100 protein-coding genes and 1 riboswitch (1 of these 101 running past the window's edge) are annotated in these 115,343 nt (G+C 49.1%); of the genes, 49 read left to right on the forward strand and 51 right to left on the reverse strand.

Going from position 1 to position 115,343, the window contains the following annotated elements; genetic code table 11:
- Nucleotides 1-111: 111 nt before the first annotated feature.
- Nucleotides 112-246, reverse strand: coding sequence for a hypothetical protein (locus CWB98_RS24590; RefSeq protein WP_283241201.1), 135 nt, complete (start codon nt 244-246; stop codon nt 112-114).
- Between the two features lie 284 nt (nt 247-530).
- On the opposite strand from CWB98_RS24590, the gene rsmD reads away from it, so the two are divergent.
- The 12 genes from rsmD to CWB98_RS08910 all read left to right on the forward strand — a co-directional run bounded on the left by rsmD (nt 531) and on the right by CWB98_RS08910 (nt 13,275).
- Entirely contained in the window at nt 531-1,109 is a 579-nt protein-coding gene (gene rsmD / locus CWB98_RS08855) for a 16S rRNA (guanine(966)-N(2))-methyltransferase RsmD (protein WP_138544545.1), read from the forward strand.
- A gap of 230 nt (nt 1,110-1,339) precedes the next feature.
- Nucleotides 1,340-1,555 carry a 30S ribosomal protein S21 gene (gene rpsU / locus CWB98_RS08860; RefSeq protein WP_010362466.1) on the forward strand — a complete coding sequence of 72 codons (216 nt, stop codon included), beginning with the start codon at nt 1,340-1,342 and terminating at the stop codon, nt 1,553-1,555.
- Nucleotides 1,556-1,573: 18 nt separating this feature from the next.
- A complete protein-coding gene (locus CWB98_RS08865; RefSeq protein ID WP_046004287.1) occupies nt 1,574-2,020 on the forward strand; it encodes a GatB/YqeY domain-containing protein in 447 nt (148 codons plus the stop codon).
- A gap of 73 nt (nt 2,021-2,093) precedes the next feature.
- Nucleotides 2,094-3,851 carry a DNA primase gene (dnaG, locus tag CWB98_RS08870; protein ID WP_138544546.1) on the forward strand — a complete coding sequence of 586 codons (1,758 nt, stop codon included), beginning with the start codon at nt 2,094-2,096 and terminating at the stop codon, nt 3,849-3,851.
- Between the two features lie 103 nt (nt 3,852-3,954).
- Nucleotides 3,955-5,799: an RNA polymerase sigma factor RpoD gene (gene rpoD, locus CWB98_RS08875; RefSeq protein WP_138544547.1), complete on the forward strand. Its 1,845-nt coding sequence runs from the start codon at nt 3,955-3,957 to the stop codon at nt 5,797-5,799.
- A 92-nt stretch (nt 5,800-5,891) separates the two neighbouring features.
- The gene (gene prmA, locus CWB98_RS08880) at nt 5,892-6,764 is read left to right on the forward strand and encodes a 50S ribosomal protein L11 methyltransferase (RefSeq protein ID WP_138544548.1); all 873 of its coding nucleotides are present in this window, start codon (nt 5,892-5,894) and stop codon (nt 6,762-6,764) included.
- Nucleotides 6,765-7,006: 242 nt separating this feature from the next.
- Nucleotides 7,007-7,978: a tRNA dihydrouridine synthase DusB gene (dusB, locus tag CWB98_RS08885; protein ID WP_138544549.1), complete on the forward strand. Its 972-nt coding sequence runs from the start codon at nt 7,007-7,009 to the stop codon at nt 7,976-7,978.
- 15 nt (nt 7,979-7,993) lie between these two features.
- Nucleotides 7,994-8,284, forward strand: coding sequence for a DNA-binding transcriptional regulator Fis (fis, locus tag CWB98_RS08890; RefSeq protein WP_010374122.1), 291 nt, complete (start codon nt 7,994-7,996; stop codon nt 8,282-8,284).
- A 240-nt stretch (nt 8,285-8,524) separates the two neighbouring features.
- Complete coding sequence (gene purH / locus CWB98_RS08895; RefSeq protein ID WP_138544550.1) at nt 8,525-10,111, forward strand: bifunctional phosphoribosylaminoimidazolecarboxamide formyltransferase/IMP cyclohydrolase; 1,587 nt, start codon at nt 8,525-8,527, stop codon at nt 10,109-10,111.
- A gap of 103 nt (nt 10,112-10,214) precedes the next feature.
- On the forward strand, nt 10,215-11,039 hold the full coding sequence (locus CWB98_RS08900; protein ID WP_138544551.1) for a class I SAM-dependent methyltransferase: 825 nt from the start codon (nt 10,215-10,217) through the stop codon (nt 11,037-11,039).
- A gap of 15 nt (nt 11,040-11,054) precedes the next feature.
- On the forward strand, nt 11,055-12,338 hold the full coding sequence (gene purD / locus CWB98_RS08905) for a phosphoribosylamine--glycine ligase (RefSeq protein WP_138544552.1): 1,284 nt from the start codon (nt 11,055-11,057) through the stop codon (nt 12,336-12,338).
- Nucleotides 12,339-12,447: 109 nt separating this feature from the next.
- The gene (locus tag CWB98_RS08910) at nt 12,448-13,275 is read left to right on the forward strand and encodes a DUF2797 domain-containing protein (protein ID WP_138544553.1); all 828 of its coding nucleotides are present in this window, start codon (nt 12,448-12,450) and stop codon (nt 13,273-13,275) included.
- Between the two features lie 15 nt (nt 13,276-13,290).
- Here CWB98_RS08910 and CWB98_RS08915 read toward each other — a convergent pair whose 3' ends face one another.
- A complete protein-coding gene (locus CWB98_RS08915; RefSeq protein WP_138544554.1) occupies nt 13,291-15,843 on the reverse strand; it encodes an EAL domain-containing protein in 2,553 nt (850 codons plus the stop codon).
- Between the two features lie 76 nt (nt 15,844-15,919).
- Between CWB98_RS08915 and CWB98_RS08920 the strand changes: the two genes are divergently transcribed.
- A complete protein-coding gene (locus CWB98_RS08920) occupies nt 15,920-16,213 on the forward strand; it encodes a hypothetical protein (RefSeq protein ID WP_138544555.1) in 294 nt (97 codons plus the stop codon).
- A gap of 7 nt (nt 16,214-16,220) precedes the next feature.
- On the opposite strand, the gene CWB98_RS08925 is transcribed toward CWB98_RS08920, so the two are convergent.
- The 5 genes from CWB98_RS08925 to CWB98_RS08945 form a co-directional block, all read right to left on the reverse strand.
- Complete coding sequence (locus tag CWB98_RS08925; RefSeq protein WP_138544556.1) at nt 16,221-17,138, reverse strand: histone deacetylase family protein; 918 nt, start codon at nt 17,136-17,138, stop codon at nt 16,221-16,223.
- An 87-nt stretch (nt 17,139-17,225) separates the two neighbouring features.
- Nucleotides 17,226-18,806, reverse strand: coding sequence for a serine hydrolase (locus CWB98_RS08930; RefSeq protein ID WP_138544557.1), 1,581 nt, complete (start codon nt 18,804-18,806; stop codon nt 17,226-17,228).
- 15 nt (nt 18,807-18,821) lie between these two features.
- Nucleotides 18,822-19,322, reverse strand: a complete 501-nt coding sequence (locus tag CWB98_RS08935; RefSeq protein WP_138544558.1) for a gamma-glutamylcyclotransferase family protein — start codon at nt 19,320-19,322, stop codon at nt 18,822-18,824.
- A gap of 14 nt (nt 19,323-19,336) precedes the next feature.
- Nucleotides 19,337-19,960 carry a LysE family transporter gene (locus CWB98_RS08940; protein WP_138544559.1) on the reverse strand — a complete coding sequence of 208 codons (624 nt, stop codon included), beginning with the start codon at nt 19,958-19,960 and terminating at the stop codon, nt 19,337-19,339.
- Entirely contained in the window at nt 19,941-20,738 is a 798-nt protein-coding gene (locus CWB98_RS08945; protein WP_138544560.1) for a hypothetical protein, read from the reverse strand. Before CWB98_RS08945 ends, CWB98_RS08940 begins: the two co-directional genes overlap by 20 nt.
- Before the next feature lie 125 nt (nt 20,739-20,863).
- On the opposite strand from CWB98_RS08945, the gene CWB98_RS08950 reads away from it, so the two are divergent.
- The 4 genes from CWB98_RS08950 to CWB98_RS08965 all read left to right on the forward strand — a co-directional run bounded on the left by CWB98_RS08950 (nt 20,864) and on the right by CWB98_RS08965 (nt 24,885).
- A complete protein-coding gene (locus CWB98_RS08950; protein WP_138544561.1) occupies nt 20,864-21,196 on the forward strand; it encodes a 5-carboxymethyl-2-hydroxymuconate Delta-isomerase in 333 nt (110 codons plus the stop codon).
- 84 nt (nt 21,197-21,280) lie between these two features.
- Nucleotides 21,281-21,991: a 16S rRNA pseudouridine(516) synthase RsuA gene (gene rsuA, locus CWB98_RS08955; RefSeq protein ID WP_138544562.1), complete on the forward strand. Its 711-nt coding sequence runs from the start codon at nt 21,281-21,283 to the stop codon at nt 21,989-21,991.
- Between the two features lie 126 nt (nt 21,992-22,117).
- The gene (locus CWB98_RS08960; RefSeq protein WP_138544563.1) at nt 22,118-23,749 is read left to right on the forward strand and encodes a methyl-accepting chemotaxis protein; all 1,632 of its coding nucleotides are present in this window, start codon (nt 22,118-22,120) and stop codon (nt 23,747-23,749) included.
- Nucleotides 23,750-24,258: 509 nt separating this feature from the next.
- Nucleotides 24,259-24,885 (forward strand): hypothetical protein, encoded by a 627-nt coding sequence (locus CWB98_RS08965; RefSeq protein ID WP_249364646.1) that lies wholly within the window; start codon nt 24,259-24,261, stop codon nt 24,883-24,885.
- Between the two features lie 242 nt (nt 24,886-25,127).
- Here the strand turns inward: CWB98_RS08965 and CWB98_RS08970 are convergent, their stop codons facing one another.
- The 8 genes from CWB98_RS08970 to queA form a co-directional block, all read right to left on the reverse strand.
- Nucleotides 25,128-25,919, reverse strand: a complete 792-nt coding sequence (locus CWB98_RS08970) for a substrate-binding periplasmic protein (RefSeq protein ID WP_138544564.1) — start codon at nt 25,917-25,919, stop codon at nt 25,128-25,130.
- A gap of 122 nt (nt 25,920-26,041) precedes the next feature.
- The gene (locus CWB98_RS08975) at nt 26,042-27,823 is read right to left on the reverse strand and encodes a bifunctional diguanylate cyclase/phosphodiesterase (RefSeq protein ID WP_138544565.1); all 1,782 of its coding nucleotides are present in this window, start codon (nt 27,821-27,823) and stop codon (nt 26,042-26,044) included.
- An 87-nt stretch (nt 27,824-27,910) separates the two neighbouring features.
- Nucleotides 27,911-28,495 carry a hypothetical protein gene (locus CWB98_RS08980; protein WP_138544566.1) on the reverse strand — a complete coding sequence of 195 codons (585 nt, stop codon included), beginning with the start codon at nt 28,493-28,495 and terminating at the stop codon, nt 27,911-27,913.
- Nucleotides 28,496-28,563: 68 nt separating this feature from the next.
- Nucleotides 28,564-29,505 (reverse strand): protein translocase subunit SecF, encoded by a 942-nt coding sequence (gene secF / locus CWB98_RS08985; protein WP_138544567.1) that lies wholly within the window; start codon nt 29,503-29,505, stop codon nt 28,564-28,566.
- Nucleotides 29,506-29,514: 9 nt separating this feature from the next.
- Nucleotides 29,515-31,374: a protein translocase subunit SecD gene (secD, locus tag CWB98_RS08990; protein WP_138544568.1), complete on the reverse strand. Its 1,860-nt coding sequence runs from the start codon at nt 31,372-31,374 to the stop codon at nt 29,515-29,517.
- A gap of 21 nt (nt 31,375-31,395) precedes the next feature.
- Nucleotides 31,396-31,734 (reverse strand): preprotein translocase subunit YajC, encoded by a 339-nt coding sequence (gene yajC, locus CWB98_RS08995; RefSeq protein WP_054014394.1) that lies wholly within the window; start codon nt 31,732-31,734, stop codon nt 31,396-31,398.
- Between the two features lie 33 nt (nt 31,735-31,767).
- Entirely contained in the window at nt 31,768-32,892 is a 1,125-nt protein-coding gene (tgt, locus tag CWB98_RS09000; RefSeq protein WP_010383277.1) for a tRNA guanosine(34) transglycosylase Tgt, read from the reverse strand.
- A 189-nt stretch (nt 32,893-33,081) separates the two neighbouring features.
- On the reverse strand, nt 33,082-34,122 hold the full coding sequence (gene queA / locus CWB98_RS09005) for a tRNA preQ1(34) S-adenosylmethionine ribosyltransferase-isomerase QueA (protein ID WP_138544569.1): 1,041 nt from the start codon (nt 34,120-34,122) through the stop codon (nt 33,082-33,084).
- 266 nt (nt 34,123-34,388) lie between these two features.
- Here queA and CWB98_RS09010 point away from each other — a divergent pair, with 266 nt between their 5' ends.
- A complete protein-coding gene (locus tag CWB98_RS09010; protein ID WP_138544570.1) occupies nt 34,389-36,899 on the forward strand; it encodes a GGDEF/EAL domain-containing response regulator in 2,511 nt (836 codons plus the stop codon).
- A 164-nt stretch (nt 36,900-37,063) separates the two neighbouring features.
- The gene (locus tag CWB98_RS09015) at nt 37,064-37,267 is read left to right on the forward strand and encodes a hypothetical protein (RefSeq protein ID WP_138544571.1); all 204 of its coding nucleotides are present in this window, start codon (nt 37,064-37,066) and stop codon (nt 37,265-37,267) included.
- A 64-nt stretch (nt 37,268-37,331) separates the two neighbouring features.
- Here CWB98_RS09015 and CWB98_RS09020 read toward each other — a convergent pair whose 3' ends face one another.
- The 8 genes from CWB98_RS09020 to CWB98_RS09050 all read right to left on the reverse strand — a co-directional run bounded on the left by CWB98_RS09020 (nt 37,332) and on the right by CWB98_RS09050 (nt 46,421).
- Nucleotides 37,332-38,258, reverse strand: a complete 927-nt coding sequence (locus CWB98_RS09020) for a hydrogen peroxide-inducible genes activator (RefSeq protein WP_138544572.1) — start codon at nt 38,256-38,258, stop codon at nt 37,332-37,334.
- Between the two features lie 77 nt (nt 38,259-38,335).
- Nucleotides 38,336-39,604 carry an inorganic phosphate transporter gene (locus CWB98_RS09025; RefSeq protein ID WP_138544573.1) on the reverse strand — a complete coding sequence of 423 codons (1,269 nt, stop codon included), beginning with the start codon at nt 39,602-39,604 and terminating at the stop codon, nt 38,336-38,338.
- Nucleotides 39,605-39,654: 50 nt separating this feature from the next.
- On the reverse strand, nt 39,655-40,332 hold the full coding sequence (locus CWB98_RS09030; RefSeq protein WP_130244771.1) for a TIGR00153 family protein: 678 nt from the start codon (nt 40,330-40,332) through the stop codon (nt 39,655-39,657).
- A 291-nt stretch (nt 40,333-40,623) separates the two neighbouring features.
- Entirely contained in the window at nt 40,624-40,788 is a 165-nt protein-coding gene (locus tag CWB98_RS23930; RefSeq protein ID WP_171045617.1) for a hypothetical protein, read from the reverse strand.
- 92 nt (nt 40,789-40,880) lie between these two features.
- Nucleotides 40,881-41,582 carry a phosphate signaling complex protein PhoU gene (phoU, locus tag CWB98_RS09035; RefSeq protein ID WP_054014387.1) on the reverse strand — a complete coding sequence of 234 codons (702 nt, stop codon included), beginning with the start codon at nt 41,580-41,582 and terminating at the stop codon, nt 40,881-40,883.
- Nucleotides 41,583-41,664: 82 nt separating this feature from the next.
- Nucleotides 41,665-42,492, reverse strand: coding sequence for a phosphate ABC transporter ATP-binding protein PstB (pstB, locus tag CWB98_RS09040; protein WP_054014386.1), 828 nt, complete (start codon nt 42,490-42,492; stop codon nt 41,665-41,667).
- Nucleotides 42,493-42,521: 29 nt separating this feature from the next.
- A complete protein-coding gene (gene pstA / locus CWB98_RS09045; protein ID WP_138544574.1) occupies nt 42,522-44,171 on the reverse strand; it encodes a phosphate ABC transporter permease PstA in 1,650 nt (549 codons plus the stop codon).
- A gap of 15 nt (nt 44,172-44,186) precedes the next feature.
- Nucleotides 44,187-46,421, reverse strand: a complete 2,235-nt coding sequence (locus tag CWB98_RS09050; RefSeq protein ID WP_138544575.1) for an ABC transporter permease subunit — start codon at nt 46,419-46,421, stop codon at nt 44,187-44,189.
- A gap of 466 nt (nt 46,422-46,887) precedes the next feature.
- On the opposite strand from CWB98_RS09050, the gene CWB98_RS09055 reads away from it, so the two are divergent.
- The 3 genes from CWB98_RS09055 (at nt 46,888) to CWB98_RS09065 (ending at nt 51,184) form a co-directional block, all read left to right on the forward strand.
- A complete protein-coding gene (locus tag CWB98_RS09055) occupies nt 46,888-47,391 on the forward strand; it encodes a glycine cleavage system protein R (RefSeq protein ID WP_138544576.1) in 504 nt (167 codons plus the stop codon).
- Between the two features lie 207 nt (nt 47,392-47,598).
- Nucleotides 47,599-49,686, forward strand: a complete 2,088-nt coding sequence (gene ppk1, locus CWB98_RS09060) for a polyphosphate kinase 1 (RefSeq protein ID WP_138544577.1) — start codon at nt 47,599-47,601, stop codon at nt 49,684-49,686.
- Nucleotides 49,687-49,696: 10 nt separating this feature from the next.
- Entirely contained in the window at nt 49,697-51,184 is a 1,488-nt protein-coding gene (locus CWB98_RS09065) for an exopolyphosphatase (RefSeq protein ID WP_138544578.1), read from the forward strand.
- Nucleotides 51,185-51,291: 107 nt separating this feature from the next.
- On the opposite strand, the gene CWB98_RS09070 is transcribed toward CWB98_RS09065, so the two are convergent.
- Complete coding sequence (locus CWB98_RS09070; protein ID WP_138544579.1) at nt 51,292-52,569, reverse strand: EAL and HDOD domain-containing protein; 1,278 nt, start codon at nt 52,567-52,569, stop codon at nt 51,292-51,294.
- A gap of 147 nt (nt 52,570-52,716) precedes the next feature.
- Here CWB98_RS09070 and CWB98_RS09075 point away from each other — a divergent pair, with 147 nt between their 5' ends.
- Nucleotides 52,717-53,505 (forward strand): substrate-binding periplasmic protein, encoded by a 789-nt coding sequence (locus CWB98_RS09075; RefSeq protein ID WP_138544580.1) that lies wholly within the window; start codon nt 52,717-52,719, stop codon nt 53,503-53,505.
- Nucleotides 53,506-53,522: 17 nt separating this feature from the next.
- On the opposite strand, the gene CWB98_RS09080 is transcribed toward CWB98_RS09075, so the two are convergent.
- Nucleotides 53,523-54,359 carry a 23S rRNA (adenine(2030)-N(6))-methyltransferase RlmJ gene (locus CWB98_RS09080; RefSeq protein WP_138544581.1) on the reverse strand — a complete coding sequence of 279 codons (837 nt, stop codon included), beginning with the start codon at nt 54,357-54,359 and terminating at the stop codon, nt 53,523-53,525.
- A gap of 223 nt (nt 54,360-54,582) precedes the next feature.
- Between CWB98_RS09080 and zapB the strand changes: the two genes are divergently transcribed.
- From zapB to CWB98_RS09115, 7 genes are read left to right on the forward strand one after another with little or no spacing between them, the layout of a single operon-like run.
- Nucleotides 54,583-54,810: a cell division protein ZapB gene (gene zapB / locus CWB98_RS09085; protein WP_046005422.1), complete on the forward strand. Its 228-nt coding sequence runs from the start codon at nt 54,583-54,585 to the stop codon at nt 54,808-54,810.
- A complete protein-coding gene (locus CWB98_RS09090) occupies nt 54,810-55,097 on the forward strand; it encodes a cell division protein ZapA (RefSeq protein WP_138544582.1) in 288 nt (95 codons plus the stop codon). The genes zapB and CWB98_RS09090 overlap by 1 nt, the downstream gene beginning before the upstream one ends.
- A complete protein-coding gene (locus CWB98_RS09095; protein ID WP_138544583.1) occupies nt 55,098-56,066 on the forward strand; it encodes a hypothetical protein in 969 nt (322 codons plus the stop codon).
- A 49-nt stretch (nt 56,067-56,115) separates the two neighbouring features.
- The gene (locus CWB98_RS09100) at nt 56,116-57,612 is read left to right on the forward strand and encodes a transglycosylase SLT domain-containing protein (protein WP_249364647.1); all 1,497 of its coding nucleotides are present in this window, start codon (nt 56,116-56,118) and stop codon (nt 57,610-57,612) included.
- Between the two features lie 41 nt (nt 57,613-57,653).
- Nucleotides 57,654-58,148 carry an FKBP-type peptidyl-prolyl cis-trans isomerase gene (locus CWB98_RS09105; protein ID WP_138544584.1) on the forward strand — a complete coding sequence of 165 codons (495 nt, stop codon included), beginning with the start codon at nt 57,654-57,656 and terminating at the stop codon, nt 58,146-58,148.
- A gap of 9 nt (nt 58,149-58,157) precedes the next feature.
- Entirely contained in the window at nt 58,158-58,886 is a 729-nt protein-coding gene (locus CWB98_RS09110) for an SDR family NAD(P)-dependent oxidoreductase (RefSeq protein ID WP_138544585.1), read from the forward strand.
- Nucleotides 58,883-59,725, forward strand: coding sequence for an amidohydrolase family protein (locus CWB98_RS09115; protein ID WP_138544586.1), 843 nt, complete (start codon nt 58,883-58,885; stop codon nt 59,723-59,725). Before CWB98_RS09110 ends, CWB98_RS09115 begins: the two co-directional genes overlap by 4 nt.
- On the opposite strand, the gene CWB98_RS09120 is transcribed toward CWB98_RS09115, so the two are convergent.
- The 5 genes from CWB98_RS09120 to CWB98_RS09140 all read right to left on the reverse strand — a co-directional run bounded on the left by CWB98_RS09120 (nt 59,712) and on the right by CWB98_RS09140 (nt 64,036).
- Complete coding sequence (locus CWB98_RS09120) at nt 59,712-60,473, reverse strand: YggN family protein (RefSeq protein WP_432765883.1); 762 nt, start codon at nt 60,471-60,473, stop codon at nt 59,712-59,714. The two genes, CWB98_RS09115 and CWB98_RS09120, sit on opposite strands and share 14 nt — an antisense overlap.
- A gap of 141 nt (nt 60,474-60,614) precedes the next feature.
- Nucleotides 60,615-61,148, reverse strand: coding sequence for a DUF1566 domain-containing protein (locus CWB98_RS09125; protein WP_138544587.1), 534 nt, complete (start codon nt 61,146-61,148; stop codon nt 60,615-60,617).
- Entirely contained in the window at nt 61,148-62,833 is a 1,686-nt protein-coding gene (locus tag CWB98_RS09130) for a DUF1566 domain-containing protein (protein ID WP_138544588.1), read from the reverse strand. The genes CWB98_RS09125 and CWB98_RS09130 overlap by 1 nt, the downstream gene beginning before the upstream one ends.
- Nucleotides 62,834-62,974: 141 nt before the next feature.
- Entirely contained in the window at nt 62,975-63,307 is a 333-nt protein-coding gene (locus CWB98_RS09135; RefSeq protein ID WP_054014369.1) for a hypothetical protein, read from the reverse strand.
- A 12-nt stretch (nt 63,308-63,319) separates the two neighbouring features.
- On the reverse strand, nt 63,320-64,036 hold the full coding sequence (locus CWB98_RS09140; RefSeq protein WP_138544589.1) for a DUF2982 domain-containing protein: 717 nt from the start codon (nt 64,034-64,036) through the stop codon (nt 63,320-63,322).
- Nucleotides 64,037-64,281: 245 nt separating this feature from the next.
- Between CWB98_RS09140 and CWB98_RS09145 the strand changes: the two genes are divergently transcribed.
- Genes CWB98_RS09145 through msrA form a run of 3 tightly spaced genes read left to right on the forward strand, consistent with a single transcriptional unit; the run spans nt 64,282 to nt 68,978 of the window.
- A complete protein-coding gene (locus CWB98_RS09145) occupies nt 64,282-65,331 on the forward strand; it encodes an efflux RND transporter periplasmic adaptor subunit (protein ID WP_138544590.1) in 1,050 nt (349 codons plus the stop codon).
- 3 nt (nt 65,332-65,334) lie between these two features.
- Complete coding sequence (locus tag CWB98_RS09150; RefSeq protein ID WP_138544591.1) at nt 65,335-68,445, forward strand: efflux RND transporter permease subunit; 3,111 nt, start codon at nt 65,335-65,337, stop codon at nt 68,443-68,445.
- On the forward strand, nt 68,445-68,978 hold the full coding sequence (msrA, locus tag CWB98_RS09155; RefSeq protein WP_138544592.1) for a peptide-methionine (S)-S-oxide reductase MsrA: 534 nt from the start codon (nt 68,445-68,447) through the stop codon (nt 68,976-68,978). The genes CWB98_RS09150 and msrA overlap by 1 nt, the downstream gene beginning before the upstream one ends.
- A 114-nt stretch (nt 68,979-69,092) precedes the next feature.
- Here msrA and CWB98_RS09160 read toward each other — a convergent pair whose 3' ends face one another.
- Entirely contained in the window at nt 69,093-70,967 is a 1,875-nt protein-coding gene (locus CWB98_RS09160) for a TonB-dependent receptor domain-containing protein (protein ID WP_138544593.1), read from the reverse strand.
- A gap of 49 nt (nt 70,968-71,016) precedes the next feature.
- Nucleotides 71,017-71,181, reverse strand: a riboswitch (cobalamin riboswitch).
- A 106-nt stretch (nt 71,182-71,287) separates the two neighbouring features.
- Entirely contained in the window at nt 71,288-71,770 is a 483-nt protein-coding gene (locus tag CWB98_RS09165) for a YajQ family cyclic di-GMP-binding protein (protein WP_138544594.1), read from the reverse strand.
- A gap of 169 nt (nt 71,771-71,939) precedes the next feature.
- On the opposite strand from CWB98_RS09165, the gene CWB98_RS09170 reads away from it, so the two are divergent.
- Nucleotides 71,940-72,293, forward strand: coding sequence for a VanZ family protein (locus CWB98_RS09170; protein ID WP_171045618.1), 354 nt, complete (start codon nt 71,940-71,942; stop codon nt 72,291-72,293).
- The gene (locus CWB98_RS09175; RefSeq protein WP_138544595.1) at nt 72,286-73,209 is read left to right on the forward strand and encodes a ketopantoate reductase family protein; all 924 of its coding nucleotides are present in this window, start codon (nt 72,286-72,288) and stop codon (nt 73,207-73,209) included. Before CWB98_RS09170 ends, CWB98_RS09175 begins: the two co-directional genes overlap by 8 nt.
- 42 nt (nt 73,210-73,251) lie before the next feature.
- On the opposite strand, the gene thiI is transcribed toward CWB98_RS09175, so the two are convergent.
- Complete coding sequence (gene thiI / locus CWB98_RS09180; protein ID WP_138544596.1) at nt 73,252-74,709, reverse strand: tRNA uracil 4-sulfurtransferase ThiI; 1,458 nt, start codon at nt 74,707-74,709, stop codon at nt 73,252-73,254.
- Nucleotides 74,710-74,835: 126 nt separating this feature from the next.
- Complete coding sequence (locus tag CWB98_RS09185) at nt 74,836-75,492, reverse strand: TetR/AcrR family transcriptional regulator (RefSeq protein ID WP_138544597.1); 657 nt, start codon at nt 75,490-75,492, stop codon at nt 74,836-74,838.
- A gap of 176 nt (nt 75,493-75,668) precedes the next feature.
- Between CWB98_RS09185 and coaD the strand changes: the two genes are divergently transcribed.
- Both coaD and CWB98_RS09195 read left to right on the forward strand, forming a co-directional pair.
- The gene (coaD, locus tag CWB98_RS09190) at nt 75,669-76,151 is read left to right on the forward strand and encodes a pantetheine-phosphate adenylyltransferase (RefSeq protein ID WP_138544598.1); all 483 of its coding nucleotides are present in this window, start codon (nt 75,669-75,671) and stop codon (nt 76,149-76,151) included.
- Nucleotides 76,148-77,512, forward strand: coding sequence for a capsule assembly Wzi family protein (locus CWB98_RS09195; RefSeq protein ID WP_138544599.1), 1,365 nt, complete (start codon nt 76,148-76,150; stop codon nt 77,510-77,512). The genes coaD and CWB98_RS09195 overlap by 4 nt, the downstream gene beginning before the upstream one ends.
- A gap of 46 nt (nt 77,513-77,558) precedes the next feature.
- Here the strand turns inward: CWB98_RS09195 and argH are convergent, their stop codons facing one another.
- Genes argH through argC form a run of 5 tightly spaced genes read right to left on the reverse strand, consistent with a single transcriptional unit; the run spans nt 77,559 to nt 83,424 of the window.
- On the reverse strand, nt 77,559-79,424 hold the full coding sequence (argH, locus tag CWB98_RS09200; RefSeq protein ID WP_138544600.1) for an argininosuccinate lyase: 1,866 nt from the start codon (nt 79,422-79,424) through the stop codon (nt 77,559-77,561).
- Nucleotides 79,425-79,448: 24 nt separating this feature from the next.
- Nucleotides 79,449-80,663: an argininosuccinate synthase gene (locus CWB98_RS09205; RefSeq protein ID WP_138544601.1), complete on the reverse strand. Its 1,215-nt coding sequence runs from the start codon at nt 80,661-80,663 to the stop codon at nt 79,449-79,451.
- Between the two features lie 35 nt (nt 80,664-80,698).
- Entirely contained in the window at nt 80,699-81,619 is a 921-nt protein-coding gene (locus tag CWB98_RS09210; protein WP_138544602.1) for an ornithine carbamoyltransferase, read from the reverse strand.
- An 8-nt stretch (nt 81,620-81,627) separates the two neighbouring features.
- Nucleotides 81,628-82,410: an acetylglutamate kinase gene (gene argB, locus CWB98_RS09215; protein WP_138544603.1), complete on the reverse strand. Its 783-nt coding sequence runs from the start codon at nt 82,408-82,410 to the stop codon at nt 81,628-81,630.
- A gap of 3 nt (nt 82,411-82,413) precedes the next feature.
- Nucleotides 82,414-83,424 (reverse strand): N-acetyl-gamma-glutamyl-phosphate reductase, encoded by a 1,011-nt coding sequence (argC, locus tag CWB98_RS09220; RefSeq protein WP_138544604.1) that lies wholly within the window; start codon nt 83,422-83,424, stop codon nt 82,414-82,416.
- 172 nt (nt 83,425-83,596) lie between these two features.
- Between argC and argE the strand changes: the two genes are divergently transcribed.
- The 7 genes from argE to CWB98_RS09255 all read left to right on the forward strand — a co-directional run bounded on the left by argE (nt 83,597) and on the right by CWB98_RS09255 (nt 93,267).
- Entirely contained in the window at nt 83,597-84,760 is a 1,164-nt protein-coding gene (argE, locus tag CWB98_RS09225) for an acetylornithine deacetylase (RefSeq protein WP_138544605.1), read from the forward strand.
- Nucleotides 84,761-85,168: 408 nt separating this feature from the next.
- On the forward strand, nt 85,169-85,657 hold the full coding sequence (locus CWB98_RS09230) for a hypothetical protein (protein ID WP_138544606.1): 489 nt from the start codon (nt 85,169-85,171) through the stop codon (nt 85,655-85,657).
- A gap of 9 nt (nt 85,658-85,666) precedes the next feature.
- Entirely contained in the window at nt 85,667-87,508 is a 1,842-nt protein-coding gene (locus CWB98_RS09235) for a GMC family oxidoreductase (protein ID WP_138544607.1), read from the forward strand.
- Between the two features lie 10 nt (nt 87,509-87,518).
- Entirely contained in the window at nt 87,519-88,607 is a 1,089-nt protein-coding gene (locus CWB98_RS09240; RefSeq protein WP_138544608.1) for a ferritin-like domain-containing protein, read from the forward strand.
- Between the two features lies 1 nt (nt 88,608).
- Nucleotides 88,609-90,588, forward strand: coding sequence for an alkaline phosphatase family protein (locus CWB98_RS09245; RefSeq protein WP_138544609.1), 1,980 nt, complete (start codon nt 88,609-88,611; stop codon nt 90,586-90,588).
- 5 nt (nt 90,589-90,593) lie between these two features.
- The gene (locus CWB98_RS09250; protein WP_138544610.1) at nt 90,594-92,162 is read left to right on the forward strand and encodes an alkaline phosphatase family protein; all 1,569 of its coding nucleotides are present in this window, start codon (nt 90,594-90,596) and stop codon (nt 92,160-92,162) included.
- A gap of 127 nt (nt 92,163-92,289) precedes the next feature.
- Nucleotides 92,290-93,267: a heme-binding protein gene (locus CWB98_RS09255; RefSeq protein WP_138544611.1), complete on the forward strand. Its 978-nt coding sequence runs from the start codon at nt 92,290-92,292 to the stop codon at nt 93,265-93,267.
- A gap of 59 nt (nt 93,268-93,326) precedes the next feature.
- Here the strand turns inward: CWB98_RS09255 and CWB98_RS09260 are convergent, their stop codons facing one another.
- Nucleotides 93,327-95,753, reverse strand: a complete 2,427-nt coding sequence (locus CWB98_RS09260; protein ID WP_138544612.1) for a zinc-dependent metalloprotease — start codon at nt 95,751-95,753, stop codon at nt 93,327-93,329.
- 159 nt (nt 95,754-95,912) lie between these two features.
- Between CWB98_RS09260 and CWB98_RS09265 the strand changes: the two genes are divergently transcribed.
- Nucleotides 95,913-96,881, forward strand: coding sequence for a class 1 fructose-bisphosphatase (locus CWB98_RS09265; RefSeq protein ID WP_138544613.1), 969 nt, complete (start codon nt 95,913-95,915; stop codon nt 96,879-96,881).
- A 234-nt stretch (nt 96,882-97,115) separates the two neighbouring features.
- Here the strand turns inward: CWB98_RS09265 and CWB98_RS09270 are convergent, their stop codons facing one another.
- The 6 genes from CWB98_RS09270 to CWB98_RS09295 form a co-directional block, all read right to left on the reverse strand.
- Entirely contained in the window at nt 97,116-99,290 is a 2,175-nt protein-coding gene (locus tag CWB98_RS09270; RefSeq protein ID WP_138544614.1) for a carbohydrate-binding protein, read from the reverse strand.
- Nucleotides 99,291-99,831: 541 nt separating this feature from the next.
- Nucleotides 99,832-102,423 carry a TonB-dependent receptor gene (locus CWB98_RS09275; protein WP_138544615.1) on the reverse strand — a complete coding sequence of 864 codons (2,592 nt, stop codon included), beginning with the start codon at nt 102,421-102,423 and terminating at the stop codon, nt 99,832-99,834.
- Between the two features lie 167 nt (nt 102,424-102,590).
- Nucleotides 102,591-104,189, reverse strand: coding sequence for a glycoside hydrolase family 3 protein (locus tag CWB98_RS09280; RefSeq protein ID WP_138544616.1), 1,599 nt, complete (start codon nt 104,187-104,189; stop codon nt 102,591-102,593).
- Nucleotides 104,190-104,385: 196 nt separating this feature from the next.
- Nucleotides 104,386-105,159: an ATP-binding cassette domain-containing protein gene (locus tag CWB98_RS09285; RefSeq protein ID WP_138544617.1), complete on the reverse strand. Its 774-nt coding sequence runs from the start codon at nt 105,157-105,159 to the stop codon at nt 104,386-104,388.
- Nucleotides 105,152-106,120, reverse strand: coding sequence for an ABC transporter permease (locus CWB98_RS09290; protein WP_046005381.1), 969 nt, complete (start codon nt 106,118-106,120; stop codon nt 105,152-105,154). The genes CWB98_RS09285 and CWB98_RS09290 overlap by 8 nt, the downstream gene beginning before the upstream one ends.
- A gap of 8 nt (nt 106,121-106,128) precedes the next feature.
- Nucleotides 106,129-107,214 carry a substrate-binding domain-containing protein gene (locus CWB98_RS09295; protein WP_249364648.1) on the reverse strand — a complete coding sequence of 362 codons (1,086 nt, stop codon included), beginning with the start codon at nt 107,212-107,214 and terminating at the stop codon, nt 106,129-106,131.
- Nucleotides 107,215-107,510: 296 nt separating this feature from the next.
- Here CWB98_RS09295 and CWB98_RS09300 point away from each other — a divergent pair, with 296 nt between their 5' ends.
- Complete coding sequence (locus tag CWB98_RS09300) at nt 107,511-108,692, forward strand: ROK family transcriptional regulator (RefSeq protein WP_138544618.1); 1,182 nt, start codon at nt 107,511-107,513, stop codon at nt 108,690-108,692.
- Nucleotides 108,693-108,695: 3 nt separating this feature from the next.
- On the opposite strand, the gene CWB98_RS09305 is transcribed toward CWB98_RS09300, so the two are convergent.
- A complete protein-coding gene (locus tag CWB98_RS09305; RefSeq protein WP_138544619.1) occupies nt 108,696-109,526 on the reverse strand; it encodes a sulfurtransferase in 831 nt (276 codons plus the stop codon).
- A gap of 95 nt (nt 109,527-109,621) precedes the next feature.
- Here CWB98_RS09305 and CWB98_RS09310 point away from each other — a divergent pair, with 95 nt between their 5' ends.
- From CWB98_RS09310 to CWB98_RS09320, 3 genes are all read left to right on the forward strand, one after another.
- Complete coding sequence (locus CWB98_RS09310; protein ID WP_138544620.1) at nt 109,622-110,626, forward strand: glycosyltransferase family 9 protein; 1,005 nt, start codon at nt 109,622-109,624, stop codon at nt 110,624-110,626.
- Between the two features lie 49 nt (nt 110,627-110,675).
- Complete coding sequence (locus CWB98_RS09315; RefSeq protein WP_138544621.1) at nt 110,676-111,416, forward strand: glycosyltransferase family 25 protein; 741 nt, start codon at nt 110,676-110,678, stop codon at nt 111,414-111,416.
- A gap of 385 nt (nt 111,417-111,801) precedes the next feature.
- Nucleotides 111,802-112,641 (forward strand): glycosyltransferase family 8 protein, encoded by an 840-nt coding sequence (locus CWB98_RS09320; RefSeq protein ID WP_138544622.1) that lies wholly within the window; start codon nt 111,802-111,804, stop codon nt 112,639-112,641.
- 396 nt (nt 112,642-113,037) lie between these two features.
- Here CWB98_RS09320 and CWB98_RS09325 read toward each other — a convergent pair whose 3' ends face one another.
- The 4 genes from CWB98_RS09325 to CWB98_RS09340 all read right to left on the reverse strand — a co-directional run.
- A complete protein-coding gene (locus tag CWB98_RS09325; RefSeq protein WP_054014335.1) occupies nt 113,038-113,763 on the reverse strand; it encodes a hypothetical protein in 726 nt (241 codons plus the stop codon).
- A 207-nt stretch (nt 113,764-113,970) separates the two neighbouring features.
- Nucleotides 113,971-114,402 carry a group I truncated hemoglobin gene (locus CWB98_RS09330; RefSeq protein ID WP_138544655.1) on the reverse strand — a complete coding sequence of 144 codons (432 nt, stop codon included), beginning with the start codon at nt 114,400-114,402 and terminating at the stop codon, nt 113,971-113,973.
- Nucleotides 114,403-114,432: 30 nt separating this feature from the next.
- Complete coding sequence (locus CWB98_RS09335) at nt 114,433-115,275, reverse strand: DUF3034 family protein (RefSeq protein ID WP_249364650.1); 843 nt, start codon at nt 115,273-115,275, stop codon at nt 114,433-114,435.
- A protein-coding gene (locus tag CWB98_RS09340) for a putative bifunctional diguanylate cyclase/phosphodiesterase (RefSeq protein ID WP_138544623.1) crosses the window boundary here: on the reverse strand, nt 115,262-115,343 show its final stretch. The gene runs 2,234 nt beyond the window's last position; only the last 82 of its 2,316 coding nucleotides appear in the window; its start codon lies beyond the right edge, outside the window — the gene reads right to left on this strand; it ends in the stop codon at nt 115,262-115,264. Before CWB98_RS09340 ends, CWB98_RS09335 begins: the two co-directional genes overlap by 14 nt.

Here is a 115,343-nt window from a genome sequence, read left to right on the forward strand (position 1 = left end):
CCCCCCCCCCCCCCCCCCCCCCCCCCCCCCCCCCCCCCCCCCGCGCCCCGCCTCCCCCCCCCCCCCCTCCCCCCCCCCTACACGCTCCGCTTCTTCACGCGCTGCCTGCTCTTAGGCTAAACGCTCGGCTTCTTCACGCTTCGCCTGCTCCTCGGCTAAGCGAGCGGCTTCTCGTTCAGCTTCTTGCTGTTTTTTGTCTGACTTTCCGAACCCTAACCAGGATAGAATTTTGCTCTTTTTACCCATAACTCGCTAAATACCGTTTTAGTGTGCAATCAATTAGTGAGAACTTATTGGCGCAGATGATCCATGCGCACAAGCGCTCTGGTGGAAGACCTGACAGGCCATGTACATGGCTGATAACAAGCTCTGTCATTATTGCCCGACAGTGTACCATGTTCCAATAGGATGAAAAATCACAGCTTAATGATATCTGTGCAGATCACACTCAGGCACAGCAATAAACCTTGCTATACACCTGCCCGGATACGGTATACTGAGCGTTATCTTTTGCACGCAGTTGGTAAAAAATGAGAAAGCAGCAGTCAAAAAAGCCGGTATCCGGGCATATTCGTTTGATCAGTGGTCGATTTCGGGGTCGTAAGTTGCCCGTTAAAGATGTTGAGGGGCTCAGGCCAACCACCGACAGAGTAAAAGAAACCGTGTTCAACTGGCTGATGCAGGATGTCAGAGATGCCAAAGTATTAGATTGCTTTGCGGGTTCCGGCAGTCTGGGGTTTGAGGCTTTGTCACGATTTGCCCACAGTGCCACTTTTTTCGAATTCGACAAGCAGGTTGCTCAACAGTTACAACAAAATATTGTCACTCTTAAGCTGGACAATGCCCAGGTTGAGCACGGCGACGCCTTAGCTAAACTGGCCTCTCAGGCGCCACATGCTTATGATCTGATTTTTGTTGACCCGCCTTTTAGGCGCGATATGGTACAAACTAGCTGTGCTTTACTCGAAACCAATCACTGGCTAAGCGAAGATGCTCTGATTTATGTTGAGTTTGAACGCGAAAATACCCCAGAATTCCCCGAAAACTGGACCATTTTAAAGGAAAAGCTGGCGGGTCAGGTTTGTTGCCGACTCTTTCAGCGCACTTAGTCGCTCAGCAATAACAAGGCTAAATAGCTGAAATAATGGGCAGTTTAGTATAAATGCTCGTACCCAATCTCGCATCGGGCTTTGGGCATGACAGCTGCTGCAATTTTAACTATAATTTGGACTTTACATGCGGTGATGCTTCGGCTTACAATACCGCACCATTTTTGAACCAATTGACCGTTTTTTGGTCGGTTAGAGCAAAGCTCACTAATTAGGTAGGTGAATTTTTAATGCCAGTAATTAAAGTAAGAGAGAACGAACCGTTTGACGTAGCACTTCGTCGTTTCAAGCGTTCATGTGAAAAAGCAGGTATCCTTTCAGAAGTTCGTCGTCGCGAGCACTATGAAAAGCCAACAGCTGAGCGTAAGCGCAAAAAAGCAGCTGCAGTTAAGCGTCACATGAAAAAGCTTTCTCGCGAAAACGCACGTCGCGTTAAATTATACTAATCGCTGCGAGTCTTGCATATGAGCCTGTTAGCTACGTTAAAAGACGCGCAAAAAGCAGCAATGAAAGCCAAAGACAAACCTCGTCTTACTGCGATTCGTGCTGCCCTTGCTGAAGTTAAGCAACGAGAAATCGACAACCAAACAACACTGGACGACGCAGGTATTACCTCCGTTTTAGTGAAGCTGGTAAAGCAACGCCGCGATTCTTATACTCAGTATAAAGACGCTGGCCGCGAAGACTTAGCCGACGTAGAAGCTGGTGAGATCACTGTGCTGGAGTCCTTCTTACCTCAACCTTTGAGTGAAGAAGAGATAGCAACATTGATCGATTCTGCAATTGCCGATACCGGCGCCGCTGGCATGCAGGACATGGGCAAAGTAATGGGCGTGATCAAAGCAAAAGCTGAAGGTCGTGCTGATATGGGTAAAGTTTCAGGTTTAATTAAACAGAAACTTAGCGCATAAGCCCCGCATCAAGTATGATTATGAGTAAACCGAGCCTAGCGCTCGGTTTCTTCGTCTAAGCGATAGGGTAAAAATGGCAGGAAAAATTCCAAGACAATTTATCGACGACTTGTTGGCCAGAACCGACATCGTTGAATTAATCGATAACCGTATCGGTCTGAAAAAAGCCGGCAAAGATTATCAGGCCTGCTGCCCTTTTCATAACGAGAAATCTCCCTCTTTCACTGTCTCTCGTGACAAACAGTTTTATCACTGTTTTGGCTGCGGTGCCAACGGCAATGCTATTTCATTTTTAATGGAGTACGACAAGCTGGAGTTTGTCGATGCCATTGAAGAACTGGCAGGGCAATTCAGCCTGGAGATCCCCAGAGAGCAAGGTCTGGGTGGGCCACAACGTAGCTTCGAAGAGAAAAAGTCCGACTACGACCTGATGCAGCAAACCGCGCGCTTTTATCAACAACAGCTTAACCAGCATCAAAAATCAGCAGAGGTTAAGGCCTATATTTCTGGCCGTGGCTTATCCCAGCAAACCGTCGATAAGTTTCAAATGGGTTTTGCGCCGCCCGAGTGGGATCAACTTATTCGCACGCTGGCACGTAATCCGGCTCAACGTCAGCAACTGGTTGAATTGAAACTTGCGACAGAAAAGTCACCGGGCCGTCAGTTTGACTTTTTCCGCGACCGACTGATGTTCCCCATCCGTGATAAACGCGGGCGGGTGATTGCCTTCGGCGGTCGTGTTATGGGACAAGATCAGGGACCAAAATATCTCAACTCGCCGGAAACAAGAATTTTCCATAAAAGCTTTGAGTTGTACGGCTTTTACGAAGCAAAGCAGGCTCATCGCCAGCTAACGCAAGTACTGATTGTCGAAGGATATATGGATGTCGTCGCTCTGTCAGAATATGGCATCGACTATGCCGTGGCGGCATTGGGCACAGCGACGACCGCCGAACACATGCAAACCTTATTTCGTAATACCGATCAAGTAATCTGCTGTTACGATGGGGATCGCGCAGGTAAAGATGCCGCCTGGCGGGCACTTGAGCATGCCCTGCCTAATCTTAAAGACGGCAAGTCTTTGCGCTTTGTGTTTCTCCCGGATGGCGAAGACCCAGATTCCTTGGTGCAAAAAGAAGGCAAAGAAACCTTTGAGCAGCGTCTGGCAAACGCTGAAGATTACAGTAAAGTGCTGTTCGCCCGTTTGTCAGAACAATGTGATTTGACCACAGATGCCGGCAAAGCCAAATTACTCAGTGAAGCGCTGCCATTGATTGAAAAACTGCCCAGCGAGTATTATCAGGAATCTTTATTGACCACCCTGGCACGCTTGATTGGCCGCACTCGCGAGCAGCTTAGCAGCAAACTGGCAACCCCCCGTAAGCAGCATGCCGTAGAGCGCAAGTTTAAAGTGACACCAATGCGTCGAGCTATCGGCCTGCTACTACAACATCCGAGTCTGGCTTCAGTCGTTGAGCACTTACCCGAACTGGCGGAGCTGCCCTTACCCGGTATGCAGCTGTTCCTGACTTTGCAGGCGACCTGTTTATCGCGACCCGATTATACAACAGCGCATATTCTTGAAGCTTTTCGGGACACGCCGGAATACGCAGCACTGAACAAACTGGCTACCTGGCAACACAATATAGATGAAGAAAAGCTGGTTGATGAATTTAAAAATACTTTTCAGTTTATTGAAGATCAGTGTTTAAATTTGCGCCTTGAGACCTTATTAATAAAAGACAAAACCGAAGGCTTAAACAGCGATGAACGACTGGAATGCGCGCTTCTGACCCAAGCGTTAGGTGCGCGAAGAACTGGTCAAAAATAATTTTTGCTGTTATAATGTTCTATTCACTGCGTCAACCAAAATAGTGTGGTTTTTAGCTGACGCCCGTTGTAACAACTTTATCAGAGTGGAAGCAATAATCTCTATGGATCAATCTCCTCAGTCACAACTCAAACTTCTGATTCAGAAAGGTAAAGAGCAAGGTTACTTAACTTTTGCAGAAGTTAACGATCATCTTCCACAAGACATCATAGATTCGGATCAGGTAGAAGATATCATTAGCATGATCAATGATATGGGTATCCAGGTAGCAGAGTCTGCTCCTGACGCCGATGAACTGATGATGCAGGAAACCACGACCGACGAGGATGCAGCCGAAGCAGCGGCTGCCGCATTGGCAACGGTAGAAAAAGAAATCGGCAGAACCACAGACCCAGTGCGTATGTACATGCGCGAAATGGGCACGGTTGAGCTGCTGACACGCGAGGGCGAGATTCAAATCGCTAAGCGTATTGAAGAGGGGATTAACCAGGTACAGATCTCTGTTGCTGAATATCCCGAAGCAATTACCTACCTACTTGAACAATGGGACAAATACGAAGCCGAAGAGATGCGCTTGAGCGACATCGTTTCTGGTTTCTTTGACTCGTTAGAAGATGATGAAGCCCCGATTTCAGCAACTCACATCGGTTCAGAGCTAAGCGAAGAAGACTTAGATGATGAAGATGATGATGGCGATGAAGACGACGACGATTCAGAAGATGCAGATACAGGCCCGGATCCTGAAATTGCACGCGAGCACTTCGAAGAATTAAGAACCCTATACAACAACGCGCGTAAGTGTTTTGAAGTAAAAGGTCGTGCACACCCGGATTCTCAAGCGGCCATCGCGGAGATTGGCGAGCTTTTCCGTAAGTTCAAGCTGGTACCAAAACAGTTCGACCGCATGGTAAATAACATGCGCGACATGATGGATCGCGTTCGTGTACAAGAACGTATCATCATGAAGCAAGCTGTGCAGATTGCAAAGCTGCCGAAGAAAACCTTCATCAAGCACTTTGCTAATAATGAAACAGACATGGCCTGGGTGGATGCGGAAATTGCCGCAGGTGACAAACATTCAGCTAAACTGGCAGACGTTAAGCCAGAGATTGAACGCTGTGTGAACAAATTAACTGCGATTGAAGAAAGCACTGGCCTGAGCATTGAACGTATTAAAGACATCAACCGCCGCATGAGCATTGGTGAGGCCAAAGCCCGCCGTGCGAAAAAAGAGATGGTTGAAGCTAACTTACGTCTGGTGATCTCGATTGCCAAGAAATATACCAACCGTGGCCTACAATTTTTGGATCTGATCCAAGAAGGTAATATAGGTCTGATGAAAGCGGTTGATAAGTTCGAATACCGCCGTGGTTACAAGTTCTCGACTTATGCAACCTGGTGGATCCGTCAGGCAATCACCCGCTCTATTGCGGATCAGGCACGTACTATCCGTATTCCGGTACACATGATTGAGACGATCAACAAGTTGAATCGTATCTCTCGTCAGATGCTACAGGAAATGGGTCGTGAGCCCAGTCCGGAAGAGCTGGCAGAGCGCATGATGATGCCAGAGGATAAGATCCGTAAAGTGCTGAAAATTGCCAAAGAGCCAATCTCCATGGAAACACCAATCGGTGATGATGAAGATTCGCATCTGGGTGATTTCATTGAAGACACAACGATTGAGTCGCCCGTGGATTCAGCCACGATGGAAAGCTTACGTGGTGCCACCAATGAAGTACTTGCCGGCCTGACGGCACGTGAGGCGAAGGTACTGCGCATGCGTTTCGGTATCGACATGAACACTGACCATACGCTGGAAGAAGTAGGTAAGCAGTTTGACGTGACACGTGAACGTATCCGTCAGATTGAAGCTAAGGCTTTGCGTAAGCTGCGCCACCCTTCACGCTCTGACTTACTTAAGAGCTTCCTGGATGTAAAAGGCTAAACGCGCTCATTCAGAATCATTAAAGGCCGCATTTGCGGCCTTTTTAGTTTACTCTGGGATAGATAGACCCAATTTATAAATAGGTAAGAACTATGGCTTGGATCCAGATCCGCATTGATGCCGATAAAACCAGTGCCGACCATTACAGCGATCTGTTGATGGAAATCGGCTGCCCGTCTGTCACCTATATTGACGGACAAGATAACCCCATTTATGAACCTAAGCCAGGTGAAGTCCTGTTATGGCCACAGACCATCGTCATTGGTTTATTTGAAGCAAATCACGATATGCAAGCTGTAGTCGATTATTTAAAAACAGCCAGTGATCAGCCGCTCAAATATAAGCTGGAGCAGCTTGAAGACAAAGACTGGGAACGAGAGTGGATGGACAACTTCCACCCTATTAAATTTGGTGAACGCTTGTGGATCTGTCCCAGCTGGCGCGATGTGCCAGATCCGGATGCCGTCAATGTACTACTCGACCCAGGGCTCGCCTTCGGTACAGGTACCCATGCCACAACAGCATTATGTCTGAAATGGCTGGAACAGCAGGACCTCAGTGGCAAAACTGTGGTCGACTTTGGCTGTGGTTCAGGGATCCTGGGGATCGCGGCGATCAAACTGGGCGCAGAGCGAGTGATCGGCATCGACATCGATCCACAGGCTTTGGTTGCCAGCCGAGACAATGCGGCACGCAATGGCGTAGCCGAACAGCTGGAAGTGTATTTGCCTGAGAACCAACCTGATTTCTCTGCGGATATTGTAGTCGCAAATATCCTGGCACAGCCGCTCAGAGAACTCCATGAGGTCATCCTCGGATTCCTCAAACCTGATGGCGAAATTGCCATGTCAGGCATTCTGGAAGAGCAGGCGCAATCGGTTGCCGATGTCTATGCTCCGTTTCTTACTCTTGATGCCATTGCTCAGGAAGGCGAATGGACCCGAGTGAGCGGAAAAAAAGGTTAGTGCCTTATCACGCGTAAAGCCCTTAATTAACAGGCTTTACGCATTTTTTACAGTGCTTCCTTCATCTCATCCAAATGAAAAGCGGTCAATTTTAAAGCAATTCTGACGTTCAGTCAGTTTGTTATAAAAAGTCAACCCGTCAAGCTCAAAAAAAAAGCACTTATGTTCAATTTATAGCCTTTGATTTTTGCAAAAAAAACCGTAAACTTAGCGCCCCTTGAAAAGAGGCGGATTGAACTGCAGTGCGTATTGGTCCTTACCAACTTGAAAACAACTTAATGGTCGCGCCAATGGCGGGGATCACCGACAGACCTTTCAGACAATTATGTCGGCGCTTAGGTGCTGGACTGGCGGTGTCAGAAATGTTGTCTTCAAATCCTAAGGTATGGAAAACCGATAAGTCGATGAACCGCATGGATCACAGTGGTGAGTCGGGTATCCGTTCTGTGCAAATTGCCGGGGCAGATCCCGAGTTGATGGCACAGGCCGCACAGTTCAATGTCAGCAATGGCGCGCAGATCATAGATATCAATATGGGCTGCCCCGCTAAGAAAGTGAATAAAAAGCTGGCAGGCTCAGCACTATTGCAATATCCGGAACTAGTGGAAGAGATAGTTCAGGCTGTGGTCAACGCAGTCGATGTCCCGGTCACGCTAAAGATCCGTACAGGATGGGATCCAGAAAATCGCAATGGTATTGAGATTGCCCGCATTGCCGAACGTAATGGCATTGCTTCTTTAGCCGTACATGGACGCACCCGTGCATGTATGTATAAAGGCGAAGCCGAGTATGCCACGATCAAAGCGATCAAGGCGGCGGTTGGCATTCCTGTTGTGGCTAATGGGGATATAGATTCTCCACAAAAAGCCAAACAGGTGCTGGAATTTACGGGCGCAGATGCCATCATGATTGGTCGAGCAGCCCAAGGTCGTCCCTGGATTTTCCGGGAGATAGACCATTACTTGCGTACTGGAGAAACGCTTGCTGCCCCGGAGTTATCCGAGGTACGCAGTATTTTGATGGAGCACTTAGTGAACCTTCATCAATTCTACGGTATGCCAATGGGTGTACGCATCGCACGCAAACATGTGTCCTGGTATTTGCAGGCCCATGACCAAGAAGGTCAATTTAGGCGAGTATTCAATGCGCTGGACGATGCCACTGAGCAGGTCGAGACATTAGAACACTATTTTGAAACACTAGCAGCTAACTAAGAAAGAGACATAAAGATGTTCGAACAAAATGTGACTTCTCCATTTATCACTAACGCTCATGTTCAGTCACAAGAGAAACCGCAACCACTTCGCGATGCAGTGAAAAAAGCTGTACACCACTACCTGAAACAGCTTAACGGTCAGGACGTACAAGACGTTTATGAGTTGGTTCTTTCTGAGCTTGAAGCGCCACTACTTGAAGAAGTAATGACTTACACACGTGGTAACCAAACTCGTGCTGCCATCTTACTGGGTATCAACCGTGGTACACTGCGTAAGAAACTGAAAAAGTACGGCATGAACTAATCTGTTCCTGTCAGAATTAAAAAAAGCACCTGCGGGTGCTTTTTTTTGTTTCCCCTCCTCTCTGGCAGATTATTGCCACAAACAAAACACTTACCGACAATTAAAGACACACAGCGAAAAGCAACTCTGTTTTTCTCAATCTCACTCACGCATTTTCAATCGTTTTCTGAGCCAAGTTAGGCTAAAATACAGCACTTCTAAGCTAGCCCTTAACTTATCATTGAGGAAACCTGAACCATCATGGATATACATCGTCCAATTCGTCGCGCGCTGCTGAGCGTGTCTGACAAAACCGGTATCGTTGAATTTGCCCGCGCGCTGAGCGAGCAAGGCGTTGAACTGCTATCAACTGGCGGCACCTGTAAACTCATCGCCGAAAACGGCATTCCTGTTACTGAAGTATCTGACCACACCGGTCACCCGGAGATCATGGACGGCCGGGTCAAAACCCTACACCCGAAAATCCACGGTGGTATTTTGGCACGTCGCGGCCAGGACGAAGGCGTGATGGCAGAAAACAATATCTCAGCCATTGATATGGTGGTAGTCAACTTATACCCCTTTGCACAAACCGTTGCAAAAGCTGACTGCTCACTGGAAGATGCGATTGAGAATATCGACATCGGCGGCCCGACTATGGTCCGCGCCGCAGCGAAAAACCACAAAGACGTAACCATTGTTGTGAATGCTTCTGACTATGACCGCGTTATCAGCGAGATGAAAGCAAATAATGGCTCAACCGAGTACAAAACGCGCTTTGACCTGGCCATTGCAGCCTATGAGCACACAGCCCAGTACGATGGCATGATCGCCAATTACTTCGGTAAAATGGTCCCGGATTACACTGAAGAGGCTGCCGAAGACACTAAGTTCCCGCGTACCATCAATATGCAGTTCACCAAAAAGCAAGATATGCGCTACGGTGAAAACTCACACCAGGATGCGGCCTTCTATGTTGAAAACGACATTGAAGAAGCATCAGTGGCAACGGCGAAACAGATTCAGGGTAAAGCACTGTCTTACAACAACATCGCGGATACCGATGCCGCCCTTGAGTGTGTGAAGAGCTTTTCAGAACCTGCTTGTGTGATCGTTAAACACGCCAACCCATGTGGTGTGGCAGAAGACAAAGATATCCTGAGCGCCTATGACCGCGCTTTCAAAACCGATCCAACGTCTGCATTTGGTGGCATCATTGCTTTCAACCGTGAACTGGATGCTGATACGGCAGAAGCCATTATTTCACGTCAGTTCGTTGAGGTGATCATCGCGCCTAAAATCTCTGATGCGGCAGCACAAATCGTTTCGGCGAAGAAAAATGTCCGTCTACTGGAATGTGGTGAATGGCAAACGGCAACAACTGGTGTCGACATAAAACGCGTTAATGGTGGTGTGCTTATTCAAGACCGCGACCAGGGTATGGTTCAGGCGAGCGATCTGAAAGTCGTGTCTAAGCGCCAGCCAACCGAGCAAGAGCTGAAAGATCTGATGTTCTGCTGGAAAGTCGCCAAGTTCGTTAAATCGAATGCCATCGTTTATGCACGCGATGGCATGACCATTGGTGTGGGTGCCGGCCAGATGAGCCGTGTTTACTCTGCGAAAATCGCCGGTATCAAAGCCGCAGATGAGAATCTGGAAGTCAAAGGCTCTGTGATGGCCTCTGATGCCTTCTTCCCATTCCGTGATGGCATCGATGCTGCAGCAGAAGCCGGGATTACTGCGGTGATCCAGCCTGGCGGCTCAATGCGTGATGAGGAAGTCATTGCCGCAGCCGATGAAGCGGGCATGGCCATGGTCTTCACTGGCATGCGCCACTTCCGTCACTAATCGATGAGCGCGAAACCTTCACCGTTTCGCGCTTTTTGTTTGCGCTAATTTCCAGTATTGTGATTCACAGACAATCAAAATAATGACAGTGAAGGAACTGACTATGAAATTTGCCATTAAATCTATCATCGCAGCAGGCATTCTGACCGCCCTGAGCGGCTGTAACAGCACGACTGACAGCAGTGCACCCAGCGAGATCACCTCAGCTGTTGCAAGCGCAGAGCGTAAAGCTGAGAACCGGGCTCGTGACCAGTATCGTCACCCTGAACAGACACTGGCATTTTTTGGCCTTCAGCCAAACATGACAGTCGTTGAAATTGCCCCAGGTGGCGGCTGGTACAGTGAAATTCTGGCACCGGTTGTTAAAGGCCAAGGTACCTACTACGCGGCGCACTTCCCAGAGAACAGTGAAGGCTACTTCAAACGTTCACTGGATGGCTTCAAGAAAAAAATCGCAGAAGATGCGCGTTTTAGTGAAGTTAAAGTCACTGAGTTTGCACCCGGCACTCACACCAATATCGCACCTGCAGGCAGCGCCGACATGGTGCTCATCTTCCGCAGTGTACATAACTGGTATATGCGTCAGGGTGACGAAGGTGTATTGTCTGCCTTTCAAGCTTTCAATAAAGCACTGAAACCAGGTGGAACTATGGGTGTTGTTGCGCACCGTTTGCCTGATCACCGCGATGATAAAGATCAGCAAAATTCTGGTTATATGAAGCAAAACCATGTCATCAGTCTTGCTAAACAAGCTGGATTCGAACTAGTTGCAAGCAGTGAAATCAACGCCAACCCGTTGGACAGTGCCAACCACCCGAAAGGCGTGTGGACTTTACCACCACGTTTAGCTTTGGGTGATGAAAAGGCCGAGCAGTACAAAGCCATCGGGGAAAGCGATCGAATGACCCTGAAATTCAAGAAGCTTTAATAGGAATCAATTGCCATGAATATACTTGTCATTGGCAGCGGCGGCCGTGAACACGCTCTGGCGTTCAAGGCTGCACAAAACCCATCTGTAAAAACCGTCTTTGTTGCGCCTGGCAACGCAGGGACGGCACTTGAGCCAAAACTGCACAATGTCGCCATTGGTGTGGAAGACATTGATGCATTGCTGGCTTTTGCCAAAGAGAATAAGGTCGAGCTGACCATTGTTGGCCCTGAAGCGCCACTGGTGATCGGCGTAGTAGACCGCTTCCGTGAAGCCGGCCTCGCTATTTTCGGCCCGACTCAGGGTGCAGCCCAGCTGGAAGGCTCTAAGTCATTTACTAAAGACTTTTTAGCACGCCACCAGATCCCGACAGCGGCCTATCAGACCTTTGAAGAGATCGAACCTGCTCTGGCCTATGTCAAAGCACAAGGCGCCCCCATTGTCGTCAAAGCAGATGGCCTGGCTGCCGGTAAAGGCGTGATCGTGGCAATGACTGAAACTGAAGCAGAAGACGCTATTCGCGATATGCTAGCGGGTAATGCATTTGGTGAAGCTGGTAGCCGCGTGGTGATCGAGGAATTCCTCGAAGGTGAAGAGGCTTCGTTCATCGTAATGGTTGATGGTAAGAACGTGTTGCCATTCGCCACCAGCCAAGACCATAAGCGCGCTTATAATGGCGACGAAGGTCCTAATACGGGCGGCATGGGCGCGTACTCCCCAGCTCCGGTTGTAACCGCAGAGATCCACCAGCGCATCATGGATGAGGTGATCACACCTACCGTTGAAGGCATGGCGGCAGAAGGCCACCCTTACACGGGCTTCCTGTATGCAGGCCTGATGATTGCGGCAGACGGTACGCCAAAAGTGATCGAGTACAACTGTCGCTTTGGGGATCCTGAAACGCAACCTATCATGCTACGTCTGCAATCTGATCTGGTGACCCTGATTGAAGCAGCAAACCGTCAGGAACTGGATCAAACTGAGATTCAGTTTGATCCTCGTGCTGCTGTGGGCGTTGTACTGGCGGCTAAGGGCTACCCGGGCAGCTATCCGAAAGGCGACGCTATCTCTGGTCTGCGTGTTGCTTACCCGGAAGGTGAGAAAGTCTTCCATGCAGGCACCAAGCAAGATGGTGACGCAGTGGTGACTGCAGGTGGACGTGTATTGTGTGCCACGGCGTTAGGTCATACGGTAACAGAAGCCCAAAAGCGCGCGTATGCGCTGGTACAGGAGATTAGCTGGGACGGTGTTGAATACCGTACCGATATCGCCTATCGTGCCATTGCTCGCGAGCAATAAGTTATATCATACCGGGTCACGGACCCGGTTTTTTATTTCCTCCCTTCCTTCACCTCTGTGTCGTGCTTTGCTAGGATCGCCTATTTCAACCATCTTTAGGGGCGTAAAGATGCAAGGTACTCTACGTAAGATGCAGGCACAATTGAATTGTGCATCAGCACCAACCATAAACTATCAGCTACCCGTAGGCGACGACCTGTTGCCATTGAATGACCTGATTGGCAAGCGTCTGACGCTCACCTTCAGCGGCAATATATTCTGCTGTAACTGTGGCAAGAAAACCAAGAAAAGCTACTCTCAGGGTCACTGTTTTGTGTGCATGAAAAAGCTGGCCAGCTGCGATATGTGCATCATGAAGCCAGAAACCTGCCACTACGATCAGGGCACCTGCCGCGAACCTGAGTGGGGCGAAACCCACTGTATGATCCCGCATTACGTCTATCTGGCAAATACGTCCGGTCTTAAAGTCGGTATCACTCGTCATACCCAGATCCCAACCCGCTGGATAGACCAGGGTGCCACACAGGCAGTGCCCATCTTCAAAGTACAGACCCGATTGCAATCTGGCTTGGTTGAAGTGGCATTGGCGGAATTTATTGCCGATAAAACCAACTGGCGCAATATGCTCAAGGGCATAAATCCTGAGCTGGACCTCAAAGCATCCGCAGCAGAGCTTATCCCACAGATCCAAGCAAAGCTGGATGAATTAGCGGAGCTATTTGGCGCCACGGCCATTGAGCGGCTGGATGAAGACGTGGTAGATCTGAACTTCCCGGTTACCAGCTACCCTAGTAAAATCAGCTCTTTTAACTTTGATAAAGAGCCGGTTGTCAGCGGTACCTTACAAGGTATTAAAGGTCAGTACCTAATCTTTGACACCGGTGTGATCAATATCCGCAAGTTCACTTCATACGAAGTCTCGGTAAGCCTGGACTAAATTATACACGGCTATTTAACGGCCGCTTACCAGACGTTGCGGGGGCGCAAGCTCGCTTATCCCCCGCTCTGAGCGATAAAAGTTAAGCCAGTCTGACTGTGGTAGCGGACGGCAATAGTGATACCCCTGCATCGTGTGACAACCCAGCTTTTGCAAGAACTTCTGCTGCACCGATTTTTCAACGCCTTCTGCCACTACATGTAAATTCAATGCCTTGGCCATAGCGACAATCGCAGTCACAATTTCGCTATTCCCATACTCGTCCGGAATTTTAGCAATAAAACTGGCGTCAATTTTCAGTATGTCGATGGGCAGTTTGGTCAGGTAGCTCAGCGCCGAATACCCAGTACCGAAATCATCCAATGCAATCGACACCCCCAGGCTTTTGAGCTTCTTCAGCATGACCTTAGCATCGTGTAAATTACTGACAAAGCTGGTTTCAGTCAGTTCTAGCTCTACATAGCGACCATCCAGATTATGCTGCTCCAGTGCTTTGGCCATGGTCATCACCAAATCACCCTGACTGAGATGACTGGCAGAGATATTAATTGCAATACGGCGTATATCCAACCCTTCATTGAGCCACTGAGACATTTTCCGGCAAGCTTCGTTAATCACCCATTGGTCCAGCTTGACAATTAAGCCCAGCTCTTCGGCCAGTGGAATAAACTGAGCTGGCGAGATAGTCCCCAGGTTAGGATCCTGCCAGCGCAGCAGACACTCCACACTCATGATCCGACCGCTGGTCAGACAGCGCAGTGGTTGATAATGAAGCTCAAACTCCCCCCCTTCCAGCGCACTTTGAAACCGGCTTAACATCGACAAACGTTCCAGCGAACGCGCATTCATTGACGCTTTGTATAACTGAAACGAATTACGCCCCAGTTCCTTTGAGCGATACATTGCGACGTCCGCATGTTTGAGCAGACTTTCACTGTCGAGGCCGTCTTCGGGATAGATTGCCGCACCCAAAGAGGCCGTGGCAGTGACGTTAAGCTCTCCAAGTGCAAAGGGCACACTGAGCTCACTTAGGATCTGATCGGCAAAATTAACAACATCTTCCATGTGCTCTACTTCGGTAAGCAACACCACGAATTCATCACCACCGAGACGAGCGAGTGTATCCCCTTGTTTCAGGATGGCTTTGATCCGCTCACTTACCTGGCTTAGCAACTTATCTCCGGCGCTGTGGCCTAAAGTATCATTAACCTCCTTAAAGCGATCCAGATCGATGAACATCACGCTGAGTTTGTGTTTATCACGCTGTGCTGAGGCAAGTGCCATCGACAGTCTATCGTAAAATAAGCGTCGGTTAGGCAGCCCGGTCAGTTCATCAAAATAGGCCAGTCGGGCAATTTTTTCCTCAGCATTTTTACGCTCAGTAATGTCACTGAAAATGGCCGCATAAAGGACATCATCGCTGTAGGGTTCATTGATCTCTATGATAGTCAGCCATTCAACGTAGACTTCACCACTTTTACGTTTATTACAGATCTCTCCCTGCCAGACGCCTTTATTTCGCAACTCCTTCCACATGCGTTCATAGTAATCCTGACCATGTACTCCGGAGCTGAGAATGCTGGGGTTTTTACCCAGTACTTCATAGTCCTGATACCCGGTTAGCGCGCTAAACGCGGGATTTATCTGGATGATCTCACCGTTTGCCCGAGTGATCATAATACCATCGAGCGATGCATCGATAATGCGATTCGCCAGATAGAGGTTTTTCTCCGACTTTTGCAGTGCTAAATCCCGCTGAGCCAGCACTTTTTCCAGTTCACTACAGTAGGCCGTTTCTATTTCTGTCAGTACATTTTTCAGTGCGAGTAAGCCAATCACCTTGTTGGACTCTGACTCACGGATCACCAGATGGCGTATAGAGCGGGCAGTCATCAGACGATAAGCATCAAACAAGCTATCCTTAGGTGTCATAGATTCCATGGGATAACTGGCCAGTTCCCAGCAAGGCATACGCCAGTCCTGATTAAGGATCACATAGGCCACATCCCGTTGCGTGATAATACCATACTCAGCCAAGGACTGATGATACACCAAAACGGCCGTGGTCTTGTCCCGTCGCATTGCATAAATGGCCTCAGAAATACACGCTTGTGCATCCAAAGTGCTGATCTGTGACTCGAAATGATCCTCAATGGGGCGAAAGTGCAGATAGTGATCCAGCCCCTGATTGCGTACAATGTCAGACAGAGAAACCACCCCCAACGGACGGTTATGGGCATCTTTCACCAATAAATGACGGATCCCAAGTTGATGAAACTTGATGGTCGCCTCACTCAGTGTCTGACTGATCAGGATATCTTGAACCGGAGAGTTCATGATATTGCCGATGGCGGTCTGTGCCAGCCCACTGTGTTCGAAATCCAGGCTAACACAGTCTGACTCAGTCCAAATTCCGACGATTTTATCGTCCTGCGTAATGAATATTGAGCTGACCCGCCGTTCTCGCATCATACTCAGCGCATCATACAGACGCGTGGTGTAGTCACAACACAGCAGGTTATTTGAGTAAACATCTTTAATTTGCAGTTGACGTGTATCGCCCATCATAAGCACAGCCTCGCTTTCAGCCAATCTAATCGAGTATAATGGAGAGAATTTAAACAACCTTGACCAAGAACAAATAATGACAATAAAGTCTTACCCGTTCCTATTATGGTTAGACCAAAGTCTAGCTTATGTCAGTAATGAGACTGAATTAACGGAAATGTGCCATTATTCGGGCCCTGACGAGGGGATCTGTATTTACCGTGACGGTCAGTATTTGACCCGTTCCGGGGAGGCGATAGCGCCCCTGTCGGCCGATGCACTCACCCGGTTAGTGCAACAAACCTTAGTACAAGAAGGTCAGTGTTGCGTGTCTAAACTCAGTGAATGCAGCGTAGAAGATGCCTTTACACTGTTAGAAAATATTCGTTAACAAAACCTCAGGCTTCTGCCAGTGCCCGGACATGGCACTCGACACTGCGTCCCAGCGATGACAGATCATAACCGCCTTCAAGGTAGGAAATGATCCCCAAACATGACTGGGCTTTGGCAAAGGCAATCACTTGTTCGGTAAACCAGACATAGTCCTGCTCTACAAAGCTCAGGCCACCCATGTCATCCTCAAGGTGGCCATCAAATCCGGCACTGATGAAGATCAGCTGAGGGGAAAACGTCTTGAGCCTGGGCAGCCATTGCTGCTCAACCAATGCCCGAAAGTCACGCCCATCGCTGCCTGCGGGCAACGGCGAATTTAACACTGAGTCGGTATTTTCAATCGCAGTGTTGGGATAGAAAGGGTATTGAAACAAAGAGCAGAACAACACCTGAGGATCATCCCGAACTATGTCCTGTGTACCATTGCCATGGTGCACATCGATGTCCAGTACCGCAATGCGTTCTACTCCTTGCTGTTTTGCATAAGCCACCGCAATTGCCAGGTTATTGAATACACAGAATCCTGATGAACTATATTGGTTGGCATGATGACCAGGTGGTCGAACGGCGCAAAATGCTGCATCCAGTTTACCCGCTAACACCTCATCGACGGCCAGGATGCCCGCGCCCACAGCCCGCTCGATAGCTTTCATTGAATCCGGACATAACCAGGTATCGCCATCGAGTTCTGCCAAACCTGACTCAGGTAATGCCTCATATACCCGAGAGATATGTGCCTGGTCATGTACTCGAGCAATATCTTCTAATGTTGCCTTAGGGGCTGTTTTATATTCAATAGCCACATCCAATCCGGAGGCCAAAATACGATCAGAAATGGCATCCAGACGCTCAGGACATTCCGGATGGTCCGCAATCATTTTATGTTTGCGGCAAAGTGGGTGAGTGATCAACGCCGTACGCATAGCAAAACCAGTCCTTCGTGAAGTAATAGACCAAGTGTATCAGAGCCAACTTGAGCAGACCCTGATACTTTGGTGTAACCTGCCTGCTTACTGTTCTGGTAACGATTTAGCTGTAAGCCGCAAATTATGGAAATCAAAACTGAAATCCGTGATATCCGGGTTTACCCAGGACATACTTGCCGCCTCAACCTGTTGCGATGGGGACAAGGTAAAGTGAATATAGGCATCTGCCTCCAGCATAGGTTGTTGCCACTTAACAACAAAGGTATTCCCCGTATGATGGACCAACTTTCCTTTGAGCATCGCAGTGTGGGTAAAATCGATATACAACTGACCATCCAGCTCTTCAACAATGACATCACCATACCAGGGACTGCTCAGGGTGCCTGTATACACCTGATTAGCCAGTGCCGGTTGAGGGTTGTCAACTTTTACTACACCCGCCTCACTATAAGCTTCCTCGCGCTTTGCGTAATAACGCTCTGCGGTTTCCTTTACCCAGTCTCTGTCTGGCAAGCCGAGTGCGTCTTCAAATACCTCATTGATGATGGCGGTCAGGGCCGGGTAAACCTGCTGATTTGATAACACCACCACACCCAGCTCTTTGCCCGGTATCATTGCCACCTGGGAAACCATGCCCAGGATCCCGCCACCATGACCCACTTTCTTATGGCCAAAATAATCTTCAATGGCCCAGCCCAGACCATAGCCTCTGAATTGTTGCTGGTAGTATTTTTTACCCTCTTTACTGGGCTTACGCATAATATGAGGCAACCACATCTGGGTTTGCTGTTCACTACTGAACAAGCGTTTACCTTCAGGTGTTTCTCCTTGTGATAACTGGGTCAGTAGCCAGCGGCTCATGTCATTTGCGCTGGAGGCAATGGCGCCTGCACCACGGAAGTCTTCCAGATAATCGATGAAGAATGGCGTAAGTTGGTTATCCCAGTAAATGCTGCCCGTGGCCCAGTTGGTGTTTTGTGCCGGTATCCGTGAAAACCCGGCTTTAGAGGTATTCATGCCCAAAGGCTTAAACAGTCGCTGTTCAACAAATGTACGCCAATCCTGGCCGCTCACCCGATGCACAACTTCACCTGCTACGACAAACATCAGGTTATTGTAGGCATATTCACTGCGAAAACTGCTGCTTGTCGGTAAATGCGCAATACCATTAAGCAGGTCTGACATGGATTTGTCTGTGTCCGGCCAAATCATTAAATCTCCGGCTCCTTTACCCAGGCCGCTACGGTGGCTGAGCAAATCAGCTATCGTCATTTCTCGCGTTACATAGGGGTCTGACAAGCGAAATTCCGGAATATGTTTGATGACTTTGTCTTCCCAGCTCAGCTTGCCTTCATCCACCAACATAGCCAACGCCGCAGCCGTGAAAGCCTTACTATTTGACGCAATACCGAATAAGGTATTCGCATCCACTTTATCTGGGCGTGCAACGTGGCGCACCCCAAATCCCTTAGCCAATACCACTTCAGAGCGCTCTACCACAGCCAATGCGATACCCGGAATATTGAATGCCTCCATCGCTTCGACGACTGCCCGCTCAACCTCGGCAACATTGACTTTAGGGGTGGCCTGTCCCGCCAATGCTGGGGGATTAATAACAGCCAACAGCGCTGCGGCAATAAGACCTCTGCCAAATTGGTATTTCATTTTTATTTTTCTTCCTTATTGATAAATAGACAACTCCCGCTGGGCCCTGTGATAGTCCAAATCCAGGATACATGGCTGTCTTGATAACAGCTGCTGATATGATGCGGGAAACTGATGATATTGAACACCCCGAAGCACATGTTCCAAATACCAGGAAAACGGCAACAAGTCGTTGTGAAATTGTTGAGTGACGTAGCAGTGCGCGGTGGTCTGAGTACCACATTGACGGATCACATCAACACACTGGCGCGCATAACCCTCTCCTTCTATGCTGTCAAGCAGCACAACCTCTTGTTCGGTTAACGCATACAGCACACCATGGACACAAGCGTCACCGCTGTTATCCGGTTCAATAGAGCACTTTGCAGAGCCGTCCTGACCTCGATGACGAAAACCTAAGGTATAACCAGGTAACCAGGCCGTGCCGAGTAACCTGGCGTGGGGCAAACGCGCTTGCAGGCGCGCAGGTGTTAAGTTTGAACCAAAAGCAAAATTCAGTATTTCTCTTGCTGCCATACGAACTCCCGGCGTTAAATAACTAATCTCAGTGCCAGCAAAAGTAAAACGACCCCGATTGCGCGATCAAACCAGTGTCCGGCACGCTGAAAAAAACCACGGACTGCTGCTTTACTCAACACCAGCGACAGCGATGAAAACCATAACCAGGTTGCAACAGCCATATATAATCCGTAGAAAAGTTGTACGGACTGCGGCGTGTCGGGATCTATCACTAGGGTAAACAAGGAGAGAAAAAACAAGGTGGCTTTTGGGTTCAAGGCGTTAACCAAAAATCCGCGGCGAAGTGCCGAAAAAGCACTTTCCTGCACCGGTTGCGCGGCATCATTTTGCTTAGAAGCCGGCGCAGCAGTTGCCCGCAATGCCTGAACTCCCATATATGCCAGGTATGCGCCAGCAAGATATTTGAAGACATTAAATAATTCGGGAGACTGAGATAGCAACAATGCAACACCCAACAAGCAATAGGTGACATGCACCAGAATGCCAAGCCCAACACCCGCACTGGTCATTAATGCATTACGCCGACCAAAGCTGATGCTCTGTTTCAACACTATCGCAAAATCGGGTCCGGGACTGGCCACCGCAAAAAAATGGGCAAGCGCAATCAGAATAAACTCATCCAGGTAAGGCGACACGGCTGCGCTCCTCAAGTGCCAGTAAAACTGGATCGGGTGACGATTTTATGATCCCCTTTAACTGTTTCTGGGCTTTCTTATAAAGACTTCTTAAATGTGGCTTCAGGTGTTTAGCCCCATTATATTGAGGTTTAAAGTAACACACGAGCGCGTGCACAAATACAGTTTCCGCTTCACTGAGCGCAGCCTGACGATTCGCATAAGCGTTGTAACAGGAACCACACCCGCCCCTGAAATGATAAGCGCTGTTACTCAGCATGACTCCAAATCCCATATAAATAGCCAGTACATCCGCAGCGACTGGCAGATGTGCCTCACCACCAGGCGGTAACTTGCCAACTCGGTGGATTAATATCATAGCCAGAGTGCCTGCCAGACTCGCGACCATATCCTGAGGCTGATTGATCTGGTTAGGGTTATATGACATTGCAATGGGCATAGCCGGTGGCTGAGACACGCGAACCTGCTCACCGCGAAGTCCACCCGTCAAGCTAAACTGCGGAAAAACCTGCTGCATCGGCATTTGCTGTGGTGATAATAAGGCAACTGGCCAATGCTGCATGCCGGCATAGTCCCGCACCCGATTGAATACGGTCTGTGCCATTTGCTCAACACTGCTAACCTGATCAGGGAAATCCTTCACGGTAGGCTCAACAATCCGCGTATGTGCAAGGAAAAAGTCTACATCAAAGTGTTCAACCGCCCAGCCGAACAAGGTAATCAATTGTTGAGCCTGAGCCTCTTCCAGTAGCGGTTTAGATTTAAATATCGCCAGCATAATATCCTGTTATCCCTATACATGCCTGTGAGATCGGAACGCTTATTCGCGCCATGAACCACTTGGCATTGTAAGAAAAGATTCTTATCATATCGCCATATTAGCGATAAATACCCTGTGATACCATGCCCCACCTGATCATTGAACACTCTGAAAACTTAGATATTCCGGTCTCCCAACTTGTTAAGGCAGTCCATCAAAGCGCTGAGGCCACCCAACTGTTTGACCCTGCATCAATAAAAACCCGGGCAATTGGCTACAGTGAGTATCAACTTGGCGGGGAACGTAAGGGCTTTATTCATGTTCAGGCCCATATTATTTCAGGAAGAACTCTGGCACAAAAACAGCTGCTGAGCGATGCGTTACTCAGTGCCCTGCGCTTGCTCATACCAGACCAGCAGATAAACCTGAGTGTTCATCCCTATGACTTAGACCCTGAGATCTACCGCAAGAACTGACGTATAATATAGCCCGAGTCAGAGCTGACTTCAGTTCAACTGCACTGACTGTGCAGACCATATTTACTTAACAGAGTCATTATTATGAAATTCCCCTGCCGTTTAGATAAGTTTGTCAGCCACATTCGTGAATTACCTCGCAGTCAAGTCAAAATAGGGATCAAGAAAGGTCTCGCCGTCGTCAATGGCGAGGTGATTAGCAAAGCCGATCATGCAATTCGCCAGGATGACCACGTAGAGTGGGAAAGCACACCACTTGCTTATTTAGGTAAACGCTACTTTATGCTGAATAAACCCCGCGGTTATGTATGTGCCAATCAGGACGACCTTCACCCCACCGTTTTCGAGCTTTTAGACGAGCCTAACTTAAAAGATTTTCATGTTGCAGGCAGACTGGACCTGGATACCACAGGGCTCGTTTTACTCACCAATGACGGCGACTGGTCACATCAAATCACCTCGCCCAAAAAGCAAAAATACAAAACTTATTTGGTGGAGACGCAAGAGCAACTCACCGAAGATGCACTCGAACAATTACGCCAGGGCGTCGCACTACACAACGAAAAAAACCTCACCCAGCCCGCCATAGCGGAGCAGCTGGATAAGTATGCGCTACGCTTATCTATTTGTGAGGGGAAATATCATCAGGTAAAACGCATGCTGGCGGCGGTGGGTAACAAGGTTGTTGAGCTGCACCGGGAAAACGTGGCTGGTATCGAACTGGACGCGCAACTTGCGCCAGGAGAATATCGCTTACTTAATGACGCCGAGATTAACATAATTAATGCAAAGTGAAACGCTGTCATGCCCCACAATGAGGAAAAATCATCTAAAAACTAGCGGATCCTGACGCTTTTCAGCTTTCCACAACACGGAATTCGTGTTAAATCATAAAGTCAGGTTCTGCTAAAGGGGCATCACGTGTTTTCATCACTTACGTTAAGAACAAAAATCATTTTATTTGCAGCCTCCATTTTTGTCGCGCTCATTTTAGTGGCCATCGTAGGACTGCAATCCCTCAGGCATGCGAGCGAAACAGATAATATTGCTCGCATCAACCAACTGATGAAAAGCACTGCAAATATAGTGCAACAGTTCGAAGGGTTTGTACGCAGCGGCGCACTCACTGAAACACAAGCCAAAATGCTGGCAACGCAAATCCTAAGGGAAAATAAATACCACGATTCTGAATATGTCTATGTGGTAGACAATGAGCTTAATTTTATCGCCGCCCCGCACGACCCTCATTTACACGACACCAGCTTTAACGATTTCAAAGACGCCAGTGGTAATAGTATTGGCCGTATGGTGGAGCGACTGGTTGGATCACAAACCAATCGTATCATTACTTATAACTGGACATCTGAGCGCAACGGCACCATTGCAGCCATGACCTCCGTAGTGCAAAAAACGCCTCTGTTTGGTTGGTATGTTGGCACCGGGATCAGCTATCAGGAAGTCGATGAGCGCTACTGGGATACCGCCAGCTGGCTTGCCTCCCTGTCGCTTTTGATAGCCGTTGCGCTCACTTTTGCTTTAATGCGGTTTGGTCTGTCACTGTCTAATAAGTTGGGTGCCGAACTGGACGATGTACTCGACATTGTTCAGGAAGTTTCTCGTGGCAATCTGACCTCAAAGATCCGCAGCGATAACGCCAAACCTGACAGTATTCTGGCCGGTATGGAATATATGCAGGAGGGTCTGAAGGGCGTGGTAGGCGGACTTAAGTCGGTCAGTGATTCACTGAATGAGCAAAGCCATAATGGCGAAAAACGTTCTACCGAATTAGAGTCCCTAACCCGTAGTCTGAGTGAAGAGACCCAAATGGTCGCGTCAGCCATTACTGAGCTCACTGCCTCAGCACAAACCGTTGTTGAACATGCTGAACAAGCAGCTGACTCTGTGCAACAGGCAGAGAATCAAGGGCAAAGCGCTGATAAGCTGACCACCAAAGCATCAGAGGCCATTGCACTGCTGGAGCAACAGATTGACAGTGCTGGCAACAACATCCAGGTGCTTGATGAAGAGGTAAAAAACATTGCGAATGTACTGAGTGTGATCCAAAGCATTGCCGAGCAAACCAACTTACTGGCACTCAATGCGGCCATTGAGGCGGCAAGAGCAGGCGAACAAGGCCGTGGTTTCGCGGTCGTTGCCGACGAAGTAAGACAGCTGGCTCAACGGACACAAAGCAGCACAGAGGAAATACATACCATGATCGGCAATCTTCAGTCGGCGACACAAGAAGCTAAGGCCTCGGTCACCCTCAGCATTGCCACCAGTGAAAAAACCGTCACAATGTCTGGCGAGGCAAGTGAGGCACTGAAGCGAGTTGCCGAATCGCTCAGTGCAATTTCCCAAATGAGCTTTCAGATAGCACAGGCAGCCAAAGAGCAACTTGCAGCAGGGGAAGACACGGCCCACCGAGTCGTAACCATATCAGACACTGCCAGTCAGACCGCCAATGTATCGCACCACGCGCACCAGGCAACCGACAGTATCACGGCATTGACGCATCAACTGGAAAAAGAAATGGCAAAATTCAAAGTTTAGCTGGACGGATAATACTAAGATAATAAAGAAAAAATATTTTCAACCCCAACACTGTTAACAATTAATTAAATTAGTATGAAAAAATTCATTTCACTTTTTTGAGCTTGGTGGTAGATTTATTAATGCAGGCTGTACAGAGTGATTTTTTATCACATGTGCCTAAATGTAGTACTACCTACTTTTATGTTGGAATACATCGCGGACGTATGAAATCCGAAAAAGGGTTTGAGTGTATTTACGACCAGTATTAAAATTTGGTAGTCACCTGTTGTGCCAACTATTTTCACAGACTAGCCAAGTAAAGCGGTAGTTAGGTTAGGCTTACAACAATGAAATAAGGATTATCAGCTATGAAGACTTTAAAACTTCGTCAATGCTCTCAAGTGACTGCAGGCTCCGGATTGATGCATCCTATCAGACCGGACGAGCTCCCAACCTCGATGCGGTTAAACACACAACCTTCAGCTAAAAACATAGTTAACTTATATAGGTCAGCTTGATTAATCACCATGCAAAAACGTTTCGCACTTAAAGATTTACTACTGCCGTATGTCGTCACGGTAGTAGTAATATTTATTATCCAAGACGCTACTTTCTTCTTTTTCTTTGCATATTTAGCTTTAGTGAGCCTGGTTTTTTTAATCGGCCACAGAATTAAAGATATCAACGTTTGCTTTTTAGCTATCATAGCAATTATGCCCGTTTTGTACGAAAACATCATTTTCACCTCAGGACTGATAAGCCTGGACTCTACCGATGATAACCGATTACTACAAAACAGCATTATTTTTGGCGCACACTTGGTAAAAGAGCTGCTTATTTTAGTGCCACTAACGTATCGAGTGGAGTTAACAAAAAAGCTATTTCCAAAACATAAAATCCGCTATACCTTTGCAGACAGTATTTTACCATGGTTATGTATTATCACGGCTGCGATGAGCTTTTTCGCACTGATAGAGAATTACTTCAGGAATGCAAAAGGTTATGACATTACGTTTTTCTTCTACGCATTTGAAATAACGGGATATCTCAATTACTCTGCAGTCTGTGGTATTTTGGTAGTTCTAGCATTTTTAACTTACAGAGATGCTTATGACTTCAGGCAACCTAGTTTAAAAAGCCCAAGTAGAAAGTGATATAAACTCTCATCTCATTGATTATGGATGATCTGATTAAATGAGTTGTGTGTTGCTCCGAGTACTAGTCACAAGCCAGTGGCTGCTATTAAAGAGTAAATCCACTTTTTAGACCCGTATATTCTGAATCATGCGTTTACACAGCCACATACTTAATAAAAGCTTATTAGACTTACCAAATATTTATTGAGATGGTGGCTGATTTTAAGCTGTTGCACGTGAAGAAAAGGCTTCCAATCGTGTCAGTCGCTGTAAAAAAATGGGTTATCCAGATAAATAGGGCGTGCTGTGCTCAAAAAGGACAAATCAAAATAGCGCGCCAACAACTGCTCATACTGACCACTTTCTTTGAGGCGCGATAATCCCAGCGCCAGTTTATCTGCCAGCTCAGGCTTTTGCTTGTTCACAAAAAAGTAGAAATGTGCCGGATAAGACAAGTAAAACTGCGGTAGCTTTATCAGGTCTGCTGAGGCTTGTGCCGCCAGCTCTGAGTCAATTTCTATCACTGAGCGGGGGAAATAGTCGGCCTTCTGAGCCGTAATTAAATCGAACATCGCCTGATAATTTACAATCGGCCTGACTTTTAAACCATTGGCCGCCAGTATCTTAGTGTCTGGCCAGTCATGACCTTGCACGGCCACCAGTTTCGCCAGCTCAGCTTTGTCCTTCAGGGCTTGAAATCGCGCTAACTGTGTCCGATTAACCAGCAGTGCCCGTTTCCCTATCAAACCATCAAAGAGTGGGAACTTAACCGCGATGGCCAGCTTTTCCCGTGCCGGGCTGGACATACTCCAGTGTAAATCGACTTCCCCTTTGCTCAGTGCCAACAGCGTTCTTTGCTGGTGAGGATGGACCTTAACATGTTGAATATCAACCGGATATTCAGCTGCTTTTAGAGATAAGTCGAGCAGTTCATAGAGGAACAAGTCACGGTCATAGAGCGGCCGCATTTCTTTCGCAACATATATGGCTGGCTTAGCTTCGGCAACAGCCCCAAGCAGAAATAGCATCAGATAAACATACCATTTTATCATACACCACCTAGCTCACGTTGAAGTGTTAGCCCTGCAATTTGGCATCTCAGGCGCTAACGTTGTTGACTCTCAAACTACACCTTAGCGCACTTAACTGCAACAATACTCAAGTGAAATTGGTATCATACGCTGCTGACCGCGTCTAAACGTACTACCGGGGCACTGGGTTTGCGGCGATTACAAACAAACAAATAACTATTGCGGTATCTCTTGGCTTCTTTTTTTGCATCCGTTGCCAGCGCAGCAACCTGGTGGCTGTTACTACAAGAATCTACATCCGGTGAAACCAGCCCAATTGATAAAGTCAGCAAAGGAACAAATTGCTTCTGCCCTTCCCGGTTGCTGGCCCAGTAACCACCTGCAGCCACATGCTCCGGGGTAAAAAAGGCCTTAGACTGAGCTTCGAAACGCTGGATTATCTCGTGGCATAAGGTTTCTGCATTGTCCTCATCAAACACCACCATAAAATCATCCCCGCCAATGTGGCCCACAAAGCAGTGACTGTGCTTACAGACGGCCACCGTCACTTCAGCCAGCAGCTTGATCACACTGTCGCCACTGGCATAGCCATACAAGTCATTAAATTGCTTAAAGTGGTTGAGGTCTATATAGGCCAGCGAAAACCCGTGCATGGCACGCAGACGCTGTTCAATGGCCTCATTAATAGCCACATTGCCCGGCAACATGGTGAGCGGGTTAGCATGTTGTGCATGACGAATTTTCTCGTCTGTGATGTGCTTGAGGATGTCCCGAAGGGGTGCCAGCCCCAGATAACGCCCTTCCCGGGTAATAATAATATGCCGCCGTATATCGAATTCGTGTTCCGTAATAAGCTGACTGACGCTATCGAGTTGTTCCTGCTCATCGACAATCAGAGGCTGCTTATCCATCAGCTCTGTCACAGGTTTTTTGTCGAACAAGGCATGACCATAGGGCGCGGCAAAGACTTCGGTGAGCTGATCCCGGTGTAACAACCCCACCGGCTCTCTGGCATCATTGACCACAGTCAGACTCATCAGCCGTTTATCACGTTCAAAGTGCCGGTGAGCGTCAAGGCATTGCGTACAAGTGTGGATGGCTGCCACATCTTTTGCCAGCCAGCCAATGGCAATAGACTGCTCAAACGGATTGTCTTTGTTGTCATTGTGGCGATGCTGGGCCAGATTAATCATCTCACGATCCGGGCGTTCACTGGGCTTGGCCAGCAGATACCCCTGCGCATTGACAATTCCCAACTGCTCCAGCAAAGCGAGCTCTTCCATACGCTCGATACCCTCAGCGATGACCGCCGTATTGGTCGCTTTGGCAAGTTCAATAATGGACTTAAGAAACTCACGTTTGACAATACTCTGATCGCAATAATCAATGAAGTAGCGGTCCACTTTGACGAAGTCTGGGCATAGCTCTGACCATTGTTTAAGCCCCGAGTAACCCGCACCTAAGTCATCGATGGCAATGGTAAACCCCAGTTGGCGGTAATGGGCGATGGTCTTTAACAGTAAGAAGCCATCATCTACTTTATCCTGCTCAGTCACCTCAATCACAATGCGATTAGCAGCCAGCCCAGCCTGCTCAACCAGGTGCAAGGTTTCGCCTTTGGGATGGCGCGGATCCAGTAACGCCTTTGGACTGACATTGAGAAACAGCTTACCGGGTAATTGCAGCGCCACAAATTGCGTGATCGCTCTTTGGCGGCACAGTAACTCCAGCTCAGATAGTCGGTCGTAGCGACTGGCTGCTGCAAACAAGCTGTCGGGTTGCTCAAGCGCAGAGCCGCGCTTGCCTCTGCTCAGCGCTTCAAAGCCCAGCACTTGCTCCTTCGCCAAGTCATAGATTGGCTGGAATGCCGTATAAACGGCTTTGTTTGCGATGATTTCATCCAAAAGGATCTGAGTTGAGTCCACTGCTCGATGACCAAGATGAGGTTTGATTGATAATCGAGCAAATTATCAATTTTACATGACATTTATATGTCAAAAAGAAAATTGTACCTAATTTGATGTTGAATCATTTGCAATTGCCTGTTCCTCAGCGGCTGCTTCAGAGCGCTTAATTGCCCGTTTGACCTGCTCAGCATGCGCCATGGCCTCGACCATTTCCAGCTCTGCTTCCAGATAGGCTTCGTCGTCATCTAAGCCATCCTGAACTATGATCAACACCCTGGCAGGATGCAGTATCAGCTCTTTACCATGATAACAAACCGGGTCAGGCAGCTCAGGTAATTTATTACCATCATGATAACCTTGTTCCAGTTCATCCAGCGACAAGCCACTCAGTAATCCTCTGATTGCCAGCACAGCGTTAAAGTAGGGCTGACACTGTGGATACGCGAGGTTAAACGCCTCAAGTACCTGGCTGCCATGTTGTATCAGGTTATCTGCATGGGTACGGACTAACCCCGCTTCACTTTGAATCCGGATGTCCTTAAGCAGTTCGCTGGCGAGCAACTGATAGGTTTCAATCTCATTATCAGGCTTTGCTGATGCGGCAGTCTGGGCGTTAACCACCTGCTCTGACGGTTCTGAGCAGCCGACCAAAACGAGGCCAAGTAACAGGGTCGCTAATTCCTTACGCATTGTATTTCCTCCGGTGATGACAAAAAAGCCGCGATACAATCGCGGCTTCCTATTACATTGCTGGTTGATTATGGCATGGCATCCAGGTCGGCGCCTTCTTTTTCCACCTCAACCGGGATCAGGTCCTCTTTGCTCACGCCCATAGCAACGGCTACCGAGCTGGCCACATAGACCGACGAGTAAGTACCGATGAATACACCGAATAATAGTGCAGTCGCAAAACCATGGATAGTCTGACCGCCCCAGACAAACAGTGCAACCAATACCAGAATCGTGGTGATTGATGTCACTAAGGTACGGTTCAGTGTCTGAGTTAGTGAGATATCAATGATCTCAAGCGTATCGTCGATACGGACCTTACGGAAGTTTTCACGGATCCGGTCGGATACAACTATGGTATCGTTGAGTGAGTAACCAATTACGGCCAGAATAGCGGCCAGAATCGTCAAGTCAAACTCTAAACCCAATAGAGAGAACAGACCCATAGTCAGGATCACATCGTGGAACAAAGCCGCGACGGCACCAACGGCAAAACGCCACTCAAAACGAAACGCTACGTAGATAAGGATACACAGCAGCGCAGTCAGCATTGCCAGACCCCCCTGCTCTTTGAGATCCTCACCCACACTTGGGCCAACAAACTCAATACGGCGCATTTCAACATTGCTGTCGACCTGCTTCAACGCATCGACCAGCTGGTTACCCAGGATCTCAGCTTTCACGTCATCACGAGGGGCAAGGCGCACCAACACGTCCTGACTAGAACCAAACAAGGTCACAGACGCATCAGGGAAGCCACTTTCTGCCAGTGTACTACGTACTTTCGGTAAGTCAGCAGGCTGGGAAAAACCCACTTCAACCGCTGTACCACCGGTAAAATCCAGACCCATGTTCATGCCCTTGTAAACCAGGCTGAAAACAGACGCCAAGATCAGTAGCGCAGAAAACGCCATAGACACTTTGCGCGCCGCCATAAAGCGGATAGTGTCTTTGATTCTTAATAACTGCATCTTCGTCTCCTAGATTGAAAGCGAGTTAATACGCTTGCCACCGATGACCGCATTGATCACCGCACGAGTACCGACGATAGCTGTAAACATCGACGTTAAAATACCAATGGCTAGCGTCACGGCGAAGCCTGCAATCGGACCCGTACCTACAGAGAATAGGATGACGGCAGCGATCAGCGTGGTAATGTTGGCGTCGAAAATGGTGCTGAAGGCACTGTCGTAGCCGTGATGAACCGCTTGCTGAGGACTACGCCCTTCCGCGAGCTCTTCACGAATACGCTCGAAGATCAGCACATTGGCATCAACCGCCATACCTACTGTTAATACGATACCGGCAATACCCGGTAAGGTCAGTGTCGCACCCGGGATCATCGACATAACGCCCACAATCATCACCAGGTTGGCAGCCAGTGCCATATTGGCAACCAGACCAAAGCCTTTGTAGTACATCAACATAAATGCCAGTACAAACGCAAAGCCCAGCACAACCGCTGTCATACCCGCCTGAATGTTTTCCTGACCCAAGCTAGGACCAACCGTACGTTCTTCAACAATTTGAATAGGTGCAACCAGTGCACCGGCACGCAGAAGCAGGCTCAGATTGTGCGCTTCCGCCGGGCTGTTAATCCCGGTGATCTGGAATGAACTGTTCAGACGTGCCTGAATGGTGGCGACATTGATCACTTCTTCTACTTTGATAGGCGGCAGCGCTTTACCATTTTTGTCGACTTTACCTGACGGCTTGTATTCAATGAATACCGTTGCCATTGGCTTACCAATCGCACGCTTAGTAAAGGCACTCATTTTCGCACCACCTTTAGAGTCAAGGTTGATACTTACTTTCGGGCGCTGATATTCATCTAGGCCTGATTGAGCACCTGTGATGTGCGAGCCTTCCAGTATAACACGCTTTTTCACAACAACCGGATAACCCGCCTGGTGCATGATCACTTCTGAACCCGGAGGCACTCGACCTTGTGCTGCGGCACGCGCATCGGCATTTTGGTCCACTTCGCGGAATTCAAGCGTAGCCGTTGCCCCTAAGATCTCTTTCGCACGCGCAGTATCCTGTACACCTGGCAGCTGAACAATAATTCGCTCAGCCCCCTGACGTTGTACATTCGGTTCTGCCACGCCCAGCTGGTTGATACGATTACGAATGATGGTCTCATTTTGTTTGATGGCGTAGTCGCGTAGCTCTTTAATCTTTGGCTCACTTAGCGTTGAGAAAAATGCCAGCCCATTGCTGCTGTCGTTGATAAACAGGTTACCCGGGTAACGCTTTTGCAGGAACCGTTCAGCCGCATCTCTGTCTTCTTCAGAGCGCATTACTACCTGAATACGGTCACTATTAGCAACACGACGAATCGAACGATAACGTAGTTTTTCTTCTCTTAGATCGCTCTTATAGTCCTGCTCCATCTGTTCGAATGCCTTGTCCATGGCCGTGGCCATGTCAACTTCCATCGTAAAGTGGACGCCCCCGCTCAGATCCAGACCCAGCTTCATAGGGTTAGCCCCAAGGTTCTTCAGCCAGTCAGGTTGAGCCGGTGACATGTTGATGGCAGAGATGTAATCATCACTTAGGGTATTACGCAGCAAATCCTGCGCCTTAAGCTGATCTTCCACATTGGTGAAACGGATCAGCACCTGACCATCTTCCAGAGCACTCGATTTTACGGTGAGGTTGTTGTCTTTAAGTGTTTCATTTACTTGGTCAAGCACACTGAGATCGGCATTGGTACCTTTAGTACCAGAAACCTGTATGGCCGGATCACGACCATACAGGTTTGGTGTAGCGTATAAAATACCTACGGCCAATACAGCGAGCACAAGTAAATATTTCCACATTGGATACTTGTTTAACACTGGATCATCCTTATTGCTGGTTTATAGCGATTTCATTGTGCCTTTTGGTAGCACAGCTGAAACCGCTGATTTTTGTACCGTTACCTCAGCCTGATCATTCAGGGCAATAACGATAAAATCTTTGTCTTCTGCAACCTTAGTGATTTTGCCGACCAGGCCACCCTGAGTCAGTACTTCGTCACCTTTGGTCAGCGCCCCCATCAGATCTTTATGCTCTTTTACACGCTTAGCTTGTGGGCGGTAGATCAGGAAATAAAATACCAGACCAAAAATACCCAGCATGATTAACATGCTCCACTCGCCACCGGCTGGTGCTGCGGCTGCCGTGCTGGCATGCGCGCTAGACATAAATAAGCTCATAGCTCTTCCTCATTTAATTTTTATTGCAAACTGTTATTCGGTATCGGCCAACGGCGGAACCGGTCTGTCACGTCGGGCATAAAAGTCAGCCACAAACTGATCAAACGTACCGGCCGCAATCGCTTCACGCATGCCTTCCATCAGGCGCTGATAATAGCGCAGGTTGTGAATAGTATTAAGACGTGCGCCCAGGATCTCGTTACACTTATCCAAGTGATGCAAATAAGCGCGTGAGTAATTTTTACAAGTGTGACAATCACACTCAGGATCCAATGGACCAGTGTCTGTTTTATGAACCGCGTTGCGGATCTTGATTACGCCACCGGTGATAAACAGGTGACCATTTCGTGCATTTCGAGTTGGCATTACGCAATCGAACATATCGATACCACGACGCACAGCTTCTACCAGGTCTTCCGGCTTACCCACGCCCATCAGGTAACGCGGCTTTTGTTCTGGCATTTTATAAGCACAATGATCAAGGATATTGATCATATCTTCTTTTGGCTCCCCCACTGACAGGCCGCCCAGTGCATAGCCGTCAAAGCCAATATCTTCAAGTCCAGCCTGAGATTCTGCGCGTAACTCAGGGTACATACCGCCCTGAATAATGCCAAATAATGCCGATGGGTTATCACCATGCGCCTCTTTAGAGCGTTTTGCCCAACGCAAAGATAGCTCCATCGAATCACGGGCTTCTTTTTCCGTCGCAGGATAAGGCGTACATTCGTCAAAAATCATCACAATGTCAGAACCCAGATCACGCTGCACTTCCATCGCTTTTTCAGGAGATAACATGATCCGTTCACCATTGACTGGTGACTGGAACAACACCCCCTCTTCACTGATCTTACGCATAGCACCCAGGCTAAATACCTGGAAACCACCTGAATCTGTCAGAATAGGCTTGTCCCAATTCATAAAATCATGCAGATCACCGTGCTGCTTGATGATCTCTGTACCAGGGCGCAACATCAGGTGAAAAGTGTTGCCAAGACAGATATGTGCACCCGTGTCTTTCAACTCATCCGGTGTCATGCCCTTAACTGTGCCATAAGTACCTACCGGCATAAATGCAGGCGTTTCGACGACGCCCCGGTCAAAGATCAGGCGACCGCGGCGTGCTTTGCCCTGTGTACAATCTAATTCAAATTTCATACTTACCTCTGGTCGGAAAAACAGTCCAACTTATTCTAGGTCGGGCACCACACCCAACAACTTTGAAAACCGCCAGATTCTACCATAACGGCATTAATATTGGGGCTAAAATAGCACTTTAAAGCGCCAGGCTACAGAATTCGCGGTTTAAAACAGAAAAACCCAGCCGTTCGGCTGGGTTTACAAGGCTCATGCATTGTCCTGTTTAGTCAGGAACATGGCATCACCATAACTGAAGAAGCGATATTGCTCGGCAATTGCCGTCTCGTAGGCATGCATAATATGTGACTGACCCGCAAACGCGCTGACCAGCATGATCAGTGTCGACTCGGGTAAGTGGAAATTGGTGACCATGGCATCCACCACCTGGAACTTGTAGCCCGGGTAAATAAAAATATCAGTATCGCCATAAAAAGGCTTCAATTCATCCGGATGCGCTTTTGCAGCAGACTCCAGTGAGCGTACTGACGTTGTGCCAATCGCAATAACCCGGCCTCCACGCTGGCGTGCAGCCGCAATGGCATCAACCACATCCTGAGGCACTTCAATATACTCAGAGTGCATATGGTGGTCGTTGACGTTCTCTACCCGAACAGGCTGAAATGTACCCGCACCGACATGCAAAGTAACAAACGCCATCTCAACGCCTTTGTCTTTTAATTGTGCCATGAGCACGTCATCAAAATGCAGTCCGGCGGTGGGCGCAGCGACAGCACCAGGCTTCTCACCATACACGGTCTGATAGCGCTCTTTGTCTTCCTCGTCATCCGGGCGATCAATATAAGGCGGTAATGGCATATGACCAATCTCGTCCAGAATAGACAGCACCGATGAGTCACCATGGAACTTAAGTTCAAACAGTTCACCATGACGTGCTACCATGGTTGCTGTCGCCTTACCCTCTAGCAGAATCTCAGTACCTTCTTTTGGCGATTTGCTGGCACGTACATGAGCCAGCACACTATGCGCATCCAATACCCGCTCAACCAACACTTCCAGCTTACCGCCAGTGGCTTTTTGACCAAACATACGCGCCGGGATCACTTTGGTATTGTTGAAAATTATGAGATCTTCCGGATTGATCAGATCGACAATGTCCTTAAACACTTTATGCTGTAATTCACCAGTATTACCATCAAGCGTTAATAAACGACTGCTGGAGCGTTCTTTTTTTGGGTGGCGAGCGATCAGCTCATCAGGGAGTTCAAAACTAAAGTCAGCAACGCGCATAGAAGACCTCAAATTAATGCAAATAGGCGCCAAGTCTAGTGATCCGCCTACGCTAAATCAAGTGTTGAGGTAAAACTATGTAACGCTTGTCAGTACTCCAAAATAGCTTTAATCTAGTCGCTATTGTACGAAATTTCGCAGCTAAAACGTGCCATACAGCAAACGACCCAGCCCCGGGCCTTCTAAGGTACATACAGCGAGACACTTCATCGACAAAAAGGGCATAAACTTGTTTACTTATTTCATGGGTTTAAGGCAGTAACACCATGGCAAAGCAACTCACATTATTGCTGGTCAATGCAGATCAACAAGAGCGACAGCTGATCGTCAAAACGCTATCCTCCCTGAATGTATTTGAGATCGTTGAGCACAATGATACACAAGCAGCGCTGGGTGTATTAAAGCGCCAAGCTGTTGATTTGATCATTACCGGGCTTAATGTTGGCAAAATTGATGGCTGGCGATTCTCGCGTATGGTGCGATCCGGGCTGTTAAAAACGCCCAACAATACGCCAATTGTACTGACTCCCCCAACCTACTGTGAACGCATTGCGGAAACCACTGCCCGTAGTTATAGCATAGATGCCGTGTTGCCTTTAGAGCGTCAGGATGTACTGCCTCAGGTATTGGCGAATGTACTATCGACGCACTTAGAGAAAAGCAGTCGCTTAAACCTGTTGTTGCTCGAGCCAGACCAAACCCGTGCCGAAGAGATATGCCAGCATTTATCGCTGAACTTCACCACTACACACGTCACCACTACCAATGGCGCGCTGTCGCAGTTCCTGCAAAGTGAATTTGCCATTGTTCTGCTGGATGCAACGGCAACACACAGCGATGCCGGCAAAGAATTGGTAGCGAACATTCTACAGCACAAGCCCAGTCAGGCGATTGTGACTATCATAGACAATCGCGATGCTGACTATGCCGAACAGCTTTTGCTGCTGGGCGTCACCGATTTTGTGCGTGCACCCTACGATTTGTCTTTGTTAAGCAAAGTGTGCGACCACGCCGCGCGACGCGAGGACTTTATGGTTAGCTATGCCGAGTTTGCAGAAAAAGTAGAGCAGCTGAGCCGCAGCGAACGACGCTATAAAGACCTGTTCTCGGCACACCAGCGCATTTTGCTACACCTCAATACAGTGGTAATGGAGCTGGATACAGCGGGCGTGATCCGCTTTTTAAACCCTGCCTGGGAACAGCTGGTCGGCCATAAATTAAAAGCCAGCCTACATACCAGTATGTTTGACTATGTGCTGACAGAGCACCGTGACATACTGGCATCGGTGCTGACAAAAGTACAGCAAGGCGAGCAGCAATCAGCATTGCTAGAACTGCAGGTTATGCAAAGTAACCAATGCCCTATCTGGGTTGAGTGTCGCTTTCAGCTGATTAAGAACGTCACCAGCACTGCGACTATTACGGCAACTATAGACAATATCCATGAGCGTAAGCAGGCAGAATTGCAGCTGCGCCACCTGGCTTTACATGACACACTGACCGGCCTGCATAACCGCTATTACTTCGACCAGCAATTGAATCTCTTTTGTGAACAGGCAAAACATGATGCAGACCTTGAACATGCGTTGATCTATATCGATCTGGATCACTTTAAAATCATCAATGACAGTAAAGGTCACCAGCAGGGCGACATTGTACTGAAAGAAGTGGCGCAACTGTTTGGTGAACACATCGCCGATGAACATCTGATTTCCCGCATCGGTGGAGATGAGTTTGCGATTTTACTGAAGCATACGCCGCTACTGGATGCACACTTGCTGGCCGAAAGTATCTGTAGTGCCATTGAGCACCATCAGTTCCATTCTGAGGAAGCGAGCTATACCATCAGCTGCTCCATTGGTTTGACACAGATTACACAACAGAACAGCGATCCGAGCGAGTGCCTCAAACAGGCCGACATTGCGCTCTATATTGCCAAGAACCTGGGCCGTAATCTGGTTCACTGTTACAACAAAGAAGATGCCCAAAACAGTACCTTACAGACGGGATTAGAATGGGGACATAATGTTCGTCAGGCGCTACAGAACAACCATATTGAGCTGCACTATCAGCCAATCTGGGACTTTAAACGCAATCAGGTGGCCTATTTTGAAGCCCTGTTACGGCTGCGTATTGACGATAACCTGGTGTATCCCAATCAATTTATCCCGGCACTGGAATTACTCAATGATACCTACCTGATGGATCAGTGTGTGATCAGGGAGTGTATTCGCGCCATTGCTTGCCATTCTGAATTACACCAGGTCTCCATCAACCTGTCGGCCCAATCATTTCTTGACGAACGTTTGCTGCCGCATATTCAATCCTGTCTGGCGGAATTTCAGGTGGCGGCCAGTGCCATTATTTTTGAGATCACCGAATCAGCGAGTATCAATAACCTTAGCGCGACTCAGGCCATGATAGCCAAACTCAACGAGCTTGGGTGCCACTTTTCTATCGATGATTTTGGCACCGGATTCAGTACCTTCAGTTACCTAAAACAATTGCCTGCCCAACATGTTAAAATTGATGGCTCATTTGTGCGTGACATGCTTAATGACCCAATCGATCTGGCGCTGGTAAAAGCGGTGAATGACATCAGTCACTCACTGGATAAGCGCTCTGTGGCAGAGTATGTGGAAAGCAAAGAGATTTTTGACGCACTTAAGGAGATAGGGATTGATTATGGACAGGGTTACTATATTTCACGCCCACTCCCTGTTAATCAACTCAGTGCCGTACTGAAAACTATTTTATCAGAGAAAACAGCCTGCTAGTATTTTTGTACAAAATTCGACTAAAAATTAGCTGCCTGTTGGGTAATTCTCATCTATAATTAAGCGTACATTTTGACGTGTCACTTTAAATACATGAAACACAGGTATTTACAAGACATTCAACGGATTTGGACACGTCTGGCTATGGAAATGGAGGAATTGCAATGGTACAGCTGTCTATCATATTGTTGCTCATATACGTTGTTATCGCCGTACAATGTTACCGAAGCGCAAGCCATAAAGGCTATCCAACACTGTTTTTTACCTTACTCGGCTTAGTCCCTTACTTTAATTTGGTGGTGTGGGTATATCTGCTGTTTTTACCCGACTTAAAATCTAACCGCCAGTTAGGGTCACTGGAGTCTTAAGACACATTTAGTTAGTCAACGCTTTCTAACACGCCGACATAAAGGGCTAACGCCCTTTATGGTTCTATTCTGTAAGGCCTTTACTGTCGTTGCAGTGTTGTGCAACAAACTCACCTGCTTTGTCACTGAATAAGCGGAAATCTCTGATCCGCCCGGTCGTTTTACGCCACAGCAGACCTATTTCACGATACGCGTCAGGCTGAGGTGCGGTGGCGACCATAGGCTTGCCTTCCAGAATGCCGGCATTTAGCGCCATCTGTGGTAAAAAAGTAACACCATTTTGGTATTCCACCATACTCAGCAAGGTATGCAAATTGGCGGCTTCAAAAGGATTGATACAGGCACTGCGATTAAGGTGACAAGCGCTGAGCGCGTGATCTGTCATACAGTGTTCCCGCTCCAGCAAAAACACGCTTTGTTCCGGCAACACGTTAAAATCATCCAGCTGCTCGGGTAGCTGATATTCTTGATGACGTACCAGTGAAAAATGATCACGGGCAATCACCTGAGTGTGGAACTTTTCGGTTCTATAGGGCAACGCCAGCATACCCATATCAATGTGGCCCTGCTCCAGTTTATCGAGCAAACGATCACTGGTGTCCTCCACCAATACCAGCTGAAGCTCAGGAAAAGCATCTTTGCAAAAGCGGTATAAAGGCGCCGCAATAAAGCTGGCGATGGTAGGAATGATCCCTAAAACCAGCTTACCGGATAAGGGGTGTTTAAAGCTCTTAGTCAGCTCTACCACGCTAATGGTGTCACCTATGATGCGCTTAGCACGCTCAACGACCTCTTCGCCCACGTCAGTAAACATCAGACTGCGGTTTTCACGCTCTATCAGCTGACACCCAAGGGTTTCTTCCAGATTCTGAATAGCACTGCTCAGCGTTGACTGGCCAATATAACAAGCTTCCGCAGCGCGGCCAAAATGCTGATGCTGATGCACTGCAATTAAATACTGTAACTGTTTAATGCTTGGTAAGTTATTCACTTTTTATACCCACAAATAAAAAGACCCCAACACCAAAGGCATTGAGATCTTTTCAAGCTAAAAGTCTGTCCTTTCTGTTAAACGCCGAACGCGCTTCTCAGAATGTAGAATATAACAATAGCAAGGGCAGCGCCAACTGGCAACGTGATTACCCACGAAACCACAATGTTTCTGATCACACCCATGTTCAGCGCGGCAATACCGCGGGCCATACCCACACCTAATACCGCACCAACCAAGGTTTGTGTGGTTGAGATTGGTAAACCTGTACCTGATGCAATAACAACCGTCGAAGCGGCCGCAAGCTCAGCGGCAAAACCACGGCTAGGCGTCAAATGAGTAATGCCTTCACCGATAGTCTTGATTACTTTTTTACCCAGCACAGCCAGACCGACGACGATACCTAAACCACCCAGTGGCAAAATCCACCACGCCAGCGCCGCTTTCTTGGCTATTTCACCATTGTGTTCAACAATGTTCACAACCGCAGCCAGAGGACCAATCGCATTAGCCACGTCGTTCGAACCATGTGCGAACGCCATACAACAGGCTGTCAGTACCATCAAAATCGCAAACACTTTCTCAACGTTATTAAAGTGCATTTGTTTGTCTGCATTCGGGTCTATCTTCAGGCGGTTGATGGCCATTTTACCAATCAAGCCAACTAGTACAGCAATACCGATGGCCAGCGCATAGCCTTCAACAGTACCCAAGTTAACACCAATGTGCTTCAGGCCTTTTTTGATAGTAACCAAAGACATCACAAAACCAGCCAGACCCATATAGACAGGCACGAAACGCTTGGCATTTTCTAATGGCTTATCAGTGTCAAAGATCAGCTTTTGCGCACTCATAAAGATAAGGTAAGCAATAAAGCCTGAAATCGCAGGGGTCACAATCCAGCTACCGACGATACCAGCCACTTTACCCCACTGGATAGCTTCGCTGCCCACAGCAACCAAAGCAAAGCCTATGATGGCACCAATGATTGAGTGCGTAGTAGACACAGGCCAGCCAAGCATAGATGCTAACAATAACCAGGTACCTGCGGCGAATAGCGCCGAGATCATCCCCAGTACCATGAGTTCTGGAATATCCATAAATGGCGTGGCATCAATGATCCCTTTACGGATCGTTGACGTTACCTCACCACCGGCCAGGTAAGCACCGGCAAATTCAAAAATCATCGCGATGATGATCGCCTGTTTGATGGTCAGCGCTTTTGAGCCAACCGATGTGCCCATCGCATTGGCTACGTCGTTCGCGCCAATGCCATAGGCCATAAAGAAACCAACTGCGGCCGCAATTATAATCAATAGCGTGCCATAGGATGCAATGATATCCATTGTAAAACCTTTAATTCTTAACTAATTGTGTGAAGGCAGATGGTGTACGCTTAGCGCGCCAGCATCAGCTCCAGTCGTGAACCTACGCGCTCAGCAATGTCAGCCAACTCGCCGACCCACTCAATGATCTTGTATAAGAACATCACATCAATCGGGTTAAGTTCACTTTCAATGTTGCGTAAACCTTTACGAATACGGATCTGCATCTCATCGGTATCTTCCTCGATGGCATCCAGTTCAACGAGCATTTTTTCGACCAGTGCAACTTCGCGACCACGGAAACCAGTTTCCAGTAGTTCGTCGAATTCGTTAATGGCTTCTGAGGCTTGTTTGGTCGCATCAACACAGCGTGTCAGATACGCCAAAAAGTCGGCTTGAATTGATTCAGGGATCTCCAGTTCACGACCAATCACGCGTCCCGCGATGTCTTTGGCTTTATTGGCGATCTTATCTTGGTGGGTAATGAGTTCCAGTAGGTCAGTACGTTCTACTGGCATAAACAGACCTCGTGGCAAGTGCAGGCGCACTTCACGCTTTAGTGTATCTGCTTCTCTTTCAAGGTTACGGATCTGCACACGAAGCGCATCGGCCTCGGTCCACTCCCCTTTGAAGGCATGGTTAAAGAACGGGATCAAGGTTTCACTGGCTTGATGGACGATCTTAATGTGCTCTTCAATTGGCTTAATAGGAGACTTTGCGAATACTCCTAAAAATGCATTACTAGGCATAACTGACCCTTAAATCATATTAATATGCATGTGCAGGGCGCAATTTTACAGCATTAAGCCAGATTGTGAACGCTTTTTCGTGTGAAGTTCTGATTAACGGCACAAGCATGTTTAACAAGCATAATGGCTATCAAGATAATATCGCTGCCGTTTGTTTGCTTAACCCCTCAATAAACATAGGAAAAATCATCAGATAAAAGCAATAATAATTGGGTAGTTTTGCGACGTTTAGGAAAGTCTGGTCAGAACCGATTCGAACGAAGCGAGCATTATACTCGCTTCACACTTGATTTAGAGATGAACAAAACAATCATCATAACAAGAAAACTCTGTTTGCGGTGGGATTGAAGGGTAAATAGTCTTACCTCCCGCTACTTGAGGCGTCATTTCGTTGTTTAGTGCTTTGCTGTCTTTCGTCAATTGTTTAATATTTTTTTTGTTCAGAGCTAGTTTCATAGTTCATTCCTTCTATTGATTACTTTTTGCTCACAAACAGTTATAAATAAAAAAACCTTTCGTGTCTACTATTGGTACTTTTTCTTTGAGTACTACAGTGATTTTTCGATATCTTCCTGAGAAGTATGGCGAATATCTTTGCCATTAACGAAATAAATCACATATTCTGCAATATTCTGACAGCGGTCACCGATACGCTCCAGTGAACGAACCGACCAGATCAGGTCCATAATCTTAGGAATAGAACGGGGGTCTTCCATCATATAGGTCATGATCTGACGCGTTAATGCTTCATATTCACGGTCAACTTTGGCATCTTCTTTATGAACTTCAAATGCACGCTGGGCGTCCATTCTGGCAAATGCATCCAGTACATCGTGTAGCATCTGAGAAACCAGACGACCCATATTTTCAACATTGACCAGTAAGTCTTGTTGGTCTTTGGTGAAAGAATCCAGCGCCACTTTGGCAATGCGTTCCGCTTCATCACCGATACGTTCCAGATCGGCAATGGTTTTTGCAATGGCAACAACCAATCGCAAGTCACTGGCTGCTGGCTGACGCTTAGCAATAATGCGGGTACACTCTTCATCAATGCTCACTTCCATGGCATTAACCTGATAGTCGTTCTCGCTGACTTTGCGGGCCTTGCTTTCATCGCAATGGCTCACAGCATCCAGTGCCAGGTTTAACTGTTGTTCAACCAGTCCGCCCATACTCAATACATGGTTGCGAACGTTTTCCAGCTCTTCGTTAAAGCGGCCAGAGATATGCTTATTAATATTATGTTCCATAGTCAGTTCCTAATTTGTTTCAACACGTCATTGGCGCCTCCCTGCAGAGGCGCGGGCTCAGCGCTTGGCTGAGCCCGATGAATTAACCGTAACGACCGGTAATATAGTCTTCGGTTTTCTTCTTGGTCGGTGTTGTAAACAGAGTATTAGTATCTGAATATTCGATCAGCTCACCCATGTACATAAAGGCTGTCTGATCGGATACCCGCGCCGCCTGCTGCATGTTGTGGGTTACGATAACCACGGTGTACTTTTCTTTCAGGTCGTTGATCAGCTCTTCAATCACCAAAGTCGAGATAGGGTCCAGTGCCGAGGTTGGCTCATCCAGCAGTAATACCTCTGGCTCAATCGCAATTGAACGTGCAATAACCAGACGCTGCTGCTGACCACCCGACAGACCAAATGCACTGTCGTGCAAGCGGTCTTTCACTTCATCCCATAAAGCAGCACCGCGCAGTGAGCGCTCAACCACTTCATCCAGCTTACGTTTGTCTTTTACACCCTGTAAGCGTAGACCGTAAACCACATTCTCGTAAATAGACTTAGGGAATGGGTTTGGACGCTGGAATACCATGCCAACATTACGACGCAGGGCCGCTACATCAACACTTTTATCATAAATGTTGGTGCCGTTGAGATTGATTTCACCTTCAATACGGCAGGTATCTACCAGGTCATTCATGCGGTTGATACAACGCAATAGCGTTGATTTACCACAACCAGACGGGCCGATAAACGCCGTTACCTGACCACGCGGGATCAACATGTTTATGTCGCTCAGAGCCTGCTTGTCACCATAGTAAAGGTCAAGGTTTTTGATCTCTAACGCGGTTAGTTCCGGGCTCAAGTTTTCCAGATCCAACTTCTTGCTGGTATCTGCATTATTTACCTGTGGCGCTACTGTAATCATAAATGTTTACCTATTTAAATACTTTACTATTAGTGCTCTAAAGCTCTGAATTTTTCACGTAGGTGGTTACGGATCCCAATTGCAGTAATGTTCAGTGCAATGATCACGGTCACCAGTAAGAAGGCGGTCGCATATACCAAAGGACGTGCCGCTTCTACGTTCGGGCTCTGGAAGCCCACATCATAAATATGGAAACCCAGATGCATAAACTTCCGGTCAAGGTGAATATACGGGAAGTTACCATCCAGCGGCAAGGTCGGTGCCATTTTCACCACCCCCACCAGCATCAGCGGTGCTACCTCACCCGCAGCACGAGCAACCGCCAGGATCAGGCCGGTCATAATTGCCGGGCTGGCCATTGGGATGATGATCCGCCATAAGGTCTCAGCTTTGGTCGCCCCCAGTGCGAGTGAACCGTGACGCACTGTGCTTGGGATACGTGACAGGCCTTCTTCAGTCGAAACAATGACCACTGGCAGCGTCAGAATTGCCAGCGTCAGAGCTGACCAGATCACGCCGGGCGTACCAAATACCGGGCTTGGAGACGCTTCCGGGTAAAACAAGGCATCGATAGAACCACCCAGCATATAGACGAAGAAACCTAAGCCGAATACGCCGTATACGATAGACGGAACACCTGCCAGGTTGATTACCGCGATGCGGATCATCTTAGTCACGGCGTTTTTAGCCGCATACTCATGCAGGTAAATCGCAGCAACCACGCCAAATGGCGTCACAATCACTGCCATCAGCATAACCATAAACACAGTACCAAAGATGGCCGGGAATACCCCGCCCTCAGTATTTGCTTCACGTGGGTCATCACTAATAAACTTGCCAATCTGCGATATATAATGGCCCACTTTTGCAAAGAAGCCCATGTCGTTCGGGAACCAAAAGTCTAAAACCTGGTATAAAGGTAACGTCACTTCTTCACCGCGCATGTCGCGCACAACCACTTCGTCGCGTTTTGCACCATTGCGCAGTTCAAACAGCGTTTTCTCTAATACCTTGTATTCTTCGCGCAGGGCAGCACGCTGTGCTTCCAAATCTGCGATGATTTCAGGCGTCAGTTCATCATCCAGCTGATAAGCGCGCTCTTTAAGGCGTAAACGCTCCAACTCATAGTTAATGTGGCCAATCTCACCGTTTTGCAGGTCAAGCGCTTCTTCGTTCAGCTCCACTGCGCGTTCAACCATCTCTTCCAGCGCTTCTACCGGATTGTCTGTCACCACCTGACCGTCGCGGATAACACGCTCAACGTAACCGTAGAAATTACCATTTTTAGTACGTTCAAAGACTGCTATCTGCGCCGGCTTTGACTCGCTTTGGATATCGGTGGACAAAACCCAGCGGAAGTCCAGCTCAACATACTCACGGTTACCTGTCTTAACCAGCAGACGTTCAATATACTCGCCAGGATGGTCAGATAAATCGAGACCAGTCGCTTCCAGTCGCGACTTAGGCACCAGCTCACGGTCGTAGATTTCACCAATTACGGTCTGCTTTTGAACAGAGCCTTGCAGGTGCATCTCAACGACTTCAGAAGGCCAGAAAAAGCTCAGGCCTTTCCACGCTATCATTGCAAGCAGACCCAGTACTGAGATCAAACTGATGCTGACCGCACCGCCTGTCATCCAGATCCACGGAGATCCTGACTTAAACCACTGTCTTACCATGTCATCTCACTCCAGTTACATTGAGCTGTATTTTTCACGTAGCTGCTGACGTACAAACTCAGCCATCGTGTTAAATACGAAAGTAAAAATAAACAATACAAAGGCCGCAAGGAACAGGATCCGGTAGTGCGAGCTGCCTACTTCAGATTCAGGCATTTCTACCGCAATGTTCGCCGCCAAGGTCCGCATACCCTGGAAAATACTCCAGTCCATAATCGGCGTATTACCCGTCGCCATCAGTACAATCATGGTTTCACCCACGGCACGACCCAGGCCCATCATCACCGCCGAGAAGATTCCCGGGCTGGCAGTCAGTAGCACAACGCGCACCAGTGTTTGCCATTGCGTTGCACCCAGTGCCAGCGATCCGTTTGACAGGTGCTTAGGTACACTGAATACCGCGTCTTCAGCAATCGAGAAAATCGTCGGGATAACCGCAAAGCCCATTGCAATACCTACGACCAAAGAGTTACGCTGGTCAAACGTCAAGCCCAGTTCGTTGGTCAGATACTGGCGCACGTTACCACCGAACATCCATCCTTCAATCACGTCACTCATCGCGAAAGATACCCAGCCAACCAACAGAACCACAGGGATCAGCAAGATAGAATGCCAGCCATCAGGTACAAAGTGGCGAATGGCTTTAGGCAGCTTGGTCCAACCCAATGCCGTTGCCAAAATAGCCAGTGGCAACAACAGCAGCAGCGCGACAATCGCTGGTAAGTGGGCTTCAATCAATGGCGCTAACCACAGACCAGCGAGGAAACCCAAAATAACCGTTGGTAACGCTTCCATAATCTCCACCGTCGGCTTCACCACGCGGCGTAGTTCACTTGACATAAAGTAAGCGGTATAAATGGCCGCTGATAGCGCAATGGGTACCGCAAACAGCATGGCATAGAAAGCGGCTTTAATCGTACCGAACGAAATCGGCACTAACGAGAATTTAGATTCAAAGTCATCACTGGCTGACGTTGACTGCCAGGTGTATGCCGGCTCTGGATAGCCCTCATACCACACCTCCTGCCACAACGCAGACCAGGTTACTTCCGGATGCTCATTGTGTAATTCAAACACGCTCACCTGATTGCCTGTTAGCAGTAAGGCCGCATTGGCACGAGGCGAGATAGCGAAAGCATCGATTGCCTGATCAGCGACTTTACCGCGCCATAGCTCGGCTTCACTGGTGGTGTAGTACACACCCAGTTCACCCTTTTCTGTGGTGGTAAAGAAAGTACGACGATAGAACTCACTGTGCACTTTCATGTGCTTGCTCTTATCACTCTCGAAAGCACGAATTTTGGCAAACTCACGGCCATCGTCGGTGTTTACTTCAAACCACTGTGACACTTCACCATTGTCATTGGCCAGCATCAGCGAGTTGGCACCAGCCAGCAAGGCCATGCTGACCAGGTTGGCATTTTCTTCGTTGGCCGCTAACAGCTGAAACTGAGTAACATCATCGGCAAAGCGGGTATCAAAAATATAAATCTGATTAGCAGAACGCACGAAGGCACGGGTGGTATCCGGCGAAATCAGTAAGTCGTCAATACGACCGTCGATTGGCAGCTCGGTGCGAGTTACCTGCCATTCAATTTCGCCCGTAAACATGTTCTCTTCAGCAGCAAACGACGCAAAGATCACACGCTTGTCGGCAGTCAAAGCAACCACAGCCGTCTTGTCTTCATAATGACTGAAGGCAAACTTCTTCACTGCCTGTTGCTGTTCATCGACCAACAATTGCACGCCATCCAGCGGATAACCTATACGTGGCTTCATCACACGTTGGTTGCCCGGGAAGGTGACCACGAAATTGGGCTTAAGAATCTGTACCTGACCGTTGTCCAGGCCGTATGCATACTGGCCCAAAAATGGTGCACTTTTCGCAAAGCTGGTGATCTGGCCGTTAAGCTGTGTTTGCAAGGTGCTGACAAGCTCCCCTGCGCTATCGCCTTTCACCTGATAAAAATCAACCTGTCCGGTGTTATCCAACAGATACGCTATCTCTGTTTGCTCTTCCACACCCAAAGCGAAATAACGCTTCTCGGCAGATAACGCGATATCAACTCGCTTTTCGACCTTAGCGGACTCGAAAATAGGCTGTACAACGTAAAGCAAATAGAAGAATATCAATAGCAAAGCGACCAATACCATTACCCCACCTGAGGTAATGCCAAACTGGGCAAAGCGGTCCTTAAATAGACGGCTTCTATCCGTTTTAAAGGATGGTTTTTGCGGATTGGAAGTCATCAAAATACCCTTTCATAATCAAACTGCGGCGCATTATATTTCATCAAGATGACAGTTGTGTTACACCCGCTTCCTAGTCTGCCCGCTTTCTGGAACAGGCCTTCATTAGTTACGCTCATTGCTTGTTTTTTCCTGCTGAATTGTGCTCCAGAGAGGGTATGTTAGTTCCCAACTTTACACCACCGTTCTCAGATTGCCTGACAAAAAATGCGTTGAATACCTATAAATACAGCCCTCTGATGACAAGAAGACTGCGTAGATGAGTGCAAAATATCTCAGTGTCCAAGGAACTTAACACCCAGAGTAAGGTTCGAATTACACTAAACAATGTAATTTTTGCATTTTTTTACATTGTATCCATTATCGGAAGTAGACAAATAAGTTTCATTTACTAGGCTTATAGAGCGATTATTCGCTTTCATTCAGGGCTTAGATACCGAGCCACCAATAATAAGAGACATGTGATATGAAGCAGTTAGTACTAACACTTATAGGCAAGGACCAACCAGGTCTCGTTGAAAGAGTTTCCTCAACCATTCTTAACCACCACGGCAATTGGCTAACCAGTAATTTAAGTCACCTTGCCGGACAATTTGCAGGGATAGTGCAGGTTGAGGTAGCAGAGGAACACTTACAAGAGCTGCAAAATGCCGTACTTGATATATCTGGGCTTGAAGTACGTATCGCCAATGGCGAACAAGACCAGATTACAGAACCAGAAACCTTGAACTTAGTCATAACGGGTAACGATCGCCCAGGTATTGTCCAGGAGCTGGCAACTGTGATCCGCCACAAAGGCGCCAACATTACCCACTTAAACTCCAAACAGCAGAGTGCGCCCAATTGGGGAGTCCCGATTTTTAGTGCATTTGCTACCGTTAGCTTGCCAGCTGGTATGATCAAAGACAATGTTATCGAAGCGCTTGAAGCCATCACCAGCGATCTGATCGTGGATGTCGAACAATCCTGATCACACTGACCGGTAAGGTTGCAAGTCACCTTACCGGGTATCCCTGCAACCATCTAACTTTGGACACACACTTTGATATCAAACAAGCCAGATCAGGGAGATTGGTCTACACTTTGTTGATAATTCGGTGACATGACAGCGCATGTCATATAAGTGTCACACTACAGACATATTCTACCCGCAGCTTTAATTACCATGGAAAGAAAGATGCAAGCATTATCTAACGATCCCATTACCATCAGCTACTTCGCCAAAGAGCTGAGTTGGCTTTCCTTTAACGAGCGTGTTCTTCAGGAAGCCAAAGACAAAAGTAACCCTATTATAGAGCGGATCCGGTTTTTAGGCATATTTTCCAATAATTTAGATGAATTTTTTCGGGTCCGTGTTGCCGACGTAAAACGTCGTATCTTATTGAGCAACCTGCCCGATACCGACTTCGACGAAGACGAAGCCTTACTTAACCAGATGAACAAAAAAGTGCTGGAGCTGGGTAAGAAGTTCTCGCACATTTACGATCAGATCCTGATGGATCTGAATGAGCACAATATTCATATAAAAAAGCCAGCAGAGCTGTCGGACTTTCACCAACAGTGGCTGGCCAAGTATTTTCAGGATCAGGTGCTGCAGCACATGTGCCCTATTCTGCTCAGTGAAAGTAAAGACTACTCAGATCACATCAACGATGCCCTGACTTACCTGTTTGTTGAAATGCGTGGCGACAAGCAACATCATGCGTTACTGGAACTACCCACCGATCGCCTGGAACGCTTTATTCTGCTGCCTCCAGAAAAAACCCGACGTCACAAAACCATAGTGATGCTCGACGAAGTAGTACGCTTTTACCTGCACGAAGTGTTCAGAAACTTCCTCAGCTTTGACAGCATCGAAGGGTATGAAATTAAACTTACCCGGGATGCCGAATACAACCTGGATGACGAGATTGAAGAAGGCCTGCTGGATAAAATGTCAAAGGGCCTTAAACAGCGTTTATATGCCGAGCCAGTGCGACTGACTTACGACGAGGCGATGCCAGAAGAAATCCTCAAAGTCATGAAAAAGCGCCTTGGCGTCACCAGTCAGGATGCCCTGATCCCCGGTGGCCCGTACCGTAATTTCCGCGATTTTATTGGCTTTCCGAATGTAGGCCGTGGCTATCTGGAAAACAAACCCCTGCCGCCCCTGCAAAGTGAAGCATTTAACGCCTATCGCAGTATTTTCAGAGCGATTTCTAAGCGGGACATCCTGCTTTACTACCCTTACCACACCTTTAACCACATGCTGGAATATGTGCGTCAGGCAGCGTTTGACCCCAGAGTCACCCAGATCAAGGTCAATATCTATCGCGTCGCGTCACGCTCCCGGCTGATGGCTTCGCTGATCAATGCCGCCAAAAATGGCAAGAAAGTCACCGTGATGGTCGAACTCAAGGCGCGTTTTGATGAGCAAAACAACATTGAGTGGGCAAAAATGCTCAGCGATTATGGTATCAAGGTAATGGTTGGGATCCCGGCACTGAAAGTACATAGCAAACTGTGTGTGGTACACCGCCGGGAAAAAGGCCAAATCGTGAAATATGCTCACATTGGCACTGGTAACTTCCACGAAAAAACCGCCCGTATTTATACCGACTTTAGCCTGTTCACTAAACACCCTGAGATCTGTGATGAGTGTGATGATGTGTTTAAGTTCATTGAAAGCAGCTACAGGCCGTTTAACTTTAAGCACCTGATGATTTCGCCAATCAATGCACGAGAAAAAATTCTCGCATTGATTGATCAGGAGAGTAAAAATGCCCAGGCTGGCAAAACAGCCAAGATCACCGTTAAGGTCAACAACTTGGTAGACAAAGAGCTGATTGACGCCTTGTATAATGCTTCTATGGCAGGCGTAAAGATCCGCATGATCATCCGAGGCATGTGTGCTCTGGTACCCGGCCTGCAACGCTTTAGTGAGAACATCAAAGTGATCAGTGTCGTCGACCGCTTTTTGGAACACCCAAGGGTCATGGTCTTCGAAAACGATGGCAACCCTCAGGTGTATATTTCCTCAGCAGACTGGATGACTCGCAATCTGGATCACCGAGTTGAAGTTGGCACCCCTATTTACGACGAGTCCCTTAAACAATTGATCATCGATATTCTTGAACTGCAATTTAAAGACAGAGCAAAAGCACGGATCATTGACAGTGAACAGAAGAATCTCTATGTTCGTCGCGGTAATAAGAAGAAGATCCGCTCCCAGATAGCCATCTATGACCATCTGAAAAAGTGGGAAAGCAACCAATCCAATACATAAGGGCAGCTCTATGACCACATACCCTTCCATCGCGGCCGTTGATTTAGGCTCGAACAGTTTTCATTTAGTCGTCGCGAGGGAGGTCGATGGTCGCCTGCAATTGCTACACAAAGAAAAGCAGCGGGTGTTTCTGGCTGCCGGTTTAGACGAGCAGTTTAACCTAAGCGAAGAGGCCATTGAGCGTGCGCTGCATGTGCTGCAACAGTTTGCAGCCACGTTACAGGATTTCGATAAGCACAGTGTACAGGTTGTTGCTACTTATACACTGCGTAACTGTCGCAATATTCGCTACTTTCTGGCCAAAGCGAAACAAGTTTTCCCTTTTAAGATCAATGTAATTTCCGGACAAGAAGAGGCTCGTCTCATCTATCAGGGTGTGGCAAACCATATCCATAGCGATGATAACCGGCTGGTGATCGATATCGGTGGTGGCAGTACCGAACTGATCATTGGCAAACATCTGGATCACAAATTACTCACCAGCCGCAATATTGGCTGCGTGACGCTCAGTAACAGTCATTTTAAGGATCTTAAACTAACGGCCAAACGCTTTGCCAAAGCTGAAATAAAGGCGGAGCAGAACATCGAAGCCATTTCCGCCAGTTACCGTAAGGCCGGCTGGCAAACCTGCATCGGCACCTCGGGCACCATTAAAACCCTATGCGCCATTGCCCAGGAACTATTTAACCAGGATACCCTGACCCTCACAGTGCTGGAGCAGATCAGGCAACGCCTGATTGAAGCCGACTCACTCGATGCACTCAACCTCAAAGCGCTGCCCGAAGAGCGGTATGCCAGCATTGCAGGCGGCCTGGCTATTCTGATCGGGGTATTCAGACAGCTGAATATCGACGAGCTGAGTTACTGCGACAACTCATTGCGCGAAGGCCTGCTGCAGGAAATGGCGCAGAATGACGAATTTGATATCCGTGCCCGTACCATCAGTGCGGTCGGTGATCACTATGCCGTTGATAAGCAGCATGCGGAGCATATTTGCGACACCCTGAGCCAGATGTTTGACATGGTGCGAGCGCACTGGTCACTCAATGAAGCCGATCTGCAGATGCTGCGCTGGGCCGCGCGATTACACGAAGTGGGGCTGGCAATAAACTCATCGGGGATCCACAAGCATAGCGCCTACATAGTGTTAAATGCACAGCTGCCGGGATTTACCCAGGAACAGCAGCAGCTGCTGGGCACGTTGATCCGCTTCCATCGCAAAAAAATCAAACGCGCGGAGCTGTCAGCTTTGGTGGAGGCTGATCTGACACACTTTGCTCGCCTGCTCACCTTACTGCGTCTGGCCATTCTGGTGCATCAGAAACGACAAATTGATCAGGTTGCCAAGTTCACAATAGAAGCGCTGGATAACAGCCTGCTGCTGACGTTCGAGCCCGACTGGCTGGCACAGCACTCTCTATTTGTAGCCGACCTGCAACAAGAACAGGCATACTGGAAAACCCTGAATATGACGCTCATGTTCCCGGCAATGGGTTGATACCCGTTTCACTTAAAACTTGTTCGACTTGCAGGAATAATAATGACGCTAACGGTGTTAAAAATTTCTCTGCCGGAAACAATTAGGACTCTGGCCCGAAAACGGGCCTAGGCGACTTCTTCTTTTACAACGGCATAAATTTCATCGGCATAGACACGACTGTCCAGTGCCAGTGAGAAGAGTAATTCGATACTGGACGCCGGGCGAATGGCATTGAGGATCAGTTCAGCTTCCTGAATGTTATTACGTTCAACTTCAATCGCCAGACGCAATGCTCCGCCGATCAAGCCTTTATAGCTTAATAGCGCGCTGCTGAGGTCAGGGTCCAGCGAAAACTCATCGACAATAACGGAGAGTTCTACATCTAATACAGCATCCAGGACCGACATCAGGCCAATCAGATAACCCTGCTGCGCCATTTCATCACCACCCGGTAGCAGAAACTGCTCTAAAAACTTGGCTCGCGCCAGACCTAGCTTGGTCAGCTCACTGGGTTTGTCTGCGCCCAGCTCACTTAGCGCCAATACTTTTACAAACTGACGAATAGCATCTTCACCAAGGTAGACAACAGCCTGAGCGATAGAACGGATCTCAATTTTATCTTCACCCGCCTTAGCATTGGCCAGCTTGAGCACCCGTGCCGTCAGGCTCAGGTCTTTGGCGATCCTTTGCTGAATTTCTTTAAAACACAAAGACTGCTTGGCGGTACAACGTAATAAGTCCAGAACCACCAGTTTCGACGGCTCGACATTGCCATGGTTCAGCATTTCCGGTACTGCGAAGAAAAAGCCCTGGAAGTAATCTGCCCCGGCACTTTTGATAAAGCTGTAGTGCTCCATGGTTTCAATCCGTTCGACAATCACTTTTGCATCAGGAAAGCGGCGTTTGAGCTTTTTCAGCATCATGGTGGTTTTGATCACCGGCTCAAGGACTTCTATTTTAATATAGTCCATCAGTGGCAGCAGCACTTCCCAACGCTCGTCGCCATCATAGTCATCCAGGGCAAAACGATATCCCAGCTTTTTTAGTTTAGTCACAGTGGTGACCAGCTCTGGCAAATTCGTGGAGCGCTCGACAATTTCGATGACCAGCCCTTGTGGTCGGAGTAATTTGGGAAGTTCTTGCAGTAAAGTTTCATCTGACAAGTTGATGAAGGCCAGCGCACCAGCAGCCAGCCGTTCGACACCAATAAAGAGCAGAGAATTAAAAAACAACCTGCCTGTCGCCTGGCCATCGCTGACCCCGATAGGAAAGGCGTTATTGTGTGAGTCCCGATACAACAATTCATAGGCAGCCACGCTCTGTTCTCGATTGAATATGGCCTGGCGTGCTATATATTGCACCGTGTCTTTTTTTGACTTGGCAATATGACCGCTCATTAACATCCTTAACTCTTGTACTTTAAAGGCTTCCATTGTCCCAGCATATGAAAACTCACGCTCTTGAGCAATCTATTTTCTCACCACGGTGGTAACGACAAAGTCACTTCAGGTGGTTGCCGAGACTGTCACTCTTTTACTATTATAGGTCTTATGAGTGTTACACTTATTTCGCCTTTTTGCATCCTGCTTTTGCTCATCCCGTTGCTTTTTAGCAGTCAGGGGATTGCGGCTTCGCCTGAACATCACAGCGCGGCTCAAGCGCAACATACCCTAAAATACAGTATCAGCGGCTCTGGTACGTTTTACCCCTATTTTACTAACGACCCACATCATCCGGGTATCCTGCCCGATTTAGTCGCGCGCATACTGGCTCAGGCATCCATGCGAGGCGAGAATATCGTACTGCCAGCAAAACGTACCAACCGTTATCTCGCTAGTGGTAAAATCGACTTCGACCTTATCAGCCCCGCCTGGCTAAACTCATCCCAACGCTCCGATCCGCGGTTTGTTTTTTCAGAGGCAATTCTGCCTATTCGCGAGTTCGTTGTTACACGCACGCCCGCGGAGCCACTCACCAGCTTGTCGGGTCAAATGGTCGGTACCGTGCGTGGTTACTATTATCATGACGATGATATTTTTACCCGGGTAGACTTTGAATCGGAGCGAGCGTTGCTTCAAGCGCTGAGTAAAGGGCGGGTGGAGCTGGCCATCGTTGGCGACTTGCCCGCAAAATACTGGTCAGAACAGGACAAGGTAAATTTGCATTTCAACCAGTTACATTCACAGGGTCAGCTCCACATTCGCCTGCGAGCCGAGCATGCCCACCTGTTACCCCGGCTTAACCAGGCGATTCTGACACTTCAGCAATCGGGTCAAATCGCCCGGATAGAGACCTACTATCTGGAGCATGCCTTCGCGGGCAGGGATCAGAGCGAGTAGGCTTTTATAGAGTCCGCTTATTCGGCCACCAACTGTTCACTACGGAAAAATCCAGAGTCTGAGGATAAGCACGTAACCAGTTCAGGCAAGACTTCATCCATGGTCGCTTTGAGTGTCCACGGCGGGTTGATGACAATCATGCCGGATGCCGTCATGCCACGCTCGTCTGTATCTGCCTCGGTAGCCAGTTCGAATAACTGGATGTTTTTCACACCGGACTCAATCAGCGTCTGTTCCATCTGATCGATCCGCGCACGATCCACTACCGGATACCAGATCATATAGATGCCCGATGCAAAACGTTTGTGTGCCTTGATGATAGAGCGAGCAGCAACCTCGTAATCAGACTTGATTTCATAGGGTGGGTCCATCAGTACACAGGCGCGACGAGAATGTGGCGGCACCAATCCCATCAGGCCTTTAAAGCCATCTTCCCCTTTCACCCGCAAAGAGCGCTTATGCGCTGTGTTTTTTTCCAGTAGTTTGAGATCCTGTGGGTGTAATTCAAAAAACCAGCCTTTGTCCTGCTTACGCAAAAACTGCTCAGCCACTTTGGGTGAGCCGGGATAATAGGCGAGTGTGTCACGGTTCAGTGACTTAACCAGTTCAACATAGTCTTGAATAGCGTCTACTTGGCCAGAGTAGTGCCACAATTTCGCAATACCCAGCAGATACTCTTGTGTTTTTTGTGCATCTTTGGCTGCCAATTCGAACAACCCGGCACCAGAGTGCGTATCGATATAATCAAAAGGCTTGTCTTTACGCGTCATATATTCCAACACTTGAGCCAGTACCAAATGTTTAATGACATCGGCAGGGTTACCTGCATGAAAAGAATGTCGATAACTGAGCATTATCCGCTCCTAATTGAGGTGGGCATTGTCCATTCCTTTGGCGCATAAAGCCACGCTTTTCAACCGCTTCGGCTGAACCATAAATGAACAAAATTGTTAGTATTGGGTATTATCGCTTAAAACGAGACAAAAATCAGCATAACCTGCCCTAATCACTAGCTTTGCAGCGCACTTTGCTTTACATTTGCATGACATAATCACAGTGATAATGAGCGCATTTAAAATGAAAGAAATTCTCCCTCAACTCGAGCAACTGATTGATCAACTTATTGCACAAAACAATACTCTGACTGAGCAGGTAAACACACTCAAAGAGCAAAACAGCAAATTAATTGATGAAAATGAGACGCTTCAGCTTGAAGTACTGGAAAGCGAAGAAAAGCAAAAAGAAACCAGCTCTACACTGAGTGGGTTGTTAGAAAAACTGCAGAGTGCTAGTCAGGCAGGCTAATGTCAGAATCGCCCGAACAGGTCACCGTCACCCTGCTGGGAAAAAGTCATCAGTTTTCCTGCACGCCAGGACAACAACAAGCACTGATTGATGCCGTCGACCTGCTTAATGGGCGGGTCGACGAAATGCGTCAGCGCGATACAGTGCGCAGCGATCACAATGCCTTGTTGCTCGCTGCATTACACCTGTGTCATGAATTGCTGGCATTGCAAAGTGATACCCAGCAAGCGGAACAAACACTGCAGCAGCTGACCCGACGTATCAGTACTCAGATGGAACGTGCTTAAGTGCTTCGCCTGCTCTGTGTATTCTTCACCACACTGATGCTGGCGCCAACTTCGTTTGCTGCCAACTGGCATACGGTTTCTGCTCAGATAACCCTGATAGAACCACAAGCAAAAGCCCGCTTTATCTTACCGAATATGGCGCTTATACAGGGAAAAACCTGTAGCGCCTTAATAGACAGCCACGGAGACTTTGTGGCGCTGGAACAGGTGATTAACCAACTCAAAGAACGCCTGAACACCCCTTTGTGTTATTTAATCGCCACTACCAGCGAGACCCACCAGCTCACCGGGCTGGCACTATTAAAACAGGCATTTCCGAATGCCAGCGTACACCTGCCAAAGGCGCCACAGCTCACAGATCATACGCTGCGAGTAGCACTGGATACACAGCTCGATAACTTTGCCAAAAGCATTGAGCTGAGTGAGCAAAGACTGAGTAAGTTATCTGCTGAGCAACAAGCTGCATGGCCACAACGGCTGGCGCTGGCCAAACAACGGCTGGCCCGCTGGCAAACGTTGCAAAGTACCGCTGTCACGAACGAGACTACAGCACCAGCTGATTTGGAACTGGGCGGAGTCACATTAAAACTCAGCCAGTTTCACGGTCAAAGCGGCTACGACCTGAGCGTATTCAGTGTGCAACATGGCGCTTTGTTCGCAGGACAGAGCGTAAACCTGCTGCCCTATGTCCGCAATACAAGTTGGCACTCTGCTCTACATGCCTTGCAGCATGATTCTCAACTCGACTGGATCTTGCCTGCTTTTGGTAAACCCTACAAAGCTGAGCAACTCAGTGTACCCATCACGTTTTTAACGCTGGCACAGCAACAGGCTGCACAGGAAGATACCCGTTTCCCCGCAGCTCTGACTCCCCTTTATCAGGGTCTACCTTACAACCAGATACAATTGGCTCAGCACTTCTCTCAGGCTGTCAAAGTGCTTGCTCGTAAGAAGGCTTTGAATAAATAATCGCCAGCAAGTATAGTGAACCTTATGAGAGATTCAGGCCGTTTTTTCTATGTCTTGGTGGCGCGTACTTAATTCGTTACGCTGCGGTGTCATCGTCTTGTGTTCTATGGTGCTGGCAGCATGTCTCAGCTCCCCGGAACGTCATGCTACCCCTGCGGATATCAACCTGGCGTTGAACTTTCCCAGCGAGGAATTGCCAGTCCCCGAAGCAGCTGAGCAACCAGACACCACCGCGCCTTTGCCGGTGATCACTGAGCAGCCGCAGCAATATCAGGATCTCTGGCAATATATCGCTGCCAACCTCAGCTTTGATATTACACCTAACGCCCGCCTGCAAAAGCGGGTTGAGTGGTATCTGTCACAACCCAATTACTTGTTGAGCGTGAACGAACGGGCTGCTCCCTATCTCTATCACATAGTGAAAAAAGTGGAACAACGCAAACTGCCGATGGAATTGGCACTGCTGCCTTTTGTGGAAAGTGATTTCCGGCCCACGGCACGCTCTTCTCAGGGTGCCGTCGGAGTGTGGCAACTGGTTGATGCAACCGCCTACCATTTTGGCCTGCAAAGCAATGACTGGTATGACGGTCGTCAGGATGTACTGGCCGCAACCGATGCGGCACTTGATTATTTACACTATCTGCGACAGAGGTTTAATGGTAACTGGTTACATGCACTGGCAGCCTATAACTCCGGTGAAGGGCGAGTCAAAGCTGCGATAAGGTACAACCAAAAGCACAAGCGTAGCAGCCATTTCTGGCACCTGAAACTCCCCAGAGAAACCGCTGACTATGTGCCAAAACTGCTGGCTTTGAGCTACCTGTTACAGCACCCAGAAACAGGCATGAAACGTCCCAGTTTGCCTAATGAAGCGCAAACGACCGTGTTAGACGTAGGGCAAGCGTTTAACTTTGGCATTTTGGCTGCATTACTCGACATTGATAAACAGCAACTACATCAGCTCAACCCTGGATATTTACGGCATCAGAGTCCGGCTGACGGGCCATTTAAAATACTGTTACCTATGGATCAACAGCAATTGTTCGCCACCAGCTTTTACCGCCGTCAATTTAGCACACACTATCAGGTAAAGCTCAATGACACGCTGTACGGTATCGCCAGACGACATAACATCAGCGTTGCACAATTAAAGCAGCTCAACAATAAGACCCGGGATCTTATTCGGGTTGGCGAAACTCTGCTGATCCACCGCGCCCATGCCAAAGACGACCTCACAGTAGATTATGAGATCAGCCCTTATTTACAACAGCAACGGCCAGCTCAAGTCGCAACCTATGAAAAGCACCATGTGATTCAGGACGGAGATTCTCTTTGGGCCCTCAGCCGCCAGTACCAGGTACCGATGAAAGATTTGCTCGACTGGAATCAACTCACAACGCAAAGCCTGCTGTCTCCCGGCGATACGCTGATCCTTCACTTGCCAGTAGAAGCCCCAGCAACACCTCAGCCGAAGGTAGGTACAGGGAGCGGTAAAGATTACCTCGATGAACTAAAAACACTGGTCAAGCCGAAAAGCGATCCGTAGAATGCCTGACACTACAACACTACGAAAATGAAGAGATTACTATGCAGATCGCAAAAAATACTGTGGTTGAGTTCCACTACACCCTGAGCGAAGCCGGTGAGCAGCTGGAAACCAGCACCAATCAGGACGCACTGGTATACTTGCACGGTGCAGAAGGCATGTTGCCTGGCCTGGAAGCGGGGTTAGAGGGCAAAGCGGCTGGCGATAAAGTGACCCTGACGCTGGAGCCAAAAGACGCCTATGGCGAATATCAGGAAGGTCTGACTCAGCGTATCCCGATTAAGCACCTGCAAGGTCTGGGTAACAACAAAGTCTGGAAACCCGGTATGACGGCTATCGTTGAGTCTAACCAGGGTCGCCACCAGGTACAGATCATTAAAGTGGGCCGTTTCAACGCAGATTGCGATCTTAACCATCCTTTTGCAGGCAAAACGTTGACCTTTGACATCGAGATCCTGTCTGTGCGCGAAGCCACAGCGGATGAGGTGGCGCATGGCCACGTGCATGCTGAAGGCGGCTGCGGTCACAACCATTAAGGAAAACACATGCAAAAAGTTGCCATTGTAACCGGTGGCAGCGTCGGCATTGGTAAAGCCATTGCTGAACGTCTGCTAAATCAGGGCTATCAGGTGTTCAATTTGGACATTCAAGCTGCATCACATGGAGAATACCGCCACTGTGACGTCAGTGATGTAAGCGCAGTGCACGATACTATCGCAGACATCATTGCCACCACAGGACGTGTTGATGCGCTGGTGTCTAACGCGGGAAAACACCTCAGCGCCACCATAGAAGACACCGATGAACACACGCTGGATCAGCTTTTTGCTCTCAATGTAAAAGGAGCCTACGGTGCCATTCAGGCTGTGCTGCCTACCATGAAAGCACAAAATGATGGCAGTATTGTCCTGATCTCTTCAGATCAGGCCTTAGTAGGTAAGCCTAATTCCTTTGCTTACAACCTGACCAAGGCTGCACTGGCCTCAATGGCCAAGACCACGGCACTGGATTACGCAAGCTATAATATACGCGCGAATGCAGTCTGTCCGGGCACCATAGAGACACCTCTGTTTCATCAAGCCATTGATCGATACTGTGACAAAAGCGGCGCCGATAAGCAGGCCATTGTCGCTGAAGAAGCGGCGCTCCAGCCCTTAGGCCGACTTGGTCAGGCGGATGAAGTGGCAGCACTGGTGGCATTTTTATTAAGCCCCGACGCCAGCTTTATCACAGGCAGTTTACAAACCATAGACGGCGGATACACAGCACGATGAACCGAATTATTGACCCTCACCTTCACTTTTTTTCACTCCGGCAGGGTCAATATCACTGGCTGAAAAATAATCCTCCAGCCTGGCCTAATCTCGACCTGATCAGGCAGGACCACCTGCCCGATGCGCTATTGAGTCTGAACGGTTTTTCTCTTGAAGGCTGTGTGCACATTGAGGCAGGATTTGACAATGAGCAACCACGACGCGAGCTGGAATGGCTGGCACAGCTATTACCAGCCACGCGTTATAAAGCAGTTAGTTACGCAAAGATCGACGCCCCAGCAGCACAGTTTCGTCGTCAGCTGGAGGCACTAAAACACCCCAGTCTGGTTGCCATACGCGATATCACAGAAGGTCAGGATGCGACACGCCTGCTCACTCCTCAGGTAGCCGATAATCTTGCTCACCTGAGTGACAGTGGATTGCACTTCGAAGCCCAGTTTGAGCTTACCCACCACAGTGTGGTGACGCACCTGTGTAACATTGCACGCCAGGTACCCAATTTACGTATTATGCTCAATCATAGCGGACTGGTGGGTCAAACGGACAACTGGCTGGAAAATGCGGCCGTGCTGGCTGCACTCCCTCATTGCGCCATCAAGTTTTCAGGGCATGAGTTATTAGACAACCCTTTACCTTTGCAAGCCCAGCTCACCAGCTTACTGGACCTATTTGGCGCTGAGCGCGTCATGTTTGCCTCTAACCACCCGGTGTGCCTGATCCAGCATGACTACCAGAGTATCTGGCAACAGTATTTGGCCTTGTGCCAACAAGACAATGCGCTTTGGCATCGGCTCAGCTACGCCAATGCCAAAAATTGGTATGGGTTTAACGGATCTTAACGAGATCGTATTCGGCCAGACTCGGGACTATGCTTTGCAGCCGGGTCTCTGTTTTGTCTAAAGCGTTAAGACATTCACAGTATTCATCTGCCTTTTCTTCCAATTGATAAGCCTTCTTCTTCAGTGACTTGTCGATTTCACTGGAGATAATTTCCATCCGCTGGCCCATATCACTGAAACGATCTTCAATATTACCTTCTCTGGCTTTAAATGCATCCCCAACAGACACGAGTATTGCTCCCAAAGATCCATGTACAGCAGAGTGGATCCGCTCGCTGATCTCCTTGGTAAAAAAGTCATCAATTTTAGAGAGTGACTGCGGCGCAATAAAATAGAAATCTTCACCACGCTTAAACTTGTCCATCAAGGCTCGCTCAACATATTGAAGCTGGGTTTTAAGCACTTCCGGATCGTTGTCAGACATCCCCTCTACAACCTGCTCTATGGCGCTCAGGCCGAGGTTAACACCATCCGTCGCCAGGTTAACGAGCTCAGGGACAGTGTCACGGATCCCCAGCGCATATTCATTCAACAACAAGGTGTCCTGATCGCTAAGCTGGATCCATTTACCTTTGATCAGCAGCTGATTATCATTGTTGATCTGCACCCGGGTCTGGTTTTTATCGACGATGCGAATGACCGAATCTGTGATGATCAAACCGTGACCCAGCTCGACATCACATTTACCCGCTGCCTGAGACTGTGTCGGCAATAGCCATAAAACGAATATGAATAAGAGTTGTAAAATGCGTACGGAGAACACGTGCTACCTCCACCTTAAGATTGTGTGAGCGTAGCAAATTTAGTGAGGCCAACCCACCCGTTTGCGGCGGGACTGGCCAATTTTTGCGCCTAATGGCACCAAATGTGCCTTTATGAGCGTCTCTGACTACTCGCAAAATGCGTAGCGAACCAGCCTGACATAAGCCGTAGAGTTCTTACTAAACACATTGCTCACTTTGCCATCGCCAAAAGAGAACAGCCAGGCATTTCCCGGCGTACCTTCAACCGTTGTACTGGACCAGTAGTTTTTCTCAAGAGTCGCAAGGAAGACTTCTTCATTAATAGCGGGTTTGACACAGCGATGTTCAACAATGCTGGCCAACTCTTTCACATTAGGCAGATGCCAGTCGCTGTAGCCGGCAAACTCCTGCGCGTTGGCGGTTTGCAGTGCCTGTTGCCAGCTCAGCTCTTGTGCAACATTATCGCAGCTACCACTGTCATTATTGTAAATCTGACCGAATGAACAGCGCTGCCACATCAGGTTAGTTTGCTTATCACAAACAGTACCATCATCTTTTATTTCAAACTGCGCCTTTGGCGTGGTGTCAGGTACCAAAGATGCTGACGCACAAATTTGTGAAGCAACTGCACTGTAGCTGACACTGGCAGACGCAATTGCGGTTAAGATCAAGGCTCTCATTAGTCTTCCTCCCCGTAACGACGTACCAGTCTGACATAAGCGGTTTGTGACTTATTGCGTGTCACATCGTTACCTGTTTTCATGTCAATGACCAAGGCCCGAACCAGGTTTGCGTCTTTTCCGTCGGTCCCGTCCACACTCGTTTGAGTGGTCCAGTAGTATTGGTGCCCCAGCAAAGCCTGATCCGGCACATTAGGGAAATAAGTGGGATCAAGCAGGTAGTCACCACTGCTGTTGTGATCAAGTAGATTTGCCAGTTCCATATAGGTCGGCAGACGCCAGTTATTACCGCCACAGAAACTGGCTTCATTCACCGCGTCGATCAGAGCTTGAACACCACAATAATCATCCTGCGGGCAAGTCGAATTAGGTGCACCAGGTGTGACGTTAGCTTTGCCTGCCAGGAACCAGGTGTAGTGGTTTTGTGCGTTACGTGCGCTGGTGTTGGGTAAAACTCCCGCGGTCGCTTCTTTGACCTCCCAAATTAACCCCGTAACATTATCCAGCACACAAGCAAAGTTCTCCTCACTGCTTGGCAGTGGTTCAAACTCCTCACTAAACTTCGTGAAATCAAAAGCCTGGTTGCCCTGACCACTTTTAGGGATAAACTGCACCACGGCATCCCGTCCAAGCTCAGCGTCTTGCCCCGGAAAGTCGCTATTACCACAGCTGATTTGGGCTGTGTTGTTATAGCACAAAGTCGTGCCTGTATCATTTAAGTTGCCAAGCGGTTTAGGCAAGATCTCTATATTTACTGTGTCAGTACCGGTGCGCTGTGCGCTGTCGGTCAGCGTTACTTTAAAGTCTATCGAGGTGGCCTGATTACCACTTTTTAGCGGCGCCATAAAGGTGGTTTTGCACGCCCGTTCGTCTGCCAGCGTGACGGTACTGCCATTACTTACCTGCTCCCACATACAGGAAAACTTGCCATCAACCGTGACACTGCTGCTGGCATCCAGGGTTACCGTGTCCAGCTCCTGAACTTGCTGGTCACTCCCCGCATTGGCCAGTACCAATTGATCATTTGCCAACAATGAAAGCCGCTTCGTTGTGGCACCGGTTCCCCCTTCGTCGTCGGTCACGGTGAGTTCCCAGATGACCGAGCTTGGCGAGGCCAGCAAGGGATGTACAAAACTCAGAGTGGCCTGATCGGTGCGCTCGGTGGTAATGGTACTGGGCCCATCTAGCATCTTCCACTGATAGGCTACTATGCTACCATTTTCATCTCGGTCACTGGAGTCCACGCCCGACAAGGTGATGGTATCAGCATATTTGGAAGTCCCGCTTTCTGGTGCGGTTTGCGTTATTTGAGCTTTAGGATCTAAATTAACGGACAAGACTGTGACAATCACAGTATCGCTGGCCGAGGTGCCATCCGGTGCTGTGTAACTGACTTTAAGTTCAACCGGGCTATTTCCTTTAACATCCGGTGCGGTCACTGTCAGCTCCTCACCTTCTTGCGGAAAACCCTCAATGTCCGGGCCTGAAATCACCTGCCAGCTAAACACACCACCGGACGGAGAACCCAGCGCTTTGAGTGTAAATTCGATTTTTTCATTGACGGTGATATCTGAACCCGCGTTCACACTGACGCTGATATTCGGGCTTTCATCACCACCGGAGCCGCCACCGCATGCGCTTAACACACTCGCAAACCCCAGAGCCAATACTGACTTCTTCAGCATGGTAACTCCCTAAAACGTGACTGTTCCATTACACAGCATGCCAATACTGTCAACGGACGATTGTACCTAAACCAGGGGATTGTGCGCTGCAGGCAAGGTCATGCCCTGCTCTGCATGCAAGTGTGGTGTACATTGAAAAGTTTAGAGGTAACTATCCTGGTGGATCCGAACAAATAACTTAGTGCCTATTTTGCTGTAATCTACCTTATACTCGCGCCCGTCGAGCGCCTGAATAAACAACAGTCTCTTTACTTCACCAAACACATCCACGCTGGCCACGTGAACTACCTCTAAGTAACGCTCTTTGGCTTCGCGACGGTTTCTTGGCAGTTCTTCTTTGAAAGGCACTAAACCGGTCGGAGTCACCTTGATTTTTGGGTGATTTTCTCCATTCACGACAACTAAATCGAGCTTTTTCTCTTTATGGATAATGGTGTTGCGACCACTTTTAATAAAAGCTTTCTCAAAGCTCATGTATTTATCCTGTTACTTCATTGCTGAGGTAGCCAACTCACTATGCAAGTTTTTGACCACCTCTTCGGGTGATAACTTCCAACGATTCATGACAGTGGCAAATTGCCAGATATCCCTGTCGAGTACGTTAGCAGGCAACATCAAGTCGTAGCCTGTCAGCGTTTTAAAGTTCTGCATCCGATTTGCGAACATCGCCATTAATCCAGAATATGCTTGTCCACTTGGGGAGGTGTAATTCGCCTCTTCGATCAGCCATTCTGATGGGCAATTGCCATTACTGCAATGTATTTTAACAGCTTGTAAAAAAATATTCCGCTGTTCTATCAGTAATTTTCCAGCCAACCTGGGTGTCAGGTCGGATAAAAATACATCGATATCCTTTAGTTTAATACCTACAACATTTAACTCAAGCGTTTCAACTCCTTGAGTGACACTTGGCACACCGCTTGAGTGGAAATTATGATGCTCAAGCAAAAATTCACCAAACTTGTGATGGTAGACCAGTCGTTGCGGACTCATTTCGATACTATAATAAGGCTGCTGACTTTTTAAAAAGCCAAGCATAATCGCAACTATCGCGGCACTTGCCAGGGCAATTTCAAGTACACTGATTGGCGTTGCCCGTAAGGTAACAAAGACCATGATAATAACCAGCGCTATTGCACCAACCAGCATAAACTCAATGCTGTGTCTGTTAGCCAGAGCACGTAATCTGACAGGTTCAACCATAACTATAAAACCACAAATAAAAACCGTACATAATGATCCCCCAGAACACCATTTTACGTATTTTCAAACACCTTGGGCATGGTTTCGATTTTTTCATAATGCCTTAATTTTTGGGTACAAAACCCTGCATGTTGTGAGCTATTTTGCTCGCTTTTCGTTTAACACACAAATATACAGGACGTTCGACAATATGCTCTATTTGGAATTTTTGTACACTAAAGTCCCGCAGTCAACGAGAATCAATTATGCGCGCCAGTCAATCGGGTAAAGCCCTCTTTCCTTTTATAATTTTAGTGCTAATTGCACTTTGCGGCTATCTCTATTTGCCTGCCAGTAACGGTAACAGCAAATCATTTTCTGGTGCCCCGACTCAGGTTGCCGCGGTGACAGTCGATCAGCAAAGCCGAGACATAACCATCAACGCTGTCGGTTCAGCCCGTGCAAATCATGCGCTGAACATCACCAGTGCACAAAGCGATTATATCAGTGCGTTATATTTCGATGATGGGGACAGGGTAAAACAGGGAGATAAACTCGCCCAGTTGCAAGATTTGAAAGAACAATTGGCAGTGCAAGAGTTAGAGGTCAACCTCAAAGAAGAGCACCGCCAGCTGAAACGCTTAACCGAATTATCAAAAACTCAGTCTGCTGCTCGCTCACAGCTGGACAGCCAGCATGCCATCGTCGATGCACTGGAAATTCAGTTACAAACAGCCCGAACAAAGCTTGCAGAAATGGCCATCTATGCGCCCTTCGACGGTATACTGGGTCAGCGCCTGGTATCGGTAGGCAGCTTTGTCAATAACAACAGCGTGCTAACCACACTGGACGATATCAGCATCATCAAGGTCGACTTTCAGGTACCTGAAAAATACCTTGCTCAGCTTCAGCTTAACATGCGCGCAGCCGTATCCAGTGATGCCTACCCAGAGAGCACTTTTGAGGGCGTCATCACGCACATCGATCCACGCATTGATGACACAACCCGCAGTATTCGCGTGACAGCCAGCTTCGATAATCCAAAAGATCTGCTCAGACCCGGTATGTTGTTGCATGTCTCACTCTTTTTAGGTGAGTTAAACGCCCTGATGGTGCCGGAAAAAAGCCTGATCCCGAGACAAGATAAACACTTCGTCTTTACTATCAACGAAGGCAAAGCAAAACAACAGCAGGTCAATGTGCTGTCTCGCTTCCAGGGCTGGGTTGCCGTTGATGGATTGTCTGCTGGCCAGCAGATCATCACTGAAGGCACCACCAAGATCCGTAATGGCAGCACCGTTGTGGTTAAGGGGTAAAGCGTGCGGATCACAGATACAGCCGTAAAACGGCCGGTTTTTGCTATCGTTATTAACTTGTTGCTGCTGACCTTTGGTTTGGTTGCTTTCACTATGCTGCCACTGCGCGAGTACCCAGACATCGAAACACCGATTGTCAGTGTCAGTACCGATTATACCGGTGCGTCAGCAGAGGTCGTCGAAACCAAGATCACCCAGGTGCTGGAAAACCGCATCTCGGGTATTGAAGGGATCAAAAGCATCACCTCATCCAGTCGTAATGGTCGTTCAAACATCACCATTGAGTTCAACATAGATCGCAATATCGATGCGGCAGCTAATGATGTCAGAGAGCGCGTATCCCGTGCGCTGGACCGTTTGCCCGAGCAGGTGCGTCCACCCGAGGTCTCCAAGTCTAACAGTGATGAAAGCCCCATAGCCTGGTTCGTGCTTAACAGCGAAACCATGGATACGCTGCAACTATCCGACTATGCCCAGCGCTTTATTGTAGACAGGCTGGCGGTTGTGGATGGTGTGTCTAATGTCCGCATTGGTGGAGAGCGCAAATATGCCATGAAGATCTGGCTAGATCGCCGCGCAATGGCAGCTCGAGATATTACCGCCAGCGATATAGAGCGCGTGTTACGAAACGAGAACGTTGAACTACCAGCCGGTGAAATTGAGTCTATCGACAGAGACTTTGCAGTGCGCATCGCCCGAAGCTACAAAACCCAGGAAGATTTTAATAACCTGGTTATTAAACGCGGCGCTCAGGGTTACCTGGTGCGACTCGGCGAAGTCGCCGATGTCCGTCTGGAAGCAGCAGATGTTGAAAGTACTTTCCGCGGAAACGGTAAGAACATGATAGGACTGGGGATTGTTAAGCAAGCCAAGGCCAATACCCTGGATGTGGTCGACAATGCCCGTAAAGAGCTGGAAAAAATAAAGCGCAACCTGCCTGAAGGCACCACTATTCAGGACAGCTATGACTCGTCGGTATTTATTCGCGAGTCAATCGTAGAAGTATATCGCACTCTGGGCATTGCCATGGGCCTGGTGGTACTGGTGATTTTCATCTTCCTTGGCAATATACGCGCTACGCTGATCCCGGCGATCACCGTACCGATTGCACTGATAGCCACCTTTACCTTTTTATTCGCCATGGGGTACTCCATTAACCTGCTGACCCTGCTGGCACTGGTGCTTGCCATCGGCCTGGTAGTCGATGATGCCATTGTAATGCTGGAAAACATCCATCGCCGCATCGAGCTGGGCGAGCCGCGACTGCTGGCCGCCTATCGGGGTGCACGCGAGGTCGGCTTCGCCATTGTCGCCACCACCTTAGTGCTGGTTGCGGTTTTTGTGCCTCTGGTATTTATGGAAGGTCGTATCGGTGCCTTGTTTACTGAGTTTGCACTGGCCGTCAGTGCAGCCGTTATCTTCTCCAGCATTACGGCGCTGACTCTGTCACCGGCCTTGTGTTCCAAGGTACTCAAAGCCAGTAATAAAGAAAGCAAATTCTCGCAGTGGATGGACCGCCAATTTGGCCGTCTCGAATCAGGCTATCGCAGCGTCATCAGCGACAACATCAACCGTCGTTATAGCCTGATGCTGACGCTGGCACTGGCCGGCTTTGCCAGCTTTGCACTGTTCCAGCAGATCCCCTCAGAGCTGACACCCAAAGAAGACCGGGGCACCTTCTTTATTATGATGAATGGCCCGGAGGGTGCCAGCTACGAAAATAACGCCGCCAATATGGCCGAGATTGAGCAACGTCTGCTGCCCTATGTGGAAAATGAAGAACTGAGCCGGGTGCTGGTACGCGTACCAGGCTGGGGCGGGCGTGGCGGCGTCGCCATCGTCGGCATGCCAGACTGGGATGAGCGCAAACGTTCAACCTGGGAAGTCATGGGAGAGATCAGTGGAAAAATGCGTGAAGTCACCGACGTGCGCGCCTTTGCCATCATGCGCCGCGGGATCGGCGGAGGTGGTCAGTCTCGCCCCATCGAGTTTGTGCTACAGGGCAATGACTACGACGAACTGGTCGACTGGCGGGATCGCATTCTCACCCGGGCCCGCACCAATCAGGGACTGGTCAGGCTCGACCATGACTACAAAGAAACCTTCCCGCAATTTTTGATCAGCATAGACAAACTCAAGGCCGCCGATCTCGGTGTCTCGGTCAGTGATATTGGCCGCACCTTAGAAACCATGCTGGGTCAGCGTCGTGTTACGACCTTTATTGACCGGGGTGAAGAATACGACGTGATCCTCAAAGGTACCAAAGCAGATTTCAGTGCACCACACGACATCGCCGACATTTATGTCACCTCTCGTGGCGATCAACTGGTGCCGCTGGATAGCCTGATCACCATTCGCGAAGAAGCCACCGCATCGCGGTTAAATCGCTATAATCGAATGCGAGCTATTACAATTACTGCAAACCTGGCGCCAGGTTATACACTGGAGCAGGCGCTGGATTTCCTTAACCAGGTTGCCGCAGAGGAAAATGACATTGACGGGGCCGTCGACTACAAAGGCGAATCTCAGCTGTTTTATGAAGGCGCGTCGGCCATGACCTATGTGTTTATTTTGGCTCTGACCGTGACTTTCCTGGTACTGGCCGCACAATTTGAAAGCTTTGTTCACCCACTGGTGATTATGCTGACGGTACCTCTGGGTCTGGTTGGTGCCATGTTTGGCCTGTACGCCACCGACAGCTCGCTGAACATCTATAGCCAAATCGGGATAGTGATGCTGATCGGTCTCAGTGCCAAAAATGGTATTCTGATCGTTGAGTTCGCTAACCAGCTCAGAGACAAAGGTGTGGCCTTTGAGCAGGCAATTATCGATGCGGCGGTACAACGACTCAGACCTATTATCATGACCTCACTGACCACAGTGATGAGTGCCATTCCATTGGTGTTGGCTTCAGGCCCGGGCTCTGAAAGCCGTATGGTGATCGGGGTGGTGGTGTTTGCCGGGGTGAGTGTTGCGACCATTTTGACGCTGTTTGTGATCCCCTGTGCGTACAGCATGCTGGCACGCCGCACTCAGTCACCTCAGGCAACCAGCGACAAGCTGCTAGAGCAGCATGACGCCCACCCGCAAACACAACAGGAACGGGAGATTTAATGATGAGCCAGCAAATTGCCACCTTTGGTGGCGGCTGTTTTTGGTGTATTGATGCCGCCTTTCGCAGAGTCCGGGGTGTCACGCAAGTGGCCTCTGGTTATGCCGGCGGTCATACCGACAATCCGACTTATGAGCAGATCTGTACCGGTCAAAGCGGCCATGCCGAAGTGGTTCAGCTGACCTTTGACAGCCAACAAATCGATTTCTCTGTGTTACTGGAGATGTTCTTTGCGCTACATGATCCCACCCAGCTGAATCGACAGGGCAATGACATTGGCACGCAATACCGCAGCGTGGTGTTTTATCATTCAGAAGAACAGCGGGCGTTAACTCAGCAGTACATTGATACGTTAGCGCCCACACTGAGTGCGCCTGTCGTCACCGAAATATCGACTCATACGCACTTTTACCCTGCGGAGCAGTATCATCAGGACTATTACACCAATAACCCCAACCAGGGTTATTGTAGCGTGATGATAGCACCCAAGTTAGCCGCATTCGCTGAGAAGTTTGCCAACTATTTAGACGCGTAAGCTAAGTACTTAAGATCAAAAAAGGAGGCATCTGCCTCCTTTTTAATGCCCTCTGTCATTTACCAATTTCACTTATGAAGGGCTAAATAGAACACTTAATTAAGCTAATTGGTATTAGAAGGTAATGCGGGTGCCCACATAGATCTGTCTGCCCGGAGGCTCATAAGGCAACAAAGTGCCATCAAGCATTTTACTGGCAACTGAGTTGAAATACGCTTTATCGGTCAGGTTTTCCACCCTCAGAGTCAGGGCAACCGGCTCCAGCAACTGATAATTCGCACTCAGGTTAAAAACAGTATAAGACGGTAAATCCGTATCAAAGAAACTGATAGACGGGCGTTTATCACGATATTGCATCGCCAGTCTCACATCCAGCTTGTCCCATTGTTTAGAAATCACATAGTTAAATGCTTTGCTTGGACGACGTGGCAAATCTGCACGCTTTTCTTTGTCTTTGGCATCCAGTAATGTCAGGTTTGCCGCATGCTCCAGGCCTAAAGCCGAGAACTGAGCGCTTAGCTCAACCCCTTTCATTTGTGCACGTCCCACATTGGCTGGAATATACTTACTGGTCTGTGGATCAAACTCATTGCTGATCAAGTTATCGATGCGGTTGTCGAAAATAGCGACATCATAGCGCACAGTAGCCGTATCCACCGTTACGCCGAGCTCATTATAGGTCCCTTCTTCAGGTTTGATTTCGGTATTAGGCAAATACCATGGGCTGTCTTTAACAAAAGCATTGGTCAGGCTTGGCGCACGAAATGCCGTACCATGATTCACCCGAAATGTGACGATGTCCGACGCTCTGAAGCCAAGATCCGCGGTATACGTATTTGCGCGGCCATGATACGCATAATCATCACTGCGAACTACGGCGTTAAGCAACCAGCGACTTTGATCGTAAAACGCAGCGGCAAACACAGCTGTATTATCACGCTCAGCAATTGAGAACTGCGCACTCGATGAAGACAAATCTTCATTCAGTCGGCTCACGCCCCCCATCACTTGAAGGGATTGCGTCATTTTATAACGAGCGCGGTACTCAATTTCATCTCGCTTGGTGCTATAAATGTCATTTGGCGGTGGTGGCGTACCGTCTTTAGGCAATACAGACAAGAACTGCGTATTCTCTTCCTGTGCCAGACTAACAGAGGCTTCCTGGCTCAACGCATCAGATTGTTTCTGCCAGACAAGTTTAGTGGTGTAATTGTCAAACTCGTAGGCATCGTTACCAAATGAGGAATCATAGCCTGCCTCCCCTTCGCTGCGCTGTGTATGCAAAGCAAGCTGACCATATTGTGCAAAGTCATAACTCAGCTTTAAACCCATATTGGTGTTGTCATAGCCATCGCGGTCATGTTCTTTGGTTTGAGGCAGTGCCGGGTCTTTGGCCGTCACGTCATAACCATCTGTGGTTTCATAACCAAAATGATAATTTACCGTCAGTTTATCCGCCTCAAACTGACCGGCTAACTGAGCCCCGCCATAGTTGCGACTGCCAGAGGTCAGGGCCAGTTGATGCCCTTTCTGCTCACGGGTAATAATATTGATAACCCCTGCAACTGCATCAGAGCCATGAATAGCGGCACGCGCGCCCTTAAGGACTTCTACACGCTCAATGCTGTTAACCGGAATATTGGTAAAAGACACATCACCTGAGTTTGCATCACTAATACGTACACCATCAACCAGCACCAAAGTGTACTTAGTCGCAGCGCCGCGCACAAACACGCTCGCTTTCTGTCCGTAACCGCCACTGCGCACAACATCAATACCCGCGAGGTTGTTCAGCAATGTCGGCAGGTCTCGCACATTGGCTCGTTCAATTTCAGCACGTTCAACCACTGCCACCGACGTCAGCGTATCTACGCTGGCTTGCTCGAACTTGTTCGCCGTAATCGTAATATGTTCAATGTCTTGTGCGCAAAGCGCAGAAAAAGGTAGCACAGCTAGCAGGGCTGTGGTTAAAGCAGATTTTTTAAACATGAGTTCCCCTGATCCACGCCCACCGCGTGAACTACAACTATTGAGTGTGTTTCAGGGCCGGTTTCCGGACTTACCTGTAACAGTCGGAAGGACTGTCATAGGCTCACCGTTGCGGGGGCAGCGCTGGACTATTACCGACTCCACAGGCAGTCACCAGCTTCCCGATTATTCAGATCTTAGAGAGACTCCAGGCTCCTGATCTGACACCCTGAAAAGTTGGCGCTATTGTCGGAGATTTGAGAACAAAAATCAATGGACGTCTAGCATGCTAAAATGCTGGTGACATTTAGCATGCCAGATATAAGAAAGTAAGCGAGAGATTAATCTCGGAAGTTTTTAAACTGGAAAGGCTGACCAAGATCGGCACCGCGGATCAGCTGCATGGTTTCCTGCAGATCGTCACGCTTCTTGCCTGTAACACGAACGGTTTCACCCTGAATAGACGCCTGTACCTTAATCTTAGAATCTTTAATGGCCTTCACGACTTTCTTCGCCATCTCTTTGTCGATCCCTTGTTTAAGCATCACTTTACGTGACACATATTTACCCGACTTTTCAACGTCCTTCAGCTCAAAGCTGGCCACGTCCAGACCACGCTTTGCAGCTTTGCCTACCAGCATGTCAAATAATTGCATTACTTGCTGCTCAGATTCACTTTTTAACGTGATCACTTCGTCTTTCAGGTCAAACGACGCTTCGACACCACGAAAGTCAAAACGCGTGCTCAGTTCACGATCCGCGTTATCAACTGTGTTTCTCGCTTCAGTCATATCAATTTCAGACACAATGTCAAAAGAAGGCATATCTAGCTCCTGGATAATGTTTTTCCGGATTATAGCAACCCAAAGGCTGCGACGCGACCACACTCTCATCGCTCGTTTTCAAATTTGGAACTGACAGTCCCTGCTTCATCCTATTTTCAGATTTCGATGATATACTGGCCTTTTAACCCCTGATGATTTGGAAGTATTTGTGGCACGCCGACTCTATCAATGCCTGTTATTATTCTCACTGGCTGTATGTACTTTTCTCTTCGCTAAAGAAATTCAGGCCAATCAAATTGTGAGATTCGCTCACGCGGATAAGGTTGCGCATTTTGGCGTATTTTTTATTCTGGCGTTTTTCTCACACCATGCATTTCGTTTTCGAATTTGGTTTCACCTGATGCTCCTGACTTTCTATGGAGCAGGGATTGAGTGGATGCAGGATTCTTTACCTTACCGACAAGCATCATGGGGAGACTTTATCGCTGATATTGCAGGTACCTTAAGTTACTTCTTTGTTTACTGGGTTTACTGTCGTAAAACCGGAAAACGTTATGCCTGAATTATTCATTGTCGGCAAAGGGGCAGTCGGTTTGTTACTGGCTGAGCGACTGGCAAAGGCCTATTCTGTCACCCTGATCACACGGTCACCAACACAGACCGTTTTTACTCAACATGCCGAATGTACGCACCCTCTTGCGGTCAGATGCCTGAGCTGGCAAGAGCTGGCAAGACAGAATATCCGTATAGATTTGTGTATCGTTCCCGTCAAATCGTATCAACTTAGAGAGGCATTTACTGCGCTAAAGCCACACCTGAGCGAGGATGCCAATGTTATTTTCAGCCATAACGGGATACAGTCACTTGAGCCTGTTATGACGGAGTTACCTGCTCTGCAGGGCCTGTTTTTTCTGTCCACCAGTATGGGAGGCTGGAAACCCAACGCCAACACCGTCGCATTCACCGGCCCAGGTTTAAGTGTCTTTGGCCCCTGTAATTCGGTAGCTCAACAGCGGGCTTTGTCGCTGTTTGATGCACTGATAAAGCCTCACCTTAACCCCGCACTCTTGTCCGATGACATTCAGTTACTACGATGGCAAAAGCTGTGCGTTAACCTGGCTATTAATCCACTCAGTGCCCTGACCGGATTGAAAAATGGTCGCCTGCGTGCGCCCTGTTATGCGGCGAACGTTTTGGGAGTACTGAATGAAGCATGTGCCGTTGCCAACCACATTGGTGTCCCTCTGAAACTACATGAAGAGCTACACCGGGCATATCAGGTTATGACACTTACCGCCGACAACGTTTCATCTATGGCACAGGACGTAAAACATCAAAGACGTACAGAGGTTGATGCTATGTGTGGCTACATTGTTGAACTGGCAAATCAACATGGATTATCCGTGCCGCACAATATGAAGCTATTAACCCGTGTGCGAGCGTTGCACCCGGCTGAGAATAAGGCAGAGTTGGGCTGAGCATCAACGCTTTGCTCAGCCTCGGTAGAAGTGAGGGTTGTGCTATGGACGATAAACCCTGACGTTAGCAAAGCCATTTTCATGCAGGATCAAAGCTTGCAGCTGACTCATTACACCTTTACTGCAGTACAGGTAATAATCTTTGTCCTGAGGCAAATCACCAAACTTGGTCGCCAGACGGAAAAATGGCAGATGGATCACTTCAATACCATCCAATTCTAATGGATCGGCATCTTCTTCTTCCGGTGAGCGGATATCCACCACGACAGCACCTGCCGGTAACTCGCTGACATTCTCCGCTTCTTTAACTTCTTCTTTCGCTTCGGCTTCAATCTCACGAATGTCTTTCACAACGGCATTTTCTACCACAGTGTCCAGTACATCAAAGTCAAACTTGCTTTCTTCGGCCTCGATTTTTTCCAGCTTAGCTTTGACTGTTGGCTTTTTCGAGATTACGCCACAGTACTCCGGCATCGACTCAGCCATTTCACAAGTACCAATCTGGCGCGCAATACGAATGATCTCTTCTTTATCATATTGGATAAGAGGACGTAAGATCAGTGTCTCGGTGACACGGTCAATGACATTGAGATTTGCCAGCGTCTGGCTAGACACCTGACCAATACACTCACCGGTTACCAAAGCCTGAATGCCAAAACGCTCTGCCACAGCAGAACCTGCGCGCATCATCATACGCTTCAGCACCACACCCATCTGGCTGCTTTCAATGTTTTCCAGGATCTCGGCTACCACAGGCTCGAAGTCGACCGTGATAAAACGCACTTTGTGGGTTGAGCTGTATTGTTTCCACAAGTAGTGGCTGACCTGCTTCACACCAATCTCGTGCGCAGCGCCCCCCAAGTTAAAGAACAGGAAGTGGGTTCTCGCACCTTTGCGGATCATTTGATAGCTTGCCACACCAGAGTCAAAGCCACCCGACATCAAAGACAGTACATCTTCCTGTGTTGGCAATGGGAACCCCCCCATGCCCAGGTGCTTAGTCGTTACGATATAAGCACGATCCCCCTTCACCTCAATTTTAACCGTCACATCCGGTTTGCGTAGCTGTACGCGTGCACCCGGCACATGCTGATTCAGACCGCCACCGACATATCTTTCTACATCACTGGAGGTAAAATCATGATCCCCCTGACGCTTAACTCGCACACAAAAGGTCTTGTTTTCGATCTGCGGGCCAACCAGAGGTAAGGCTTTTTGGTAAATGTCGTCCAGGGTTTCAAAAGTGGTTTCCTGTACTTCCAGAAACTGAACAATGCCCGGGATGCGACCAAGGCCACTGATGAAGGCCTTGCGGATCGCAGGATCTTCGCTCTGCGTCACCACCGTAATATTGTCCCAGTTATTCTTTACCGTCACTTTTTCATCAAAACGGCATAGCACCAGTTTGATGTTTCGCTCGAGTACCATAGTAAAACGTTTGCGAACCGATTTACTTTTGATCACGATTTCGGGATGCAGCTTGACGATAAATTTAAACATAGAAGTCACTCTTGGTTTGGACATGAATGCGCAATTGGCGCGCCGACAACGGGCGCGCGATTATAGCAGACTTATTAAAGACTAGGAAATATACAGAGGATAACCAGCTTTTTCTGGTGTGTGGGTTCAGGCAATACTGGGCAAAGCAGCGTCTGCCATTGCCTGGTAGTGCTGTTGAAGTTGTTCGATTTTGTCCCGGCTGAGCGTAGTGGCATAAGGTTTAAACAACATTAATACCTTTACAATGCCATTATAGATATCCTGTTGCTCCAACACGCCAGTCATTCTGCGCGCTTTAACATAGGGCGTCCAGAAGCTCACTACCATTTTTAGCATATGTGCTAACTCATTGGCATCGTCGTTACTGATGGCAATCACATCTACCTCGCGCAAACCAAGAACGACCGCTTTCACTTGCTCGAATAGCCGTGCCTGAAAGGCAATATAGTCTTTTTTCAGCACATCATCACGCGCCAGGATATCGTTCAGGTTGTCGTAGAAAAAGTGGTAACGCCACATCAGTTCAAACAGCGAATCCAGATACTGAGTCAGCTGCTCAACCGGCTCGTCATGAGCTGCCAAGGGCTTAAAATGGGTACTCAGGTGTTCACTGTACAGTGCAAAAATATTGCGAATAATGTCTTCTTTGTTTTTAAAGTGGTAATACAGATTACCAGGACTGATCCCCATGTTAGAAGCGATGTGATTAGTAGTGATTGTTCGCTCGCCATGTAAGTTAAATAAGGCGATACTGGTACGAATAATTTTTTCCTTGGTGTTCATATTCGGTTCTCTGATAACACGTAATTAATGAGGCAATAATGACCGTTCGGTTATAACGCACAGTGAAAATAGCACTAAATGGGAATAACATTAAATTTTCATTTTGAAATCAGACCAGTGATATTGTGCCGCAAGCTTGATAATATAAACCAAATTTGAATTGTTATGACCTAAACATGCAAGTTACCGCTTTATATCCGGGCACCTTTGATCCACTCACCAATGGACATGCCGATTTAATCAAACGCGCGGCCAAAATGTTCGATACTGTCATTTTAGCCATCGCACACAACCCCAACAAAAAGCCTTGCTTTACTTTGGAAGAACGTGTCGCTTTGGCCAAAGAGGTCTTGGCGGCACACAACAACGTTAAAGTGATTGGCTTCACCGGGTTGCTGGTAGATCTGGCTAAGCAACAACAGGCCAATGTGCTGATCCGCGGGATCCGGGCAGTTTCTGATTTTGATTATGAGTTTCAGCTAGCTAATATGAATCGCCGTCTGTTCCCTGAACTGGAAAGCGTATTTCTGACCCCATCTGAGAAAAACTCGTTCATTTCTTCGACCTTAGTCAAAGAAGTGGCCTTACATCACGGTGATGTCAGTGAGTTTGTCAGCCCGCTGGTGGCCAAAGCCCTTGAGGAAAAATTACACGGATGAAATTCAACTATTTGATACTCAGTGGCCTTGCATTGGCTTCAGCACAAGCTGTGTCTTCCCCCTGGATTGATGCGCAGCAAAGTCATCTCAAACACTCTATCGACCTGCTGGTCAGCGCTGGCGTTATTCAAAGACCGGTCAATCAGTACCCACTGATGTGGAATGGCCTGGTGGATGACCTCTCAGGTGTAGACAGCGAACAATTACCAGCAGACGCACAGTTTGCGCTACAACACCTTAATCATGCATTGCGCATTGCCAAACAAAGCCAAAGCTCGGGGTTTTTGACCCACTATGGCGATGAGCAGTCAATGCCAGCCGGCTTTGGACGACAGACTCGGGCACGCAGTGGTGTGAGCAGTTATGGGCAAATCAAGGGCAGCAATATCAGTGCACGGGTTCAGGTGAACTATGCGGACAATGCGCTAGACGGCAAACTGTTTAACCATCATGGCAGTCACCTTGCTGTCTTGCTGGGGGACTGGGCGATCAGTGCCGAACGGCTAGATTACTGGTGGGGCCCGGGCAATGAAAATGCGCTGCTGCTGTCTAACAATGCTGCGCCCATGAAAGCGCTGCGCATCAGCAGAGCAAATACCAATTACAGTGGACCCGGCTTTTTATCCTTTGTTGGTCCCTGGCAGGTCACAGCCATTGCTGCCAAACAAAGACCGAGATTGGCCGTGGATGAAACAAAAGATTTCTGGGGGGTCCGCGTGTCAGCATTCCCATTACCCGGGCTTGAAATTGCGTATTCAACCACCGCCAGTGACTTTGTCTATCAGACAACCCCAGAAGATGAGTCTGAAAACCAGCAGCGTCTGAGCAGTGCGGACTTCAAATACTCGTCGCGCGTCGCAGGGTTGCCCGTGGCCGTATATGGCGAAGTGAGCGGAGATAACGACAGGGGTGTTTTACCTGAACATCACTTATTTACCTTAGGGGCAGAAGCATTCTGGGGCACGCAGGAATACCGCATTAAGTCTTACCTTGAGTACAGCGATACTGAGACCGATTGTCAGCCGCAGCAAGCCAGCTTCCAGTGTCATTTTGCGACTGCGGGTAAAGGGAGTGATTATTATGAGCGTGACCGCTGGCTAGGTGCTCACATGGGTCCTCAGGCAAAATCTGTCAGTCTGGGCGCTGATTACTATGGCATAGGTGGCTATGGTGGCTATGCCAAACTGAAGCGGCTTGAATTTAGCGCGCTTGATGTAGACAGAGATTTATTGCAGGTAGGTTATCAGCAGGGGCTGTTTAATGGTTTATTGAAAGTCGATTTAGCATACTGGCGTGATAAAGGTGCAACTGATTCAAACAACGAAACATCCGCCTCAGTTAGCTGGGAATACCGATTCTGACTAAAATAAAGCGCCCAACCAGGCGCTTTAGCTAATAACAGTGGGTTCAGGCCACAAACTGGCAGGGAATACGCGCAGGTTCCACAGCCTGCAACATAAACTCCATCGCCACTTCATCACAGTTGCTTTTACGTAAGCACAGCTCACAGTCTTTCATCACTTTCTCAGGAAGGCTTTCCTTATTACATCCACTAAAACCTTGCTTATCGAAAAAGCCGGGCACCCGAGTCAATACAATAACCCGCTTCAGCGCCAGACGTTTAGCTTTGTCCAACAAATGCGATACCAGCAACTGTCCCTGACCTTTCACTTGCACAGACGGGTCGACCCCGAGTGAACGGATCTCGGCCAGACCCGTGTCATAAATGTATAACGATGCACAGCCAGTCACCTTGCCATCGACCTCGGTCACAGCAAACTCATTGATACTGTGGATCATGTCGCTTTTGGCCCGAGGCAGATTTTCACCTACCTTAGCCCAGTATTGGATCAGTCCGGCAATGGCTTCTACATCGTTTAACGTGGCATCACGAACCGTGATTTGCTGTTTTTTTTTCACTGCACTGATAGCTGCAGATACTTGCTGTAAAGCGGTTCCCCCTTTGGCGCTGCGTGCCGCGATACAGGCATCCAATTGCAGTACCGGGTAGACATCCTGATCGATCTGCGCGCACACAGACTGAAATTGAGCCAGACTCAAATCTTCGAGGTTTTTACCTTCGCTCAACGCCAGTTGTACCAGCTGACCAACAATATGATGCCCCTCCCGGAACGGGATCCCTTTTGCCACTAAGTAATCTGCCAGTTCAGTGGCATTCGCATGTCCGCCCTGCGCTGCCTGTTTGGTCCTGTCTCCATTAACCTTCACGCTTTCAATACAGGACTGTGCCATGTGTAACGCGGCCAGCCAGGTTGGCATGGCATCAAATACGCCTTCTTTGTCTTCCTGCATGTCTTTGTTGTAGGCCAGCGGCAGTGCTTTTAGCGTCATCATCATGGCGCTGAAGGCCCCAAACACACGGCCGGTTTTACCCCGGATCAACTCCAGGGCATCGGGGTTTTTCTTTTGCGGCATCAAAGAGGAGCCAGATGTCACATTATCTCCCAGCTCAATAAAGCCTGCCTCGCCAGAGTTATAAAAAATCATGTCTTCGGCAAGTCGTGATAAATGCAACATAGAAATAGACGCACAGCTGAGTAACTCCAGCACAAAATCTCTGTCAGATACCGCATCCAGACTATTGCGCGTGGCACAGCTAAACTTCAGCTCAGCAGCCAGCTGCTCTCTGTCGATATCATAGGCGGTACCTGCCAGCGCACCGCTGCCAAGCGGGCATTCGTTCAAGCGTGTTACGGCATCCTGAAGACGCGATGTATCACGCTCCAACATTTCTACATAGGCCATGCACCAGTGGCTGAACAACACAGGCTGTGCCCGTTGCAGGTGGGTATAGCCAGGTAAGATGGTGCCAAGCTCCCGCTCTGCCAGCGCAACAAACGCCGCTTTAAGCGCCCCAAGCGCTTCGAGCAGGGTACCGGCAGTATCGCGACACCACAACCGAAAGTCGGTAGCGACCTGATCGTTACGACTGCGTCCGGTATGGAGCTTTTTGCCAAGGTCGCCGACTTTGTCAATCAGACGCGTCTCAACATAAGAGTGAATGTCTTCATATCCTGCCGTCGCAATGGCATGCGGATCCGCATTTGCTTCTTCCAGTAACGCCTGCAAAGCGTCGACCAGTTGAGTATGCTCATCGTCATTGAGCACCTGTACCTGTTTGAGCGCGCCCGCCCAGGCTATCGAGCCAACAATATCCTGCTCCGCCAGCTGATAGTCAAACGGTAAGGAATCATTAAATTGTTTAAAGGCCGCATCCGGCCCAGACGAAAAGCGTCCACCCCACAGTGCCATGTTACTTTACTCCTCTGATCACCGTTATTTAACCGACTTTTGCTTGTTCAATGCCGCAATACGACTCGACAACGAAAACAAGCGGATAAAGCCTTCGGCATGAGACTGGTCATACACATCGTCCTCACCGAAAGTCGCAAAATCTTCGCTGTACAGGCTGTTTACCGAACGCTTTTGTACCGCGCTGACCTGACCCTTATACAGTTTCAGGACCACCTCACCGGTCGCCACCTGAGCCAGTGACTGAGCCGCCGCCAGTAACGAGTCTTTTAACGGGGTGAACCAGCGACCGTCATACACCAAATGCGCAAACTCGTTGGCCACGGTTTCTTTCCATTTACGACTGGCCTTGTCCAGTACCAGCTCATCAATGGCCTGAAGTGCTGCCACCATCACCGTGCCTCCCGGAGTTTCGTAACAGCCCCGCGACTTCATCCCCACCAGGCGGTTTTCGACAATATCAATACGGCCCACACCATGTTTGGCGGCAATTTCGTTAAGCGTCAGCAAACATTGATAAGGTGTCAGAGGCTGGCCATTGACTGCGACTACCTGACCGGCCTCAATCTGTACACTGACCAGTTCAGCCTCATTGGGTGCCTGCTCAGGCGAAGCCGTCCAGGTCCAGACCTGGTCGCTGGGCTGGTTCCAGGGATCTTCCAGTTCGCCACCTTCATGAGAAATATGCCAGGCGTTGGCATCACGGCTGTAGATTTTGGTTGCGGATGCTGCACAGGGGATATTGCGCTCGGCCAGATAATCCAGCAAGGACTCACGACTAGACAGTGACCACTCACGCCATGGAGCGATCACCTCCAGCTCAGGCGCAAGCGCGGCAAAGCAAGATTCAAACCGCACCTGATCATTGCCTTTGCCGGTACAGCCATGAGACAGCGCATCCGCACCCACTTTGCGAGCGATCTCAACCTGTGCTTTGGCGATAATTGGCCGCGCCATGGAAGTACCCAGCAGATAAGTGCCTTCGTATACCGCACCGCTTTGCAAAGTCGGGTAAATGTACTCACTGACCAGCTCGGCTTTCAAATCGACGATGTGACACTCACTGGCACCAGATGCAAGCGCTTTTTCTTCAACACCCTGAAGCTCTTCATCCCCCTGGCCGACATCAGCCACAAACGCAACAACTTCGCAGCCGTAGTTTTCTTTTAACCAGGGCACAATGGCCGACGTATCCAGACCACCTGAGTATGCCAGAACGACTTTTTTAATCTTTTTCATGATATTTTTTACCTTAATTCTTGAATCATATTGGCTCAGACGAACTGCTTGTTCATCAGCGCCAGTAACAGCGCATTTTGTGCGTGCATGCGGTTTTCTGCCTGTTGCAGGATCCGCGCTTTAGGGCCGTCCATCACCTCTGAGGTGATCTCATAGCCCCGGTGCGCAGGCTGGCAATGCAGCACTGTGCTGGCCCCGGTTTGTTCGAGTAATGCCTGATTGAGCTGATAAGGCATAAAGGTGGTTTTTGCCTGCTCCAGTGACGTGTCGCTACCCATTGAGACCCAGGTATCTGTGTACAAAGCGTTGGCACCGGCTGCGGCTTCAATACGATCACTGATCATCACAGACGCGCCATTTACCGCAGCAATTTGCTCAGCCTGTTTTACTATTTGCGCATCAGGCGAATGCCCTTTAGGGCACACAGCGACAAAATCTGCCCCCAGCGTTGCCCCCAGCAACAATAAAGATTGGCAAACATTGTTTCCCTCACCCAGATAAGCCAGTTTGATCTGGCTGACATCGCCAAATACTTCCTGCAAAGTCAGAAAATCTGCAAGTGCCTGACATGGGTGGTATAAGTCACACAAGCTGTTCACCACCGGAATATCAGAATGCTCCGCCAGCACCTCGAGGGTATGATGGGAAGAAACACGCGCCACCAATGCATCGGCCCAGGTAGCAATGTTCAGCGCAAAGTCCTGCACGGATTCACGGCTGCCCATTGCGCCGTTTTGTTGATCCAGATAGACCGCATGACCGCCAAGCTTGTTGATACCAATGTCGAACGACAAGCGGGTTCTGAGACTGGGTTTTTCGAATAAAGTGACCACAGATTTGCCTGCCAAAGCATGCGCAAATTCCTGTGGCTGCTGTTTGATATCGCTTGCCAGCGCAAGGAGTTTCAGAGCCTGGCTTTTATCAAATTCCAGACCGGTAATAAAGTGAGTCGACATAAGGCTTCCTAAGGTAAAATGTGAGTACCGACGTGCTGCCCGGCTATCAGGGCAACCAAGTTGTCTGGCTTTTGCCAGCTGGAGATGTACACCCCACGTCGTAAATGTCGGGCAGCGTGAAGACTGGTCTTAACTTTGACCTCCATCCCGCCCACAATCACCTTCTGTGCTATCAGTTGCTCTATCTGCTCACTATTTAGCTGTGCCAGTGGTTGGCCAGCTCCATCCAGTACCGCTTCAACATCGGTCATAAAGATCAGTTCGCCGCCCAGCTGATGTGCCAGCGCAGCCGCCGCTTCGTCGGCATTGACGTTAAACAGCGCACCATCTGCGCCTATGCCAATTGAACTCACCAACGGCACTCTGCCGGTTGCCAGCAGCACGGGAACCAAGCTGTCATGGTGCGGCTCACACGTACCAACTTGTCCCAACGCCTTAAGCTTTTGCGAAGTCATCAGGCCCGCTTCATATAAGCTGATCCCAACGGGATTTAAACCCGCCGTGATTGCCTGGGCCATTAACTGCTTGTTTGCACACCCGGCAAGTGCACCAACAATATACGGCATTTGCTCTTTGGGGCTGATCCGTAACCCCTGATGCTTAGCAGTGGCAAATCCGGCATCACTCAACCAGCTGTCTACCAAAGCACCACCACCGTGTACCACCACAAAGTCGTGCGTGCTGTCTTGTTGTACTAATAAATGAAGTGCTTTAAATAAGTCATGGGCGGCATGCTCTGAGTTAAGCACTGCGCCACCCAGTTTAATCACCCAAATTTTTTTATCTGTCATAAGTTACCCCATCAACCCTTGTTCATGCGGATACTGACTGGCCAGATTCATACACTGCAGTGCCTGTCCTGCCGCGCCTTTCAATAGATTATCTATGGCCACTGTGACAATCAGTTGCTGCCCCTGCTGCCGCCAGCCAATATCGACAAAAGCACGGTTTACCACCCCTTTGATTGAAGGCATGTTTGCACCTTTGAGGCGGATCAGCGGCTCGTCTGCCAGCACCTGGTAGGCTTGTGCAACCTGATGCTCTGAAACGCCCGGCTTGAGTGAGACATAGATGGTTTCCAGAATACCCCGTGGGAAATTCCCCAAATGCGGTGTAAACAACACGGGATGATCAAGATAACGCTCAATTTCCGGAGTATGCCGATGGTTAAACAGGCCATAAGGCGCCAGGGATACCTCACAAAAATGGGTAGTGAGGTTGGCTTTACGACCTGCGCCGGTCACACCCGATACAGCATTGACGATAATGGTGCTGTCACTGAGCAAGTCAGCCTGCTTAAGCGGTTTAAGTGCGTTCAGCGCGGCGGTTGGATAACAGCCGGGTACCGCTACCAGCTGAGCTTCGCTCAGTGATTCGCCATACCACTCCACCAGGCCATAACGCGCTTTGTCCAGCCAGTGTGAGTAAGGGTGGCCGAAACCATAGTATTGTTCATAGTCCGTGCTGTTTCTGAGCCGGTAAGCCCCTGACAAATCAAAGACTTTTTTGCCCATTTTTAGAAAGGTTTGAGCCAGCTCGACGCTGACTTTATGGTCGGTACAAAGGCAGACATAGTCGACATCGCTGTCGGCTATGTCTGCAAACGCCTCATCCGTCAAAGGGAGCAGGGAGACATCAAGTAAACCTGTGTGTTCAGGATATAGCTCACTCAGATATTTCCCTTTATCCAGACTATTTGCTGACACATAACAGCCACTCAGTTTCAAACCCGGGTGGCGGGCCACCAAACTGGCCAGCTCTGCGCCGCTATATCCGCTGGCGCCAACAATTGCTACGTTAAACATCGATAACTCTTATAAATTAGTAAACAAAAAACCCAACTATCTGCTATTGATGATGTTATCGTCGCATTGTTGCACCCTCTATATTTATGCTAAAAAAATGAATTGATATTCACCTTACATACATATAGATTTTTATGCAACAGGTTTGAATAAATATTTTTAGGATACTGCAATGTCATTACCCGACTTTAAAACTATGTACCGCGAGCTGATTGCCCGGCCCTCTATCAGTGCACTCGATCAGACACTCAACCAAAGCAACAGGGCGGTGATTGAACTGCTTGCTCAGTGGTGTGAACAACTGGGTTTCAGTACTGAAATCACCGAGCTCCACGCCGCGCCGGGCAAGTTCAACTTACTCGCCAGAAAATGTCCGCCGGGCCAGGCAGAGCAAACCGGTGGCCTGATGCTCGCCGGACACACAGACACTGTGCCCTTTGATGACAGCCGCTGGAACTTTGACCCCTTCACCCTCAGCGAGCGGGACAATCGACTTTATGGCTTGGGGAGCATTGATATGAAGGGCTTTTTTGCCTTTGCATTGAAAGCGTTGGAAGATCTTCAAGACCTACCACAAAGCGCCCCTATCATGATTCTGGCCACCGCAGATGAGGAGATCACTATGGCTGGTGCGCAGGAGGTTGCACGCCACAGCAACCTCAAGCCAGATCGCTGTATCATTGGTGAGCCGACCGACATGGTTCCTGTGTACACCCACAAGGGACATATGTCTTCGGCGATTCGGGTAACGGGTCGTTCGGGGCACAGCTCCGATCCGGATCGTGGCTTAAATGCCATCGAGATAATGCAGCAGGTGATGACCAATCTGTTACAGTTAAAAGAAGATTTAAAGAATAAATATTCACTTGAGGATTTTGCAATTCCTTACCCGACCTTGAATTTAGGTCATATTCACGGAGGCGACAATGCCAACCGAATTTGTGGCTGCTGCGAACTGCATATTGACCTTCGCCCCCTGCCCGGACTCAGCATCGCAGAGCTCCAGGCCTTGTTACTGCAGGCCGTTGCTCCGATCAATGCGCGTTATCCCGACAGCGTATCTGTGATTGACTTGCACGACCCCATTCCCGCCTTTCATGGCACACGGGATTGCTCCTTAGTTAAACTGGCTGAAAAAATTTCAGGTCACCAGGCTGTGGCCGTGAATTATTGTACAGAAGCCCCCTTTTTACAGCAGCTTGGTTGCGAGACGATCGTCATGGGACCCGGCTCCATTGCGCAGGCACATCAACCAGATGAGTATCTCGCGATGGAAAAAATCAAACCCAGCCAGCAGATCCTGACTGAGTTGATCAGACAACAATGTTTTGCTTAGTGCAGTGTAATAACATGTAATTGCAAGACGCCCCCTCAGCAACTATACCTGAACAGACGTAATACATAGGCGGTATTAGCTGGCGAAATGCGACCCGTCAATCGCAACTCAGAGCTGGCTTTTACCTCTGAAAATTGTGCCGTTTGCTCTGTGCAGCGGCTCAACCTGGCCGTTCGGGGCCATCGACTGTCAGCATAGGACGCCGCAGTATCTGTCTACTGGCAAGGAAGGGGCAAAAGATGTGCAAACCACTCTGTCATACCAATTACCATGGCCTGCGCCATTGTATCTGTCGTGATCTAAGCCGCTACTTACACAGCAAGCTGACCGCCGTTTGCTGCGCCGTTTTCCTTCCTCTGATGTGTGCCGCTCGTACATTTTTCTTATCACTTAATCAGGGGCAAACTTATGTACAGACTGACCGATTTTTATCATCTCAGTGCCACTCTGACTGGCTACGATCTGGTCGAGTTACAGGGCACGGGCGTGGGTCCCACTTATTGTAAGACACTCAGTCAGTGGGTTCGTCAGGACGTGATACAGGAACTCTATCACCGCGCAGAGGAAATTGGCTCACTTGAATGTGACTCTAATCAGGCGCAATTTTACGACCGTATCTGGAACTGCGCCAAGCTTGGGCCGGTCGCCAGAAACATCATCAAGATGTGGTACCTCTCTATCTGGTATCAGCTGCCTGCCGACTGGAATGCCCTGTATGGGGTGGATGATTTCAGCGCCGACAAAAAGCCCGTTGAAGACTACGTGATATCCAGCAATGCCTATATCCAGGGCCTGGTGTGGAATGCCCTGGGCAGTCACCCCATGGGGGCGAAGCAGCCTGGGTATGGCACCTGGGCCTTTCCCGGCCAATCAGCGAAACCACTTAACCTGGATTAGGAAAGCAGCATGACACATCATCATCATACAGAATACGACGTGGTCATCGTCGGGGCCGGCATTGCAGGCGCCATTATGGCTAAACAGCTGGGTGAGCAAGGCAAGAAAGTGCTGATCCTGGAAGCAGGCACGGGCACCGACGGGCGCTTCTTCGATCAGGGCAAAGAAAAAGGCTATGAATCTTACATGGCGCGTTTCTTCACTGCCATGGCCAAGATCCCCAACGCCCCGTATCCCAACAACCCCAATGCCCCGCAACCTTTGGTCACCGATATTCAAAAGCCACCGCTGGATAAGCCCGTCAGTGATCACGGCTATTTTGTCCAGTATGGTCCTGACCCGTTTGCTAGTACCTACACTCGTAGTGAAGGCGGCACCACCTTGCACTGGCTGGGCACCTGTCTGCGCATGCTGCCCGAAGACTTTGAGCTCAAAACGCGCTTTGGCCGGGGCCGGGACTGGCCCATAAGCTATCAGGATTTACAACCCTGGTACGAAATCGCGGAACAACATATTGGGGTCTCGGCCAATGCCGATGTACAGACCTATCAGCAGATTGATAACCCCAGCGTACAACTGCCGTTTGAAGCAAATTACGATTACCCGATGGAGCAAATTCCGCAGAGCTTTTTAGATCAGTATCTGGCCAAAGGACTTCAGGGCATGCAAGTTGAAATTGACAACCAGCCCTACCCCATTGATGTGGTGGCCACCCCACAAGGGCGCAACGGCATGCCGCGGGGGGATTATCGCCCTGTAGGAGCCGTAGGCAACCCAGATCTGGGTCAACGCTGCGCGGGTAACTCTAACTGTGTGCCTATCTGTCCTATCCAGGCCAAGTACTCAGCTTTAAAAACGCTGGAGCAAGCCAAAAACACCGGCAATGTGACCATAGAGACGCAGGCGGTGGCCTACAATCTCGAAGTGGACCACAAAACGCAGAATATCTCTAAGGTCCACTACAAACGCTACCACTCTACCAAATCTGCGGCTTATGACGATAAAGCGGTCAAAGGTAAAATCGTGGTGCTGGCAGCCCACGCCGTCGAAAACGCCAAGCTAATGCTGGCCTCCAATGTGGCAAATTCCAGCGATCAGGTCGGTCGCAATCTGATGGACCACCCGACTATGCTGACCTGGGGCCTGATGCCCTGCAAAATCGGCGCATTCCGTGGTCCGGGTTCCACCTCCGGGATCCCCTCACTGCGCGGCGGGGCATTTCGCGCCGAGCAAGCCGCTTTTCGTATTGAGATAGGCAACTGGGGCTGGAGCTGGCCAGAAGGCGCACCGATTGCCACTGTGCCTGAGCTCATCGATGAGCAAAACTTATTTGGCCCGGCCCTGCGTCACAAAATCGCCGAAGAGTACCCACGCATGTTCCGCTTTGGCTTTTTGGTCGAGCAACTCCCCGACCCCGATAATCGCGTCACGATAGACGATCAATACCGGGACCAGCTGGGCAACTATCGACCGGTGATCCACTACAAGGTTACCGACTATACCCGTGCCGGTATGGCACAGGCTAAGGAAGTGTCAGATGCCATTTTCCAGCGCCTGGGTGTAGAGCCTTTTACCAAATATAAAGCCAGCGATCCGGGTTATGTACAGTATCAGGGGAAAGGCTATGTCTACAACGGTGCCGGGCACTTGGTTGGCACGCACTTGATGGGCGATGATCCGAACACCTCGGTGGTAAACCGCGAACAACGCAGCTGGGATCATCCCAACCTCTACCTGGTTGGCTGCGGCAATATGCCCACCATTGCAACCAGTAATCCGACTTTAACCATGGCAGCACTGACCTTCTGGGCTGCTGACAACGTGTTAAACGCACTCGACCAGTATGAATGAGGGATCTGCCATGTATCATAAACTGCAAAAACGCCCGATAGAAACGCTCGAACAACTGCACCATGACCTGCAATTGGCCATTGAACTGGAGTTCTCGACATTACCAGTCTACCTCACCGCCTTGTATTCCATTGAGGAAGGCACCAACCAGTGTGCCTACACAGTGATCCGCTCGGTCGTGATGGAGGAGATGTTTCATCTGACCAATGCTGCGAATCTGCTGATTGCCACTGGAGGTAGTCCAGCCATTAACAGTCCGGAGTTTCTACCCACCTTTCCGACTAAGCTACCTGACGGCGAAACCTGGTTTGAGGCAGATCTGCAAAAGTTCAGCCCTGAGGCACTGCAAAACTTCCTTAAAATTGAAATGCCCGCCGCTTTGGCAAAAGCAGGTGATATCACCATAGGCGAGTTCTATGTCGGCATTGAAAACGGCTTGCAAACTCTGCATAACCGCTATGGCCCCGCGCTGTTCCCCGCCGACTGCCATGACAAGCAAATTGCGCATAAGTATTATTATGGCGGTGGCGGAGAGATCACCCCAGTGACAGACTTGGCCTCCGCCAACTTTGCCCTCAATGCCATCATCGCGCAGGGCGAAGGGGTCCCGGATGCGTGCTGGAACCCGGATCAGCCCTTTCCGTTAGGTGATACCACAGGTATAAGCAGCGGCGACCACCAGCTGTTTATGCAACCCAGAGAATTGTCCCATTACTACCGCTTTAACGAACTGCTGCTGGGTTATCGCTATGTTCAGGGTGACACACCCAACTCAGGACCGACCGGTCCGGCTATTCCGATTGATTATCATCAGGTTTATAACGTGGTGAAAAACCCCCAACCAAAACACTACCAGCCGTATCCTGCCATTGCCCGGCTGGACACTGAGTTCAACCTGACCCTGAGCCTGCTTCTGGATCAGCTTCACCTGGCTTTCAATGGTCAGCCTGACTTACTGGTTGCCGCCGTTGGTACTATGTTCGGACTCAAGGAAAAAGCCCAAAGCATGATGCGGGTCCCCCTGCCCGATGACAGCGGACAATACGCTACGCCGACCTGGCGTTATATCCCTGCAGAAGACCGTCCGGGAGGATGCTGATATGGCCACCAGACGCTTCGATCACATTATTGTGATCATGTTTGAAAACCAGTATCGCGGCTATGTGATGAATAATCCATACATGCGCAACCTTGCTGCTCAGGGGATTGAGCTGACCAACAGTTTTGGCGTAATGCACCCGTCGCAGACCAACTATATTGCGTCTCTGGCAGGCGAGCTGTGCAATGTAACCGACGATGAAGTGCCGCCACGTTTGCCCCAGCGCACTCTGGTTGACCTGATTGAAGATTCAGCTCAGAACCTGGACTGGCGTGCTTACATGGAAAGCTATGTGGCGGGCTGGACGCCCTGGACGGCAACCAATTTCACGCCCGTGAACAGTTATCCCTATGTGCTCAAGCACGACCCGTTTTCATCGTTTTCCCGCATTCTCGACAGCGAAACCCGCTGGAAAAAAATTGGTAACGAAGCACAGTTTTATCAGGACCTGCTCAATGATACCCTGCCTGAGTTTGCCTGGTTTACCCCCAATATGTGGCACGACGGGCATTATTTACTTGGCAGCAAAGACAATGACCTCAAGGGTGAGCGTGCGCCAGTATTGGTGGACCAGCAGGCCGACTGGCTGAAGTCGTTTTTTGCGTCGATTAACTTCCCCGGCCCAGACAGCAAGCTGCCCGATAATACGTTGGTGGTCGTCACCTATGACGAAGCCGATTTTGAGTCGGATTACGATACCAGCCAGAAATACAAGTATTACTACGACGGGCCCAATCAGATTTATACGGTATTACTGGGCGATACCCTGACGCCGTCGCGGCAGCATGAGGGCTACAATCATTATTCCTTGCTGCGCACCATAGAGGAAAATTTCTCGCTCGGCACCCTGGGTAAAAACGACGAGCATGCCAACTATTTCCGCTTTTTGTGGGATGAGACACTGCACTGGCAACCCGCTAATTGTGTGCCCCACATTGAGCGTGCCAGTGAACTGCAAGCCGCCAGCCTGGGTGAGCTGCTCTACCTGTTTTATATCCGGGATGACAGACCGGGCCATCTGTATTGCACCAGCTTTGATGGCCATGCCTGGTCTGAACCCTTACTAATGCACGAAGACTGTAAAGATCAGCTGCAACTGAGTGCGCAGGACACTACCCTGGTGCTGGGCTATCGCGACCTGGACCTGAGAATTACGTTGCAAACGCTGACGGCTAATCAGGGCTGGCAATCCCTGGCAGCACCCGGCGATGACTGTGTATCGGCCCTTGCCCTTCAGGTATTGCCGCAAAGTCAGGAGCTGCTTTTGGTGTATCGCGACCAGCAAGGCACCATGCTGGCACAACGCTATGCCCGGCAACACTGGCAAAGCCAGCCACAAACGTTGGTGTGCAGGCCTGAGGGGACTTTTACTCTGGCCTCTCTGGGCAGCAATACTTTACTGATTTACCGTGAGGGCAGCACCCATGCACTGGCCTGCCTGAGCTACAACAGTGCCGAGTTTAATATCACCGATGTCAGCAACAGCGCCTATGCCGGTCCCCAGGACAATGCCGTAAGCCATCAGTGGTCGGCTAATGGATTCGGTGTTGGCCATTTTTCTCAGGCACCCAGTAAACTCACGCCCGACGAGCCGGAACCACAGGAGCACACTTACCAAAGTGAGGGTCAACTGGCCGCCGCCACGCTCGATGGCGTACTACATTTATTCCACAACGCACCGAACAGTCAGCAACTGCTGAGCGCCAATTTCTCTATCCCCGGCGTACTTACCAGCCAGCTACCCGTGTCTTATGATCCGGCCAAGGCAGACACCACCAGCAATGGCTATGGCACCATGGCCGAGGCAGGTTGGAGTGAACAGCAGCCACTTAACCATGTCCATAGACAAGCGGACACGCCACTGTGTGCCACGCGTTATCGCGACCAGCTGTGGTGCTTTTATCTGCATAGCCACGATCAACGATTACGTGCTCATCGTGCCTCTTATAAATCGACAGCCCGTCACACAACCCGGGGATGACACTTATGCAATCAAGCAACAATCAACTCAATCAAGTCGACCATTTTGTGGTGGTGATGCTGGAAAACCGCTCTTTCGACCATATGCTGGGATTTTTATACACAGACGAAGGTAACCGCTCACCTCTGGGCCACGCTTTTGAGGGCCTGACCGGCTCAGAAACCAACCCGGATGACAACGGCGATCTGATCAGCGTATTTAAGATCCCCGCTGATCAACACCCTTACTTCTGGCCAGGCACCGATCCGGGCGAAGGCTATTACAACACCAACAGTCAGCTATTTGGTGATCACCATACACCGCCTGCTGGAACAGTCGCCACCAATCAGGGATTTGTTAAAGACTTTGCCTATACTCTGAGCTGGCAGCGCAAAGACAATGCGCAAAAACCAGGCAGCTGGCAGATTGTCGAGGGCACCAAAGCCTCCGACATCATGGGCATGTACACACCTGAACTACTGCCCGTACTCAGTGGCCTGGCCAAAGGCTATGCCGTATGCGATCACTGGTACTGCTCGGTGCCTACCGAGACACTGCCCAACCGGGCTTTTGTGCAAATGGCCACCAGCCAGGGGCGGCTCAATGATCACGATAAGGTCTACAATGCCACCAGTATTTATAACCGCTTTGAAGACGCTGGACTCAGCTGGGGGCTATTTGGCTATGAGGATGATGCCATCCTGACTCGTCAGTCTCTGGCAGCTCTACCCAAGTCACCAGAGCATGGTCAGTTTGGTAATTTCGAGGATTTCACCCAGGCCGCCACCAGTGGCACTTTGCCACACTATAGCTTTTTAGCGCCAGAATGGGGCTCAGATGGCAACAGTCAGCACCCAAATTATGATGTTGCAAAGGGCGAACAATATTTACAGGCCATTTATGAGGCACTACGTCAGTCACCCCGCTGGGACAAGACACTGCTGATCATCACATATGATGAACATGGGGGTTGCTATGATCATGTGCCGCCACCGGAAAACGCCGCGCAGCCCAAGGATTGCCCGGACAACGATGGTTTTAATTTCCAGCGCTTTGGCGTCCGGGTGCCTACAGTGCTGGTCTCGCCAAGAATTCCCGCCGGTACGGTATTTAGGATCAGCGAACCTGACACAGATTTAAACGCCAGTAGCCCAGCGCCCACAGCGCTGGATCACACCTCGATCCTTGCAACGCTGGAGCAGCGCTTTGGTCTGCCCCCGTTAACAGCTCGGGATGCGGCTGCGCCGGATATTGGCAATGTACTAAGCCTGAGCACACCGCGCAGAGACGATCCACTTGAAGGGATCAGCGCGCCGCGTAGTGAGAGTCAGCCACCATTGGAGGGCCAGACACAACACCAGCAGGGCAATGACTGGCAACCGCAGGCCGATCATCTGCAAAAAGTCGAAGCTGAACTGGTGGCCATGTTGCCGCTGAATGGCGATTACCGCAACCGTGAGACACCGCATTTCGATAACCGCGAGGACGCCAAGCGCTACGCGCGCGATCGCTATCACCGCTATTACAGCGAGTACAACGCCACACACTATGATCGGGATGAGTATCATCGCAATAACTCTCATCGGGATAAATAACCCGGCATAACACCCAGACGAAGGCGGCCAGGGATCCCGTTGCCTTCGTGCAGTCACTGAAGGGATCAGCCTATGGCACACGGGGTATGGCCCCAATTTGCCTGTAGCAATTAATGAGGACACCACCATGACTGATGTAACGCCCCCGGATCTTTCTAAACCTTTGCTGATCGATCCGGCACAGGAAAACCCACCAGCCCCGACCACTGAGCTGGGCCCACTGCAGCATTTGATCGGCACCTGGACCAATCAGCCTTTGGGTAACTCTGGCATGGGAGGCACAGACAAACCATTTTCTTACTGCCTGATGCCACTCCCTCAGGAAGCCAGCTATATTCTGAAAAACTTTTCGTATTACGAAGAACTGACCTTTTCAGCCATTCACGGCACGGCGCCTAACCGGGGTGGTTTGGGCACTCAGGTTGCCAATACCCTGTTTTACGAGCAGCGCGTCTACTTTGCCGATGGCCCGGCCAAGGATCAGCTGGTGCATGCCGAAAATGGCTCACTGCTGTTCCTGACCGATCGAAAACAGCTGCTGGGGCCTTATGGCAACGGAGAAAAGCCGGGGATCGGAACTGAAACGGTGCCTAACAGTGTGCCGCCCACACAAACCTATGACTTTATCAAGCAAATGTCGGTACCGCACGGGAACTCCATTCTGGCCAGCGGACATTTCCAGTCGGGCACAGGTGTGCCGACCATTCCGATGCTGAGCAAAAGCGACGTGCTCCCTATGGGTCTGCCCCATGATGTCAGCACCGATCAGTACAGCACCAAAAGTGTCGGTAATTTGAACCCGGACTTTACCCTGAACCCCAATCAGCCGCTGACCAACGCACTGGAAGTATCACCGCCTAAGAAGTTTATTTTGCTGGAAGTGGATACCGCCCACTCAGGTATTCCGGTCACCAACATTGGCTTTGAGCAACAGCACGCCAACGTCAGCCGTTACGCCATCAGCTACTGGCTGGAATCACTTGATGGCAGCGATAACTTTACTCAGCTACAGTACTCGCAAAATATCACCATGGAAATCCCCATACAGGGGCAAACCGTCACCTTCCCGCACATCACCACCAATACCTTAGTCAAAAAAGTCTAAACGGTGCGGGCATAAAAAAAACCGGACTGACGTCAGTCCGGTTTTTCTTTTAAACACGCTTAGATGGGCGAGCCCGGCGGCATCGGCAAGGCTTTAAAGCCCGCTGGCCATTTGCCGCTTTTCAGATACTGTGCCACCTGATCAGCCAGGTAGGTTTCAAACGCATCCGCTTTACTGGTACCACCAAATAAAGAGTCGTTGCTGTATTGCTCCACCAGCTGGTTAAGGTAAAAACGCGACTGAGCCTGAACTTCTGGTGCCAGCTTGTCACTGCTGCTCAGCGTTGCCAGGTGATAAGCCGTTAGAAACCGCACTCGCTGCGCAAGCTTAGTTGCCATACCCGGCTGTGCTTTAGGCTGAAAAACATGCTGATACACCGTGTTCAGCAGATCGTCACTACTGAGGTTGCCATCATTGCGCGCCCCCTGTTGTGCCAGGCGATTCAGTCGCTCTGGGTTCAGCAATAAGCTCAAAGTATGCTGCGCCGCTACTTCCGGCAATGCCATGGCATCGAGCGTCAGGCCAGTGCGACCTTTCACACTCTCCCGGGTTTTATACTCGCCATACGCTTTGGGCGGGATCAGCGCCAATACCGACTCAGGGATCATCAGTTGCTCAGGCGATAAGGTCTCCAACAGGGCCGACAGTGCCGCTTGCTGCTGCGCTTTGGCCACTACCTGTGCACCTTTCGGGGTCTGCTCGCCTCGCACTTCGTAGTCATAGTCTACCCCGCCAATCAGTTTTACTGCCGACTCCACCTGATAACGATGGAACAAGTACAGCGGCACCAGCTTTTCTTCCAGCTGAGATAAAGCCTCGCCGGTTTTGATGTTATTCAGGCCAAAACGGGCCAGCGCCTTTTGGCGAATATCCAGCACCCGAGTCAGCTCAGCAGCCGGGTCGTCACCGTTATCCCACAGGTGGGCGGTCGGGTGCGCACCACCTTTCGGGCGGGCATCAGCATCCGAGATAAACTCCAGCCCTTTGCGCTTGTTTTCAGCCAAAATCGCCGCCAGTGCCTGGGCTTCGTCTTGTGCGGTAAAATCACTGTAACCATACTTGATGACCTGAGTATCCCACTCGCCCATGCCAGTGGCATAGCCTTTACTGATATCCAGCTCACCCTGATCGTTCATATCCACCAGCGGATGTGGATAATCCATTACCGAGGCACGCTCTTTTACCGACGCCGAGAAGTTATGGGCAATTCCCAGGGTGTGACCAATTTCGTGGGCACTGAGCTGGCGAATACGGTCCAGCGCCATGGCATGCAAACGCTCCGTCACTTCATCGCCTTTAACAAATGGCGCGGCCAGGGCTTCTGCAATCAGGATGTCCTGGCGTACCCGCAGTGAGCCCAGTGTCACATGACCTTTGATGATCTCACCGGTGCGCGGATCGATCACCGATGCCCCATACGACCACCCGCGGGTCGCACGATGCACCCACTGGATCACGTTGTAACGAATATCCATAGGATCGGCATTTTCCGGCAGCACTTTAACCTGGAAAGCATTTTTGTAACCCGCCGCTTCAAAAGCCTGATCCCACCAGCGTGCACCATCGAGCAACGCGGTTTTCACCGGCTCGGGCACACCCGGATCCAGGTAATACACAATCGGCTCAACCGGCTCAGATACTTTTGCCGTCGGGTCTTTTTTATTTAAACGATGACGCGGGATATAGCGTACATACATAGACTCGCTCAGCGGTGCCGAGTAGTCTTTATGCTCTATGCTCCAGTAGCCCGACTGCGGATGAAATGCGCGGGGCTGATAGTTATCATCCGGCAGTTCGATCAGCGAGTGGTGCTGGTGGACAGTGACCGCATAAGGGTTCGCCGTCGCCTGCTTCACATACTCACCAGGCTTACTGCCTTTAAAGGTCAGAACCGCTTCCAGTTCGGTATTTTTCATAAAAGCTTTAGAGCGCGGCATATAGGTCGCGCTGCGGCTGGCGTCCAGGCTGTAACTGCCCTGTTTGCGCGCCGCCAGAGTGCGAGATACGCCATGTACATCCGATAATAAGTAAGGCGTGTAGTCAATCAGTACGCTGTCGTCATCTTCGGCTACCACCTTAAAACCGTTTAAAATGCTCGAGGCAAACGCCTCTTTCACACTTTGCTGCTCTGCCGGATTGTCAGCACTGGCACGAAAATAGGTATTCAGAGCACGCAGCATCACCTTGTCACCAAAGCGCTCGAACTGCACCAGATAAGTACTACCCAGCTGACCACGGTCCAGACCAATGTCGTTAGAGCCGACGCCATAAGGCAAGCTATGCTGCAACAAAAATGGCTGTGAGAGCTTGTCGACATCCAGATAAATTTTGCCACTGGATGGGTCGCTGTAAAACGCATAGAACCCGGGAAAATGGTTGAAGTTGTCAGTAAATTCATCAATAGACTTAATTGCGGCGTGCGCTTGGGGTATCATAGCCAATAGCAAAGCCGAGAACATGTGAGGTGCAAAGCGTGTTTTTCGCATTTTCTTATCTTTGTTGTTTGAGGTTAGATGACTGGTACCTCTTTTGTATATTAAATCGTATACAAAATACAGTTATTTAGGACAAAATTCAGCGCTGTTTGTGGCCTGCTCTCTCACTCTGGCAGGGCTGCAACATAACCGTTATCAGGACAAATATTTATGCGTAGACTTCCACCGGTGTTAATTGAAGACGGCTGTTCCCGTGAACTGGTTTCACTGATCAGAACCATTCTGGCTGCCTGTAAAGAAATCTCTTTCCGCGTCGGTCAGGGCGCACTGTCAGGCGTGCTGGGCTCAACGCTGGATGAAAACATTCAGGGCGAAACTCAAAAGAAACTCGACGTACTGTCTAACCAGCTACTTAAAGACATTCTGCTGGAGTCTGGCTATGTTAAGGCCATTGCCTCGGAAGAAGAGGAAGGCACGGTAGCAGGCAGCCCGGATGCCAAGTTTATTGTGGCGTTCGACCCGCTGGATGGCTCCTCGAATACCGATATCAATTCACTGGTGGGCACCATCTTCTCTATCATGGAAGCACCAGAAGACGGCGATCCGGCCGATCCGGCTATCTTTATGCAGCCAGGTCACAAGCAAGTTGCCGCAGGCTACGTACTTTACGGTCCGTGCACCACACTGGCACTGACCACAGGTAAAGGCACCCGCATCTTCACGTTGGACAAAACCCACGGCAGTTTCCTGCTGACAGAAGAGTTTGCCAAAGTACCGGCCGACACCAAAGAATTTGCCATCAACGCCTCAAACCAGCGCCACTGGCAGCCAGCCATGCAAAACTACATCAACGACCTGCTGGCTGGTGACACCGGTCCGCGCGGTAAAAACTTTAACATGCGTTGGATTGCTGCCATGGTGGGTGACGTACACCGCGTGCTATGCCGCGGCGGCCTGTTTACTTACCCGGCCGACACCAAAAACCCGGAAAAGCCATACAAGCTGCGCCTGATGTACGAAGCCAACCCGATGGCCATGTTGGTAGAACAAGCCGGCGGCCTGGCTCACACCGGCGAGCAACGTATTCTGGATATCGACCCGGAGCATATCCACCAGCGCGTGGCAGTGATCTTGGGCTCGAAAAACGAAGTCGAAGCGTGTCTTGGGTATCATAAGTAACCCCCTTATTTAGCGACACACTTTATACGCCATGGTAAGTTCGCCATGGCGTTTTTTATCTTCCTCTTTTTTCTCCTTATACCCTTCTTTTGCAACTGGCAGAAGTGGCTAATCACCACAGCGCTTCACGAGATGGCAGCCCCAGCCAGATTCGTTGTAACCTGGCACCACACAGATCAAAAAAACCATGGCCGCTTGCGCAGGCCATGGCTTGTCCTTAATCAAATTGCGTCATTACTGACAATTGGCAATTTCTTTCCATGGCCCCAATGAGGCCGGGTTGTTACCCTGCGTCCACCATTTGGCTTCATAGGTTTTGCCTTCAAAGGTCACCTGATCGCCCGTCGTATAGACATCTGCTGCATTCCAGGGAGCCGGGCAAGCATTGCCTGGTTCAAAGGTGACCTGTACGCTGTGTGCCGCAGCAAGTGCAACAAAGGTATAACTTGACTGCGCTGTCACACTCACGCCATCGACTTTCAATGTCGCAACGCGATAACCGCTGTCTGGTACAAAGGTCAGTGTGAAGTCGGTGTTGCCTTTTCCACTGATCACGCCATTGGCGTCTGGGGCTGGTGAAATGCTGCCGCCTGTGCCCACAACCGTGGCTGTGATGTCATAGAATACCGGTACATCAATGGTTGCATCGGTAAAGTTACCCGAGACAAAATCAAAGTTTGCGGCGCTGAGGCTGTTTACATCTGTGTTCTTCAGAACCAGACGTTTCTGATCGCCTTTTGAAGCCGTTTCGTCCAGCGTGATCACCGTATCCGCACCTTCCTGCGTCAGGATCAGCATGGAGAAGCTATAGTTGAACAGCGGCATGCTGATCACGGTTTTGGCCGGGTCAAAGCTGTTCACAGTCAGCGCCATGTTCCAACCCCAGTTCTGACTGTTCAGCGGCACAATAAAGCCCAGACGATCATAACCACCGGTCACGTTATCAAACATATCTGGTGTCAGGTCAGCAATCGTCAGGCCAACCAGCTCAACCGAGCTATAAATACCGCCATCTTTGGCCTGAACGCCAATAACCAACGCCGTATCGGTTTCATACGCTTTAAGGTGTTTAAAGCCAATGCCCGCCGTGCCGCGAATTTTATCCAGTTGTGGATTAAAGCCGGTCACAGTCTGCTTGCCTGACCAGGCAATTTCATAGATATCCGACTGGGCAATCACCGCTTCAGTATTGACGTTCACAGCAGCAGCCGACACACCTTCGAGTACCACACGCTGACCGGCAAATACCAGCTCAGCACCAGCAGCAACATCAGAGACTGACAAATTGCTCAGCGGTGCAACAGTTTGCCAGTCGCGCAGGATAATGCGGTCTTCGCCCACGGTGAAATCGCGTACGGTGGTCACAGAGCCGCTTTGCTCATGAAGCTCGATAACATCCACACCACCACCGGGTAGCACTAAGTCGTTACCCCAGCCCGCAGAGAGCTTTTCATCATATTTTGACCCTTCAATCACGTCATCTGCTGGCGTGTCGAAGATAGTATTGTAACCACCAAACTTGTGTACATACTTAGTGATACAGGTGCCCAGCTCATCACAGGTGATCTCATCCTTGGTCAGCAATCGTGCTGTACCCCAGGCGCCACGTAAGTGAGCCGCAGCCAGCAAACCCGACATGGTTGCCTGCACAGTGATTGGATTACCGTTGTCGTCTGTACCCGGCCAGCTCTTCGCCAGCGCCTGCTCCCAGGTCATGTTGGCATCGGTCAGCAACTGCGTCATCACGCCATAGTTAAACCGCATGGCATCGCGCATCACCAGTTCCTGATTATCCGGGATCAGCAGGTCAGCGAATGAGTTGACGCCATTCTTACCAACAAAGGTGCCTTCCCAGCGGTTCACATCTGTTGCCTGGATCTGGTTACCACCAGAGCCGACGATCTCAACCAGAGCTTCTGTTTTACAGCCAATCCAGGTACTGTCTTCCACAAACACGTAGAAGCTGTCGTACTCTTTGCCATCAATCGTCACTACTTTCGGGCTATAGTAACCGGCATCAATCAGAACGGCTTCACCCAGCTGATAACCCACGAACCCCCAGGCATTCATGGAGTTATACTGCATGGTTTTAAACATCTCAGCGCTATACGGAGTTTGTGAGTTATAGATTCCGTCAATGCCCAGCTTAGTGAAGAACTGATTAATGGTGGTATCTTCCGGGATCATGCTGCCTGTTGAGCAGTCACGTACCATACGGCCCGGTGCCGACACTTTGGCATACTTGTAAACCGGGTTATTCAGGTTCTCAAGGTAAAAATCTGCCAGCGCAGGGTTAATTCCCGATTCGAAGTTTCTTAAGCTATCCAAAAAGTCCTGTACGCCCGTTCCCGCTGACGCGGAACAACTTAAGATCACGGCGGCTGCACATCCTGTCATTTTCAATTTCATTAGGTGTTTCCTCATTATTTTTTTAATCGAAACAAACCCAGCAATACCAACCCGATTAGAGCAACAATTTTAATGAACAACCGCGACCCAACCCAAGCCGCCTACCAATAAACCCGCATTAATTATCTATTGCGGGCTAATATCACTGAGGCAGTGAGCAAGCCTATCTTGCTTAAGATGCAAAATGGGCATTTCTATTTGCTCAACTAATATACAAGCTAGCGCTCACAAAATAATAAGTCAATTGTTTTTACAAAATTTATTGCAATAACATTTCACTCATAAAATCAATTATAAAAAGGCGAGAAATAAGGCAAGCCGGGCAAACCTGCCTTAACCGAGTAGAAGTGCGGGTACACGGAACCTGTCCGGTCAAGACGCCGGAAATGTCAGGTTTGCACCCTTATCCGCGCACCTGTGCAGTCTTCCTTGCCAGGTTGCGCGCGGATTAGCCAGTTAAAACCAAACTGGCCTAAGGGAAGCGGGCACCTCCCTTATTCAAACACCGGACAGCTTGGGTTGCTGCCCGGAAAACTGAGGGTTAGAAGCGCACGCTTGCCCCCACAAAGTAACGCGTACCAAACTCATCCACGGCATGAACAATGTTACCTGCGGTGGGTTGTCTGAGTACCAGAGCCTCGTTAAACAGGTTAATGGCCTCAAGCGACACATCGATATTCTCTGTTACATGCCATACCACTGACGCATCGACCTGATCGTAGGCATCATTCAGGCTGTCCAGGCCACTGCCGTTGTATTGACGGACCCAGTTATCACGATAGTTATAGGCCAGGCGCACACTGAACAGCTCATTCTCGTAGAAACCTGAAAGGTTGTAAGAGTTTTGTGATACCTCTTCAATCGGTACTTCTTTACCGGTTGAGTCGGTGCGGCTGCTGTCGGTGTATGTGTAGTTTGCCTGTACCCCAAAGCCATTTTCAAAGTCGTGTTGATACTGTAACTCAATACCACGAACATCAGCGGTTCCAACGTTTCGCGAACGTGTTACCAGGCAGCCTGCACCACATCCGGGATAATCCTCAGCAACCGTTGTTTGCTCAATATAGTCACTGATGTTCTTCACAAACAAAGTGGCGCCGAGCAAAGACGACGGGTTAAAGTACCACTCAACGCCCATGTCGTATTGATCCGATTTATAGGGATCCAGATCCGGACTACCGACATTGGCTGTTTTAAAGCTCTCAGAAATGATGTCTGCCACTTTCATATCGTCATAATCCGGACGAGACACCGTTGAACCGGCAGCAAAACGGAAGATCATGTCTTCACTGAGATCAACAGCCAGGTTCAGGCTAGGCAGGTAGTTGGTATAGGTTTTATCCACTTCCCCCTTAACGCCATTGATTTCGCCTTTAGAGAGAATGTCAGTTTCCACCACCCGCAGGCCTAAGTTACCGCGGAAACCCTCTCCCGAGAAATTGGCTTTAACATACGCAGCAGCAATGTCTTCCTCAATAGAGAAAGCATCTTTAACCGTCACCGTGCCTGGCGCATTATTGCGGGCGTAATCCCAAAGTCCACGTGTGCCAATAGGGAAAGCCGACAAACTACCAGCACGGCCTTCGGCACTGTGCAGGCCAGAGACAAAGCCACCGTTGAAGTCACCAAGCGTCAGTCGCTCGCCGCCTGCACGGATTGTATCAACACTCAAGTCCTGGTTGTTTTCCTGATAAGAGAAGACCTGTTCCTGGAATTTCACTCCGGCTTGGATAGACGTCATGACCGGCGAGTCCAGTTCAAAGGTAAAGTCGGCCTGGAAATAGTCAATTTCATGATCACGCTCGTAGTTGATATACGTGTACTCATGGAACAGCTCAAAATTCTCATGACTGCTCATATAATCGGAATTTACCGGGATTAGCTCCAGCGGACCGCTGACATCATACGAGAAACCTGAGTTGGCACGTTCAGAGATATCACCCCACCAGGTACTTGTCTGGCCAATGCGGCCTTCAGCGGTGGATTTACCAATAACGAAATCCGCAGACCAGGCTTCAGCCTGATAGTTGGCCGTAAAGTTCACCACATCCGATTCCATTTTCGGGGTACGCAATACTGTGTTGTTGAACAAAGGTGCGTTGCCCGGACCAGATGCGGTGACGGTTGCCCCGGTAACAATCCCCTGTTCATTCACTCTGACAGACTCACCCTGCAATGTGCCGTAACCCATAATGGTGAATAGCGCAGAGTTAATATGGTCATTTTCCAGTTCAAACAGATTGTAATCCAGACTTAGGGTCAGTGCGTCGCTTGGTGCGTACTGTACGCTGATCTGGCTACTGCTGCGCTCTCTGTCTTCATCAAACAAAATTGAGGCTGCACAACAAGAGGTTTTCCTCATCACGCCATTGCTGTCTTCCAGTTCAGTTGCACCAGGAGGCCCGAATGTCGACAAGGTTTCACGGTATACTTTTGACTCTTCATTTGAGTAAGCAACTAAAATACCGAAGTTTTCTTGCTCATTTTTCCAGCTTGCCAGGCCTGAGTAAGCAGGAGACCAGTCTTCAGCATTGCTATGGTAGGCATTTTCCACCGACGCAAAAACAGTGCCTGAGTCCATATCCAGCGGCTTGCGCGTCTTCAGGTTGACCGTTCCCCCCATCGCCCCTTCGTTGATATCAGATTCAACAGATTTGTAGACATCCATGCCCGAGATCTGCTCTGCAGCTAACATTTCAAAGTTAAAGCTACGGTTCATACCACCCAGGTCAAACCAGCCTACGCTGGCAACATTCTGACCATTCAAAAGCACCATGCTGTGTTCCGGTGCTGTACCACGAACCGTTACGCCGCTCACTTCACCAAAGGTTCTGACCACAGTCACACCCGGGATCCGCTGCATTGCATCACCGATATTTTTATCCGGAAACTTACCTATGTCTTCGGCCGAAATTGAGTCAACAACAGAGTTTGCAAAGCGCTTAGTATTGAGCGCCTCGGTCAGACTGCGTCGGATCCCTCTGACTTCTATTGTTTCAATTTCCTTATTTGCGCCTTCCTGCTGTTCAGCCACTGCACCAAACGACATACCAGATAACGCTGTCGCTACACAAACCGCCAGATAACTAGATTTCAGATAACTGGTATTTACCTTTGAGCCCTGATTTTTCATGCTCTTCTCCCCTTTGCCTTTTTCCCAAGCCGTTCATTCCCAGTGAGTCGACGGGCTTGTATTATTATCAAACTGTCATTTTTTATTAGTAAAATTGATATACTAAGTATTTATTAAATCATTTTGACTAATTGTCAAGCACTTATTATTTCGTTTTACTGCTCTTTTTAAAGCAGCTCAGCCATCGCCCGGGCGCTGACGGATCGGCTCGAGTATGCACAAACATAAGTCGATAAATCAGTATATTGCGCCACCTCATAGTCAGAACGCATGGCAATCACAATGACGTTATCAGACCATTTTTGCAGCGCCTGTTTCACACGCTGTTGTTGCGCAGCCACATCAAAACTCTCTCCGGGCAGCGGGTAGTCTTCTGTGATGAGTACCAAAGGTTCTGCCATTGGTTCAGTCGGTGCCTGTAGTGCGGCCAGCAGCTGGTCGTGCTGCCAAAGCCGGTACTCGCGTCCTCGCTCTGCTAATGTGTCGAGGATCACATCTCGTGCTGAGTTTGGGTCGTTCGGACCAATTCCCCGGCTATTCACTATGCTGTCGTAGCCTTTGGGATCTGCGGCAAATGCCAGAGTAAATGGGCGGCCAGCCAGCGGCCACTGCTGATGGCGATTACGCACGACCCGAATGGCAGCCTCAGCCGCTTCGCGTGCAAGTTGATTGGCACCTTCCAGTATACTGGCGGCCGGGCTAGGTGACGTCGCAAAATGTTGGTACTTGAATGTTAGTACCTGTTGCAAACGCGCATCGATGACAGACTCAGGCAGGCTACCCTGCTTCACAGCAGCAATGACGCCGTCAATGGTTTGCGCCTGAATGGCCTTGTACGGTGTGGTGCTGTTCTCGTAGTGTTCTTCACTCAGCATCACCAGGTTGGCGCCAGCCTGCAACGCCCGAATGGCCGCGTCTTCCGGGGCATAGTTTTTTCGCATCGACCACATGTTCATGCTGTCAGTAATGATCAGGCCTTCAAAGCCTAATTGCTGACGTAACACCCCTTGCAAAATCGTCGATGATAAGGTTGCAGGGTGGTCGGCATCAATTTGCGGATAACTGATATGACTGGTCATGATCAGCGGCACGCCCGATTCAATGGCAGCCTTAAAAGGCAAGAGATCTTCGCGCATCAGCTGCTGCAATGATTTATCCACCACAGGTAACGTCTGATGTGAATCGCTGTGGGTATCTCCGTGTCCCGGAAAGTGTTTGGCACAGCTCAAACTGCCGCTACGCTCTACACCGCGCACAGCGGCTGCAACATGACGAGCAACATGGTGACTTTGCTCACCAAAGGCGCGCAGCCCAATGATGGGATTGTCGGGATCCGCATTCACATCCGCACAAGGTGAAAGCAGTGTGTTGTATCCCACTTCCCGCATTTGCTCCGCAAAGACCTGATACATATCTGTGGTGAGTGCTGTGTTGTCGGCCTTACCCAGACCCAGATTGCCAGGTCCCAGATCGGTATACTGAGTGAGGATCCCCCAGGAACCCTCCTGATCGACGGCCAATAACAAAGGTGCATCGCAGGCTCTCAGTGATGCCTCGTGTTGTAAGTCATGTGCAAGCTGCGCTGCACTTGTGGGGTTAGCGGCATTGTCGTCGGTAATATAAAACCCGCCGATGTGGCGTTCCTTGACCAACGCCTTTGCATAGTCCCGGTCCTCTCCGGCAAATGCCAGTACAAACAACTGTCCGACTTTTTCTTCGATGCAAAGCGTGTCTATGAGTTGCGCAACTTTCTTTTCAATATCCATACTGCCCTCTGATTTTCGGCAAAACAAAACCCTCAGCGCCACGGCGCCGATTTAAAAAATATTCAGCTAAAGGAGTGCCCGTCAGGCACCCTGAGGTTGATATCAATCCGTTTTATACATTCATCAATCTTTCAGTACGCACAAAGCGGCCGTCACTGCCATTCAATTGATAAAACGCATACAGGACTGATAAAAGTTAAGCCGCAGATTTGGCGCCAGTGATCAACCCGACCAGATCTTCTTTGGTCACATCGCTGACAGATACATCCGCCACCGACTGACCCTGATAAAGCACCACTGCACGGTCGCAGGTTTCGACAACATGCTGCATGTTGTGGCTTATCAGCAGTACTGCTACGCCCTGCGAACTGATCACATTGATCAGTTCATTGACCTGGGCACTTTGCTCCACCCCCAGAGCAGCGGTTGGCTCATCCATAATCACAATATCAGCGCCCCAGTTCACGGCACGGGCAATGGCCACGGCCTGACGCTGACCACCAGACAAGCGGTGGATCTGCTCCTGATAACTTGGAATGCGGCTGTTCAGTCGGTTCAGGGCTTTTTTCGCCCGTTTCTCCATGGCTTTTTTGTCCAGCCAGCCCAGTCGGCGCAGGATCGGATTTTTGTGCAGGATCTCGCGATTAAGAAAGAGGTTCTCTGTGATATCGAACTCGGGCACCATGGCCAGATCCTGAAATACCGTTTCTATCCCTGTCTCACGCGCAGCCAGCGGCGAGTCTATATGTACCGGCTGGCCGTTGACCAAAATCGCGCCTTCATCCGGCGGGTGGATCCCGGAGATACAACGCACCAGAGTCGATTTACCGGCACCATTGTCACCCAGTAAGCCAACCACTTCGCCTTTATTAATGGTAAAGCTGACCCCTTTAAGGGCGTGAACGCCGCCAAAGCGCTTATGTACATCCCTGACTTCGAGGGCGATTTGATCTAATGCACTTCTAACCATTTTTCAACTCCTTGACACCAATTGCCACTGCCACAATCAGGATAGCGCCGCGGGCTATCATTTGTTCATTTGTAGAAAACCCGGACAAGATCAGACCGTTATTGATCATGCCCATCAACCAGGAGCCCAGAATGGCACCGATAATACAGGCCCGACCACCAAACAGGCTGGTCCCGCCAATCGCCACCGCGGCGATGACGGTCAACAGATCCGCCTCACCTAAAGTGTAACGGGCACCATGCAGGCGGCCGGCATACAAGAGCCCCGCCAGCGCAGCAGCCATAGATGAGATAACCAAAGCGTAAATACGCACCTGAGTCACCTTAATCCCCATCGCCAGTGCCGCTTTAGGGCTCCCCCCCACTGCAAGTAAGTGCTTACCAAAAGCTAATTTAGTCAGCACCACATAACCCAGAGCCGCGATCACCAGTGTCCAGATAAATAGCGATGGAATACCAAACAGCTCACCAGCACCAAAAAACGCAGTGAACGTCTGATCTATGATAGGTACGGATTCAAGATTGGTCAGTTGACGCGACAGGCCCGTGATCACGCCCATAGTGCCCAAAGTGATCAACAAAGAAGATACCTGTAACCGCTCAATCAGCAACCCGTTGATCAGGCCCACGATCAGACCCACACTGAGCGCCCCCAGGACGGCAAGCGGGATACCCACATGTTGTAATAACAGAGCGCCAACCAGGGCTGATAAAGCGACAACCGAGCCTATAGACAGATCGATATGACCCACTGCCAGTGCAAAGGTCAAGCCCACTGCCATGACAGTGATAGGGGCAGTCTGGCGCACAATGTTCATAAAGTTGGTCAGGCTGAAAAAGCCCGTATCATGCAGTGCGACGGCAAAAATCAACATCACTGCAAGGAATATATAGTAGATAAAAAACTCTCGTTTCACTGCCAGCAACTTCAGCTGCTGCAAAGGTAGTTGATTAACGCTCATGGTATTCCTTATTGTTTTAACGCTAAATTCAGCAGTCTGGGTACAGGCGACTGAAACGCCCGCTGCCAGATCTCAGCAATATTGTCTCGCTTAACCGTATCAAACGGCACCAAAGTAAAGTGTGGTGCGGGTAACCCCAGCGTTGAAGCTGCACCCAGTCTGGCCATAGTCTGGCCGATATCAAATGGACGGTCAGAAATGGTGCCGTACACGTTGCCGCTCATGGCCATATCCAGCAAATTATTGACCCCTAAATCATGAGTAATCACTTTAATATCACGCCGACCCAAAGAGCGCAGAGCTTCGACGACGCCTTCGGCGGCGGCATCCCAGGAAACATAAATCGCCTCCAGCTCAGGATGTTGTAACACCATGGCCGCAGCCACATTGCTGGTCTCGTGCTCTTTGATAAAGCCCTTTTCGATGATCACATCCAGTTCAGGATAGGCTTTGAGCCCTTTACGGAACGCGTTATCGCGATTATTGGTGATAAAGTAGCTGGCATCGTGATAGATCATGCCTATTTTACCTTTGCTATCCAGCGCGTCCGCCATCAGGTCAGCGGCTGCCTTGCCCATACCAAACATGTCGTCGGTGACGATACCGACAAAATCTTTGCCCTGCTCAAATCCGGGGATGGGGTTGCTGAGCAGCACGAGTTTGGTGCCCCGCTCAATGGCTTTCGCGTAGCTTTGTTTAGTACTCACCCCGTCGACGCTCAGTGACAAAATGATGTCGGGGTTTAAAGCCGCAATATTTTCCAGATCCGCCACTTGCTTGGCGGGATCAAACTGGGCATCGGTTGCTGCCACCACTTTAATGCCTAGCTTCTCAAATTCGGCACGTGCACCGCGTGATACAGCGGCAACCCAGGGGCTGGCACCATGCCATACCAATGCGGCAGTCAAATCTTTTGATTTAATAGCCTGACTCTGCTGTTCGCTCAGGTGAATATCACTGGATTTTGCCGCTTTGCTCCAGTCGATGCTTTGCGTTGCCCAGCTCATCGATGTTGCACACAGTGCAGCAGCGGCGAACACCCCGCTCAGCCACGCGCGGCTACGACGGCCCTTTATCTGAGTTCCTGTAGACATAGGTAGATCCTGCTGTTGATTATTAAAAGTTCGCACCCGCGAACGCCCTAACTGCCTTTTTAATACTGGCATTTAGGATCTGTTTTGTTGTATTTATAGTCATATTCAGCCAACAAACCGCTTATGTCAAATAGTTTGACTAATTATTTTTTATTCGGTTTAGCATCATGATCGAGTAAGATGATCGGCTTAGTTCAGGGATAATGTGTTGTATAAGCAGGTACATACGACGCATTAACAGGGGTTGTATGATGTTTATAACCCCGTAATCAGATTCAAATAGTAAGGCGAACACATTGAAAGGCTCCAACGCAAAACAAAATAAATCGATAAATTTGCGTCTTGTACTCGCTCAGATTGTCACGCAGGGGCCGATCTCCCGCGTAGAGATTGCCCGTAATACACAATTGACCAAACAAACCATTACCAATATGGTCGAAGAATTACTGAGCGTTCAGCTTGTCGAAGAAACCGGCATAAAGAAATCCGAAGGGGCAGGCAAACCCTCAAAAATGCTGGTTCTGAATAAGAAGGCGGCGTATACCCTGGCCGTACGGATTGTCGATAATGAGCTGGAAGTTGGCTTGTTTTACCTCAATGGTGAACTGCTAAACCGGCTGCATACCCGACTGGACACAAACGATACACCACTCGACAAAGTCAAATACCTGATTGATACCCTGCTGACGGTGGCCAACCTGACCGAGTCTCAGGTGCTTGGCTGCGGACTGTCGGTACAACTGAGTCATCTTAAAGGCGTCGAGATCTTTGCTCACAATCGACAACTACAACAACAGCTTGCCGATACACTGGCAGTTCCGGTGGCGCTCGAAACCACCGCATCCGCCTGCGCCAGCTTTCAGATGCTGTTTGGCGAAGCCCGGCTGCTAGATAGCTTTGTATATGTACATTTAGGTAATCAGGTTGAATCTGCCGTGGTGTACGACCGTCGGATATTGCTCGGACAGAATGGCCTGACGGGCGCCCTAGGTGACTTGTTTGTAACACCCGAAACCGATGACGATACCGCAGAGTTAGGCCGTCTGAATGACTTTGCCTCACTTAATGCATTGAAGCAGCATCTGGGGCGCACGGGCTGCTCCACCGAAGAGCTGCACCACCAGCTACAGGAACACCCGGTGATAGAGCGCTGGCTTGAGCAAGCCGCTGAGCCAATGCGGATCGCCATTCACAGTATAGAGTCGTTATTAAATACTCAGACTATTATTTTAGGGGGAGACATTAATGACTGGCTGCTGGATAAACTGACGTCAGAACTGCGCCCGTTTATCCCATCTATTGCGCAGTTTGGTGAGCGCCAGGTGGTACGCCTGGTCAAAACCCCAGATGTTGCAAACATTGCACTTAAAGGGGTTGCTACCCTGCCCCTACACAGCGCACTCAGCGCCAAGAATATGCAAACCTTGTATTTTCCTGTCCTCAGCGAGCCCAGTGAGCTTCAGGAGCTGGTTTACTAGTGCTCAAGGGGCAAGTGTCGCAACCGGTACACTCGAATCTTGCCCCCATTCACTCCAGGACGCGTCATAAACAGACAAAGGATAAAACCCACATTCATCGGCAATCATGGCCAAAATACAGGCCGTGATCCCGGAACCACAACTAAACTGCAAGGCCTGGTTGGTCACACCGGCGTCGTTCAGCAACGCTCGCAACTGCGCTTTGGGCTTTAACAGGCCGCTGTCATCGAGTACGCTGGCATAATGCACATTGGCACTACCCGGAATATGACCGCTTCGCATCCCCGCTCTGGGCTCACTTTCCTGACCGCTAAATCTTGCCGGGCTGCGGGCATCCAGTAATAAAACACTGGGGTCATCTATTGCCGCCAGTACCGCTTGTTTATCTATGAAATACCCCGTCTGAGGCTGCGCAATAAAATCTCCAGGCTGCGGGCTCTGCACATAGTGTGGTGCCACGGGTAAACCCAGCTCCAGCCATTTGACCAGCCCCCCATCCAACACATAAACCTGCTCAAATCCCATGGCCTTAAACATCCACCAGGCACGAGCTGCACTAAACAAACCAAAGTTATCATATACAACGACGGTATCCCGCTGGTTGATACCCAACAACCTTACCTCTCGCTGAAACTGCTCGGCACTGCACATAGTGCTGGGAAACCTGCCATTGGGGTCACTAAACGTCTGGCTGATGTTAAATCGTTGTGCGCCAGCGATGATCCCTTCAGGCTGATAGACGCCCTGCGTACCAACTTTCAGCATACCGCAATCGAGTATCACAACATGTTCCAGATTCTTCAGTAACCAGTGACAGCTTTTGATATTTTTCATGTTCTAACTTTTGTTTAAAATTGTAGGACTGGGGTGATTTTGTTCATTAGCTTTGGTTATACTAGGTTGGATTAGTGCCCATAACAAGAAAATCCATGCCTAAAAAAGTCATAGAGCCTAGCAACATCAGTGGCCCCATCTTAGTGATACTGCCCCGTTTTATTGGCGACGCCATCAATTCGCTCCCCGCGATAGAGTTGCTTAATGACTTGTATCCGGGAAAAAAGATTTACTTACTTATTCGTCCATATATGCGCGAAGTACTTCAAAGGGCTGAAGGATATGACTTTGAATTAATAGAAGATGCACGATATCACTCACGTGAACGCACTGGTCTGTACAGCTTTGCCAAAACACTCAAAGTTTTGCGATTTTCTATGGCAGTGTTGTTACGCGGTTCTTTCAAAGATGCAGCATTAACCAAGTTGGCTGGGATCCGTAATGTAATTGGGTATGCACAGAATGGTCGCAGGCCTTTGCTCTCTCATCCACTCAAACTCAATGAATGTCACCATTATATATTTCGCTACTGTCGCCTGGTAAATGACACACATGGCAAACCACTGGATAGCTTTTCTTTGCCCCGCCTTAAAGCAAATGACATTGAGCTGACGCATGGTGCCCCTCAAGCAACCGCGGTTTATATTGGTGGCAAGAACAAAGCCACACGACACTACCCGGTTCACCTTGCAGCAAATGCATTGGCGAAAATTGCTGCTCAGACATCGACCCATCTTTACCTGTTGGGCGACAGCAGTGAATATACTGATACCGAGGAGTTGCTGCAGCTGCTTGCTGCACAAAATATAACCGCAACTAATCTCGCCGGTAAAACCTCACTGGGCGAGCTGGTCGATATCATCGCAGCCATGGATACAATGATCACCATAGACTCCGGCCCTATGCATATTGCAGCCGCATGCAATGTACCAACGTTGGCATTAGTGGGCCTCGGCACTTCTCCCTTTTCATTAGTGGCGCCTTTAACCAGCCAGTGTCAGGCTATCACCAGTCACTCAACGAGTCTTGATGAAGCTGAGATTATTTGCGCAATAAAACCCGAATACCTTGCCGAACGCTACCTAAATCTGTTCAAATGAGCAGTTGACACTAAAATGACACCATCCGAGTAATTTCGTAGTAAACACAATGAAGCAACCTTCTATTTTTATTATCAATATGGATGGCTGCGAAGACAGATGGCAGGCAACCTACACTCGATTAAAAGAGGTAGGGTTGGATGCAACTCGTTTTCCTGCTACCAATGGTAAGCAACTCTCAGAATCTGAAGTCACAGAATGGTACGATCCAGCTGCTAATTTAAAGCGTTACCATCGGCATTTAACCCCCGGTGAAATAGGCTGTTATATCAGCCATTACCGGGTATATGAAAAAGTTGTTAATGAACAACTGCCTTATGCATTGGTGCTGGAAGATGACCTGCATATTGAAGATAGCCTGGCACCGCTGCTAGCTTTAATCCCAGCACTGAAAAACTGGGATATGATCAAGCTTTCGGATAATCGGGCTAATCCATTTATTGATACGCTAAAACTGAGTGACCACTTTACCCTGGGCAACTATAAAAAAGTGCCAAATGGCGCTCAAGGATACTTGATAAGCCAGGAAGGTGCCAAGAAACTAATGCGACGGAAACCCTTCTTCCGACCTGTAGATGTTGATTTTCAATTTCACGGGGAGCTGGAGTTACGTATTGTTGGTATAAAACCTTATCCAATTTCTGAAGACACCAGTTTTGGAAGTGAAATAGCACACGTTAATCAGGGCAGGCATTCCAATCGAAGTACGTTTGTACGCAATGCTAAACACCGGATTAAGCTTTTTCTACAACGCCAATCTCGTTCTGCGAGAATAAAAGATATTCTCTGATATCGACTGGATAGCTCACCAAGTGAGCGTCCAGCCTTTTTATTATCAAAAATAAAAATCGAATTAAGTTCTATTTGGCCACAACGGCTAAACTTGAAGGCTTCGTAAACTGAGCTAATTCCAAACCGCACAGCACAGTGCATATTTCTGGTGAATCAAAATTTGGCACAGATATGAGTACGACTATGAATAAGTCGGATATATAGTGATACCTGATCTCACTGCTTTTTCTGAACTATTTTGCTCCTTTGCCATTCCAAAGGACTCCGAGTCGAGATATTGAGTTACGATATTTCCAAAATGCGCATTTTCGTATCTAATGGCAACCGTGTACAAAACACAGATACAATATAACAGCACCGACATCAACAACAGGAGAGAAGAGTTGAAAAAAGCAATATTTACATTGGCCATAGGAGATAACCCTATGTACCGTGCTGCAATCAAGAGCTTTGAAATATACGCTAAAAAGGTAGGTGCAGATCTGATCGTGTCTGACTCGCTACACTATCCCATCAAGATTGAAAACCCACTTTATAACGCCAGCCCGGCCTGGACAGAAAAGTTAAGAATTGGCGCACTCCTTGAAGAATATGACAGGGTCCTGTATGTGGATGCTGATGTGTTAATCACGCCTACTGCAAGGGATGTCTTTGAGCTTTACCCTGATACAAGTAAAGCGTATTGGTTTAACGAAGGAGTTAAGCAAGAGCGAGCACCTGATATTGCAATGATTCAAGGTGTGCTCGGAGAAGTTAACTGGCCAGAGCGGGACAGTCGTCCTGTCTACTATAATGCTGGCATTATCCTCACCTCAAAACAGTGTCCACTTTTCAAAAAAACTGACTTAGACGACTTGCAGGAGATCTGCAATAGAATCACTCATTATGATCAGAGCTACTTTAACTATACTTTGCATAAACATAACATTTCTCACGAATCGCTAGATAAATCGTTTAATCGCATGGATATGTTTGGCCATGAAGACTATCTGAAAGCAGATTTCATTCATTATGCAGGCAAAGGTTATGCAAAGAACAACCGTCGCCGAGATGTCCAGTTTATACGGGACTTCGCTCAGCTATACAGTGACGTAGTAGATGAGATTGAAATTAAAGCACTAAAGGAGCATGCGTGGACACTCTATTTGGAAAAAATCCACAAAAAGTATCCCCTACCAGACTTCTTTTTGACTCAGCTTTGCAAATGGTTTGTACCTAGATAATAGATAGTAAGTTTGCTGGTATCGATTAGACACAGAAAAAAGTCACTCAAGCGAAACTTAAGGTATCTTTCACATTCTCGGACTCAAGAAGGTAAGCGAGTTTAATTCTGGGTACTCATTCAAATAAACAAACCTCTGAACTCATAAGTCGGGACTGAAAACTGCAAGCGTGATCGCTCAGCTTAAAATCACACAAAAACACTTTATAAACAAAGATTTATTAAGAAAAAACAAATTATTTAAGTTCACTTCGCATCATACAATCGCAATATGACTAAAGTGTTTTTTCTCAACAGACTAATAATGCCGAATATTTACATACTCGGCATTCGTACATATACCTAAAGCGCGGACTTCCATAACACCGCGCTGTAGGTATAGTAATTCAATCGTACTTTAGATCTTGGTTGTACACGTAGCCGTAGCTGTTACACTGTGCTGCTGGGATTTGCCGCTTAGTATCCAATATCCGCCATTCTGCACAACCTGTACAGCTTCACCTGAACCTTTAAATTTGCCTGAGATTTTTGTCAGGTAACAAACATGTGTTTTCGCAGATGCTAGGATTTTTTGCGATTCCCCTTGGTTCCATGTATACGACTTCAGGTCAGGGTAACTGCGCGCAACACACCCTGCTTGCGCTTCAACACTGTGTTGATTAGATGTGCCTCCAAGGTACGTACCATAACTATAGTTTTTTATGCCTATTGACTCGGCCCACCCTTCGAACTTACCACTCATACCAGTCAAAAAGCACACATTATTACGGTCACCAAGGTAAATATCACTTTGACCCTGAGACCAGGTGTCATATTGAACATCATAATTACCTTTGGGGTTAGTAACACAAGTAGCTATTGCCGCGACATTATCCTGATTTGATTTACCACCGAGATAATAAGTAGCACCGACTTCCTTTACCCAAACTGCCTCACCCCAGCCCTCAAACTTACCCTGCACCTTTGATAGAAAGCAAATTCGATCTCTTGAAGAGCCAAGGCTAACTTGACCTTCACCTTGTTTCCAGTGGTGTACACGGTATTGATAATCTGCTGCATGTGCTGCTGCACCTGAAAATAGAGAAGCCGCAATCAGTCCGAGTTTGATGGATATACATTTCATTTTACATTCCTTTTCAAAATTGAATATTAGTGTCCCCTTGCAGAGACATGTAAATGATACGCAAAAAATATAAAAATCAAATGAATATTTAAAGTAAAAAATTGTATCGATAAACTAGGCAAGTACACAAGGTTAGACCAGTTAATTAGATGATTAAAGTGCTCACATTGCAATCATGTTACACTCAAAAACTGTTGAGTTTAGGGTTCAAATCTTTATCACCTCACCACGCAGTGGTACCAGTCTTACGAGGATCTGGTTTTGCGTGGTGTGGTCAATGCCCGCTTCTGTCATGGCATTAATCAATAGCTCAACCACACGATTAAAGTCGGCTTCGGTGATCTGCATACCGGTATGGATCTGCACCATAGAGTCGCCCTGATAGTCGCAGGGGCCATCCAACGTATCGCACAGGTGAGTAATAAACCCCTGACGAAAGTGGCTTACATTGGCCTTGGCAAAGTAAGCCAGAATGGCTTTATCCCGACCTATTTCCTGAATAAATAGATCAACCAACCGCTCCAGACCAGCCTCACCACCAATTTGTTGATACAGAGTCGGTCGGGCACCGGACTGGCAGCCTCCCAGCCAGATACAAGCTAGCAAGACTATCACGCTGGCTGCAAGGTTACGGGTCATGTGCTGTGCTTTATTATTCACCCTTACCCCTTAAAAGTATCCGGTGATCGAAACATACCAACCGGTTTGGTCCGCCTGACCCGCAATGCTGCCCAAGTCCAGCCAGGCTGCGGTGATATTGACCTGCTTATTGATAAACCAGGCAACAAACACATCCTGCCACTGCTGCTCGCCCAATCCAAGGTTGTCGGGCTTTTCACGGTATTCATAACCCAAAGCCAGGTTCTGGCTAAGAAAAATGGCTGTACTGGCCTCAAGGTATATGCGGTCACTGCCCTGCTGGCCACCATAACCCAGCAGACCAAGTTGATTGGCCTCGGTATGACGCGCCGTGATATTCCAAAATGCATTAAAGCCGCCAAGCGCTCCCAGATGCAGCTTGCTGGCAGCCAGATAAATATCGGTGCCGCTGTCATCTTCCGCGCCCAGTAAAGCGGCAACCGCATCGTCTTTTAACGACTTGTGTTGCAGACCGAGGCTCAACTGTGGCCAGGTACTGTAAACAATATCCCCATACAGGCGTACTTTAACGCCGCTGACCGACTGTTCTATATCGGTATTGAGTGCTGGTACCGCAAAGGTTTGCTCGGCATAACTCAGCTCGACTCGGTCAAACAGGTTGGCCTGAATACCGCACACATCGAGGCGATAATCATCGACGCTGGCGCGGCTGCAAAATCCCCCCAGACTCCACTGATCTTCGCTGGCATAACCTGCCAGTTGAGCCCAGGGCACAATGCCACCCCCAGCGCTTCCTTCTACCTGAGAAACACCGGGTGTGGCCAGTAGCTTACCTGACCCCGCAATACTGTGCGCACTCAAACACAATCCACACCAGGCAAGCGCAAGCCGCCATGGCTCAGCCAGCTTCATGATACTGGCCAAGCCATTGCGTCAGTAGATCCGCTTTTAATGGCTTACTCAGATAGTAACCCTGTGCG

This window comes from Pseudoalteromonas rubra, assembly GCF_005887115.1.
GTDB lineage: Bacteria > Pseudomonadota > Gammaproteobacteria > Enterobacterales > Alteromonadaceae > Pseudoalteromonas > Pseudoalteromonas rubra_F.

Bases quoted from the DNA above. Each gene is read 5' to 3' on its own strand.
- CWB98_RS24590 (WP_283241201.1), bottom strand. From the start codon at position 246: ATGGGTAAAAAGAGCAAAATTCTATCCTGGTTAGGGTTCGGAAAGTCA.
- rsmD (WP_138544545.1), top strand. From the start codon at position 531: ATGAGAAAGCAGCAGTCAAAAAAGCCGGTATCCGGGCATATTCGTTTG.
- rpsU (WP_010362466.1), top strand. From the start codon at position 1,340: ATGCCAGTAATTAAAGTAAGAGAGAACGAACCGTTTGACGTAGCACTT.
- CWB98_RS08865 (WP_046004287.1), top strand. From the start codon at position 1,574: ATGAGCCTGTTAGCTACGTTAAAAGACGCGCAAAAAGCAGCAATGAAA.
- dnaG (WP_138544546.1), top strand. From the start codon at position 2,094: ATGGCAGGAAAAATTCCAAGACAATTTATCGACGACTTGTTGGCCAGA.
- rpoD (WP_138544547.1), top strand. From the start codon at position 3,955: ATGGATCAATCTCCTCAGTCACAACTCAAACTTCTGATTCAGAAAGGT.
- prmA (WP_138544548.1), top strand. From the start codon at position 5,892: ATGGCTTGGATCCAGATCCGCATTGATGCCGATAAAACCAGTGCCGAC.
- fis (WP_010374122.1), top strand. From the start codon at position 7,994: ATGTTCGAACAAAATGTGACTTCTCCATTTATCACTAACGCTCATGTT.
- purH (WP_138544550.1), top strand. From the start codon at position 8,525: ATGGATATACATCGTCCAATTCGTCGCGCGCTGCTGAGCGTGTCTGAC.
- CWB98_RS08900 (WP_138544551.1), top strand. From the start codon at position 10,215: ATGAAATTTGCCATTAAATCTATCATCGCAGCAGGCATTCTGACCGCC.
- purD (WP_138544552.1), top strand. From the start codon at position 11,055: ATGAATATACTTGTCATTGGCAGCGGCGGCCGTGAACACGCTCTGGCG.
- CWB98_RS08910 (WP_138544553.1), top strand. From the start codon at position 12,448: ATGCAAGGTACTCTACGTAAGATGCAGGCACAATTGAATTGTGCATCA.
- CWB98_RS08915 (WP_138544554.1), bottom strand. From the start codon at position 15,843: ATGATGGGCGATACACGTCAACTGCAAATTAAAGATGTTTACTCAAAT.
- CWB98_RS08920 (WP_138544555.1), top strand. From the start codon at position 15,920: ATGACAATAAAGTCTTACCCGTTCCTATTATGGTTAGACCAAAGTCTA.
- CWB98_RS08925 (WP_138544556.1), bottom strand. From the start codon at position 17,138: ATGCGTACGGCGTTGATCACTCACCCACTTTGCCGCAAACATAAAATG.
- CWB98_RS08930 (WP_138544557.1), bottom strand. From the start codon at position 18,806: ATGAAATACCAATTTGGCAGAGGTCTTATTGCCGCAGCGCTGTTGGCT.
- CWB98_RS08935 (WP_138544558.1), bottom strand. From the start codon at position 19,322: ATGGCAGCAAGAGAAATACTGAATTTTGCTTTTGGTTCAAACTTAACA.
- CWB98_RS08945 (WP_138544560.1), bottom strand. From the start codon at position 20,738: ATGCTGGCGATATTTAAATCTAAACCGCTACTGGAAGAGGCTCAGGCT.
- CWB98_RS08950 (WP_138544561.1), top strand. From the start codon at position 20,864: ATGCCCCACCTGATCATTGAACACTCTGAAAACTTAGATATTCCGGTC.
- rsuA (WP_138544562.1), top strand. From the start codon at position 21,281: ATGAAATTCCCCTGCCGTTTAGATAAGTTTGTCAGCCACATTCGTGAA.
- CWB98_RS08965 (WP_249364646.1), top strand. From the start codon at position 24,259: ATGCAAAAACGTTTCGCACTTAAAGATTTACTACTGCCGTATGTCGTC.
- CWB98_RS08970 (WP_138544564.1), bottom strand. From the start codon at position 25,919: ATGATAAAATGGTATGTTTATCTGATGCTATTTCTGCTTGGGGCTGTT.
- CWB98_RS08980 (WP_138544566.1), bottom strand. From the start codon at position 28,495: ATGCGTAAGGAATTAGCGACCCTGTTACTTGGCCTCGTTTTGGTCGGC.
- secF (WP_138544567.1), bottom strand. From the start codon at position 29,505: ATGCAGTTATTAAGAATCAAAGACACTATCCGCTTTATGGCGGCGCGC.
- yajC (WP_054014394.1), bottom strand. From the start codon at position 31,734: ATGAGCTTATTTATGTCTAGCGCGCATGCCAGCACGGCAGCCGCAGCA.
- tgt (WP_010383277.1), bottom strand. From the start codon at position 32,892: ATGAAATTTGAATTAGATTGTACACAGGGCAAAGCACGCCGCGGTCGC.
- queA (WP_138544569.1), bottom strand. From the start codon at position 34,122: ATGCGCGTTGCTGACTTTAGTTTTGAACTCCCTGATGAGCTGATCGCT.
- CWB98_RS09010 (WP_138544570.1), top strand. From the start codon at position 34,389: ATGGCAAAGCAACTCACATTATTGCTGGTCAATGCAGATCAACAAGAG.
- CWB98_RS09015 (WP_138544571.1), top strand. From the start codon at position 37,064: ATGGTACAGCTGTCTATCATATTGTTGCTCATATACGTTGTTATCGCC.
- CWB98_RS09025 (WP_138544573.1), bottom strand. From the start codon at position 39,604: ATGGATATCATTGCATCCTATGGCACGCTATTGATTATAATTGCGGCC.
- CWB98_RS09030 (WP_130244771.1), bottom strand. From the start codon at position 40,332: ATGCCTAGTAATGCATTTTTAGGAGTATTCGCAAAGTCTCCTATTAAG.
- CWB98_RS23930 (WP_171045617.1), bottom strand. From the start codon at position 40,788: ATGAAACTAGCTCTGAACAAAAAAAATATTAAACAATTGACGAAAGAC.
- phoU (WP_054014387.1), bottom strand. From the start codon at position 41,582: ATGGAACATAATATTAATAAGCATATCTCTGGCCGCTTTAACGAAGAG.
- pstB (WP_054014386.1), bottom strand. From the start codon at position 42,492: ATGATTACAGTAGCGCCACAGGTAAATAATGCAGATACCAGCAAGAAG.
- pstA (WP_138544574.1), bottom strand. From the start codon at position 44,171: ATGGTAAGACAGTGGTTTAAGTCAGGATCTCCGTGGATCTGGATGACA.
- CWB98_RS09050 (WP_138544575.1), bottom strand. From the start codon at position 46,421: ATGACTTCCAATCCGCAAAAACCATCCTTTAAAACGGATAGAAGCCGT.
- CWB98_RS09055 (WP_138544576.1), top strand. From the start codon at position 46,888: ATGAAGCAGTTAGTACTAACACTTATAGGCAAGGACCAACCAGGTCTC.
- ppk1 (WP_138544577.1), top strand. From the start codon at position 47,599: ATGCAAGCATTATCTAACGATCCCATTACCATCAGCTACTTCGCCAAA.
- CWB98_RS09065 (WP_138544578.1), top strand. From the start codon at position 49,697: ATGACCACATACCCTTCCATCGCGGCCGTTGATTTAGGCTCGAACAGT.
- CWB98_RS09070 (WP_138544579.1), bottom strand. From the start codon at position 52,569: ATGTTAATGAGCGGTCATATTGCCAAGTCAAAAAAAGACACGGTGCAA.
- CWB98_RS09075 (WP_138544580.1), top strand. From the start codon at position 52,717: ATGAGTGTTACACTTATTTCGCCTTTTTGCATCCTGCTTTTGCTCATC.
- CWB98_RS09080 (WP_138544581.1), bottom strand. From the start codon at position 54,359: ATGCTCAGTTATCGACATTCTTTTCATGCAGGTAACCCTGCCGATGTC.
- zapB (WP_046005422.1), top strand. From the start codon at position 54,583: ATGAAAGAAATTCTCCCTCAACTCGAGCAACTGATTGATCAACTTATT.
- CWB98_RS09090 (WP_138544582.1), top strand. From the start codon at position 54,810: ATGTCAGAATCGCCCGAACAGGTCACCGTCACCCTGCTGGGAAAAAGT.
- CWB98_RS09100 (WP_249364647.1), top strand. From the start codon at position 56,116: ATGTCTTGGTGGCGCGTACTTAATTCGTTACGCTGCGGTGTCATCGTC.
- CWB98_RS09105 (WP_138544584.1), top strand. From the start codon at position 57,654: ATGCAGATCGCAAAAAATACTGTGGTTGAGTTCCACTACACCCTGAGC.
- CWB98_RS09110 (WP_138544585.1), top strand. From the start codon at position 58,158: ATGCAAAAAGTTGCCATTGTAACCGGTGGCAGCGTCGGCATTGGTAAA.
- CWB98_RS09115 (WP_138544586.1), top strand. From the start codon at position 58,883: ATGAACCGAATTATTGACCCTCACCTTCACTTTTTTTCACTCCGGCAG.
- CWB98_RS09125 (WP_138544587.1), bottom strand. From the start codon at position 61,148: ATGAGAGCCTTGATCTTAACCGCAATTGCGTCTGCCAGTGTCAGCTAC.
- CWB98_RS09130 (WP_138544588.1), bottom strand. From the start codon at position 62,833: ATGCTGAAGAAGTCAGTATTGGCTCTGGGGTTTGCGAGTGTGTTAAGC.
- CWB98_RS09135 (WP_054014369.1), bottom strand. From the start codon at position 63,307: ATGAGCTTTGAGAAAGCTTTTATTAAAAGTGGTCGCAACACCATTATC.
- CWB98_RS09140 (WP_138544589.1), bottom strand. From the start codon at position 64,036: ATGGTTGAACCTGTCAGATTACGTGCTCTGGCTAACAGACACAGCATT.
- CWB98_RS09145 (WP_138544590.1), top strand. From the start codon at position 64,282: ATGCGCGCCAGTCAATCGGGTAAAGCCCTCTTTCCTTTTATAATTTTA.
- msrA (WP_138544592.1), top strand. From the start codon at position 68,445: ATGATGAGCCAGCAAATTGCCACCTTTGGTGGCGGCTGTTTTTGGTGT.
- CWB98_RS09160 (WP_138544593.1), bottom strand. From the start codon at position 70,967: ATGTTTAAAAAATCTGCTTTAACCACAGCCCTGCTAGCTGTGCTACCT.
- CWB98_RS09165 (WP_138544594.1), bottom strand. From the start codon at position 71,770: ATGCCTTCTTTTGACATTGTGTCTGAAATTGATATGACTGAAGCGAGA.
- CWB98_RS09175 (WP_138544595.1), top strand. From the start codon at position 72,286: ATGCCTGAATTATTCATTGTCGGCAAAGGGGCAGTCGGTTTGTTACTG.
- thiI (WP_138544596.1), bottom strand. From the start codon at position 74,709: ATGTTTAAATTTATCGTCAAGCTGCATCCCGAAATCGTGATCAAAAGT.
- CWB98_RS09185 (WP_138544597.1), bottom strand. From the start codon at position 75,492: ATGAACACCAAGGAAAAAATTATTCGTACCAGTATCGCCTTATTTAAC.
- coaD (WP_138544598.1), top strand. From the start codon at position 75,669: ATGCAAGTTACCGCTTTATATCCGGGCACCTTTGATCCACTCACCAAT.
- CWB98_RS09195 (WP_138544599.1), top strand. From the start codon at position 76,148: ATGAAATTCAACTATTTGATACTCAGTGGCCTTGCATTGGCTTCAGCA.
- argH (WP_138544600.1), bottom strand. From the start codon at position 79,424: ATGGCACTGTGGGGTGGACGCTTTTCGTCTGGGCCGGATGCGGCCTTT.
- CWB98_RS09205 (WP_138544601.1), bottom strand. From the start codon at position 80,663: ATGAAAAAGATTAAAAAAGTCGTTCTGGCATACTCAGGTGGTCTGGAT.
- CWB98_RS09210 (WP_138544602.1), bottom strand. From the start codon at position 81,619: ATGTCGACTCACTTTATTACCGGTCTGGAATTTGATAAAAGCCAGGCT.
- argB (WP_138544603.1), bottom strand. From the start codon at position 82,410: ATGACAGATAAAAAAATTTGGGTGATTAAACTGGGTGGCGCAGTGCTT.
- argC (WP_138544604.1), bottom strand. From the start codon at position 83,424: ATGTTTAACGTAGCAATTGTTGGCGCCAGCGGATATAGCGGCGCAGAG.
- argE (WP_138544605.1), top strand. From the start codon at position 83,597: ATGTCATTACCCGACTTTAAAACTATGTACCGCGAGCTGATTGCCCGG.
- CWB98_RS09230 (WP_138544606.1), top strand. From the start codon at position 85,169: ATGTACAGACTGACCGATTTTTATCATCTCAGTGCCACTCTGACTGGC.
- CWB98_RS09235 (WP_138544607.1), top strand. From the start codon at position 85,667: ATGACACATCATCATCATACAGAATACGACGTGGTCATCGTCGGGGCC.
- CWB98_RS09240 (WP_138544608.1), top strand. From the start codon at position 87,519: ATGTATCATAAACTGCAAAAACGCCCGATAGAAACGCTCGAACAACTG.
- CWB98_RS09245 (WP_138544609.1), top strand. From the start codon at position 88,609: ATGGCCACCAGACGCTTCGATCACATTATTGTGATCATGTTTGAAAAC.
- CWB98_RS09250 (WP_138544610.1), top strand. From the start codon at position 90,594: ATGCAATCAAGCAACAATCAACTCAATCAAGTCGACCATTTTGTGGTG.
- CWB98_RS09255 (WP_138544611.1), top strand. From the start codon at position 92,290: ATGACTGATGTAACGCCCCCGGATCTTTCTAAACCTTTGCTGATCGAT.
- CWB98_RS09260 (WP_138544612.1), bottom strand. From the start codon at position 95,753: ATGCGAAAAACACGCTTTGCACCTCACATGTTCTCGGCTTTGCTATTG.
- CWB98_RS09265 (WP_138544613.1), top strand. From the start codon at position 95,913: ATGCGTAGACTTCCACCGGTGTTAATTGAAGACGGCTGTTCCCGTGAA.
- CWB98_RS09270 (WP_138544614.1), bottom strand. From the start codon at position 99,290: ATGAAATTGAAAATGACAGGATGTGCAGCCGCCGTGATCTTAAGTTGT.
- CWB98_RS09275 (WP_138544615.1), bottom strand. From the start codon at position 102,423: ATGAAAAATCAGGGCTCAAAGGTAAATACCAGTTATCTGAAATCTAGT.
- CWB98_RS09280 (WP_138544616.1), bottom strand. From the start codon at position 104,189: ATGGATATTGAAAAGAAAGTTGCGCAACTCATAGACACGCTTTGCATC.
- CWB98_RS09285 (WP_138544617.1), bottom strand. From the start codon at position 105,159: ATGGTTAGAAGTGCATTAGATCAAATCGCCCTCGAAGTCAGGGATGTA.
- CWB98_RS09290 (WP_046005381.1), bottom strand. From the start codon at position 106,120: ATGAGCGTTAATCAACTACCTTTGCAGCAGCTGAAGTTGCTGGCAGTG.
- CWB98_RS09295 (WP_249364648.1), bottom strand. From the start codon at position 107,214: ATGTCTACAGGAACTCAGATAAAGGGCCGTCGTAGCCGCGCGTGGCTG.
- CWB98_RS09305 (WP_138544619.1), bottom strand. From the start codon at position 109,526: ATGAAAAATATCAAAAGCTGTCACTGGTTACTGAAGAATCTGGAACAT.
- CWB98_RS09310 (WP_138544620.1), top strand. From the start codon at position 109,622: ATGCCTAAAAAAGTCATAGAGCCTAGCAACATCAGTGGCCCCATCTTA.
- CWB98_RS09315 (WP_138544621.1), top strand. From the start codon at position 110,676: ATGAAGCAACCTTCTATTTTTATTATCAATATGGATGGCTGCGAAGAC.
- CWB98_RS09325 (WP_054014335.1), bottom strand. From the start codon at position 113,763: ATGAAATGTATATCCATCAAACTCGGACTGATTGCGGCTTCTCTATTT.
- CWB98_RS09330 (WP_138544655.1), bottom strand. From the start codon at position 114,402: ATGACCCGTAACCTTGCAGCCAGCGTGATAGTCTTGCTAGCTTGTATC.
- CWB98_RS09335 (WP_249364650.1), bottom strand. From the start codon at position 115,275: ATGAAGCTGGCTGAGCCATGGCGGCTTGCGCTTGCCTGGTGTGGATTG.